This is a genomic window from Kosakonia sp. R1.Fl (assembly GCF_023516815.1).
Lineage (GTDB): Bacteria > Pseudomonadota > Gammaproteobacteria > Enterobacterales > Enterobacteriaceae > Kosakonia.
The window spans coordinates 1-115,343 of record NZ_JAMGSQ010000002.1 but is presented as its reverse complement, the minus strand read 5'-3'; the positions used below and the strand labels follow the sequence as shown (position 1 = coordinate 115,343).

The window sequence follows — 115,343 nt, the reverse complement described above, 5'->3', positions numbered from 1 at the left end:
CGGTCTTGCTGCCCGGTTATGACAAAAACGATGCAGGTTCACAATGCCCACATTAACTGATACCGAAAGCAATCAGCCTGCCCGGCATCCGGTGAATGTGCCCGGCGAAGCCAAATCGCCTGCTCTTTATAGTGACACTGTCACGAAAGTTAATCCCGCGCAGGCGTACCTGCTATCGCTGAATTCCGTCCGCAGCCGGCAAACCATGACCTCCTTCCTCAATATCGTGGCGCGCATTCTCGGTGCCAGCGATCTGACTGACTGCAACTGGGCAGAACTGCGCCGTCATCATGTACTTGCACTGATAGAGTTACTGCGAGATACGGGACTGGCAGTAGCCACGGTCAACACCTACCTTTCGGCACTGCGCGGCGTGGCGATGGAAGCCTGGATGCTGAAACTGATGTATGTTGATGATTATCAGCACATCCGTGCTGTACGTTCCGTCCGAGGTAGCACGCTGCCGCGCGGTCGGGCATTGTCACGTGAGGAGATACGAAGATTGTTCGCTATGTGTGAAGCCGACCGCAGCAGCAAAGGCGTCAGGGATGCGGCACTTCTGGCGGTGATCCTTGGCTGCGGCCTGCGCCGATCAGAGGCGGTGGCGCTGAGCTATGAAGATATTCTCCCCGGTGAGCGCGCATTAAAAGTGCTTGGCAAAGGTAACAAGGAAAGGCTGGCCTATGTCCCGGCCGGAGCCTGGCAACGACTGATGTTGTGGACCGATCAGATTCGTGGCGAGCATCCCGGGCCTCTGTTCACCCGTATCCGCCGGCATGACTTTCTGACAGAAGAACGCCTGACCGACCAGGCGGTGTACCATATCCTGCAGGTGCGTCAGCAAGAGGCCGATCTCGACAAGTGCGCGCCCCATGATCTCAGAAGAACCTTCGCAACGGCGCTGCTCGATAATGGTGAGGACTTAATTACGGTCAAGGATGCAATGGGACATGCCAGCGTCACCACCACGCAGAAGTATGACCGGCGCGGTGAAGATAAACTGCGCAAGGCCAGGGATAAAATTGATTTTGATTGAAAAATTCAACCCTAAGGGCTTGTGGGTATCAAAAATTTTGCGCTGAAATCTGCCATTTGCTTTCCTTGCTGTCACGCCAGGCATGCCATCCAGGCGGCAATCCAGCAAGATCTACAATAGAGGGATCAAGGTCAACGATATTCTTCAAGCTGACCAATATAGCATCATCCTGCGTAACTGGTTCAGGCTGATCCGTATGAAATTGCCAGCCTCCATCATCAAGATCATGTGAAACGTAGGCAATCCAATCACCTTTAAGGATAATTGCCTTGTTCACAATTACGGCTAAATTTGGCGGATCATTAAATTGCCATTTCGCTGCGGTCATTCCCGATACCTCATTTGTTTGATTTTTCTCTATTCTGTTCGCGAGACAGAACCTGCGCGTTACTATAACTGTTCGTACCTGGTGAGACATCCGGATCTCTTATCTGACTTGGCATCCACATTCGGAAGGGATCAAAAGCCCGGAAATCTCAAAAGTGCATGGAACTAAAACAGGTCTATGTACATTACCACCACGCAGAAGTGTGACGGCGCGGGGAAGATAAGCTCCGCAGGGCAAGAGATAAATTTAACTTCCCGGAATAATCCTCGCTTTGGAGTGTGAGAGCCTTTTACAAGGAAGGTATTGTTTTTTAACTAGCTTCTATCCCGTCCGGTGGCGGCCTGTCATTAGCATTTTCCCCACGTCCGAGGAGTACAAGAGCGCCTGCTTCGCCAAGCTTTCTTAGCAGTCTGTGTATTTCTTTCTCTGTTTTATCTGCTTTTTACTGTTGAGCTGCTTTTCACACACTTTCATTATATTGGATGGGGTTGATTTGAGATCTGCAAGGTCCGTTTTGTTGATATGAAACGCTAAATTCTATTTCTGAATGGCGCAGGATTTCGGGGCCGAGTGTTCAAAGTAAACAGTTATCTTAAGGTAAAACTAAGAAACAGTCAGGTCTGGAAATATATAAGCTTGATTCCATGGATAGTTACGCCCCATATTTTGAGACGTATCACATAATTGGTATATATTTTTTACTGGATGATATATCGATAGTCTGCTATGCGTCATTATATATTGATTATTTTGACTATTTTAATAATTGTCGCGCCTATCTGCCGATAAAAATAATTAAACATTTAGCCCGCCAAGGCGATAAGAAATAAGTAATCAAAGCAATTTTCTAAATTGTATCTGACGCTTCGTTTGAAGTATGTCATGAAAGCAGAATATATAGCCTCATAAATTCGTCCTAACTTTAGATTCTGTAAAAAATTTAGTTTTTCAAAAATGGTGAGGATATGTCATCTATGTCGATAAAAAGCTTGTTAGCCGCAGCATTGCGCCGGAGTCGTTCCCAGCCAGCGAATGGCATTTATGATTGCCGAAATATGCCCAGAACGTTATCGGCGGCAGGCTTAAGTAATAAATCCCGTGGGATCCTGATGACATTTGTTCCGCCTAATGCCGATTATCCAAACGTCAGCCGGGCATGGCAGCAATTATCCTCTCCCGACTTAACCGTAATCACCCTTTCTTCCAGTGGCGCGTTGAGTAGCAGCGGCCGCGAAACGACTTATTGTGACGGCGCGGGGCAACAGGGCAGCTGGCTGTTCCTGCCCGACTCACTGGTTGCACAGCACGAAGTACATATCGTTGATTTACATGTGAAAGATATGCATACCGCTCCGGATCGAATCAAAGCGATTCAGCTGGAGCTCGAAAGGTTGCAGGTGCGTATACCGCTCTCCTCAGAGAAAACGTTCGCTATGGTTTACTGTGACGGGCTTTCTGCATCAGAAGGCTTTTTGATGCAGGCCTGGTATAACTGCGGTCGTTTCCCCTGTCTTGCTATTGGCGGTTCGGCAGGAGGAAAACTCGCTTTCGATGGTACATGGATAAGCGTGGGCGGTGAGGTAATGCAGGGAAAAGCAGTGATTGTCTTTTGCACCATGTCGAGAGGGAAATCATTCGCTCCTTTCAAAAGCCAGAATTTTAAACCGTGCAATAAAAGCTGGCTGATTGCTCAGGCGGATCCGGTCGCCCGTACCGTCACATCCGTATTTAACGAACAGGGTCAGCAGGTTCATTTTACGAGCGCGCTGGCGGAACATTTACGCTGTAATGAGCAACAATTAACCGAAAAACTTAAAGGGCTCACCTTCGGCGTGAAAGTAGGAGATGAGTACTTCATTCGCTCTGTCGCGACCATTGACAGTAACGGTGTGCACTTTTTTTGCGACCTTGAATTTGGTGATCGCCTGCATTTGCTCGAAGAAACTGATTTTAAACAGGCTACACAACAGGACTGGAATCATTTCATTACGGGGCTTGGTAAACCTGTGGCCGTCCTGATGAACGACTGTATTCTGCGTCGTCTGGGCAGTGAGTCCCATCTGCATAACGCACACTTTTTTAAAGGCTTGCCTGCTGCAGGATTTTCCAGCTTTGGGGAAATTCTTGGGGTGCCAATTAACCAGACGTTATCCGCATTGGTTTTTTTCAACCATGATGTGAAAGCAATGACGAATTTCCCGGTGGAATATGCCAGCTATGCGGGGCACTATGCCCAGCGTGCGCTTCGTCGCTGGGAAGCACTGAATGATTTCCAGAGTGGGGTAATTTCTCGCGTGGTTGCTTATCAACAGAAACTGGGGCCGCTAATGACGGCATTACCGATGCTCGAAGCGGCGACCCAGACGCAGAATGAAACCCTGGGGATGGCGGAAAACAGTATTCGCTCTATCAGCGATATCGCTATCCAAAGCCAGCAGGCACAGAACCGTTTAGTTGAAGGGCTGGACGATCTGGAGAAAATATCTGCAGGTATTAATGAAATTACCAGTGGTATCAGTAACATTGCATTCCAGACTAACTTGCTGGCGCTCAATGCCGCTGTAGAAGCAGCGCGGGCTGGCGATGCCGGGCGTGGTTTTGCCGTTGTTGCAAGCGAGGTGCGGCGGTTGGCACGTTCCTCAAAAGAACAGGCGGATGCCACCGCCGCAAACATTAATCAGGCGGTCACCACGATTTCTCGCATCCGCAACGTGGCGAACAATACCGTGGAAACGGCCAGCAACATGGCACAGCACTCAATTTCCGCAGCTGATACGATTGCGACCATGAGCAGTAAAACCAATGATGAGCGGGAAAGTATCGCCACACATCTAAGCAGCCTGCATGCCCTGACCGCAGGTATGGATGCCATGCAAGAAGCAGTTGCGCAACTGACAGTGTTGCAGAAGCTCTCCACCCGACACGACCATCACTGAAGGTCAAGCTCTGCTGATAAATCAGCAGGGCTTATCTAATCGATTCATATAGTTAGCGAAAAATTAACACCGGGAAAGTGTCACGCGGTGCGCCCAGGCTGATTATAATTTTCTCGCTGGGCACGTACCTGGTGGTCTACGGCAGGGTAACCAGGGACTCGCGGAGCACCTGTCCGGTTTGCTGAATCTGCTGGCAGACAAAGGCCACGTCAGGAACTGACTTCCTATATGGCAAAGATAATCGACTCTTCTGCGAATCGTTATTTTTATACTGGCAACACCTTCGTTCAGGAGATATTCATTATGGTATATGAACCTCAGAATTTTATCATTCACTTAAAGGTTCAAGACTAAGAAGATGTTTTTTCGCTTTATCAAGCAAGAGCAAGAATTCATCATATTTAAACTCAAAAATGCTATTACCATTAGGATAAATGATTATATTTAAAGATTTTTTATCTTCAGTTAATGAAATTTCTCCCCACTGAACTCGATTGAATAACAATTCAGCATAAAGATCATCTCTGTCCAACGAACTACCTACGCTATATTCTAACATTTCTGACCCTCTCTATTTTGTCGGTGGTTCCCGGAATCCTATAAATCTAGAACCATCGGAACTAAACCGTAAAATCCTTCCATCCGGTGCTTTAGCATCAATGACTTCTATAGGCTGCTTGTTTTCAAAGACAATTTTGCTTTCAATTTTTGTTCCTGGATTATCCAGAATCTCGTTAACTATACTCTGCGCTTCCTGATTGAGAACGGATGCTTTCTGACTTGAATAGGAGTATGCAGACCCTTCTCTTCCCCCATGTTTTTGCAATGATCGTCCAGCATCAGTTAACCCATTTCTGTTTGGAGAAGAAGCAGCTTCAGATAAATTTTGTTTTGAAGGCCGATCTGAACCTGCTTTATTTCGACCATTTTCCTCGTCCTCCGGTCCCCAACCTCCCGGTGTTCCTGAGCCTGAGCCTCCAGCTTCAACTTTGTCGCCATTTGACAGATCTTTACCAACATTTGGTTTCGGACTGTCATCATCTTTTAGCGCATCAGATATTATTTCTCCTAAGGCGGCACCTGCACCTGCCCCCGCCATCCCACCACCAAACGTAGGGCGCGATAAATCTAAGGAATTATTATTCAGGCAGGTAGCCATTGAACAGCCTACCGCGTTGTTCTCTACCGCATTTTTACCGGCCTGCGCCCCTGTCGCAGCTGACAACGAGCTGTTACCAGCCAGTCCTCCGGCAAGTCCCGCCGAGATCGATGCCAGTGAGCTGATAGTCTGTTTTTGCTCTTCTGTCAGTTTTTCTCGTGGTGTATCCGGATACAACTGGTGCGCAATAATTTCACCCACCCCCGCACCAGCAGCACCTGCAGCGGCATTGTTTCCCTGAAGAGCGGCCACCGCACCGCCCAGAATCGCATGAGCAATGGCATTAACGGCCGGATCAGCTTCAGTGAATTTCAGCATATGCGCCAGTTCTGGCGCGGATGCTCCGGCGAGTGCCCCGGCAACATTACCGCCAGCCAGTCCCTGCAGCGCTGCAGTAGCCGCCTGAATACCCCGCTGGATATTCCCGCCAGTGCCCATTCCTGTCGCCGCAAATGCCTCGTTATAGTAATTCTGGTAAAGCTGGTTACTGATATCTTCAGGTTTCGGCGTTTTGCCGGGATTCTCTTTTGCCCATTGCTCACGGGCTGCAGCCTGCTCTTCAGGCTTGATGTTACCCATCCGCTTTTTCGCGGTTTCTATTGCGCTCAGTTCACCCTGCGTCCGTGCAATGTCTGCGGCCTGGCTGCCAATATCGCTAATCAGCCCCACGGCTTTGAGACGATTTTGCTCTTTCTCCTTGTCAAAGATGGGGGTGATGCTGTCGTTAGCATGTTCCGTATCGCGGCTGAGTCCGCTGATATCCTGTTTCTGATTCGCCTGATCACGTACAGTAATTGTTCCATTAGCCACTGCTGCCTGCGTGGTACCCTCCGCATGGCCGCTGTGGCTTGCCGCAGAAATCATGCCGCCAGGCATATTTCCTTTGAACTGATCGCCAAATGTGCCACCGCCACTCAGGCTTACGCCACTGTGGCTGACTTTATAATCAGCTTCGTTATGAAGATCGCTGAAGCCCAGCGTCCCTGTATCAAGGCTGTTTTTATCGGCCGCCGCGGCGGACGCAATGACCGCCCCGTCCAGTTGGGTGTGATGGCCGACCGTGACGTCATAGCCTCCTTTCCCTGCAAACAATCCGGTCTGTTCCTGCACCGAATCATAAGTGCTTTTCATTTTGTCCTGGCTGGCGCTGATGTAACCCGAACCGGTCATGCTACCGAAGGTAAAGCTGCCGCCAGCCGCCACACTGGTCTGCGTAGATTTGTAATCGTTGCTGTCCTGCTGGCTGCTCATCCACAGATCACGACCAATATCCGCGACAATTTTATCGCCGCTGACCTGCGCGCCATTCAGGATGGCGTCACGTCCACTGGTCATGGAAACGGTACCGCCGCTGTCGAGGGTTGTTTCCGTCCAGGCCGTACCATTGCCCTTATCATTGCCCTTTGAGGCATTCACATTCGCGAAGACGCTAATGCCGAAGCCGTTAGTCCCTCCGCCAATGCTGACGCCCACGCCACCGCCGCTGCTGCTGTTTTTTCCGGTGGTTTGCTGGGTATTAGCCGCACCGCTGAGCACAATATCGTTCGCTGCGGCAAGTGTGGTATTGCCCCCGGCCTTAAGCTGACTGCCGCCGATAACAATGTCGCCGCTGTTTTCACCCTTCCCTTTGCCTTTAGCAGTGATAGCCAGATTATTCCCGGCATTGAGCGTGCTGCCAGTCACTGTATCGCTTTCAGCATGCTGTTCAGATTTCGACTTCTGTGAGGTCAGCGAAATACTGACACCAAAGCCGTTATTCGGATCGCCGGTTGCCTGCGCCACCGCCACACCCTGTGCTGCCTGTACACCGGAAAGGGCGGCTTTAGTCGCCTGCAGAGCGACCAGGCGACCATCACTTTCACCTTTCGCCTCCTGCGCGGTCTGAACGGCGCCGTTAATCGCGGAGCCAACTGCACCTGACAGCGCCACCGTCAGCCCACTGCTTTTCTGCTCGAATTTCTGATCGGTGGTGCGTTTGTCATGACCGGGATCGATAACCACGCTGTCGCCGCTCAGGGCGAGATCGTTTTTGGCAATAAGGTCTGAGCCGCCGACATGCAGTTGATTACCAGCGCTGACCATCACATCGCCGCCGTTACTGCCCACGGTGCTCATGCTCTGGCTCTGGGTGGTGCCTTTCTCTTTCAGATCCTGTTTGGTTTTGCTGGAACCGATGGTGAAACCGATCCCACCGGAGCTCATCAGGCCGCTCTTTTTCTTCTCTTTAAACTGCCAGTTCGAGTCGGTGTTGGTGGCGGCGGTGATATCTACGTTATGCGCCGCACTGAGCGCCACATCGCCGTCACCCACCACGGATGAACCTTTCACCAGCAGGTCATTGCCGGATTTCACCGTCACGTTATCGCCGCTCAGCAGCGTGCCAGATTCACGGTTGGCGCTCTGTTCGGAGATGGTGTGCGTTTTGGTTTTACTGAGGAAACCGCTTTTGGTTTTGGTCTCTTCTTTGTAGTGGTAATCGCTTTCGGTGGCGGTCGTCAGATTGACGTCGCGTCCGGCCTGCACGCCGATATCGCCTTTTGCATTGACCTGTGCCGCTTCGGCGTTCATATCGCGTCCGGCGAGGATCACCGTGTTAGTGCCGCTGGCGATCTCGGTGCCCTGCTGGCGCACCTGCTCATTGATCACCGTTTTCTTGCTGGCTTTGTAGCTGTCGCCCTGGGTGGTGGCTTCCGCCAGCAGATTGACGTCGCGCCCCGCCTGCATGCCGACCTGCTGTTCAGCCGCCAGCCCGGCGGCCTGCGAGTTGATGTCCTGGCCTGCGGTGAGTATCAGGTTATTGCCTGCACTGACAGTGGTGCGATTGAGGCCAGTGCTGTGGTTTTCGCTTTTGCCGTTGCGGGTGTTATTGCTGGTCTGCTGCGCGTCGAGGTTCAGATCGTTGCCCGCTGACAGCTTCGCGTTTTTCCCGGCACTGACATCGCTGGCGCTGATCGTCAGGTCGTTGCCCGCCTGCATGCCAAGGTTGCCCCCGGCAGTGATACCGCTACCCTGATACGTCACTTTGCTACGACTGATATCGGTGCGACCTTCGAAGCCAGACTGGTTTAATGCATCAGTGTCACGAATGGCGTTAACAGCAACGTTACCACCGGCATCCATCAGCAGATCGCCGCCCGCCTTCAGCGTGGCGCCGGTCAGGGTGATATCTTTACCCGCTGCCAGCGACATGCCATCGGTGGCGGTGATGCTGGCAATACTGCCAAGCGTGGTGTTTTTAAGATTAACCGCACCGTTCTTATCTTTAGCCGTCAGGGCAAACTGATCGGCCAGCGTGACGTTATTAATGCTGCCGTCGAGACTCTCCAGCGCCACGGTTTTGCCGCTGATGGTGGAGCTGAGGTTACTGATATTGCCGATGGCGCTGAGACTGACGTTGCCACCCGCTTTCATCAGCGCATCGTTGCTGTTGGTGATGACCCCGTCGCTCTCCACGCTGAGGTTGTTTCGCGCCAGCAGCGTACCGCCGGTGTTGGTGACATTGCCCCCTTCGAGGCTGACATTGTTCCCGGCAATCACGCTGCCGTTATTGACCGTGACATCTTTCGGCGACAGGTAGACTTTCGGGATCATCACCGTTTCGCCATTGATGGTGGCGCTTTCCCACCACAGGATGCTGTGGTCGAGCGCGGCGATTTGATCGGCATTGAGCGCCACGCCAAACTGCAGCCCCAGCGACTGCTGTGCGCTAGCGGCGTTATCCATCAGGTAACGCATCTGATCCAGATCGGAACCGATACCGTTCAGGTAACGGTTACCGGTCTGGTTCAGCACAACGTTACTGACATAGCGCGTGTCAAACGCCGCATCGCCGAGGAAGCGATAGTCATGGTCCGGGTTAAGTTTGATGCGATCCAGCATGTAGGCAGAGCCGAGGAACTGCTTCTCATTGGTATAGGTGCTGCTGGTTTCACGCGGGGCGGCAGATGGCGTCACGCCGAGCAGTTTGTTCAGATCGCCAAACAGCGCCGGATCTAACTGGCCAAGCCCGTCGAGTTTCGGGTTAACGGTGATGAGGTACGGGCTTTTCGGATTAGCCGACACCACAAAGTAGCCGCTGTTGCCGGACGGCAGTGGGTAGGCGCTGGTATCGACGGATTTGCCCTGCTGTGGAGTGGTGTTGGTATTTTTCAGTACCGCATTTGTTACTCCTGCGCCTGCCAGGCTGTCCGCGATGCCTAGGCTGGCGCTGCTTTTCTGCTGGCTACCAATGTTTGCCAGCGCGGCACCATTTGCGCTGGCGTTATCCAGCGCGCTGCCACCGTTAATCTGCTGCAGGGCATTTTGCAGTTGATCCTGCCACTGCGGTGAGTTTATGGTGACCGGACCTACCAGATTTTGTTTCGCGATACCGCCGTTGATATTCTGATTACTCAGAGTATTCAGGGATGGCGCGGTGAGGGTTCCCGCGACACCACCGGCATTCGCGGTCGTATTTGTATTGCTGATATTGCTGCTGAAGTTTGCGCTGACGTTACCACTGGCCTGGATAACAGAGCGGTATATATTTCCGGGAGTAAAATTCGACTCTTTACCTTTTAATGTATATGTCGCTGAAAAGGCATTTACAACATAGCGTGGCGTGTAATCAAGATCAGAGCCATTATGTTTATCATCCAGGATGATTAAATTTTCAGGGGCATCTTTAATCGCTACATTAAGGTCGCTGCCAGCTTCGTTGACCCCGTAGTTTTCCATCCATGAATTCGAGCTAAATCGATAATATTGCGTCGTTGTTCCACTTTTGACCGGAACAATAAAGTCATCTGCTTCCTTATAATTATATGGATTGGATGTTGTTTTTGTAATGAGTTGTACATTACCAGCCAGATTATATTCATAAACAAGCTGATCGGTATAAACACCGCCGGTATAGCTCTGGTTATTCAGTTTGCTGCCGCTCAACTCAATATTTCTGTTAGCTAATACAGAGCTCGCCAGATTATCCAGCGTTGTCGCATTTACTGTTAAATCTCTGCCTGATGAGACGCGTGCCGCTCCACCTGTGCTATTAACCTGTATTTCACGCGACCCCGTCGTACGGTTAAGCGTTAAATATTCCTGATATGGCAAATAGACATAACGAATATTGTAAAAGCCGGGGGAATCGTTCGGATGATTCGCATCCTCCCATGTCTCTTTGTAAATCATAAAGTGAGGATTATCTCTCACCGTAACATTAACAGTGGTCGGTACACTCGCTGGATCGAAGGCTCCGGGAACGGTAATTTCACTAACACTCAACCCATCCCGCTGATTCAGCAGGTGCCCGGTATTAATGGTGATATCACCGTTGCGGGTCTCAATATTGCCGGAGGTGTTCACCACCTCGGTGTTGGCGTTGCCCGCCGCGTCGCGCTGCAGCCTCAGGTTGTTGCCCGCCAGCATATCGCCGCGCTGGTTGGTGATGCTGCCGGCGTACAGCGCCAGGTTATTCGCCGCGTACAGCAGCGCGGTGTTCACAATACTGCCCGGCGCACTGAGCGTCAGGCTGCCGAGTGTGCCGGCAAAGCCGTTCGCCGTGATGTTGCCCCGGCTCGCCAGCGTCACATCGCCGCCGCCCTGCAGCGAACTGTTGCCGTTGAGCACAATGGCGCTGCCGCTTAACGTACTCGCGCCGCTGCCGGTGGTGATTTGCCCGTTGTTGGTCAGTTGCCCGCCCGCACTCAGGTTCACCGCCTGGCCCTGCATCACGCTCTGGTTATCTATCGCCCCGTTACTGGTGATACTCAGGGTTTTCCCCGCCGCCAGCGCAGTTTTACCGGTAAACGCATCGACCAGCTGCAGCGTCAGGTTGCCGAGCGCCACGATTTGCCCCAGCGCGTTGAGCCCGGTCGCCCCCACAAACAGGTCTCCGCCGCTGAAGAGCCTGCCGGCGGCGGACTGGTTCACCTGCGCGGCGTTCACCGTCAGCTGGCGGCTGCCCAGCAGCGTGCCGTTGTTGGTAAGCTGGCGGTAATTCAGCGTCAGGTCATTCGCCTGGGTGGTGCCCTGGTTCGTGAAGGTGTCGCCGGTGAGTGTCATCCGGTCAGCCAGTAGCGTACCGGTGGCGGCATTGTTCGCCGCATTCAGAATCAGGTCCGTCGCCTGCAGCCAGCCTGCGCCGCTGTACTGCGGGGCAGTCAGCGTCAGCATCCCGCCGGAGAGCAGTTTCCCCTCGTTGCGCGCCTGCGTGGCGGCAGTAATCCGGGTGTCACCCGCGCCCTGAATCAGCCCGTAGTTGAGCAACTGCGGCGTGGTGAGCGTCAGCCCCTGCCCGCTGACCAGCTGCGCACCGGCATTGTTGGTGAGCGTGTCTGCGCTGACGGTCACGCCGCCGCCCTGGATGTTACCGGCGTTATCGACACGCTGTGCCGTCAGGTTCAGCGCCCCGTTGCCGGCAAGCTGCCCGCCCGCCTGCTGGGTGAACGTACCCGTGAGCGTCGCGGTCAGCCCGTCGCTGCCGCTGATAACACCGCCGTTGCTTAGCGAACCGGCACTGAGAGTCAGGTTTTTCGCCGCCCACTGGCCGCTGTTCGTCAGCGCCAGCGCCTGCAGTGCCGCCGTGCCCATGGCGGTGATTTTGCTGCCTGCCGCGGACGTCAGATTGCCCGCCAGTTGCAGGGTCAGCGCCCCGGCGCTCTGAATGGCACCGCGGTTATCCAGCGACTGCGCCGCCAGCAGAATGTTATTGCCCTGCCAGGTGCCGGTGTTGTTCACACTCCCGGCGGTGATATCCAGCGTGCCCTGCGTCAGCAGCGAACCGGCGTTAATCAGCTCCAGTTGCGGGGCAGCCATCGCCATCCGCGCCATCAGGGTCGCCGTGGCCTGGCTGTTATCCAGCGCCAGACTGTCGAGGCCGGTCAGCGTGCCGTTGTTAGTGATACGGCCTTCATGTGCCGACAGCGTTTTGCCCTGCACGCTGCCGTTGTTGGTAAGTTGTTGTCCGCGCAGGATGATGTCCCCGGCGCTGAGCAGCTGTCCGTCGTTGTTCAGCGTCTGCGCACGCAGCGTCATCGCTCCCTGGCTGGTAAGCGCGCCCGGCAGTGCCAGCGTGCCCGCCACATCCGCGTTCAGACTGCCCTGGCTCAGCAGCGAACCGCCGAGCGTCCAGTCATCCGCCGTCACACTGACCCGCCCGCCCTGCAGGGTGCCTCCGGTATTCAGTTGCCCGGCGTTCAGCGTAAAATCGCCGCCGCTCAGCGTGCGCGAGTTCGCCCCGGTGACCAGCGTGGCAGCATCCGCACGCAGGCCGTTCGTCCCCTGCAACAGCCCGTTGCTGGTGAGTGTGGTGGCTGTAAGTGTCAGCGTGTCGCCGGTAATGCGCCCGGCGCTGGTAATGGCGTCTGCCCGCAGGTCTGTTACACCGCCGCTGACCATCTGTCCGTCACTGGTGAGTGCGCCGCTGTAGACACCGCTCAAACCGTGCAGCCCGTTGATGATGTTGCTGTTGTCGAGCGTGGTGCCGGTGAGCGAAACCGTCTCGCCCTGCAGCGTGCCGGCGTTACGCAGGCTGCCGCCGTCAAACGTCAGCGCACCACCGGAAAGCCAGTTACCGGAGGCGGTGTTGATGATACTGCCTGCGTGCGCCTGCGCCTGCTGCGCGCCCTGAATCAGGCCACTGTTGGTCAGCGTGTTGCCGGTCAGGGAAACGGCGTTGCCGGCAATCTGTCCGCTGTTGCCGAGCGCATCCGCGCGAAGCAAAGCCGCATGGTGCGCCAGCAGCGTGCCGCTGTTGTCCAGTGTGCTGTCAGAGGTGATATCCAGCGCGTCCGCTTCCAGGCTGCCGCTGTTCACCAGTTTGCCGGCATGAAGCGTCAGGGCATCCTGCACATACAGCAGCCCCTGGTTCTCCAGCGTACCGAGGTTTAACGCAAGCAGTCCGCCGCTTGCCAGCTGGCCGTTGCGGCCATTAAACAGGCTCTGCGTGGCGAAGGTCAGGCTGTGATTGCCCTGCAGAATGCCGTTGCTGGTTATCACTGGTGCCGTCACGGCGAGGTCGTTTGCCGCCAGCGTGCCGTCGTTGTTCAGCTGTGCCGCACGGATATCCGCCTGCCCCTGGCTCAGCATCTGCCCCTGGTTAGCGAGTGTGCCGGTAACCTGCACGTTCAGCGCATCCTGCGCCTGCACCGTGCCGCTGTTATGCAGGCTGTCCGCCGTTGCGGTCAGGGTTTTCCCCTGCATCCGGCCCGCGTTGTCCAGGGTGTTGCCCTGCAGTGCCAGACTGCCGCCGCTGACCAGTTGACCGTCCGCGGTAGTGGTCAGCGTATTGCCATCCCACGTCAGCCCGTCCGTCCCCTGAATCAGACCGCTGCTGTGCAAATCGCCGTGCAGGGCGAGCACTTTCGCCATCAGCGCGCCGCTGTTCGTGCTGTTATCTGCCGTCAGCGTCATCCCCTGCCGGCTGACCACCTGGCCCTGGTTATCCAGCGTGCCGCTGACCGTGGCGGTCAGACCGTTCTGCCCGAGTGCCGTACCGGTGTTCATCCACTGCCCGGTCGCGAGGTTCAGCGTGTCGCCCTGTATCTGCCCGGCGTTGTTCAGCCGGTCATTTTTCAGCGACACTGCGCCGTTACTGAGCAGCAGGCCGCCCTGCTGGTTAGTCAGCGTGGTACCGGAAGCGGTCAGCAGCGCCGTGCCCTGCAGCGTGCCGCTGCTGGTGATGTCAGCGCTGTTCAGCGTCAGGTTTTTCGCGGCAATCAGGCCGCTGTTGATTAACGCCAGTCCGCTCAGATCGAGCGAGCTTCCGCCCGCCAGCGTCCCGCTGTTGGTGGTTTTCTGCGTCTGTAACGTCAGGGCATCACTGCCCTGTATTGTTCCCGTGTTATCGAGGGTATCTGCTCGCACACTGGTGACGTTTGCTGCTACCAGACCATTGTTACTGATGCTGTCTGCGGCCAGGCTTAACTGCCCGTCTGCAAGCAGGCGGCCGTTGCTGATCAGACTGTGATAATCGCTGAACAGATTAACGCCGTTGATTTCTCCTGTGTTCACCAGCGTACTGCCGACAAGACGCAGGTCACCATCGGTGGTGATTAACCCGCTGTTGTTCAGCTGCGGGATGGCAAGCGTCAGGTCTTTTGCGGAGTACAGCGTGCCGCCGGTAAGGTTTTCCAGCCAGTCCGTCTGCAGGTTCAGAGCCTGTGTGCCCTGCAGCAGCCCGCTGCTGGTGATATGTGTGCTGCCGAGGCTGAGCGTATCCGCGACCAGCGTACCGCTGTTGTTCAGCGCACCGGGGGCGGTCAGGGTGATGGCTGACGCATTCGATTTCCCGCCGTGACTGACGGATTTTGCCGTCACGCTGAGCGTGCCTTTCGCTGCCTGAGTGCCGTTCAGCGTGGCGCTGTCAGCGGCCGTCAGGGCCAGGTCACTGCCGCTCTGCAGCTGTGCCTGCTGGCGGGTCTGCAGGTCAGTTGCTTTCACGCTCAGGGCCTTACCGGCATTCACCTGCCCGCCGATATCAGCGGTGGTCTGCGCAGTCAGCGTCACATCGCCTTTCGCGGTAACAGTGGAGCCATTGCCGGTAGTCAGCGCGCCGGCCTTCACGTTCAGGGAATCGTCTGCGGCCAGGGTACCGTTGTTCTGTACCCCATCGCCGGAGACCGCAAGCGTCTGCCCCTGCAGTGTGCCGCCGTTATTCAGTGTGGAGGTGGTGGCCGTAAGCTGGCCTTTTGCCGCTACCGTCCCCTGGTTATCCAGTCGGGTGACCGTAAGCCGTGTATCGTCTTCGGATAGCAGCGAGCCGCTGTTGTGCAGCGCATCGCCGGTCACACCCAGCGACTGGCCCTGCAGTGTTCCGCTGTTGTTCAGCGTGGACGCCGAGGCGGTGAGCTGATTTTTCGCGGCGATGGTGCCCTGGTTATCCAGTTGTCCGGCGGTAATGCGGGTATCCCCCGCCGCCATCAGTGTGCCGCTGTTGTGCGCCGTCTGGCTGTTAATCTCCAGCACCTGCCCCTGCAGGGTGCCGCTGTTGTTCAGGTTGCCTGCGGTGGCCGTCAGCTGCCCTTTCGCCGTTATCGTGCCGGCATTATCCAGCTTATGCGCCGTTATCCGGCTGTTGCCGCCGGCGGTCAGTTCACCCTGCCAGCTGATACCCTGCGCATCCAGGGTGACGTTACCCGCCGCACTGAGCTGGCTGGCTGCATCACCGTTAATCTGTTTTGCGCTGAGCGCCGTCTGCCCGGCAGCGATTTTGCTGGCGGTAAGCGCGGTATTCCCCGTCGCAGCCAGCGTCAGTTTGCCGTCCGCCGCCAGCGTGGCGGTGTTCAGCGCCATATCCTGCGTGCTGTTAACCGCGATATCACCACCCGCTTTATGGCTGCCGGTGAGCGTCACGCCGTCGCCCTTCGCCGTCAGCGACCCGCTGGCAACGCTCTCCCGGACGGTCATTTTCCCGTTCGCATCAAGCGTGATATCACCCTGGCGCGCCGCCAGATTACCGAGGTTCACCCCCACGCCTTTTTCCGTGGAGACCAGGTGAATACGGTTGGCATACATGCCGCCGAGTGCGCCGGTATCCACCGCCACCACCGGTGCCGCGCCCTCGCCGTTGATAGCGGTCGCCTTACCGCTGGCATCCACCCGGTTCGCCCCGGTGGTGACCGTTAAATCCTTCGCATGTATAGCAGCGTTGACTTCGGTGGCACGGGAAATCAGTGACAGCGCGTCGCTGCCGCTGGCATTCAGCCCCTGGCCTTCGACGGTGATGGTGCCTTTTGTCACCTCGAGTGCCGAGAGGTTGCCCGCCGCGTCAAACTGCGGTTTGCCGGTGGTCAGTGTCGCATTCGGCGTGTTGATAAAACCGCAGCCGTTACAGGTGATGCCGTACGGGTTGGCGACCATCACATTGGCGGCTTTCCCCGCCACTTCGGTGTAGCCCTGCAGCTGTGAGCGGCTGCCGCCGGTCACTTCGTTGATAATGCCCTTCGCTTCCTGCCCGGCCTTCAGGTTCGGGTTGTTCTGGATAAGCCCGCCGAGTTGGGTCTGGTTCAGCTGTCCGGTGGCGTTGTTGAGGATGAGCCCCTGCTGGCCGACGTTGTATTCGTTAAACTGGTTGTGCGAGATGCCCGCGCCGTTCGGCGTGGCAATGTTCACCACCGGCACGCCGTTGCCGGCTTTGTCCATGCTGGCCGGGCCGGTCGGCGTGATGGCCGCCGCGAAGGAAGGTGCCACGGGCTGCCAGACCAGCAGGCCGATAATCAGCCAGCTGAGTGCGCGCTGCGAGAAACGAACCGGTTTATCGGTATTCATCCTTGTCTTCCTTTAAAAAGTGACAGCCACACGCCAGTTAAATGTCAGGTGGTCCGGGCCGAGCCAGTCCGGGTAACGCAGCGGTGTGCCGACAGAGACCTGGCTTGCGAACCAGCGCCCGGCGCTGCCCAGTCCTGCCGCGGCGCCCCAGAGCGTGCCGGCGGCATACCGGTCAAGCCGGTCTTTCTCCAGCCAGCCGCCATCCAGCGCCGCGGTGGCGCTTATCTGCCCGAGCACCGGCAGCGTGAACAGGGTGTAATTCACTTCGTTGCGCCAGTAACCGCCGTTGTCGCCGGAGATGTACTGCTCTTTGAAACCACGCACCGAGCTTTCACCGCCAAGCGTCAGGCGCTCGCTGCCGTAAAGCCGGTCCGGCGACCACTGCCCGTACAGGCTGGTCAGCCACAGCAGGTCGCTGGTGAGCGGGCGCTGAAAACTGGCGCTGAGGCTCCCCTTGCGGAACTGCGCGCGCGGCACATCGCCGGTTTTACCTTCATCAGTTTCGGCGTTAAACCACGGCATGCCGTGGCTGTAGGTCGGGTTGAAGGTCGCCACGCCGCCCAGCAGTTTCTGCGTGTGGCTGATGCCAAGCTGCAGGCTGGAAAGATTGCGCGTGCTGCTCACCAGCGGGGCGTCGTTAAGCCAGTTGCGCGATGCGCGCTGCGTGATGCCGGCGCTGAGTGCGGTTTTGATGTCGCCGTTGCGAAAAATAACGCGGGATAGGTTCAGGCGGTGGGTTTTCGTATCGCCGGTGGAAACCCACGGAAACCCCTGATTGAGGATAGTGGTACGGTAATTGCTCCAGGCGTAGCTGTAATCCAGCAGGCTGTAGCCGTAGGAAATACTGACCCCGGCCTGAAAACTCTGCGCGTCGTACCCGGTGGCGAAATCGCTGCTGCGTCCGCCGCTGACAAACCATTTATCCGCCAGCCCCAGTAAATTGTTGCCGGTCAGTGAACCGTTCAGCTGATTTTCACCGGTGCTTTTCTGCCCGCTGTTATCCAGCGACACGGAGGCACTTAACGGAAATTCCGGCGTGGCGGTTAAATTAACGGTGGAATAACCGGGTTCGCTGTCCGGCACGATTTCAATCTGCACCGGCTGACTGCGCAGGCGGTTAATCTGCTCCATGCCCTGCTCTATATCCCGCAGGTTGAGAACTTTCCCCTCCAGCCCCGGAAATACCATTTTCAGCATGCGCGGGGATTCACCTTCCAGGTGGATATGACGTAATTTCCCCTCCAGCACCACAATGCGTAATTCGCCGTGGGATAAATCCTGCTCGGTAAGAAACGCGCGGCTGGTAATATAGCCCCGGCTGATATACCAGTCGGAAATGGCGGCGGTGAGCCCGGTTATTTTCGCCATATTCAGGCACTGGTTCTGCCAGGGCGCGAGCAGCTTCTGCTGCGCTTTTTCACTGATGAGCGTCACGCCGGAAAGGGTGATGGTGTGAATATCAAAACAGGGGCCGCCGGCCTGCGTATCAGACGGGGCGCGGCCTGCGCGCGGCAGCGGTGTGGCACGTTCCAGCTCATCGCGCTGCTGCTGGTTCTGGCGCAGCAGCTGTTCCTGCTGCTGACGGACTGCATCACGATCCGCCGGTGATAATGGCGCAGCCTGTAGTGCTACCGCTGCAAATAATAAAGACCATGCCAGATAACGCACGCTGACCATCCATGAGAAAGAGAATATACGTCACCCCAAAAATTCAGTTTTGGTTAGGTATTATTAGAACAGGTATTTCCTGTATATTCCTATTAAAAAGCTGCAAAGACAATCACCGCGCAATAAAACGGACAGAATGAATAAATAATTTTATTTTAGTTGCGGATATATTCGGTGGGGTAACGATGCTTAAAGAGATTAATAATAAATATGACAGAAATGTTTCACGTTACGGCTGCCTTGCCACAGCCTGCAACGTTTTTTTTGCGTCGGGATGGGAACAGATTGCCGCAACCAAAGTGTTATAATGCCCCTCATTGTAATGGACCGATACAAACTGTCTTGTTACTTAAAGTCATAAAAGTAATTAACTGTCTGTATCTTCTTACCTAAAGGTATAAGGCAATAATTATATCATCAGGATTAACAAGGTGAACGATGGGCACACAACAAAAAGCGGCGAAGCATCTACGGCGCCGGTATTAGATGAAATTCAGGCGGTGTTCTTCAGAAGAGACGCTGGGAAAAATCTTTGAAAGGCTGCACGATACGCTAACCAGGAAATGATCTGGAGGCCATGATGAGTGCCTCTGATCACCGCCGCGCAGAACTGAAGCATAAATGTCCCTGGGATAAAATTGCCTCCAGTGCATGGAAAAATGTCTGAGCTGTCACCACTGCTTTTGAGATCAACGGGATGGCAAGCGCATAATTTTGAATCCGCCTTCTCACACAATCGAAACCGGTAACAGAGATAATACAGGAGGTAACAAACGTTATCCGGTTTGGACAACCCGGACGGAGCGGGTGCGGAAATGTTGTTTTTTATTAATGAGCGGAAGTTGCACCTATAATGTAGCCTATCCGACAATTAATCAAGACACCAAGAAATACCGAATATAGCATAGTAGTTATCACCTGAATTTATTTGCTATTCGTAGCCTTATTCATAAGGAATACATGTTATTTCTCTAAACCCTTTCAGCTGTTTTTTATTAAAAGAGCCATGTTATGGCTTCATTAATCTCATTATGATTTTTTGGTTGTGGAAATGTTAATGAACAGATTAAGATTAGGTAAAATTGTGCATAAACCTTAAAATTTACACATATTTACAATTCTTCAATTTTATTGTCGATTTCCTTGTGTGATAAACCAATAGCACTTTGTGCGAGACATACTAAACACATAGAGGGAATTTATGTTAAATATCAGAGAACTGAGTTTTGATGAAATTGCCATGGTAAGTGGCGGCAACGCTAATAGTAACTATGAGCGTGGAAGCTCCCGGGGAGGAAGTAGCAGTAGAGCAGGATCAAGCCATTCCTCCGGCAAAGATATTTATAGTGGAGTGGATTCTTGTGGTGCTGGAATATTCGGTGGTTTAGTTGCTGGAGCTCTTGGCGGGCCGACGGGAATGGCTTTAGGGATTGTCGGTGGGATGATTGCTGGACAATGTACCAAAGATAGTTTTAGCAGCAAAGGCGGCAATGATAATAACAATCATTCGAATAACTTCGCTGGCCAATGTCATTGGTGATGAATAATTAACATTGTACCATCCCACTAAGTTTATCTAATCTTTTTAACTTCCCATTATCAATGGCTTAGATAATGCTGTCCTGGTGGGATTTTTCTTAGAAGCTCATTTATAACTTAAAATGAAGATCATGAAGAAAATATGTTATTTTTTAACTTATTTCGGTTTATTCCTTATGGCTTTTACGTTATTAAAATACGCAAAAGTACTTGATATGGATGGGGTTTCACGGGGTGAGTTGATTGCTAAATTCACGATTATGATAATAGTATTGATAGCTGTAACCAGATGGGGTGTTCGCTTCTATATGCGACTCTCTGGATATAACCGAAATCTCCAATAACAATGGTAAATAATAATAAATTTTCTGGTGCATTTCGGAAATATAATTTCCAGAAAAGTCCAGAAAAACGATAACTAATATTAAGGATGCGAAATGTTCTCAAGGAGGAGTAACGGCGAGTGGGAGTATAGTCTCTTAAAAATTTTTTTTGAGCCCCATGTAGTCCTGTTGTTTGTTATTCTCAATGGTATGCATACGTTGTATTCAGGCCTGCAGGGTTTATCTGCGTTATACATCGTGCCCTTAATACTTTCATATACAAGGTTTAAGCCCGGAGGTTTAAAACCCTCTGTGCGACTGCATTCGCCAGTGAATGCTTTTGTCATTGTCCTTAACATCGTTATCTAAAAATAAAAATGACTTTATTCAGAAGGGAAGCGGTAGAGCACCAGAACGACACTGCTCTGGGGGAAATCATTATTCCTGCATCTTCCGGAACAACATTAAGTGCCCTGCTGACACTCTGTTTACTGGGGCTCATCATTATTTTCCTCAGTTGCAGTCTTTATACGCGTAAAGCCCACCTGTCTGGTATTGTCATGCCGTCCTTGGGACTTATAAAGGTTATACCCCAGTATTCGGGATATGTAACAAGCATGAAGATTTCTGAAGGTCAGCATGTGACCATCGGTAGTACGCTTTATCATATCAGCGGTGAACATTATGATGGGCAGGGAGCCGGCACGCTTGCTGCATTGCGTCTGTCTCTGAATACACAATATCAGATGCTTGAATCTCAGCAACTGCTAGAGACGCGCGATAATGCTCAGCAGCAGCAGGGTCTTCAGCAACGGCTCACCTCTCTCAAGCCACAGCTTCAGAGTGCGCAGCAGCGTCTGACTCAGGCAGAACATCAGGCACAACTTTCTGTCACGGTGATGAACCGTTATCGAGAGCTCATCCCCCGTCATTACGTTTCGGATATTGAGTACCAGCAGCGTCAAATGGCCGTTTCAGCCGCTAATGAAAATGTTGAAGAACAGCGCCTGGCACTGCTGCAGCTCCGTACGGCTAAAGAGGCGGCAGAAGATGAGCTTCAGCACCTTATCACGCTTGGGGAAAGCCGGAAGCAGGAACTCGACAGGCAGCTTCAGGGGATCAGACAGCAACAGCTGGAACTGGCGGGTCAGGAGAATTTTGTGCTAACGGCCCCGGTTTCCGGGACTGTTGCAGCCATTCTGGTAAAAGAAGGACAACCGGTCCGGGCATCTGAGCCGGTCATGACCATTGTTCCCGATAATGCCCGTCTGCAGGTCGAACTTTATGCAACCAGTCAGAATGCAGGATTCATTCAGCAGGGGCAACGCGTAGCGTTGCGCTTCAGCGCGTTCCCTTATCAGAAATTTGGCGTACAGTACGGCACCATCCGGGAAATCAGCCATACCACCCTGACTCCTTCAGACCTGCTTTCCGTCTCTCCGGTAACCTGGAAAGAAAATGAAGGGCATTACCGTGTGATTGTTGAGCCGGAGCAGACTTTCATTCAAGCCTATGGTAGGCAGGAGCCTCTTCGCCCAGGTATGACTCTTGAAGGAGATGTAAGCCTTGATACCCGTTATCTGTGGGAGTGGCTCACGGAACCACTCTGGAGTGTAAAAGGAAAACTGTGATGGAATCGCTGAACTGGAACGGCAGGAAACGTCTGCCTGTGATACGCCAGGCCGAGTCTGCAGAATGTGGTCTGGCCTGCCTGGCAATGATTGCCAGCTGGCATGGACATAACACAGATTTACCGACACTGAGGGAACGATTTACGGTCAGCACGCAGGGAATGACTCTGCAGAGACTGACGGAATGCGCTTCTGGTCTCCGTTTATCCTCCCGGGCAGTCAGGCTCGAGCTGTCAGATCTAAAATCACTTGCCCTGCCCTGCATTCTTCACTGGAATATGAACCATTTTGTGGTGCTTCATAAAATCCACAGAAATCAACTCACCCTTCACGATCCTGAAAGAGGAAAGGTCACCATATCGCTGCAGGATGCGGGGAAACACTTCACCGGTGTGGCACTGGAATTAACTCCCACCGTTGATTTTACGCCAAGGGATGAACGGCAAAAAATTCATCTGCGCCAGCTGACAGGTAAAACCCCCGGTTTGATACCTGCAATGTTGCGCATTTTTATTTTCGCGCTGGCACTGGAAATTCTGGCGTTAGGCTCACCTCTTCTTAATCAATTGGTGATCGATGAGGTACTGGTTACCTCCGACAGGAACCTCCTGACGCTTGTTGTCTCCGCATTATTATTGTTGACCATGACGCAGGTACTGCTCTCTCTGGCCAGACAGTGGGCTACTATCACTCTGTCGGTAAACTTCAATATGCAGTGGACTGCCAGGGTCTTTCACCATCTGGTACGGCTTCCTCTGGCCTGGTTTGACGCACGCAGCCGGGGTAGTATAAGTGCTCGTTTCAGTGCGGTGGACAGCATCCAACACGCCCTGACCACCCAGGTACTGGAGGGGGTCATGGATGTATTACTGGTGATCACTTCGCTTACGATGATGATGTTGTATAGTCCGGAGATGACACTGATTGCGGTTCTGGCAGCCATTACCTACGGACTACTGAGAGCCCTATGGTACCCGTCACTGAAGCAGTCGGCTGAGGATGCGTGGGATGCCGAAGCACGTGAATCCGGACATTTTCTCGAAACTCTGGGTGGTATTCTGAGCCTCAGGATCAACGGCGTCATGTCACATCGGGAGGCAGCCTGGCTAAACCTCAATGTTGTTCGCAGAAATACCCAGTTACGTCAGAGTCGCCTGATGATGTGGTATAACGTTGTGCACACCCTGACGGGGAGTGTAGTTACCTCGATTATTCTCTGGAAAGGCGCGGGGGCAGTACTGGACGGTACCTTTACCGTGGGGATGCTAGTCGCTTATCTGGCCTATCAGGGACGCTTCTCTGGTAGCATCAGCAACCTGACGGATACGTATTTTTCATGGCGTATGCTGGATATATATAACACTCGTCTGGCAGATATTGTGCTGAGTCGAACAGAAGAACAACTTTATCACCCCCTTCCGACCGATGAGATCCACCGGGACTATTCTCCCGTTACCCGGGAACTCTCTCCTGGAGAGATCGAATCACCTCTGACTCTCGAGAATATTTCTTTTTTATATAAAGGTTCATGTGAGAAAGTCCTTAGCGACATATCCCTTACAGTCAATCCCGGCGAAATAGTGGCCATCACAGGAAAATCCGGTTGTGGGAAATCGACACTGGTAAAACTAATTTTGGGGATCCACACCCCTGCAAATGGGGTGATCCGTACTTTTGGGGTACCTCATACCCACCCCAACTATTTTCAGATCCGTCAGCGAATCGGCACCGTTCTCCAGGAGGATCAACTCTTCAGGGGGTCAATTGCCGATAATATCATTTTCTTCAATGAAGTACGGGATCAGGAACAGATGGCCTGGTGCGCAAAAATGGCACTTATTTTTGATGACATAATGGCGATGCCGATGGGGTTCCAGACCTTAATTGGAGAAACAGGGGGTACCCTTTCTGGTGGTCAGAAACAAAGGATCTTACTGGCACGTGCGTTGTACAAAAAACCAGGTTTTTTACTCCTTGATGAAGCTACCAGCCACCTGGATGTAGAAAGTGAAATTATTATAGGCCAGACACTCCGGGCCTTAGGTATCACCGTTCTTCTGATCGCCCACCGTCAGGAAACGCTGGCCTCGGCCGATCGCATTCTGTTTATGAGTGAGGGGAAAATCAGCCAGCTTACGCGGGAAGTTGGCCGTAATGTGCTATCACCTTCACTGCTGAAAAATACCCCACCTTATTCGTGATAATATGATCAGAAATGTGGGGATATTTGTAGGGAGAAACGTCTGTCTGATGCACATAGCATTGGCATCTCAAGGGGGAGAACGCAAGGGCTTGTGATAACCCTGCCGAGAAACCAAGTTTCCTAGCTCTATTCTGGTAATAGCCATTATCACCTCGTTCAAAAGAAGAGGAAAAATGCTGCTTATTTCTCCATGAGGAAACTTGGATGTTACTGATATTTTATTACCACTTTTTGTAGCTAAAACATTTTCCTGAAATGAAAATTTGCTTAATTTATGGATCTGGCACCAACCATCATTTCGCTTGGTTTTTATTATGTCTTTCTCAAGCTAATTTGAGTTCTATTGAATCTTCCCCCGCCAACTGAACAGAACTTGAGAGTGAAATCTCCTGAATACAAACATTACCTATATAATTCCTGCGCATTTAAAAAAATGACAAACGCATTCATTCCAGAGTGCAGCAGCATAGGATACGAAAGGCTTTTTGTTTCAACCCGAAGATAAATAAGACTCAGTGACAAGCTAAACAGAACTAGTTGATCTGGAAGAGAGTAGTATTGAGTGTGCATCATGCAAAACAACACAGAAGTAATTAAAGCAGGAGGTAGAATTTTATATTTGCAAACAGAAGAGATAAATCCAAAAAAACAACCTCTATAAAAAATCTCTTCAAAAAATGGTACAAAAATCACAAGCGCAATAACATACATGAACTCAGGTTTAGATGCCTTGTAATGATAAATATCCTTTTTGTACATAAAAACAAATATATGCATTAAAAGCAACAAAAAGAACAAAAGTAGCGATTTTGTTACAAAGCCAGACTTTGTTTCTGTTTTTATTTTATATTGCGGATAATGCCGTAAAAGGAGAAAATAGAAACCAAGCGCCGTAATAAATTCTACTATTAGCATCATATATAAGGATGCTTCCAGGGTCGTAAATTTTATTGTCAAATACGGCAGGGCAGTTATAGCTATTGAAACCAAGAAGGCGAATAGTAAGGTTGTAGCCGTTTTTTTGTCGTGAGAAAAAAAGGAAATATGTTTTTCGTTCATATGCTTAACATCCCTGATTGATTAAAGAACATCTAGCGTCCAAAATTCGTCTATAATAAACTTATTGATCCGACCTGTTGTTTATCATTTTACTGTTAGTGAAAATATATCTGAAAGCTAATGAGACATTTTTAACCAAAACATAAGTTCCGACTGGAATAACTACCCAAAGAGTCATAAGCGATAAAACTTTTGGTATACTGTAAAACCAATATACCACCATTCCTAAATTTAAGTACAATGTAGGGACTATCAGAAAGGAAACTAATAAATAAAAGTAATGCCATTTTTTTTCTGCACTCATCATATCCTCCTTTATGTAACATATCAGAACCAGCAACCTGGTTCTGATATTATCCAAAGTGGTCAGGTTACCTGTTACAGGTTCCACCGAAGCCGCCATCGCTGCAATTGCTACCGCCTCGATTGCTGGAGTTGCCGTTATCTGAACCTTTGAAACACCCGCCGGCAATAGCCCCTCCAATCAGGTTTCCTGCAAAGCCCAGCGCGTTACCGCTAGAAAGACCTCCAATAAGACCACCTGCTACACCATTTGAACAATCACCTTGTCCCAGGCCCTGATTTTTAGCGGCCGTGTTACCCAGTCGCCCGTTAGCCTGCGCACCATAGCCAATTCCTCCAGAATAGCCATTATTCGAAGAGCGATCGAAATTGTGTTCATGGTCTCCTGAATTACCACCACCACTCACCTGAGCAATTTCATCTGAATTTAACGCCCTGATATTTGACATAAAATCCCTCTTAATTTGATTTTGCAGAATGTGCTGTTTGACTATTGCATGTGTAAAAAGGGGGTGAAAAGTGAATGATTGTAAACATGTGTAAATTTATGATAAGCATCAACTTACGTCTTTTGAAGAAACAAATATCCTAACAATAGATGTTTTCAGTTCTCATAATGATCATTCAGATTAGCTTCTCATTCAGTGGTGAACTACTTAAAGTGTGGTTGGCAAACAGGTGTGAATCCAGCCAGACCGGCATCATGCCGGTCTGGCTGGATGTGATTATAAGTGCGACAGTAAGTACCTATAATCAATCCGGACGGACAGGACGCGTCAGCGTTGTGCTTTATCGATGGCCGCGAGCTGCTGCACCGGCATCACAATGAGACCGGGTGTCCCGGTCAGTCACAGAGTCTTTGCCAGTGCATCATTTTTCCCCAGCACTGCCGTGTAATCTATGGGTTGGCGCTCCGTTGCGCCGACTGCTCTCGCTTCCGCTTCGATATCAGCCGTGGTTAGCGCCCCTTCGTTATGCCCTTTTTATGGAAATGCCTTCTTATTTGTAGGAAGAATAACAACCCAGTTCCAGCGCCAATCCAGACTCCGACGATGGCACCTATGCATCCATATTTTATATATATTGCTAATGGAATAGGGTTTTTCGTGAGCAACCAGATAGTTAAAGCTATTCCAGTTGAGCAAGTGACAGCAAAAATAAGCATCACCTTATTAAGTTCTAATAAAGGATACTTCATTTATTACCCCCATTGTTTTTTTGCTGACCTACGCTACTCCCACCTTCCGATATAAACGAACCAACGGCCCCGCCAGCACTTCCCGGAACGAGCTCATTTCTCCCCCTTTTATTAAATATCCAGGACCAAAAGATGTTTCTGAGTATTTTAAAGCATTTTTGCTGGCATCCAGTCCAGGCTGGTTTAAGATGTACTGCGATTCAAACCTATTTGTAATTGAAATACTAACATTATAACCAAGGCCGGTACCAGCAATGTCTCCTAATAATGATGAGGTGTTATCTTGTTTTTGAGCGCCTAACAACTGGTTCAAATAATATCATTTCCCTGCTGTACGTGCCCCGGTCAGGCCTGATAAACCAAAACTTAGGTAATCAAATTTTCCACGTGTATTTCCTCTGGCAATGATTGAGCGTCTGGAGAAAATCCTTAAAGGGGAGCTACAAATAACGGATACGGATAAACGGTTTTATACTCATGAAATCAGGGAGCTAGAAAGATACCGGAATCTGGGTATAAAAGATGATGAACGACCGAAGAATAGAGCTGAAGTCTGGAATAACACCCATACTGCAACGTTGGAAGATTATAAAATAAACGAAAAAACATATCCTTTGTATACACCAGAGGCTGAGGAAGCGTATCGTAAAGCGGAGGAGGGAAAATAATGTTAGATCTTGAAAATATTTATAAAAATGAGAGTGTGGAAGATATTCTCTTGCATTTCGCGCCGCGCACTCCTTATCCAGTCATTGATCGCATGTTTGTTCGTTACAAATTTGAAGTAATTTCAGAAGGTAAGTTGTTACAAACGTTTCAACGATTGATCTGGGAAGGTAAATTGGTAGAAAACGAAAATCCTCTTCCGGAAAAAGGCCCCAACTGGAAAGAACCTGATTTTGTGACACAAAAAAGATACGGCATTGAATGATCCACCTGACAAGCCCCTGAACAGGGGCTTGCCACAAGTTACATTAGCCATCACACGTGCAGTAAACTTCGGCAGTTAGCATGACAGCAATTTTAGCCCCACCAACGGCATGTCTGTATCCCGCTGCGGAGCCGCCTTGTTCCCGTTCTTTATTATGAGTGCCAGCAGATCGGAAGTGTCTGGATTATCAGTGTCCAGTACGATTGAGATGGTCATTTACTGCCCCAGTAAGCGTATGATGTAAAAGCCAAACACCGGCATACACCTGAGTACCTGGCCATGAAAATTTTACTCAAATCTCTGTTGATCGCTGCTGCCTTTTCCTCGGTCTCTGCTCATGCAGGCACCACAATCTACCATGATGGCGATACAACCTATGTGGATAGCGATGAGGGTAGAACCACTTATCAGAATTCAGGCGGCACTGTATTCGGTAGTGATGGCAGCATCACCTACCAGAGCGGAGATCGAACTTTTTCGCAGGATAAAGACGGGCATACCACATCATATTACGAAAGCAGTGGCATAGTTTTCGGTAGCGATGGCAGTAGAAAGCAAACCATTGGCAATTATACTTACATCACAGACGCAAGCGGCAAAAAACAGATTTGTTATGACGAGGGTTCCAGGACGATCTGTATGTGAACATTCCCGGTGGCTGAATTGATTTCATCTTCCCCTGATTCTGTGCAATGACGTCAATACTGACACAGACCGGTACGATGCCGGTCTGCTGCACACAATCGTTTGCTACATCATCTCGATATACAGGAACCCGGTAAAGACTGGTTTTTTGCTGCTTCAACTGGCTGGACAAGCCTGTGACGGATCGGGCACGTCGGTACTGTGCTTTGTATGGCCACAAGCAGCTGCTGTGACGAAGCCAGCCCAACCAATACTGTGATTATTATTTTCATTTCTGTAGTTTCATAAAAAACAGAGATCTACAATGTGACTTTTCGTATGTTCTTTTTCCGCACTTTTGGTGCTAACAAGGGTATCAAGTGAATACGATGAGCGTACTGGCTCCTCCGGGGGCGGGTGTACTGGCATGGGCAATTGCAGGATGTACCAATTTGACGAATGCAACAGAATAGGAATTGAAGCAAATAAATTTAATCATAATGTTCGCAGTATTGTTGTTACTGTTTGCTCAGGGAAAGGTGTTGATGCCGCAACCCGCTCCGTAAGTTTAGCTTCGGCTGCATTTGATGCAACGCAAAAATCGCCGGGGAATTTTAAGGTTTCAATGGATATCATCACCAAGCTAATGTCAGGTAAATATAAAAATGATGAGGTTAAAGTTGGAGATGCGGTTCTTTCTGTCGTTCATCAGAATGGCGGCAGTGTCATATTTATTGAATCGAAATAGATCATACCTCCGCATTCTGTGTCAATAAGAATGATGTAAGTATCAGTAAATGCTCTATTTTCTGAGAAAAGTAATGATGCACGCTAAGCTGGTATGCCGTGAGAGAAACGCTGCGACTGTTAACTGGTTAAGTCACAAGGCGTCCTGAATTGGGGCATGTCATAAAAGCTTTTCCGGGAGAAGATAAAGCAGTTATTTTTATCAACAATCTGGGTAAAGAGATCATGTCAATAAAAACAGGCATTATAAATTTCAAGTCCAATGTGGCTAGTGTCAACTTTGTAACTCAAGCCGAATCTGATTCGGTCCTGGTATTTGAAGCAACGCCTTCCAGTGAAGGGAAAGTATGTTTTTTGAAAGAGGGCGAAACCTATCCTGCGTTAACACCATGGATAATAAGGCTGTTGAAGGGGGAAGATAATCAGAAAAACACAGGTACGTTATATTTCCTTGATTCATATTCTGCCCAGGCGGATATTTATATTAGCAGTGATAAATTTTATTCACTTCTAGTGGCAATCAGCGCTGGTAATTTACCCGATTCCTTATCTTTGAGCGTCGGTGGGGTCTCCTACAGTAATTCTGGGCTAATCTGGGATGTAGAGGTAGATCAATTACAAGTGCTCGATGTCACGATAAGGATAAAAATCTTTAGCAAAATGAAACAAGCATAATCCCCAAAACAAAGAAGTATGCAGATGAGCCTCTCGTACACAGGGATGCTGTTGACAGCTGGGTTGGCAGACAGATGGGGGTTAATGGGTGCCGGTCTGGCTGGATATGTGAAAATCTGTCATCCGGGTATCAGTGCTGTAGCCGCGAGCAACTGAACCCGGCCACACCCGGCACATTTATTCTTCTTAACCATCCATTTTAACGAGGCTTCTACGCGCAAAATATCCATACGTTCTCCTTCGCTATTCGCCGGTTACATAGCGTGATTCGCGTATCTGGGAGCGAAATTATCAGCACCGAAGTGCTGCCCCCCCTGATTGCACAAATTAAAGCAGATTATCCTCAACTTACCATTGAGCTGGTGCTGTCTAACCGAATACAGGATTTATTGAACCGGGAAGCGGATATTGCGGTACGCATGAGCACACCGGTGCAGGAACAACTGATTGCGCGTCGGTTGGGCAGTATTGAAATTGGTCTGCATGCCTCGCCGTCCTATCTGGCACGCCACGCCGCACCGGAAAGTATTGACGAGCTGTTCACCCATACGCTTGTGGGCTTTGATAAAACGACGCCCTTTATTTTACAGGCACTGAAACACTTTCCTCAGTTAAATCGTGAACGCTTTACCGTCCGCACTGACAGTGATGTCGCGCAACTGAACCTTATCCGCGCAGGCGCGGGCATAGGGATGTGTCAGGTTCAACTGGCCGGTTTCCCTGTTCCGTTAGAGAGATTGATGCCTGATTTCTTTGCATTTCATCTCGACACCTGGCTGGTGATGCATGAGGACTTACGCCACAGTGAGGCCTGTAAAACGGTGTTCGATATTCTCGCAGCAGGCTTACAGACTTATATCAATAAGGCGCAGCCGTGACCGAACAATGATCCAATTAGGGGTCAGTTTGGATATCGAAAATTATTGTACGTTAAGGTGATTTTTTATACACCTTGTCTGCGGTAAGGGGACTTGACCACGTTGACTGGCAGCTATGAGCGAACAGCGGAAGTTCGCATTTGTCATAACAGCCGGGATCCATGACTAAAATTGGCATCTGATAATCAACCGGAAGCAGGTCAGAGCACGCCGCGCATACCTGAAAATGAAAGGCAAAATTGACCTAGTGTCATCAGCCGTACCTGGACTTCCGGGGAGCCGGCCCAACGTGACATCGTTTGGCCGTTAATCATTGTCAGCCCTGTCTACTGCTAAAACCGACAGGGCAATCCTGCAAAGCAATACGAGGGCAGCGATCAGGCATCCAGACTCTCCCGTAAGGACTGAATAAACAGCTCCATTGCTGGCGTAATGACCTTACCTGAGTGATGAGCACACACTGCAGAAAGGGTTTCAGGGCGTGGTGACAGAGGAAGTTCTTGCAACAGTCCGGCACGCAGCTCTTTCTCCACCGTGAATCGCGGTAAGTACGTCACGCCTGTATTAGCCATCACGCACTGCTTAATGCTTTCAATGCTGATGAGTTCAATGGTGGAGTCAATCGTTATTTTTCTTTGTCTGAGGACAGATTCAAACATCAGACGGAATACACATTGTTTTTCATTAATAATGAAACTAACGGGGATATGCTGATTTCCCCGAATGAAATCAACCAGTGCTAATTCGGGAGAGGCAACGAGCACGAGAGGATGTTCGCCATAGTTTTCCATAATGAGAGAAGCATCATTGCCCACACGATAGAAAATCCCCAAATCAATTTCATTGGCCAGCAAGCTGTCACGGATTGTATAACAGTTCTGGGATTGCAGAGACAGCAACACATTCGGCGCTCTTTTCTTAAAACTCTTCAGCACCTGCGGGATCTTGTAGGAGAGCAGCGTCTCGCCCACGGCAAGGCGCAATTCACCTTCCGGTTCATCGTTTCGCTGGACAGCCTGCTTAATGCTATTTATAACGACCATCATTTCATGAATATGGGGCATCATATTCCTGGCGGCATCCGTTGGCACCATGCGGCGACCAATTTTTTCAAACAGCTGAACGCCGTATTCGGCCTCAAGTTGTCTGATCTGAAATGTAACCGTTGACTGCGTACAGCAAAGTTTACTGGCTGCTTTGGCAAACGATCCTTCTTCCAGAATGGTCCTGAGGGTTAACAAACGACGTAAGTCCAAGATTGTCTCCTGTGAAGTATTCATAATGTTGAATCATGAATGCGAAAACATTCAATATTTTTTCTTATTGGCATCCTCTAAATTAAAAAAAAAGAGGAGTTATTATGTCACTTTCAATTGCTGGCGCTTTTCTGGCTTATACTTTCATCACTGCACTTACCCCAGGTCCTAATAACATTCTGGCTCTGAGCTGCGTGCATACTCACGGGTTTCATAAAAGCCTACGTCCACTGGCTGGCATGGGGGCTGGATTTCTCATTATTATGCTCCTGTGCGCCTTATTTACCGTGGCGATAACCCGGATACTGCCTTCCGTAACCCACTGGCTGACCTGGTTAGGCGTGATTTATATTCTCTGGCTGGCACTGAAAATAGCCCGAAGCCAGCCTGCAAATAACACCCGTTCTGACGTCCCACTGAGCTTCAGAACCAGTTTTTTACTGCAGTTTGCGAATGTAAAAATCATCCTTTATGGAGTAACGGCGCTCTCTACTTTCGTCATTCCCTATACCAGCAGTCAGGTCTGGATTATTCTGATCAGCGTTCTGCTGGCTTTGATCGGTGTTTTTGGCAACCTCTGCTGGGCGGCAGCAGGACACCTTTTTCAGGCGCTTCTTCGCCAGCACGGTCGCCTGGTCAATAGGATCCTTGCAGGGGCACTGGTACTGGTCGCAGTGGATATGTTGTTGTGAAACACATACAGTTCGCTTGATCCTATTCCCGTCATTTCAGTCGGATAAACTGACAACAGTTCTGATGTCAGTTTATCCCCCAGGGCTATAGCCCTAATGTTATGCCACGGGTTTACCCGGTATAACATGCCCCAGTAATGCCTGCACGGGGGCAGTTTTAATGTCATTGTCAAACTGGCTGACGCTGTTCAGCCTGTCGATTTGTGCCTCTGTGAGATTCGCCCCTGAAAACCCCACATTACTGACGTACTGCGCCTGGGTCCGGGGGCCAATAATAGGGATACATTCCTGTGCAGCAACCCAGGCAATAGCTACCTGGTCCGGGCTTGCCCCGTTTTCAGTGGCTATAGCCAGAACCTCGTCAAGAATGGCGCTCCGCTGTTCGTTGTTTTCCGCCTGGAATACCTTTCCGCCCATCCCTTCTGCCCTGCCTTTTTCACCGGCGCGGTATTTGCCTGTGAGCATTCCACCGCCCAGCGGGGACCAGGTTATGGGTGTTATCTGCAGCGCCTGACAGGCTTTCAGCATGTCACGTTCGGGCTGACGTGAAACCAGACTGTACTGGAACTGAGAGGCGACAATCGGCACCGCGCGAGACAGCTCGGCAAGCGTTGCTGCGCGTGCCAGCCGCCAGGCCGAAAAATTGGACAAACCGGCGTAAAGAATTTTTCCGGCTCTGGACAGATCTTCAAGCCCCCGTACCAGTTCTTCTGACGGCGTAATATCGTCAGGATGATGAACCCAGTATAAATCGATACGATCGGTTTTAAGCCGCTTCAGACTCGACTCCACCGAAGACACCATCGCCCGGCGACTGTTGCCTGTAACCAGCCCGCCAGCTGCTTTAGATGCGCCGCTCGAATATTTTGTCGCAAGAAAGAAATTCTCTCTGCGTCCCTGAAGGAGGGCCCCCAGAAACTCTTCTGATTCACCGAACTGATACACATCAGCCGTATCTATAAAGTTACCGCCATCCTCTGCAAAAGCATCTAAAATCGCCCGACTTTCGTCTAACGATGCGCCGTATCCCCATCGCATGCCAAAATTTGCCGTTCCCAGGGCTACTGAAGAGACTCGAACGCCTGTATTGCCAAGGATCTGATATTTCACATTGTCCCCTCTTGCTTATGTTTATGATTTACCATGTCTTTGAAGGAGACCCGGATTAGCGGGTATATACCCATATATCATCTTATTCTTTTACGCTGACAACCTGCAATTCAGATTTGGTGAAAAATGTTCTGCAGCGCCATGACGTTGTCCGCGCCAAGACGTTCTTCAATGATGTGCTGGCAGCGCTGCCAGGACGGAAACGCGTCTCTGATAAGCGCTTCACCTTCAGGGGTGATAGAGACCTGCTGCTGCCTTTTGTCCATACCATCACGGTCAACCTGCAACCACCCCTGACGCGCCAGAACGGTGACGTTTCGTCCTACCGTAGAACGATCCAGCCCGGCGATATCACCGAGCCGGGTAAGGCTTACGGGATTATTGTTTATCACCAGCCTCATCAACGAATACTGAGCAATATTGATGCCATAGGCATCCAGCTCGGCATCGTAAATCGCGGTCATCTTACGTGTGAAATCACGCAGATTTTTACAGTAGCAGGGAGAACTCATATCCAGTGCCCATATCAAGATCAGATAACAAAAGGGATTTAAGAGCGTATACCCGCATTAGATCTGAGTCCAGAATGCGACACCGGAAAATAAACATTTGATGCAGTGACTCCCTGGCTGAACCCGAAGGTTTATTGACCTGCTGGAAAGCGTTGACGCTGATCGCAATATGTGGGTATATACACGTATATTGTTATACCCGTAGTCAGCGGACAGCGCTTTGTTCAGAGAGGAAACATGGTCATTAATTCATCAACCATAGCATCGAGTTCACCGTCACGTATTCACCCGGCTGGCCTGCTTTCAATCGGGCTGGGCAGCATCCTGAGCTCACTGGACTTATTTGTCGTCAATCTTGCCTTCCCGTCGATCAGCCGAAGTTTTCCCGAACACCCCGAGGCCACACTGTCACTGATTCTGACGATCTTCTCAGTCTGTTTTGCCTCCACTCTGGTGCTGAGCGGCCGTTTTGCTGACCGGTACGGCCGACGGACTATTTTCTCGGTAGGTCTGGCCCTGTTTGGTCTGTCGAGCCTGCTCTGCGGGCTGGCGCCCACGCTCTGGATACTCATCGCCGCGCGGGCAATACAGGGGGTTGCTGCGGCCATGCTCATCCCGACAAGCCTTGGGCTACTACTGGGTGCGTATCCTCAGGAGAAGCATAAGCAGATGATCGGGTTCTGGGCAGCCACCGGCTCGGTTGCGGCCGCGGCGGGCCCTGTCCTGGGTGGCTTTCTGGTTCAGGCGGACTGGCATCTGATTTTCTTCATCAACGTGCCCATCGTGATTGGGGCTCTCATCTGTACCCGATACCTGAAAGAAAGTGCACCGCATACCGGGCCTGCCCCCGATATTGCTGGAAGCGTACTCCTGACGTCAGGAATAGCTCTCCTCACCGCCACCATAGCTCATACTTCGGAATGGGCCACCCACAAAGCCGCTATTTTCGCGGGAAGTATGGGAGCCATCGTCGTTCTGACGGTATTTGTGTACCACTGCCTGAAATCCTCCCGTCCTCTTCTCGACCTGAGTCTGTTCCATTCCCGGGCTTTCACAACGGCAACAATAGGCATGGGATGTTTTTATATGAGTTTTGCCGTTATGTTACTTGGCGGCACGATGTTTCTGACCCAGGCATGGCACCTGACCGCCGCACAGGCAGGTCTTGCTTTTGCTGCGGGACCCGGCACCGCCGTTGTCGCCTCGCTGCTTATCGGGAGGGTAAAGGCCACTCCACAGAACCTTGCTGTCGCAGGCTCCGTACTGTACTTCCTGAGTGGACTCTGGTGGTTTTTAACGCTCAGCGACCATACCGATAATGCCTGGTTACTGAACTATTTGCCCGGACTGATTATGACCGGACTCGGTGCGGGTATCGCGCAGACGGGCTTTATGGCAGGTGCGGTTTCCGGGCTTCCGGACCATATGTATTCGACAGGAACAGGGCTGATCAACACCTCACGCCAGATTGGTGCGGCGATCGGCGTTGCGCTTTTTGTTGCTCTAAGCGGTAAAGCTGCTGCACCCGAATCCTTCCATGCAGCCTGGCTGCTGATGAGCCTGTGTGGCCTTATTGCGGCGCTGTCGGCGAATTACCTGCGCCGCAAAATTTCCCCGAAAAAGTAAATGCCTCAGCAACACGGGAGCAAGTCAATGTCCGCTCCTGGCAAACAGCGGACTTCCAGACAGCTGGTCATTAAAAGTGTCTACAAGGCCTAATTATGACGCCTACGCAATGACTGCAATAAACATCGTTATTCCAGCTTTTCAGGCAAATTCATTATTTTTATACAGCGCTTGTATCCGGCATACCTGCGAAGCACTGTAACCTGTTGCATCTGCGGTTTCGCGAATACTCAATTTCTTAACCTGCCGGTAATACAGTACTTTCTGGTGACGCTCACGATCAGCTTGCTTACCTTGGTATTTACCTAGTGTATGCGCTCGTTCAATCCCCTGTTTTTGCCGCTGGCGGCGACTCAGCCAGTCCTTATGTGACATTGCGGCCATCAAGTCGATTAGCATGTTATTTATGGCGGTTATTACTGCGCGGGTAATCGGGTCTGCCTGCGAAGGATCTCTATCTGACAGAGCCTGCCATGAGGTGGGCACATCAAGACTGACAATCCGCAGCTCGTGTTGTTCTATCTGCTTTTTCAGCGTCATCCAGTCGCTGTTACTCAGACGGGTCAGACGGTCTATCTGCTCGACCAGCAAAATATCATTGCAGTGACTATCCATCAGTAAACGTCCCAGTTCCGGGCGATCAAGTTTTGTCCCGCTGATGTTCTCCCTGTAGTAACTGGCTATTTTATGTCCCCGCTCCTCAACAAACTGCTCCAGCAGCTCTTTTGCCCGATCGGCAAACTGATCTTCTGTCGATGCCCTCAAATAAGCTCTGATGAACATTTTTTTACCACGCTGTCGCATTTAGGTTATTGCATTTAATCTATCGCATATAGGTTATGTCATTCATCGTGTGCCGTCACGTTTTAGTTATGGTGTCAGCATGTACCCTTATGCGATAACCATTTTTGTTAAAAATACCGCATCGAATAATTTATGAGGGAAACTATATGGCAAGGAGGCAGATTATTTCTCTGTCGGAAAGAGAATCATTACTGGCATTACCGGACGATGAGTTAACGCTGACCCGAATGGCCTATTTCAGTGAGCATGATCTGGCGCTTATCAGTGCTCACCGTAAACCCGCCAGCCGTTTTGGTTTTGCCGTCCTTCTTTGCTATCTGAAAAATGTCGGCTTTGCCCCGGATAAAAAAATCCCACCCTCTGATGCGCTGCTGAAGCATATCGCCAGCAGGCTAAAGCTTACCGGGGATCTCTGGCCTGCTTACCTTTCCGGCAGGGATACGACCCGGCGTGAGCATTTAACCGAACTGTACCGCTATCTTGGCGTAAAGGCGTTCACCGGCAAAATACAGCAGGACGGTATTACACACCTGCTGTCGATGGCGACGCGCACCGATAAAGGTATTCTCCTGGCCGAAGAGTTACTGGTCTGGCTCCGGCAGAACAAAGTGATAATCCCCGCGATTGATGTCGTGGAGCGTACCTGTGCGGAGGCCATGGCAGGCGGCGATAAAATCGTATTTCAGACCCTGAATGCCCCGTTAACTCCGGCTCACAGGGATGCCCTGGATCGTTTACTTGAGTCATCAGATAATCAGCCTTCCAGGCTGACATGGCTTCTGCAACCGCCGGGTAAAATCAATGGTAAGAACGTGCTGCAACATCTTGATCGGCTCAGTAGTATTGAATCGCTGGCATTACCTGAAGGTATAGATCGTACAATTCACCAGAACAGGTTGCTGAAACTGGCGCGGGAAGGCCGAAAGATGAGTAGCCGGGATTTGACCCGATTTACAGCAGCCCGCCGTCATGCGATCCTGGTGTGCGTGCTGGAAGAAGCCAGAGCCACACTGACAGACGAAGTGATTGAGCTGCATGAGCGAATGCTAAACAGCCTTTTTAGCAAAGCCAAAAGAACACAGGCTGAGCGCCTTCAGCAGACCGGAAAGCTGATCCAGTCCAAACTGAGGCAATACATCGATGTTGGTCAGGCGCTGTCTGACGCCCGCGACTCCGGTGGCGATCCATGGCTCGCAATAGAAAATATACTCCCGTGGCCTGAATTTGTCGCCAGTCTGGAGGAAACACGCCATCTCGCCAGAAAAAATAATTTTGACCCGCTGCATATTATTACTGAGAAATACAGCACATTACGGAAATATGCCCCGCGCATGTTGTCCGCTTTACAGTTAGTCGCAACCCCGGCAGCACAACCTCTGGCTGATGCGCTGGTTGTGATCAAGGATATGTACCGGAAGCAGTCACGTAAAGTTCCGGCGACTGCGCCGCTTGAGTTTGTCCCTGAAAGCTGGCGCAAGGTGGTGATTACACCTGCGGGTATTGACCGGCAGTATTATGAATTTTGTGCGCTCAGCGAGCTTAAGGGAGCGTTGCGTTCCGGGGACATCTGGGTTAAAGGCTCACGCCGTTACAAAAATTTTGATGATTACCTCATTCCCGAAAAGGACTTTGACAAACTCACACCGGCGCTGCCACTGCCCGTATCTGCTGATTATCATGAGTACATTGCCAGTCGTATGACTCTGCTTCAGTCCAGACTCGAAGAGGTCAATGCCATGGCTGCCCTTGATGAACTGCCCGATGTGGAAATATCCGACAAGGGCGTAAAAGTCTCTCCGCTGGATAACTGCGTTCCGGCACAGGTTTCACCGCTGGCAAAACTGGTTTACAGCATGCTACCGCGACCTAAAATCACGGAAATTCTCGACGAGGTAAACAGCTGGACGACGTTTACCCGTCATTTTTCACATATAAAAAATGACATTACCCGTCCCGATACCCGACTGCTCCTCACCACCATTCTTGCGGATGGCATCAATCTTGGCCTGACCAAAATGGCAGAAGCCTGCCCCGGGAGCACCAAATCATCACTCGAAGATATTCAGGCATGGTACATCCGAGACGAAACCTATTCAGCCGCTCTTGCTGAGCTGGTAAATACGCAGGGAAAAAGACCACTGGCGGCATTCTGGGGAGACGGAACAACGTCATCATCAGATGGACAGAATTTCAGAACAGGCAGCTCAGGCCGCTACGCAGGGCAGGTTAACCCGAAATATGGGCAAGAACCTGGACGTCAGTTTTATACCCATATTTCGGATCAATACAGCCCGTTTTACACCTGCATAATAAGTCGGGTCAGGGATTCAACCCATGTTCTCGATGGCTTGCTGTATCACGAAAGCGACCTGGAAATCAGGGAGCATTACACCGATACAGCTGGTTTCACCGATCATGTCTTTGCCCTGATGCATCTGCTAGGCTTTGCGTTCTGTCCACGAATCAGGGATCTCCACGACAAGAAGCTGTTTATCAAAGGGAAAACAGACCAATACCCGGCGCTTCAGTCACTGATATCAACAACCAGCCTGAATCTGAAAGAGATCGAAATTCACTGGCGTGAAGTGCTGCGCCTGGCAACCTCGATAAGGCAGGGAACCGTGACGGCATCTCTGATGCTGAAAAAGCTTGCCAGCTACCCCAAGCAAAACGGACTTGCCAAAGCACTGAGGGAAATTGGCCGTATTGAACGAACGCTGTTTATGCTCGACTGGTTCCGCGATCCGGCACTTCGTCGGCGGGTCCAGGCGGGACTGAATAAAGGAGAAGCCCGTAACGCGCTGGCGCGCGCGGTATTCCTGCACCGTCTGGGTGAAATCAGGGATCGTAAACCGGAAAATCAGAGCTACCGCGCCAGCGGACTGACGCTGCTGACGGCAGCTATCTCGCTGTGGAATACCGTCTATATGGAAAGAGCGGTCGATGCCCTGAAGCGTAAAGGGATGAAGATCAACGAGCAACTGCTATCGCATTTGTCCCCGCTAGGCTGGGAACACATCAATCTTACAGGCGATTATATCTGGAAAAGCAACCGGATACCGGCTTCAGGTAAGTTTCGTCGGCTGCGGCCAGCTAAAGTAGGAAGGTCAAAAAACGACCTTAACGTACAATAATTTTCGATATCCAAACTGACCCCAATTAACCTCCAACCCAATGATTAACACACCACGAAGTTCATAATGTTTTGAGAATGCCCGCATATCGCTCAAAGCTGCCTACCATTCCTGCTTCAGGAACGAACTTTGTCCGTTTTTCTGACAGACATCATGAAGACCAGCGCCGGAGCTGCCTGCAAGCTATATAAAAAGATTCATTAGTATGTTGTAACTATTAATTTCACACTATTGCTTCGTTTCATGTGATTGCTTTCGTTTACCGGAAAACAGACAGCAGAGGAAAAGCAGGTAACGTTGCCCATAAACCAATACCCAGCAGATGAAGGATGTAGGCTGGCGCAAACCAGCGTCCAATCTGCAGACGCTGGCCTGAAGCCGGAACCAGTCCGTGTACGCAGAACAGCACCGTCAGTGTCAGCATTACACCTGAGAGCATCATCACGTCCCCATGATGTACATTGAGCAAAGCAACAAACAGCAGCCAGATGGAAAACACGCTTGGCCGGAGTTTATCGCTGAACAGCCATAAAAATCGCGCACCGGCAAGCACCAGCAGACCGGCCACCCCGTAACTGCCAGAACTGAACGGCAGATAGACGACCAGGGCCACGAAGGCAGCAAAGCTATTGAGGATGCTCGCATTCTGCAGGAACCGAAATACCTGCATGGCAACAGCAAAAGCGAACAGAATATTCAGTTGCCACCACTGTCCTCCCGCGTCACTGAATGCCAGCCAGTATCCCGGCTGAGCCAGCAACGCCATCAGCCAAAGACGGTTAATACCTTGCTGTCGTATGCTTTTCTTCGCCACGTTACAACCACTCACCAGTGCGAAGAGCGGGAACGCACACCGACCAGCCATATTGAGCCAGGGCATATCTAACTGAAATGCGGTGCCGATGTGATCCCCTGACATGGCGACAAATGCGACTATCCGGATAACATCGCGTTGCAGAGCCGAGAGGTTAAGTACTGAATTGAGGGAGACTGGGAAAACAGGCGTTCGGGTTAGCATCACCTGTCCCCCTATCTAAGGCAGGGTGATACACGGTGATAACCGACAGACACGAACCTGGACAAGACAATACCGTAAATATCGACTGGAATGAGCATCTGTTTTTTTACCTGCATCAGTCACCGCCCAACGTTTTTTCCAGTTCAATGTCTTTTTCCGGTACATTCGCCACCGACTCATGCCCGGCACGCCGCATCAGTTCACTGATCTGTTGGCGTGAACCGCGCATATCAGCCAATACTTCGCGGATAACCTCATCCCGGGTACCCTGCTCTTCACTGTCTCGCAAACGGCGATCCCGCTCTGATTGCCGGAGCGGATCACTTTTACCCCCCGCACGGAAAGGCTCATCCAACGGCATGGCACTAAGGGCTACCGCCGTCAGTTCCTGGGCGGTTGTTCCCTGAGCGTCTTCCCGCTTCTGTAGCCCATCCGGAGGTATTGCTGAAGAATAGCCCTCTCTTGCCATAGCTTCTCTTTCCGCTTCTGCCAGGCTGCGGGCTATCAGCTCGACCTCTTCCGGCTCCGTGATACGCCCGCCGGTGAGCCGTATGGCATTGAGCAGTCGATCCTCACCATGCAACCTTATCACCACCCCGCTCTGCGGGTTCTCCTGTGCCAGCCGCAGCGCAATTTCCGCACTGTCAGCCACCAGCGTCTGTCCATTTCGGCTCGCCTGCAGACCGGCGAACTGAGCATCCTCGCCACCACGAAGCCGGGACTCATCGCTGAGCATCACGCGCATCCCGTCATCCTCAATGCGTATTTCGGACAGCAGCGCCCCGGCCTCTTTCCCGTGACGGGTCCATGCCGGAAGAGCCACATACGGCGTCGGGTATTTCCTGCCGGCAGGAATGAAGCGGGCCATCGTTTCGCCTTCCAGACCGATTTCCGCCAGTAACCTGCGCCCCAGCGCCGTTTTATCCAGTCGTGATGCCATGGCTAACAGACGGTTACCCGTGGCTGTATGCCGATCACTCTCCTGGCGCAGCAGGTCATGGGCAGTTTTTCCACGGTCAGATTGCAGAACCCGTTGTTGCCAGCGCGCCATATCGTCCGTAAACACCTGAATATGCTCCTTTGCACGTGACAGCGTCACGTAAAGAGATTCCAGGGAAGCCATCCTCCCCCTGCCGCCCTCTGAACCGGTCAGTGCGATGGCAAAACGTTCACTGGCTCCCTGCACACCATGCACCGTCAGTGCGTAGGCGAGGTCAATGTGACGATCTTCTGTTATGGTCAGCGGGCCGACGATTTTCTCCTGCTCTCCCTGCATGAACCGGATGGCACCATCGTCAGTGAATCCAGCCACCTCCCACAGGCTGTTGGCTACATATCCTCTGTCAGTGTCAGAGCGGGTAAAACGCACCCGATCGCCCTGACTCAGCGTCAGCTGGCGATGAGTGAAAAGGGAAATATCCTGTGCCGTGTTCTGCTGTGGGGAAATCAGAACCGATTCTCCCTCGTCGTTATGCAACGTAACCACACCGCTCTGTGAATTCGCCTCCGCCACTGTCCAGTAACGTTCGTTCATCATCGCCACGACACCGATATACTCCGCAAAAGTTTCTACCGCACGCAGGGCGTTATCAGGAACCCGCAGCGGCTCCAGCACGGTAAACGTCCGTTCTTCTGCGCCGGTATCACCTTTCTCATGCCGGGCAGCATGTATGGCGTTATTGATGGCATGACGGTCAACGTTGAGGTCAGCCACAATCAGCGTCTGTTGCTGAGCCTCAGGGGTACGTCCCATCCAGTCATCCCGGATAGCGTCGATGATACTGGCTGGCACCAGTGACAATGGTTCCTGAGACATTACCTGCTGTCCGGCGGCCTGTTCGCTGGCATCGTGAATGTCCTGTTCCAGTTTTTTCTCCGGCGCTCGAATTTCCATCACTGATTTGTCGGGCACCCATGCCCCTGCCTGCCGCGGTACCTGCTGGGGAGTGACGTCATCCACCTGACGCAGTGACGTAGCCACATGCCCGGCGATAATGCTTTCAATCGCCGGGCGCAGTTCCGGTGTCTGGCGGACAATCTCGCGCATCACCACCGTATCGATGGCGCTGCGCTGCTGTACCAGGCGAAACGGCTGACCGGTTGAGATAGCCTGTAGCTGTGCGGTATCACCACTGGATACCATGCGCCCGCCACCGGCGGCGACCAACTGGTAAAGCTCTGCCATATCGCGGTTGCCCACCATTGAGCTCTCATCCGTCAGAAACAGTACGTTGCGAAAATCCGGCGTTTCGCCGCCCTGCATGGCCTGACGGGTTTCGCTCAGGAAACTGGCAAGCGTACGGGCATCCACCCCGGCTTGACGCATCTCGTGCACGGCGCGGTGCGTCGGCCCCAGGCCGATAACCTGTGGCCGGACGGACGCTGACAGGGTGTTCAGGGCATTCATTACTGCCCGGAACTGCGTGGTTTTCCCCACCCCGGCATACCCCTGAATGGCCATAAAGCGGTCAGTATTCTCCAGCACAGTCCGGGTAGCTTCCCGCTGGCCTCCTGTCAGTCCCGCCAGTACTGATGCGGGTGTCAGAGCCAGTAGCGGCGTCACGGCATCCTTGCCTTCCGCGATATGACGGATAATGGACTTTTCCATCTCCCAGGCCACTCGTGGGATCACCACGCGGTTTCCCGCCCCGACAACCGAATCCAGCGGGATCAGCTCTCCATTCTTTATCTGCCGGTCGATTTCAGTCCGCACAGCAGTTAACGGCTGGCCTGATTTTACGGCTTCTGAGAGCAGCGTAATTTCACTGAGATGAACCTGCCCCTGCTGCGCACGCGGGATGGCCAGACTCACCGCGTGCTCTGCATCTGACATCAGACGATCACGGCTGGCCTGTATAGCCTTATCGAGATGACTCTCGCCCGTCAACTGACGAACCCGATCACTGACAAGACGCCCAGTGGACACACGTTCCAATTTACGAGCAGCCCGTCCGCTCTCCAGCGATGTGTAAATCCGGATGTCACTGCCACTTTGCGCAAGGGCATTCAGGGTCTGTTTATTCAGCCCACGCGGCCCAACTGCGGCCAGTACGGTGCGGGAAGCACTGGTACCGCTCCCGGTACTTTCCACATAGTCGTGTGCGAGTTTTACGGCCCGCTCAATGGGCAAACGCAGCTCACGATCACCGCTGCGTAGCCGTATCGCGCCCGCTTCCAGACCGGTCACCGTCATTTGATCTTTTGCCCGGATGGCGCCCTTCAGTTCGCGCCCCAGCGCCCTGACGCGATCCCCCTCGGAAAGATTCAGCGTCCTGCTGCAGTACAGGCTCCAGTTGCCGTCAACCCGGGTGATCTTCAGGGTCAGACGGCTACCCTTTTCCCCCTGCAGTACCAGGCTATTCGTCGCCTCTGCCACCCGGTCGATGGTGTAGCGGGTCATACTTTTCTTTTCAGTGTCCCACTGTTCCATCACCATCCCGGCCCGGTAGGTATCACGCTGATGACGGGTTTTGCTGTCTATCCACACCGGCTCCAGTACCCGGAGCGTCATCTGCTCGCGACCCAGCTCACCGGCTTCACGCCGGGTATTGCGGATTACCTCCGTCAGTTGCTGCTGTTCTCGTGTGCCGGTTACCTGCGCCACCACATCCCGCCCTTCTGCCGACAGGCGAACATAGTCCTGCGCAAGCTGACTGTAGCGGCGCCGCTTGTCCGCTTCACTGACCAGGCGAACCTCCGGCAACGGGGTGGCATAAAACCGGTACTGCGGGAGAGCGGCATCTTTGAGAACTGACAGTGCATTACCTGTTCCCTGCCGGTTCTCCGTGTCCATAAAAATCAGTTGCGCACCGGCACTGAGTGCCTTTTCCTGCAGCAGTAGCGTCTCCTTCAGCGACAGACGCTCTGCCCGATCAACAATAACTGTGCTCTGTACCGGTAATACCGTCTCCGCGTTCATTTGCGAGCGCAGCATCACGTTGCCTGCCAGGTCCGGGCTTGCCGACAGGAACTGAGCACTACGACCGTCAGCAGCAATGACTGACACCTGCCGGCCCTGTGCTCGTGCCATCATCGCCACGTCTTCCATACGCGCACGCAAAACCTGTGCGCCTGCGCGGCCGCTGAGTATGGCCAGCGGACTTTTATCCTGCGTCAGTACAGATACTGCATCACCTGCTGGCACAGGGCGCTGTTCCGCCCGTTCCGGGAACACCAGCACGGTCTGCTCCCGAAGCGCTGTGCGCGCTAACTGATGAACACTGAGCTCATTAAGCAGATGAATATCGGAAGTAAAAATGCCCTTTTCCCGATCAAGCGGGATAAGGCGTTGCTCATTGATCGCGGCATCGATCCCAGCCCGTGCCAGTTCAAACAGCCCCGCCCCTGAAGGCAGGCGATTGACCGTGCCAGCCAGCATCTCCGACCAGGTGAACTGAACCTTTTTATCGGACAAGGCTGATATCGTGTCGCCGACAGCTTTTCGCACCTCTGATGCAGATATCGCTGCGAAAGATGCGCCACCAGGCTGGTCTGGCGCATGATGACCTTCGATTCCACCAACAACGGGACCAGGAGACACGGCACGCGCCTGCGCCTGAATGATGTAGTTATCGATATCGAACTTTTCATCAGTTAGCCGCCGACGCCAGTTCGCTTTCAAGAATTCCGGATCAACCCAGGCTTTCGCCTGACGAGTATCAAGCGCCGCGACATCGCGGGATTTTTTTGATGCATCCGGCCCTGCCGCGTCGCTGATAGTCTGGCTGCGGGTCGAAAACGGCGCGACGGGAACATCCTTCAGCTCCCAGAGACCATTCTTACCGGCAGCCACCGTTTCGTAACCGAGCTTTTCCGCCTCCTGTCTGAACGGCTGTAACACAAGGTTTCCGATCGCCACCTGCAGCGCATACAGATTCTCGCCAAACCCTGTTTTCATGCGCGTATCGCTGGCCAGCGCCCGCCATTTATCTTGCGCAAAGGTGGCATTAAACACTAAGGCATGCGTGTGGATCTGCGGATCTAATGCGCGGGATGTGTCATGGTTGTACAGTGCGGCCACCATATTTCCGGTCAGCACGGTGTTCGTATTTCCATCTTTCGTAATCCGCGCGCTGATAAGCTTCTCAACCTCCTGCATACCCTGTTCCACACAGTGATTCCACGCCTCAAGCAAACGGGTATCCCCGCCAATAAGGATCATCATCGACACACTTTTGGGAGCAGAAAACGTCAGGTCGTAGCCGCTGCGGTGTTTATTCACGCCGTTGACCATTCTGGCGAGATCGGTGCCGTCAGGGAGTCTACCCTGACGGACCGCATCCATATCGACGTTAGCCACTTCGCCTTTCAGACCTAGTTTCGCCGCACCTTCACCCAGCCAGCGGGACGCCAGCGACCCGCTGGCATAATAGTTGTCTTCGTGGCTGTAATAGGCAGAATCGCCTTTAATGGAGGATATCGACAGCATCACCACACCTCCCTGTCGTCAGCATGTTCTCTGCCTGTTACATGATTGATATTGACCTCTTCCCGACGGATTTTGTCGCGGGTCTGATGCGAGTCCTGCATCCAGGCTTCATAAGCAACAACATCCACTATTTCACCATCAGGGTTGAGTCCGGGTGGCAGATCCTGCCCGATATCCCGTTCCGTCCCACCACTTGCTCCGCTTGTCGCTGTAGTGTCTGCTCCCTCTGATCGGGAGTCAGAATCGGCAGTCGCAGGATGCGACACAGTCTCCTTTCTGGCCGGTACTGGTGGTAGTTTGGCAGGGTTTCCTTTCGGGTTAAGCACGCTCCCGGGAAGGGCATGCGTTAACTGAGGTTCCTCTTCGAATAATCCAGCGTACCTGCGACGTTCTTCTTCGCTGCGACGGGTGATCTCCTGTTCAATATTCTGGTCAAGCGTGGTCTGTACTTCACGCAGCAACAGAGCCTCAGCCACTTTGGGCATCGCCTCATATTTCATGGAGAGTTCAACGACCGGATAGTCCCCGGGAAAGGTGACATAACACTGAAGATCGTTGAGGCACTGGATGTCGGAATAGGTGACGACCGTGACACGCTCTTCCTCCTTACCAAAGGAGATCCCGTCACGTACCTGTTCATGGCCAAAGCTGGTCTGTTCGCTGAACTTCAGACGGCGGGTTTCGCCGATATCCTGCGCAACAAATTTCGCTATTTCAGCGCTCGGGGAACGAAAGAAAAACTTCGTGTTCAGCAGGTCAAAAAGGCCAGCCGCTGATTTAGAACCATAAATTTCTTCCAGCTGGGCGATGTTCTGGAATCCCAGCACAAAGCACCCGCCAAATTTACGGGCTTCTGAGATAATCCGGGGCAGTGAGGACAATTTATGCAGAGAGGCCAGTTCATCATAAAAAAACCAGACCCGTCGGTGGCGATGAGGCCCCATCGCCAGCAAGCTGGTAGCAGCAATACTGAGCCACAGGGAAATCAGGGGCTTGAGAGACTCATGGTTTTGCTCATCCGAGGTAATAAAAAGCCAGCCATTCTTCGATTTATCGGCCTGCCCTTTCATCCATTCCCGGATGGTAAATTTCTCTCGCCCCGGACGGTCGATGCCCTGCAGATAACGCATCGCTTTAACATAGTTTGTCAGTACGCTTCGGATAGAGATAGCCGTCTTCTCTATCTTGCCATCAACCAGCGTCGATGCGGGCGTACCGGCAAGGAAAGCACGGAGCTGATCCAGTTCAATGGCCAGAAGTGTGCGCAGGAATTTGTTGTAACTGCGATCATCATCCTTACGCATTCGCTCGGCACCCTCCGCAAAAATGGTGCGCGCGCTGCCCTGCCAGAAGGGATCTTCCCCACTACTGGCCGGGATCAACGTCGTACTGGCATTCTCCAGTTCGGCGATAGAACGACACTCTTCCCATAAATCCCAGTTGGGACACCGGGCATCCAGCGCGTTGAGGATTTGATCGCGGGATCCATCGTAGAAATCCTCGACGAAGGTACACCCCTTATCGTAGATAATGACCAGATCACCCCTGTCACGTAGCTGCTTCATCATTTTACGCATCAGGGTGGATTTACCGGTTGATACAGTCCCGTGCATGGCGAAGTTCTGGATCTCAGCGTCACGCTTTAGCGGCAGGTCATCGATTCGGATATCGGATCCCTCACCGCGCTTTCTCATCAGGCGTGCCACATCTTTTGGCGCATCACTGAGGACGCGGCCCCCGATGATTTCATCTTCACTTTGCTTACGACCAGTACACCCCAGATACCAGTACACGGCGAGCGTGGCCAGAAAAGCCACCAGCAGCGCGGCGCAACCGGCAATAACCAGTTCCTGCCTGAGCAACTGACCACAATACGTGGTGTACTTGTCATGCAGTACCTGGCGGGCGCTGTAGTGCAGGGTATGATCATAATAACGAATGGTGTAGACCGGCTGGCTGACCATCTTTTCTGTAAAGGGAGACATCACCCGGACAAACCAGTAGATAATGCCGTTGGTCAGATTCTGAATACTCATCCGTATCAGCAGGACGGCAATACCCACTAACACCGTTCCCGTGAGGACATAATAAGCAATCAGGTTATTTATCTGCAGGAACATTTTCAGGCGCATAAACGCGACCTGTCCGCCCTGCGTTAAGTCGCGAGGAGTCAGGCTCATGGTGGTATTCCAAAGGATAAGAAATCAGTTTTGAAGGCGGATGTATTTAAATTACTGTTAAAGGAATAACTAATTGAATAACAGAAATTTATTTAGCAATTTAATACACGCAGAATATAATTGTGGATATAAAAGCTACACAGAGTTGTTTATAAAAACAGAATCAAGCGAAGCCCCAATTTACATACGGGCAAAAACATCCCAGCGTGACCTGATAGATTTGCAGGCACACCTTGTATCAACATCACGTACCGACGTTGTCCCTGAAGCTGCATGTCGTGAGGCTCGGGACATCCTGCTTGATCAGCGTTTATTCATACTGGACGATAAGCAATATGATGCGTTCCTTGCTGAACTGGATGCGCCCATCCCCCCCGAACGACAGGCCCGGCTCAACGATTTGATGAGTCGTAAATCACCATGGGAATAAGCGCCCCGGAACCCTTAAATCCCGGGCACAATATGGCTTATTTTGGTGATGCAGAGAGCAGTTCCTGTACTTTTGACAGACTGTGAACCACCGCAGGTGTCATGTATCTGGATAAGGAGCCCTGTAAACAAAGAACGCTTATCAGGTACGTCCCAAACCATGAGAACCCCAGACCCGCAACAAAACGCTCACCAGCCCACAGTAAAATTAAACCAACGATGGCGTTTGTACACAGGAGGAAAACACTATAGAAGTGGATCTTTTTCTCAACCAGGCCGATTAAAATCGACTGCTTACCTATTTCATCGCCTAATGCAATCCTTATGCAGACAGGATTATAGGATGACATGAGAAAGGCAAGGGTGAAAAAGAGATTTGATCCCAGAGCCAGTGCCAGGGTATAAAAAAATGGATACTCACCTTGTTCATGATTAAATACGCCATCAGCAACAATAAACATTATCTGAATGGCATAGACAATCATTAACCTGCTGAAAATAATCTTCAGAATTTGGTGATTCGATGGAATTTCATAATCTCTGTTTTCAAACTCAGCAAGAATATAATCCGCATCCTTTTCCAGTTCTGACCGTTTCACGTTTTTCCCTCTCACTTTTTATTTAATCCCTTCTGAACCTCATCCTTGATCCGGTTCAAATTTTCCCTTCCTCGATGATTATCTCCCGTTTTATCAATTTGACTTTTTTCTCCCTCGCTTCTGGCATCATAAAATTGTTTATTACCCTGCTCGTGTTCTTTTTGCAAACGATGGTAATCCGTCTTCAAGGAATGACCCGATAAACTCACCGATTCTTTATCGTTATCAACCTGAGATCCAGCCCGGCTGCGGCGATGTTGTACATCTGCGCCAACCTCGCCACCGTGTTTCACACCATTCTCACTGGCCAGTGATCCCATGCGGCTCTGCTGTTGGCGGTATTCACTTTGCAGATCGGGATGCCCTGATGATGCGCCCACATGCCCCATTCCCTCACCGGTATGACCTTTGTTATGTTCAAACTCCCGCAGCACTTGAGGTTTCATGCGATCTTCCACAAATTCCTGTAGCAGTTTGTCACGTTCTGCACGCACTTCAGGGCTGGCGGCGTTGGATAATATTTCATCAGCTTCAGCCGGGCGCTTATCGGCGACATAGCCAACAAACTCCTGAGCGTAGTTCTGATTAATGTTCGCACTGTTATTCTCTGCATAGCTGGCCAGCTGTGAATATTCATGGCTGCGGGTCACTGCATCATTCAACTGCGATGCCTGACTTTTCAGATGCGAGAACGTGGTAGAGAGTTGGTCGGTAAGGGACGATGAGGCATTGTCAGTGTGACTGCCGCTGTCTGTCACCCGGGTGGAGGTCACCACGTCCATAGCGTCGCGAAAATCCTTCAGCTCCTGCGCACTGAATCCTCTGCTGGTTGCGCCCTGGTGGATCCTGTCGGTACTGGTACCCTGCGACGAGCCACTTCTGCTTGCGTATTCAGCCTTCAGGTGTCCCTCCAGCGAGCCCTTCACGCCTGTTGCAAGTCCGGCAACTTTACCCAGAAGCAGTCTGTCAGTATCAAACGATATCTGCGCACTTCCGCCCGCGCCTGCACTCAGCTCCTGACTGGTGGTTGCCGCTGCGCGTATCCCTTCGGCCAGAGAAGTATTTTCATCCCGGGCGTATCGGGAGCCAACAGACTTAATGGTGTTCAGGGCGCGGGTGAGATTGCTGTTAACAGACAAGTCGGTACCCGAAACCGTGGTATCACTGTTTCCACGCTGCTGACTCCACTGGTTTAGCTGTGATGTCGCCAGACTGGAGGTCTGAGAAAGGCTGTCGCTCAGACTTTGTGCCTCGTTAAAAGCATCGCGCTGCTGTTTCTGCCAGCTACTCGTCGCCGTCTTACCCAGCATGACCTCCACCGGCAATTTTGAGGTGGACTCAGCATTATTGAACACCTGCTGCCCTGACGACGTCAGTGTTTTTGTCGCCCCGCTCGCCAGCTGGCTGGTCATATGCCCTTCACGATGGCTGTAGTTGGTGTCCCACTTGTTTCCCTGCACGTTGCCGGTGGTCATATTATTAAACTGCCAGTTACCGTCCGCCGCCTGCGATGATGACTGCGTGGAAACGGATTGCAGCGTCTGGCCGAGATAGTTCCCGGCCTGCGACACCACTTGCCCCAGGCCTTTCACCATACCCCACGCGACAAAGGGTATGGAGAGCGCCAGCCAGCCTGCAGTGGTACCGATATCCGAGTAGGTGTTCTGCACCTGGTCAAACGTAGCCAGCGTCACCGCAGTACCGTTGAGTTTCCCCTGCAGGTAAAAATTCATCGCATGATTCAGAATGGAGAAGAGCACTGGCCACATTTGCAGATAGGCGATGGTGTAGATATAGCCTTTGATAATGGCCCAGGACAGGGAACTGACCACAGCCAGAACAATCAGTACCGGGAACAGCGCCATTGTCATGCCCAGCAGTACGCTGTGCATCACCGGCAGCGTATTAGCGGCGATGGATGCGCTGGTTGCCTGGGACAGACGCATTTTTGCCATTGAGGTCTGCGTGGCAGTATTGACCAGCCCGGCGGTATCGCCATTCTGGGCAGAAAAACTCTCCAGACCACTTCGCAGGCCATTCATCACCACGTTCTTACGAATGATGTCGGTGGATGTCATGGAATTGCCGTGGAAATAGTTATAGCTGTCACCAAGCATTTCCGTGAACAGTGCCGTACTGGCACCGTTCGATGGGCCAAAAACCTGATTCGTGAAACCGTGCATCCGGTTAAGCACCTGCTGAAGAAACGGGAACACGTTCCGTCCACTGATATCACCCGAGTCAGTGTTAATTTTTGTTGCGGCCTGTTCGCAGGTCAGAAAGACGCGGTTTTTATCATACAGACCACGCAGCGGGCTGGGGTTACTGAAAATCAGGGCATACGGATCGGTGGTATTCATCAGGTCACCAATGCTGTATTTATTATTCAGCATAATGTCACCCACCACGCAGTTATGAACGTAATCAGCAAACAATCGCTGGATCTCAGGCTCTGAGAACCGAAAATCACTGCTCCCCGCCGCCAGTTGCGCCCCGAACAGCATCCCGGTTTTGCTGTAGGTAAGTGCATCAGGGCGGGCAAAAATCGTGTCGTACACCTGTGCCAAACCGGCACCAATGCGGGTGATCAGGCTGGCCGGGGCAGCGAGGCCGCCAGGGACATTGTCCACCTGATAGATAGCCGCAGGTTCAGACAGGTCAATAATTTGCACATTCCGCTTATCACCAACCAGAACGGCAACGACCAGAACGTAAAATCCTGCCCATTTAATCAAATCCATCAGGTTCCGGGTGCGGATATACGTCGCAGCGCCGACACACACCGACACGGCGGTGGCCATGGCAATCAGCATATCCCCGGATCGACTGCTAAAAAATACCGCCACGCCATTCAGCGTATCCTGAAACCACGCCCCGCCTGCAACCGTATAAATCGTATCAACGGCCATTTCAGTTCACCCGACTGAACTGGTAATTACCCAGTACGCGATCGCTCATCCTTGAGGAAACCTGCTGACGGATAAAGCGGATTTGCTGTTGCGCAGAGATCAGCGCTTCTTCCTTAATCTGCACCTCCATGCGCAGCGAATTAAGCGCCTGACGCGCATCGGCCAGACCGTTTTTCAGTTGCTTCATGCTGGCTCCCGGATAATCTTTGGTTGCCAGCGAACCATTAACCACCTTCATTACGGCTTCCAGATACTGCAGGTAGATATCGACCGCGATGTAATCCGTCATCTGGGCAAACAGGGACCGGGAGACACTCAGTGACGACTGATCAACAATCCAGGCGAAAATGGGGATAGAAGTACTGTTGATGAACTGCTTCTCTTTTTCCGTCAGCGGCGTGTCGGTGATGGCTTTGTTCTCGATACTGGTCAGCATGTCCTGCACCATCTTAATGAGGGATTTATCTGCTGAAACAGTGACATTATTCAGGGTTGGCGCCAGGCATTTATTCTGGTTATCGCAGACGTACACCTTCGCACTGCCGCCACTCATCATCGCCGTCAATAAACTGCGATCCGACGCCATTGAGGACAATATCCTCACTTCTCCTGAACTACCGAAAATCACCGAACCACTGAGGCTCATGGCAAACTGACGCAGTTCTGCATTGCTACTGAGCACGCTATTACCAAGCGCATCCCACATCAGGTTGATATTTGTCAGAACCTGATCCTTTTCCGCCCCCGTGGCTTTATCCGTGACAGCGCCGTATTTCCCGCCGGAGGTACAGCCCTGACGGGACGCGACCCAGTCAGCAAAAACACTTTTCTGCACCCCAACAGACTGGCATACATTCTGTTGACTCTCTCCCCACCGCGACGCCACGCTGTCGACCATCGCCTTTGCCGCCTGACAACTGGACATACTGAAACGGTTAATATCTGCCGCCATCTTCTGCAGAAAATCCTTCGCAGCTTTCAGTTCCGGCACGGTAGTTTCCAGCGCGAGATCGAAAAAGTAGCCCGTCGAATTAGCCATCGTCTGTTTCACAAAAGCGATGATCTGGTCAGAGTTAATAAAGGAGAACCCGCCCAGATAGACATCGATGCCACCACACCCGGCGTTGATAGAGGGAAGACTGATAGAAACCAGCTGAATATTCTTGTTACCGGTGCGGGCGTAGAACGATCCCCCGGACACATAGCGAGCGGCTTGCCCCTGCCAGACTTTTGCCGTTGTGGTGTTGCTGGCATAGCTCATATCATTAAAAAAATTGTTCATATCGTCCTGCAGTCCGGCATACGCAGTCCCTGCACTGTACAGGCTCAGCACGAACGCCAGGCAAAGCGGTTCCAGTCGCATCAGCGTTGTCCCTGAAAATGAGCCAGACGTTTTTTTCCTGGCTGCCGATCCTGCGCCATGCGCAGGACATCATCGAGCCGGTTGCGAAACTCACCGGATCCTGCCGCCCCCTGCAGCAGCGGCCAGGTTTCCATCGTGTTGACGTTGGTCAGAAAGGTGGTCGGGGTGGCCACAGGCAACCCACTCTGGAAGTACTCCACCATCACATCAGGGGTGGCCGGGAGCACATCGGGGAACTCAGCATCGCCCTTCCCGTCCAGGCTGACGGGAAAGACATCAAGACCGGTCTGCTGAGAAAAGGTTTTCAGTACCGGAGCGAACTGGCGGCAATACTGACAGGTCGACTGCATAAACAGCACCACCTTCCAGTCCCGCAGATTGACTTTTCTGCCATCACTCAGTGTGTACCACACAGGCGTCGCCCCCTGAGCAGTTCGGTCGGTGGTTGCTCCTGGCAGAGTGGTAGGATCCATTGCAGGGGCAATATGCCCCGTTTTTCTGGCTTCGAGAGCACGAATATCATCCAGAGTTCCGGCCTGCAGACAGGCGGACAACATCGCCACCCTCAGCATGGCGATCTGCAATACAGTCATACGCATGGAATACCTCAAAAGGCAGGTGATATCAGTAAGTCGGCGCAAAATGGGTCAGGACGCTGACCATCTGGCGATCCAGGTCGTCATGACTCATAAACCCCCAGGCAAGGGGCTGCCACTGGTGAGTTTTCGGATCAACCAGAAACGTGGCCGGGAAGTGGGTGACGCGCATCTGTTCTGCCTGGCCACTGTCGACGCGGCTGCGCGGTAACTGGTCGCTGATTTTTCCATCCACGCTGACGGCCATCAGGCTGATCCCACGCTCTTCACAAAACGCGCGGATCACCCCGGCCATCAGGGTGTCGACAGCATTATTTCCCCGGTAGAAAAAGAAGAGTCCATAACGCTGCGCCACCTGGCTGATAACCGCGCGCTGAATCTTCTGCTCTTCCTGCTGGCGGGCTTCTACCGTGCCGTTGTAATGGCTGCGTTTTACGTTGTAATCCAGTTCCGGATACTTCAGCCGGGCCAGTTTTGCCGTCCGGGTAAAATCGGTCGCCCGGTCTGTCCAGAAGTTCTGCAGCGTCATAAACCGGCGGAAATGTTCCACAGACGGATACAGGATGGCGGTATCCAGCGCTTCGCGGGTTGCCTGCTGGAGCCTCTTTTTCTGCTCTGATGGTGTCATGCCGGCCAGAGGTTCCTGCACTGTCGGTGCCGGAGCAGGTTCGGACTCTGCGTCTTCAGCATCCGGGTTATACCACTGCCATCCCTCTTCCCGCGCGTACCCGGCCACCAGCACATCTTCGGGTGCCGCATGTAGTGATACGGTAATCAGAAGGGAAAACGCACCGACGAGACAGCTGACACTTCTCATGGCGCGGTCTCCTTCATCTTCTCCGCGATGATGGCCTGCGCTTTATTCAGCAACGCCTGGTCTTCCGGGATATCGCTCCCGGCAGTGAGGTCAGTGTAAAAATCGCTAAAATTCATCACGCCGAAATCGAGACGCTGCAGTTCATCCACCGTAATGCCACGGCAGTCCGGCGATTTACCATCACCGAAGCCAATGCCCAGTTGATCACGACGCCCCTGCTCCTGGACAATGCGCGCCAGTTTGGAGTTAAACTGGCAGTAGCCGCGTTTTTTCTCCAGACACACGCCAAGAACTTTTTTACTGCAGTATTCCCCGACATAGACCGTCAGTTTCTTCTCTTTGGCCTTTCCCAGCGCCTTTTCATTGCTGCTGCAGTCCGACAGACCTGTATCCTGTCCCCATCCGGAATCCTTACAGCAGTTGTTGAAACCTGCCGCCATTTTTTTGCAGGATCTGGCTTCACCCGTGAATGCACGGACATTTTCACCATTCAGTTCTGCAACATCTTTCCCCACTGCGGCGACAGCGGCCAGCGCGGATACAGCCCTGGCAAACATGTTGCTGGTGCCTGCCTGCCCCTGAGCGCAACTGCCGTCCGTACAGAAGAACTCACCCCCACAAATCTTGCCGTTTCCTGTCCTGTTCCGTTCACACGAATACGTCACCTGCTGACTCACACAAAAACCATCCACGGTATCGGCACACTGGCTACGCGCCACTGTGCAGGCGGCATCCCTCATGTACTCCCCGCAGGTTCCCTCTGTCTCAGTCTGGGTCAGCCAGGTGTCCTGCCATCTCCAGCAGTCCTGGTAAATGCTGTAGTTTTTCCCCTCCACGACAACGGTTCGGGTACCCCCAGGTTCCACACACTGCGAGCCGGTCATTGCCCCTTCCGTCTTGCTGAATGGGCAATATTCAGACCACTCTACCCGCGGCACCCACTCCCGACTTTTTACCTGCATCACCAGCGTCAGCGCGAAGCGTGTTTTTCCTCCCGTGAGATCGTTAAAGATGATGTTATCCAGCGTTCCGGTACAGCTGCCGTTCGCGCTGCAGCTTGTTCCACTGAGCACCTGCCCTTTAGCCAGCACCATCCCTGCCGCAGGACTAAGCGCTATGGTGTCATTCCAGGTCAGACGGAATGTCGTGCTCATAAAACTGGCCAGAGAATTCCAGAGATAGTTCTGCGTGGTTACGCTCAGGCTTGCACTACGGATGATGCCTGCATCCGGGGCAGTCACACTGAAGACGATCTGCTTTCCGGCGCGACTGAAACTAAACGCCGTAAGGGTGTAGGTTTTAATCTCGCTCGTATCTTTCCAGTCACCGGTTATTGTCGCGGTGCGTGTGCAGTACTGCTCAATTTTCGTATCCCGCAGACACTGATGGGTGGTGATTTCAGTAAAACCCGCAGGCTGTTCCACACACCCGTCAACGCCACCGCCAGTGAGGGTGTCCGCTTTTACCTGCATATCCAGTCCTTCGGCGATAAACGGTGCATCCAGCGAGGGTTGGTTGTCTGCCGGTGTATTAAGAATGGATTCCGTGATGGTTTTTCCGGCTTCGGAATGGTTTAGCGCAGCAGAACCCGGTGATGTCATATCCACACCTGAAGATGTCACCCCGCCGTAGTACCCGCTTTCCGCAGGCGTCGTCGTGTAACCGGGAAAAATTTCAGCAGGGTTGAATCCGCCAATGGCATCAGCGCCCTGGTTTTTGCTCACTTTTCCCTGTTGTATTCCCTGATTAAACGGGTCGTTAGCAATCAATGGCTTCACGATAAAAATCTGTGCCACAACCACCAGCAAAAGGCGTATTCGTTTCATTCGGACTCTTCGCCCAGCAGGCTTTTTGCGGTTTGCGCACAGTCCCCCTCTTCTGCCACGCGCTTCAGTGCCTGACGCAGGGTGAGATCCCCCTGAAGACGATCAATTTTATCGCCCCGCTTACCGCAGGCGACAATCAGCACCGGTACGGCAGTGATGGCGTATTGACGGAAGGTGGTCGGATCTATCTGCACACCTCCGCTATTGCTCTCTTTCACCAGGTCTGCGACAGCATTCGCCGTGGCCCGCATGTCGCCATTGACCATACCCCGGATCACCACCGGGATATGGAGTCCTGCGGCATCCTGAACCCGTTGTTTCAGCTCATCAGGTGGCATCGAGAAGGAGACAAAGACCAGCGCCGCATCAACAGGGCGTTCTCCGGGCTGCACAGACTGCCGGAACTGCTGAGCCTGAGCGTCAAGGAACGACTGATCCCGTGGTGCCAGTGAAGGGATCGCCTTCAGAAACGCCGGGTGTTGCAATGACTGAATTCGCTGACGATCCAGCTTAAGCTGTTCCCTGAGGAACTGGCGGTTTTCCGTGTGTTCAGTTGTCTGAGCCAGCTCAGTGAAAAACAGGCCGAACAGCAGAAGCAGTGTTTTATTCATAGGGTATCCTTCCCCGGTATGGGGTGAGTCGGGCTGCATGCCATTTCGCCAGGAACGCTGGCCGGCATGGCGTGCACTATCTTTGTTCCGCTTTCCGGCATCCGAGTCCCGCCCCCAGGCCAATCGCTGACTCTTCGGTCGCTAAAGGCAAGATATTCCCGGGGTATGTGTGTGCCTGTCTGACCGCCACAGACGCCTCACGGCATTCCTGAATGCACTGGAAAGGCCGCCATATGTCAGCGCCATAGCGTAACGTTGCGCGGGCTTCTGCTCTGCCTGTTCGCTATGGCATGTGACTGGCGCACACAAGCCGATGCTTGTTTTGCCCACCAACAGACTGTGCACCTTAAAGGAAAACGCAGTTGCGCTTACGCCAGAAGAGATACCCGAAGTTTCGACGGTCATCAGGCATGTTTTTGCCGGTTTCCCAGCGCGTCACGCTGCGGCCCAGCGGATGACACTGTCCTGCATCGGAATATTTATTGACCAGATGATAACGCCAGCGACTTTTGGGCATGACCGGAGAGGGATATTCAAAGCAGACCGCCGTATCAGCGCCCACACTGTTCATGATCATGCCCTGTCGGTGAAGCTTGAATGCCATCCGTTCGCTAAGCAGCAGGGAAGTCTGCATCGGGCTGAATTCATTTGAGACCCATCCATTAAACGGATACATACTTCCCTGGCTACCGGCACACCAGAACAGCGTGTCCAGTGGCATATGCACCAGACTTGCGGCAGCATCTGCGGCACAGGCTGCCTGAGCAATGACATTACCGAACAGAAGCGCTTCAGGCTGGATAATCATGCTGAGCGAGCTGTTATCCCACATTGGATCAAGTTCAGACAGGTATCCAATATCCAGGTCTCCGCCCTGCAGACAGCCCATCGAGGTGATGATGTTCAGCCAGTAAGTCAGCGGGTATTTGTACCAGTGGACATGGTAGAACGCGCCGGGATTTGCTCTGCCCTCCTGCCCGCCGGTGCCTGTACCAACATTCCCCACGTTGATAGTGAACCCACCCAGATTCACCATACAGTAAGGCGATCGGGTCACATCCGTCAGCGCCACCGGCTCCCAGTAGCCAATGGCCAGTCCCACACGATAGAAAATCCCCACCGGACAAAACTGGACAGGCATAGCCGGATTCGGCGTGTCCGGCTGACGTCCCTTTGCCACCGGCACATTGCCAATGGTGATCGGAAAAAGGCATTCCCAGCACACATCGGTGATCGGGTTTACAAAATGCCCCTCACACTCCACAGCGGCATTGGTTGTGTCAGCCTTACTCATCAACGGCCAGACGCAGACAAAAACCAGCAGTAACCGAACCAGTAACCTATTCATGGCTCTCTCCGGAGCCAGGGACAACAAAGGTATCGATCCGCAGGCGGCGGCGATCTTCTGAGAGTGTCACCCGGGCAGGAATAGCCGTCAGGGCAAACTTTCTGCTCAGTGTGCCGTCCTGATCGAAATAAATACGTGTATCGAGGGCGTTGGTCGCCTCCCGGATATCACCATTAACCAGAATGACGCGGGCGGTCAGCGTTTCAGGTTTCTGCGCTTTTATCCACGCTAACTGCTGCGGATTATCGGCATCAATAAAGTAGAGCGTATCGGTGAACGCAACGGTATCCAGCGGGTTAATCACCTGCCCTTTGCGGGCAAAGACCCGCCCCTGCTGGTCTTTCAGATCCTCGCTGATCGTCAGCGACGGATCGATATAGTGCGTCGTGTTCTTCTGCGCCAGGGTCAGTCCTTCAACCGGTTTCGGTCGCAGGGTATTTTCCATAACGCGTTGCCTGAATGCGTCCTGTTCCCGGGCCATCTCGCCGCTGGCCTCCATGGCCTTCAGACGGGTCTGGATAGTGGTGAGCATGTCCTGCTCAGCAATGGGGTACATCTCCCCCCATGTCCCCAGATTTTTTGCCTGTACCACGCCGGATAGCAGTAACAGTAACAGCAGATCTTTGCTCACCGGCTGCCACCTCCCGCAGCCATCCGCTGAGCCACCCCGGTCTGGATCTCCACAGTGATGTCTGCCGCCCCGCTGACCACAGCAGGCGTCACCAGGATCAGTGCATCATGCCGGTACTGCCAGCTCTGTAGTTCCGCATTGAGGCTGGTCATGAACCGCGCTGTCATTGCTTTAGTCTGAGGTTCGTCCAGCGACTGCGCACCGGCCTGTTCGGTGAACTGATCCAGCGTTTTTTTCATATCAAATGACACAACCGTTGGCGTGCGCCAGCTAATCATCAGAGAGGTAATGGCAGCGTTAACACACAGGATGGTCACGGCAACCAGCAGAAGGCTGCACAGACAGCGCCGCTTCCGGCGTTCGCGTTGGGGCAGGCTCTTTCTGCCAATGGTGGGTTTTGCCGGTGCATCGTCAGCCTGTTGTTCCGTTTCAGTGAGTTCCGACATCATGCGACCTCCGCAATCGCTTCCAGCTCGCGCATTTCATCAGGGAAGTTACGTTGTGCCAGCTGGTACACCGCGTCATGAATATCCATGTTCTGTTCCCGGCACTGGCGGATAAATTCGAAGTCATCACCCTTTGAGCTGAACATGGCCCGGCTGAGCGGATCGACAAAGAGACGATGGAAACTGCAGGTATCATTAATGCGCAGCATGAAGGAGGAAAACCACTGGTCTTTGGCATCCCCGAATTTTGCAATAACACTGCGCTCCAGCTCGCTGAACTGGTTGGGGCGGTTCTGGTTGTACTGTTTGAATTCCGATGCATCCTGCTTGAGGATCACCTTAAAGGCGGAGTTACCCCATGCAGCTTTTGCCGCGCCGGAAGCATCATCGGCATCAAAGTCTTTAATGTTCTGGCTGATGGTGATGAAAGCACCACGGTGGCGACGTACTGTCCGGTAGCCGGTTTCAATGAACTGGCCGACCTTCTCATTTTTGAAGTTGAGCAACTTCCAGCCTTCATCGATAGCGCAGCATTTCTTCAGGCTGCGCGGCGTACGGTACATCTTGTCTTCAATGTAGATAATGAGAGAGAACATCACCGCAACCAGCAGATCAGGCTTGTCCTGCAGGCCCCCCAGTTCCAGTACGATAAAGCGGGCATCATCGGTCAGAGACGGCTCGTCGCTGTTAAAATATTCGCCGTAAATCCCCCAGGAGCAGTACTTCCCGAGCAGCTCGATAATTTCATCCAGTCGGTTGGTGATACCCGGCGAGTTCCGGTATCTCTCATCCTCACGGAGGTCGGTCAGCTTCCGGACAACATGATCGATACGCGCTTTTTCCTTATGTACCTGCCAGGCGTCCTGAACACCACGCAGCAGCAGGCTGTGGTGTACTTCATCCAGTGTGCCGTTGGGACTGGCCAGTACCGCCAGCTGGTCGCGAATGCGTTCACCAGATTCATTAATGTCAGAGATATTGGCAAATGGATTGAACTTAAGAGATTTTCCGTTAAGGTACGTACCGCCCACGTTCTCGCAGAACGACTTGTAGCCGTCCCCCATATCAAACACCCAGGCGATACCACCGGAGTCCAGCACGCTGCGCAGAATAGGCTGTACCAGACCCGTTTTACCGGCTCCCGACGTGCCGGTTACCGCCATGTTGTAGTTAGTGTTACCTATCCCGTCACCGTAGATATCGAGGAACGCGAGCTGGTTACGATAGGACGGCGTCAGCAATCCCCCCTGACACAATCGGTTATCAGCCACCACCGGCAACAGGTTTACAGCCTGGATACTCTCAGCCCGGCAGGTAGCTCCTCCCCTTTTGATGTCTTCCCACAACCCTTCCGCATGGATAAAGGGGATCATCGCTATCCAGTTACGGAACTGCATATAGGTCGGGGAAAACAGATCGATGCCGTTCTTCTTGAAGGTGTTGATGACCTGCTGTTCGCAGACCAGAGCATCCTCATCCGTATCCGGGCAGAATGTGGTGACGTTATAGTAGTAGCGGACAATACAGGTCTGGTTGCTGTTTAGACGCTCGCGAATGTCTTTCCACTCTTTCGCCTGTTTGGCGACGCCGGGGAACAGGGTGGCATAGGGAGAGTGCGCTTTTTTCTCCCGGTCGAGATACTTGCGCGTGGCTTCTCCCTGCGTCGCTACCTGATCTTCCGCCTCCATCACCATGGTGATAACAAACGGGCTGGCGATCGTCAGATCCGGACTGAGCAGATTAGACAGGTTATCGCCCCCCATCCACAGCATGAACAGATCCGGGTTGTTCTCCAGCATAAAATTCATGGCCCGCGTGGCGGTGGCTCTGCCCTGGCAATCAGCCAGGCTGATGCGTACCTCGTCAGGACGTACCTCAATGCCGATACGCTGGTCAACGCAGCGCTGATGCAGCTCATCGAATTTCCCGACACGGACTTCATCCGGGTACAGCTGGTCATGGCGGGCATTCACCAAACCGTGAACCAGTGTGGCAAGTTCATGGTCATCTGCTGCCTGCGTGAAAATTTTTGCCGCATCCAGCGAGGAACGAAGGACTTTCAGGGTATGCGTGACTTCCGTCATCACAGCCGCCGTCCGCTTCTTCGTTTTCACGCTGTAAGCGATATACAGCCGGTAATCACGCAGGGTCAGCGGCAGACCGGTCGGGCTGTTGAACTGCTGCTGTGCCGCGCGCTGGTAATACGCCCGGGTGATGCGGTTAAATTTATCAGCATGCTTCCCCTGCCAGCGAAACGCAGACAGCCCCCGATCAAGCTGATCGCCAATCAGTTTGCTGGAGACCAGATGAAATGAAATCGGTGTCTTGCGCGGCAGCTTACTTTTGATGAGATCTTCCAGCACATAGACAATCTGTTCATTGGCACCGATGAGGGGTTCCGCGCGCAGCAGAAAGCCTACGGAACTGCGGTTTACAAACAGCCCACTGTCACGATCGTAATCGCGGTAGGGCAGGACGCTGGTGAGTTGCGGAAAATCCAGACTGGCCAGATTGCGTGTCATCTCCGCCGCACCATCCGGCATCCGGAAGGCGTTCTGCAGATTTTCCAGCACGTGCAGAAATTTTTTCACCCGAAACTCCTTAATTCACCTGCGACGGAAGCACCCAGTCCGCCGCATTGACCACAAACGACACATGTCCGGGCTGATGGAAGACGTTATCGCTGTCCACCCAGGGGGCTATCCAGACCGTAGCTATCTGATCCTGACGACGTTGTGGATGAACGGTACCGGGATTATCACAACGCACGCTCTGGCATGACGGTGCCGAGGTGACCACGGATACGCGCGGATCAGACACTCCGGGGCGGGGGGCATTTGTTACTGACGATCCGGTTACCGGATGGGGGAGTCGCGATGACGTTACAGAATTCATGTTTCTCTTTCCGGGCATGATGCTGACGGGACTCACACTATCAGAGGAACTTACCCTGCCAGGGGATGCTGACGGAACAGCTGCCACAGAGGTGACCGGGATATCAACCAGGGAAGGCAGTCCGCCCGCAACCAGCTTTCCCGCCTGGTTTGCCGCCTTGTCCCGGGCAAGCTGGTTGGCCCTCGTCATGGTCATACAGGTATCCGACGTCGTGGCATTGCAGTCGAAACGGCTTTTAACGCCGGCACATCCGGAGAGCAGCAGAGCGCAACCTGCCAGTAAAAATGTGTTTATTTTCATCCCTGTTTTCCTTAATAAATAACGCCCTGAAGAGTCTGGCTGGCACCGCAGGCGCATTGTGAACAGGCTGAATTTCTGTCGCCGGACAACAAAAGGTGTCACGCCAGATCAGGAGCGATCTCGGGTTAATCAGTCATCTGACGAAATGATCGCGCCGAAGATACCCGAACCGTGAAAACACCTTTTAGCTGCTCTGACGCCTGCCGTGGCGTTGCCGCCATCGCCTTCCCCGACGATTCACCTACGATACTTTTTCCCGCGAATATCACGTACCCGCGGGCACGCCATGCAGGTACGCATTCCGGGCACCGCTTTCTCACGCCGTTCCTGAATGCTGCTCCCGCAGCATGCACACCGGGTGATGCTTTCCCCTTGAGTACTTAACTGTCCTCTTACCGCCTGTATGTGCAGCCTGTTCAACAGTGCTTCCTTCCTGTCATTGATCCGGTTCGTCTGCCTTCACCGTTTTCCTGTTAATGCGACCTGAACACGCTACCGCCCCTCCCTTTCATGTCACCCAGGGCACTGACCATTTTGGATTATGGTGTTGTGGCGCCGGGTTCCCGGCTCCCGTTTAACGCGCTACGACCTGACCAGTACCCGGATCAACAATGTCTCCTACCCTGAAATCCTGCAGTTGCTTCAGCATGTCTGGCGTGTTGCCCGGCATAGCGGCAGGTGCAGATGAGGCAGAAGGTTGATGTTGTGTCTTTCGTGCAGTTGCTTTCGCACGGGCTTCTTCCAGCGTTTCAAGCTGAAAGCCATCCTGGAATACCAGCGTGACTTCATTACCCGCACCAATCGGAATGACCGGGTGGTACTGTTCAGCACGTTTGATGTAGTAATCCGAGAGTGTTCTGGACGCGGAACTGACGCCGCCACCGAGCCCTGCCTGGCCGATATCGCCAGCGCTCATGCTGGCTGTAGCCCCGACGCCCACGGTTGTGGAGGAGGCTTTCTCAATACCCTTGCCGATCCCATCCAGGAAGCCTGCGCCACCCGCATACAGCAGGATTTGGCCGTTACGCATGACCACTTCGCCTTTGATGCCGTTCTTGCCCATAAAGGACACATGACCAGCAATCTTCTGATCAATATTGTCGTCACCGAGTTTGCAGCTGATGGAGCGGGATCGAACAATGGCACGCTCACTGGAGACATCTCCCCATGCCTCAAGCGTCACAAAGCAGCCGGTCAGATCGAACTCACGATCGTTTGGCATCTGAACCTTGCCAGTGAGGCGTACCTGCATCGGGACAGTATTTTTATCGCCGGTGACGGACGCATTGGTATCCGCACCTTCCACCACAATCGCTTCGGCAAAACTGCCGGAAGAGATCCACGGGAAAGGCGTTTTTTTCAGGCCGCTATCCGACCGGCTGAATTCCTGGCTGTCCATCATTCCCGGGCGCTGAACAGGGGTCATCACCGGTGCGGCAGGTACCTGCCCGCCGCCTGCTGGCCAGAAGCTGGTCGGAGGGGGAACATCACCAGGTGGGGCAGATTGCCCCGGAGAGGTGAGCGCTCCCGGCAGCGGTTCGGCACTGACGGAATCAAAGTTCTTACCGGCCTCAAGTTGTGTCTGCAGCAACTGGTTCTGGTCTTCCAGTTCACGAATACGCTCCTGTGAACCTTTAAGATCGCGACTGACAAGCCCCATTTCCGAACGCAGCTTTTTGATCTCTGTCTGCGTCTCCTTATTAAGCCGCTGCGCTTCAGCAATGGCAGAACGTTGCACTTTATTGTCAAAGGACTGATTCACCACCCCGGTCATATCCGGCGCGGGTTCTCCTTTTGGCACTTTAATGGGCGAGGCTTTCCTGAGGTTCATCTCCGAGATCATCCAGGTTCCGGCTCCGCCAGCCCCAATCCCCAGAACAAGAGCCACCAGCAAAGCAACCTGACGACGACGGACGACTTTGTTAACGTTGGCCATCATCACTCTCCCCGTTTTCACGGATGACAGTGACCGTCACTCTTCCTCCGCCCGCCAGGGTCTGTGCGTTGCTATCAAACATCACGGCGCGAACGCCAGGCTTCCAGAAATCCTGCTCGCGAAGTGCAACGTTCCGGGTACTGGCATTACGCAGTTCATACCGATCAGCCCGCAATCGATCGCCGTCCCAGGCTTTCTGTGGCGTAACCGAAAAACCAACGGGTACACGTATACCGTCAGCACGAGTATTCACCTCGCCATAGCCCTCTGGCATCGCACCGGTTAATACGCCACGGTTGAGACTGATAAGCAGCTTTTCGTAGGCCTGAGAGGTTTCCCATTTACGGATCTGCGGACGAGCTGGTGGCTCTGCGCTTATCAGCCGATAAACGCGCCCTTCGCCTTTAATGGGAGTGGCCACGACAGAGAAGGCCTGCCCCAGCGCAGTTTCCACATACAGCGTGAACGTCCGGGCAGACACAGAAGTGAACAGTACGCCCCCGGCAGACGTCAGACGCTTGTCTGCCAGCATGCCACTCCGGGCAGTGATGGCGGTGACGGTGTCACCCGGAATAAAAATCATATTAGGATCGGTACTGCTGATACTGAGCCGGAACTGTCCGCCCTGCGGAAAGCTCAGCGTAACAGGAGGCTGCGCCTGAGCGTTCCAGGACACAGCAGCCATCATGGCTGCGCCAGACAATAACGCCGGAAAGTTATTTTTCATCGGTCACCTCATAAAACCGGCCGATACGGGTGAAGCCTCCGGTGTACGTCAGACGAAGCCGGAAACTTTTTATTTCCGTGGTAGGTTTTGCATTGCCGATCCACATTTTCAGCACACCACGTACATCGATACGCCCGTCAACGGGATAGACATTCAGTTCAGTGGTGTAGAACGTGGAATTTACATCGTTAGCTTTGATCTGCGCGGCCTCTTCCTGCAGAACCTGTTTAAATTCCTCCCGGGATTCAGGCTCGACAAAAGACAGCAGAAAAGCGTGGCTGGAATCCACCGTTTCGGGAGAGACATTAAGACGCAGAGCCAGAAACGATAGCGTCATCATCCGGAAAAACTCGGTATCGGCTTTCGTTTCCGAAACCACAAACGGGGCGTTATAGGTCATCGGCGTGACAACCGTACGCTGCTCGCGGATGAGTGCCCGGTTCGTCACAGCCAGCCATACCACCACAAAACCGAGAATAAAGACCAGCGTCGTGAGCGACAGAATAAGAATGGCAATAATTTTGGTGGATGAATTGCGCGCACTGATTTCCATACTAACGCCCTGCGGTTATTTACTTGATCCATTTCCTGAAACTGGAATCGGGAATAACACGATATACCACCCGGAATAATTCAGTAGGCAGGTGCCAGTAACACCAGTTATATAACCAGCGAGAGCTCTTACCGCGTTTCGCCGCCCTGATCAGTTGCCAGATAACGGCCGCGAGAATCAGACTGAATAAATATTTCCTGGTGAAAAATCCCCATAGCAATACAGCCGCTGCGGGAAGGGCTTCATCAAGCGGTAATCCGATAAGGCGGTTCTGCTCCGACAGGGTTTTCGGGAAACGGTATTTGTCTAAGCCGTTTTGCGCCATGTCAGTTAACGAACGTCAGACCAACAGTGGTAAAGACGATAACAACCACCAGACCCAGCAGAATCAGCAGATTCTTGGTGCGGATATACATCGCCGCACCAACGACCAGTTCAGCAATGATGATACACATCATGACGAATGAGTCGGCCCCGAAGGTGGCTTTCACATCGTCCTTGCCTCCAGCCAGCAGATCCGTTGCCTGCGCCATCGGACCCATTACCAGTAACAATAATGGAGACAGCACAGCCATACGGAGTAGCGCTTTTTTACTGGCTACCACATGCCATGCTCGATTTTTTATAAACGCGGGGAGTCCGCCTTTGGATAAGGATAAATTCATAAAACCTCCATGTATGCAATTCCCTGCAACCACTCAACGCGGTATTAGCAGCTTAAGTAATTCCGGCACCTTAATAGCAGTGGCGCTGTAACAAATTTCTTATCGCAATAGCTGCGTGCCAGCCGCTGTTAACATGACGCATTATTAGCTCATTCATTATCAAGTGCATAAATACAATCATGCTGGCATGCAGACCAGAAAGCTTCCGTTTCATCAATCACTGTTCCGTTGCAGTGAATCAAAAGCTGGCAGAAGAATGACAAAAAAAATCTCGCGCATCCAGTTGTAAGAAACAACCCGAGTAAGGAGCAGATATCGAAATGAAATTAAAAGAAAATAGAGCGATTCTACAGAAAAATCCGACAACCCCGGGTTGATTTGGAAAGGTAAAACGCGACGCGCCTGACGTCATGTTTTAGACACGTGAAATTTAAACTGTGGATTCCACGCGGCAGTCAAGATGGTTATAAAGATCGAGCCGGATAGCATAAACCGTTTTCAACACATCATGTTTCGATACACCATAAACGTCGCATAACTCACGTAATGCCTTTGAAACCGCCTGGACACTTACTCCTTTCAAATTAGCAATATCTTTGCGAGTCATTCCATAAACAAAAAGAGTGAAGACTTCGATTTTAGCATCGCTTATCTCAGGAAATATCTTGCGTAACTGCGTTATATAGATACGATCAATGATAACCATCGCAACCTCATGTGAATAAATATCAGGTTATTGGTGGCCAGAGATAACAGAGGTTGCAACCTCTGTTATCTCACCAATAGCTTATAGAAATAAATGAGCCTCATTTACTCCATATAAAAACAGCGTCACCCTACATAAATAAATATCTTGTAATATTAACAGCTATAAATAAACAGTTCAGGTTAAATATAAATGACAGATAACATTAACCCCTGCATTACTAATAGCAGAACATAGACAAAAAATGGAAGCCAGCGCCTCACGGCGTTGTACTTGCAACAACACAAGGTTTATTTGTGCCGAGTATAAATATAATCACAAGTTGATTTAAAACGTAAGCAGCGGTGACTGATAATGAGAAAATAACCACCCTCATCACACATAAGACATAATCAGGTCACAGTGAAATCTATTCATCCTCATCATCATTTGGAAAGAAAACATTTACCTGTTCATTTGCAAATTTCATTACGGATTTTTTAATAACATCCAGATCAAAATTACCATTATTTACAACCTCGTGACTTAACGCACTCATTTTCATTATTTCCGTGCACATCACTCTCACTCTTGAGATATTATCAAGAATGACTTTATTATACTCCACTTGACTGAATCCCTTTTCACTATTCTCTCTCTGGATCCGGTACACTCTGAGCCCAAGCTCTATAAGCATTGACGTTACCGAAGATATCGTCGCATCCGCTTCTGTTGCACCTTCCTGCCTGCGCTCTGCAACCATGGACTCTATTTCTTTTCGAACCTGATTACTGACAAAAGTTTGTATACGTGGCATCTATTATCCTTCTATCACCAATAATAACTGTCGTAATAAAAGTACTACACTGCATTATATATTCATAGCGGAAGGTGACTGTTTTATAAAAAACAGCAGCTTTAGGCAGGTGTAATACGTATGTAAGAGAGAGTACACTCACGAGTATACTCTAAGCAATTCATTGAATTTAATAACGCACTCTGGAAAGGGTATCTTTAACACTCTTTTCAGAGTGTAGGCAGAGTAGAGTGATACTCTGGCTTCTTTAGCATGGTGCGTATCGCAGCAGGGCAACTCTCATAACAGATTGATTCAAGGTTGCATTCGTGCAAAGCAATTGCTTGCGTGGTGTGTGGTGCTTTTGGAAATGAGGAGCGCATATTTTTGAATATCAATCCGGGATTGGTTATGGTATTTCGTGCATAGTGTCAGGAGGAAAGAAATGAAACGGATTACGTTAACATTTTTATCGCTATTTTTTTCTGGAATGTTGAATGCTACGGATTGCTTTGATTTGGCCGGTAGAGATTACCATATAGATCCTGATCTGTTGCGCGCAATATCCTGGAATGAATCGAACTTAAGGGTCAGCATTATGGGGTATAATCCCATTTCTGGTTTTGGATCTGGATTAATGCAGGTTGATTCGCAACATTTTGATGAACTGGCAAGCTACGGAATTAAACCGGAGCACCTTCTTTCTGATCCATGTCTGAATATTTATACAGGAACGTATTACCTGGCTATTGCGTTCAAGAAATGGGGAGTCAACTGGCAGGCAGTGGGTGCTTATAATGCAGGATTTAGCATATCGGAAAGACAAGCACATAAACGATATGTCTATGCACGAAAAATTGAGGCCACATACAGAGCGATAAAAAATTATAAAAATTCAAAAACACACTGAAAAGAAAATGGAACAACCTCAGAGATGAGACCTTTTCAAGTCTTTCGGCATTTCACCAATCAAACAATCCTCTGCGGAATTAACACATTACGACCATAAATAATCACCATAATTTCAATACTGACGATTACTGATATTAGCTGTTTCAGCTAAACCTGTTTATTAGATCGTTCAGCTTCATCACTGAGCGAAAAACCGTTACGGCTATCCCCTTCCGGGAGGGCGTATGACGGTATCAAGACCAGCCCTCCGTATGAGAACGACAGGGGGATGGCCTCAGGCGAACATAAAGGGTGCACACCCGCAACGGCGGAACGGCGTTGCGGCCTTATCCTGTCAGCAGGAGATGTGCAGGAAAAACCCGTTTACCACGCTATTTTTATGGTTAATTAATGTCCAGTTAAGGTTCGTCTGCCAGAATAGGTGGCATAAAGAGCACAAGGTTCAGGTGCCACTGAGTTTATGTAGCCAGCAGGAGATGATGTCCCCTGCCCCTTTTTTCTCTTTCCTCCCTTCTTCAGCGCGCAGCCTGCCGTTCCTCAGCCCTTAACGCATTCAATAGCTGCCTGAAGTGTAGTGGTTTACTGAATTTGGCCACCTGAACAGAGGTGATATGCTCACCTCAGAACATTACAGGTGCCTCAATGAAAAAAAGAAATTTCAGTGCAGAATTTAAACGCGAATCCGCTCAACTGGTACTTGATCAGAACTATACCGTTGCAGCTGCGGCCAGCGCTATGGATGTGGGTCTTTCTACAATGACGCGATGGGTAAAGCAGCTACGGGATGAACGACAGGGCAAAATACCTGAAGCCTCACCTATAACCCCGGAACAGATTGAAATACGTGAGCTGAAGAAAAAGCTACAACGCATGGAAATGGAAAACGACATATTAAAAAAGGCTACCGCGCTCTTGATGTCAGACTCCCTGAACAGTTCTCGTTAATCGGGAAACTCAGAGCGCAGTATCCTGTGGTCACACTTTGCCACGTGTTCGGGGTTCATCGCAGCAGCTACAAATACTGGGTGAAAACCCCCGAAAAGCCAGACGGCAGGCGAGCTGTGTTACGCAGTCAGGTTCTGGAACTGCATAACATCAGCCATGGCTCTGCTGGCGCAAGAAGTATCGCGATTATGGCAACCCTGAGAGGCTTCAAAATGGGACGCTGGCTTGCCGGCAGGCTCATGAAAGAACTGGGGCTGGTGAGTTGTCAGCAGCCTACCCACCGGTATAAACGTGGTGGTCATGAACACATCGTTATCCCGAATCACCTTGAGCGACAGTTCGCAGTGACAGAACCTAACCAAGTGTGGTGCGGCGATGTGACGTATATCTGGACAGGTAAACGTTGGGCTTACCTCGCTGTTGTTCTCGATCTGTTCGCAAGGAAACCGGTGGGCTGGGCAATGTCATTCTCGCCGGACAGCAAGCTGACCATCAAAGCGCTGGAAATGGCGTGGGAAGCTCGCGGTAAACCAGCCGGAGTGATGTTCCACAGTGACCAGGGTAGCCACTATACAAGCAGGCAGTTCCGGCAGTTACTGTGGCGTTGCCGGATCAGGCAGAGTATGAGCCGACGTGGAAACTGTTGGGACAACAGCCCGATGGAACGCTTCTTCCGGAGTCTGAAAAACGAGTGGGTGCCAGTGACAGGTTATATAAACTTTAGCGAAGCTGCTCATGCGATCACAGACTATATCGTCGGGTATTACAGCTCGCTAAGGCCGCATGACTATAACGGTGGATTACCACCAAACGAATCGGAAAGTCGATACTGGAAAAACTCTAAAGCGGTGGCCAGTTTTTGTTGACCACTACAAAGCGTATCCCAGTTAAACCCGACTGCTGCATCATGGTTTCTCTGTGCCACTTTCATGGCCAGTCGTATCTGCTCATCTGTCAGGCTGGCATCGAGCGCGAGGAAATCCTCCCGCAGCCAGAACGTGCCGCAGCAGAGTGCGTCTGCCGGGTAACGGGACAGCCGGTCAGTCAGTGCGGCCACCGTACACTCCCCCGCGTCAGGCTGGCACGCGGCAAACACTCCGTCCGCCACATCATTCCAGCACCAGTCCTCATGCGCCGGGCACGGCGCGTCAATGTCCTGTTGCCTCATACCCGGTATACTGAGCAGGCCGGTGACAATGTCATCGAGGCCGTCAGCCCGGTCGCCCGGCTCCGTGCTGGTCAGGTACCAGCCATCCAGGTAAATGACCATTTCACCGCTACTGAGTGTTATGCGGGTCAGTTTCTGCATATTTGTGTCTCCGGTTGATGCGGCACCGTTTGCGCCGTGCCGGCACAACAGCCCGGAGAAAAGCGAAGGACGGAAGGGCGTCAGTGAAGCCGCACGCGCCGTCGACAGCGGGCTGAATGCACCGCTTCGACGGGGAACGGGTGAGCATAACGACAGGGTGAACCCTTCTGGCCGCAGCGGCCGGGCTAACGTGAAGGCACGGCGCGTTGATGGTTGCGGATGGTGTCATTATTTCATGATTTCTTTGCTGTTAATTAATCATGAAAACTAAGACGGACGCGTGACTGCAGCAAAGGTAGCCGAAACCCGGCACCTGAAGGTGTCGGGTTTCCACATATTTAAATTTCAGATTCAGGGCTGACTGTCCGTCAGCATGACGGAATAGCGAATTCCCTGCGGCAGACTGACTGAAACGGGTTTATTAAGTGTCAGCGGAACGGTCTGAAGCGGGACAGGTATTGTCCTGATACTGTCTCCCACCAGGTGCCCATTTTCATACCTCTGCTGATCATAGTAATTTATCTCGCCGCTGATCTCGGCAGTGCTGTTTCCTTTGCCCGGAGACAAATCTATGTACATGGTCGCAGCGGCAAATTTCCTGTCCAGCTCTGAGTTAAATGGTTTTCCCGGTAATGGAGGCAGCGGATAGAGTATCAGGTTTCGGTTTTTTGCCTTTTTTAGAAGGCTGTCTGCGGGTACGGTCCAGGTGGAAGGCGCTGACACCGGCGACTGCATTTCTGTTTTAAGATTCAGCACTCTGTTGTCTGTGGGTACAGAACTGCATCCCATCAGAGCCAGACATAAAACAGCGATTCCTGTAAGTCTGTTCAATTCACATCTCCTTTTTTCTTTTCAGGTTAACGGCTTGCGTCTCAGCCATTATCGGCATAAGCAGAAAAGACTTCACGCTGGTATTCCCGGATATCAAAGACGTGACACAGTTTTATCTACGTCCTGACATAAGGCAGGTCATAACCGGCATCAGCGTTTATGTCCTCTGCCGGTGACCTCTTCAAATATTTCAGGAAAGAAAAACCCTCATGGCCTGAATACGCTCATGCAGCCGGAGACGGCCCTCCCATTGATGGAAATAGTACACCGACGTATAGCGGGTACTATTCACCGTCAGAGCCAGGGAATTGCCCGTGTTCAAGATGGCCGGTATCCCCAGCGGGCTCAGCTGGATGAACGTCATATCGGCCGCGAGGGGATTGATATCGCCTGCTGTGATCAACAGCTGCTCAGCCGGATTTAATCCCCGCGCCAGCAACACTTCGGCGAAGGCAATAATCATGCCTCCTACCCCGCTGGGAGGTTCGCTCTCAGCATCACCCCGGGGCAGGTCTTCGCTGATCCTCCGCCGTCAGGCCAGCAATCAGTCTGGAACGCCACAGATTCGGTAGTCATCTTTCAGTTTTATAGGTAATGGTCAGGGTCATCGACCAACATTACTAACTGAAGGTTGTATCTAATCCCGGGGGCAGGTCACGGCGGTTCCACATGCATTAGTTGCGCTGGATAGTGCAATTGGCTCAGGTTTTTTCCGCTTTAACTTGGACTCATCACTAACGATATTACGGCGTTTTGTGGTGAAGCGCGCAAAGGTGCTGCTCAGGTCATATTTATTGAAACCGTTCTCACTCATGGCAACGCCCCCTCTTTTGTTTAATTAACAATCTACTAAAAATACACAAATCAGGTAAATTGTTGAGCTCTATTTAAGCAAAATAGTCCAGCTTTCTTCGACGATTTGTTGGAACGTAATCCTCACCCGTATCATCTGCACATAACCCTCTTCGGACTCACCGGCGTACCTTAAAGAGCTTACCAATCTGACTGTTTTTCCCGAGAAACTCTTCTTGTTCACGAGTCATGTCCCACCATGCTTTGTCCAGTTCCGAAAGATTCTCCATAGTCAGAGTTTCCAAGTCCTCCCCATTATTCAAACGTTCAATCATTGAGAATCGATCAGAATTTATAAACTCTTGAGATAGCTCGGTTATTGAGCCTTTTAGACTCAACACCATCAGCAGCACTTGTGCAGTATTCGCCCGATCAATGCATTTACCAAGTGCAGTTAACATCTTTTCAAGTGCAGCGGCTCGGTCAGTTGCGGGTTCAAGACCATACGTTTCCATTTTTTTTCTCAGATCCCGCATCTTTTTCCGTCGTTTTTCGGCGGATGTTATGATACTTCGGAGTTTTGTAATTTCAGGTTCTGTGTTAAGGATAGTCCTTCTATTTCCAAGATTTTTTACGGCCTGCACAGCCTTATTGACATCGTCTTTCAATGGATTGCTGCGATCAAGAGTTCGAATCTCGTCATTCACAAGGCTGATGGCAAGCTTGTACCCCTCCTGGGTGGTGAGTTGGGGAAGCCAACTCCGTGCTACAACAAATGCCGCAATTGCGGTCAATACAGTAGCCAAGTTCAGGATTGCCGATAGCCAGTCTACGGCGCTGCCGGTTTCTGTCATCCTGAAAACAAGAACGGCCACCAGTATAAATAGGCAAGTTACTATTGCACTGACGACTGCTGTCAGTGCAATTTCCCAGGTACAGCGGAACCAGTACGCTAGTGTCGACCCATGTTTTTCTGTAGTCATTATTATTTACCTTTAGGGATCAGCCACGATTCCGAATGAGTACCTTGGTATAGGGTGCCATTCTGGTTCAACCAGATTCTGACACTTCATTCCTCCTTAGGGATGAAAAGGGCTGACAGTCTTGGGGAGATGGTAGCAATGGTGTTCTGATTTAAAGGTTCGCTTCAGGCTGTCATAAAAAAGATATGGCCTGTAAATTTGCGGCCATATCTTCTTTAATTTCACCTTGTCGACTTGATAATTCTTTAGCCTATCAGGAGCATACCATATTTTTGCTCGCGTGCTTCAAAGGCAGTACGCCCACCTTCAAGTACATCGCATATTGCTTTTCGCATACTGTTTTCTTCACCGTGATCGCCATATTCTAGGGCCCCGCAACGATAACTGATCATTTCATCCGTATTGTTGGCGATAAGCACCTGCTCAGCATCGCAGTTGACAACCAAATTGGCATTATGGGTAACGATGATTACTTGGCGGTATTGTTTGATCTTGCGGAATAAAGGTACCAGATTGTGCATAATGAAGTCGTTATCAAGATCGTCTTCTGGTTGATCGAACACGAAGGGGGAACCAAAGGCATCAGTGGCTAGCTTGAGGCATACGTAAAACGTTCCCCGTTGCCCGGCGGAAAGTTTTTCAACTGTTTTCCCTTTATATTCAAATTCTGCCCTTACTGTCAGATAACGTGAAATACTTTCTGGGCTGAAAAGAAAGGCAAGCAGTGCAAAAGGCCCTTGGGAGTTAAAATATTCACTTTTCCATACAAATGTTTCAATGGAGATTTTTTCGCCCGGCATCTCAGGAAGGGAGATCATTTTCTGACCAGCTATAAGAGCCAAAAAATCCTCGATACTGTGCACACCAAATACCGTCCGTAGTCTTTCCTCGGTAGATAATTCGCCTGAAACGCGAAACTTTCCCCTGTTAACACGCTCAAGTATTCCACTGTAAAACGCGGGGATATCAAAATGAGGTTGCCCGAAGATACGGATATCCATGAGTATTTCACGGATCAGCTCTCGCTGGTCAGTGGTCAGATGCGGCTTTTCCGTCAGAGATGCAAAGGTGTTGTCGATTTTCTCTTTTTTACCCAGCAGATGGTGTACAAAATCAGTCGCCAGCGTGGCCCGTTGTGCTGTTCCGATTTTTGCCTGCACGACGCGCTGCTGAATCTCTTCCTGACGGAGGGTGGCATGCTGGATCTGTTCTTGGTAACCGCGAATTTTCTCTAGCACACCGGAAATATCCTGTTCAATACCCTGCTCCCGGAAGGCAATAACGATTCTTTTATTTTCTTCTTCGAGCTGTACCTGTTGCTTCTCCAGCGCGCAGATATGGGCTGACACAAAGGCTTTGTGGGAAGTTAGATCAAGCGGCGGAATGGGAACAGCCCCCGTACCAGCATCATTAACTTCTTGGATGCGCATATTCAGACTGGCCTCTGCTTCAACTGTCTCACGAAGCAGAAGGCTTGTGCTGGTCAGCGACTTTGCCAGGACCGTACTGCGAGAGCTGTTAATCTGAAATTGTTCGATCAGGCGCTTATTTTTTTCGCTGGTCAGTGTGTTGATTTTATCCTGAGCGGCTTTTATTACGCCAACATGATAACTCTCCGTGTTGATGGCTTGCCGTTGTTCATCACGAAAGCTGTGGTATTCACGAAATGCACGATAGTCGCTCAAGTTATCCGCCAGTGCCTCCCTGAGTGATTCCGGGATATCCTCTATTGAAAGACGTAACATTTTTTTGATTTCATCGCTGATCAAGCCTGGTTGCTGACAGAGCAGCTTGATCTCACCCTGAGATACATGGAGATATTCGTACCCTTCGCTCCGACTTTCAAAAAGTACTTTTTCTCCGTTGGCCTTATCAAGTTCCACAATGAGGTGCTGTACATTAACGTCACGTATTTCACTGCCGCGGCTGGCAGCTCCGGCAAACTGTGAGCGAATCGCATCCAGAAGGAGACTTTTCCCTGTTCCCCGGCCACCAATAATGGCTACCATGTCCGGGTTAAGGGGGATGGATAATTTCCTGAAGCAAATACTCTGGCCGTGGAAAATTTGGCCACCCACTTCAAGGCGGCTGAAATGCACTTTTGGTAGCCGCTGGGCGGGCGAGGTTTGGTCTAACGCAAGACGGCATTCGGGCTCGAGCATGGCTTGCCTTAATCCCTCAAAGGTGGGAAGCGCCTTGACCCATGTATATCGCCCGCCAATCTGTTCTGGGCTGTGCGCATCTGAGCAAAGAAAAACTGGTTTGATCGTCGCTCCGGGATAGCGTTCTGTGCTTAGGAAAAACGTGCGGTCATCAACACCCCCGAAGATTATCTGGCCCTGACGGTCTATCTCGGTTGCCGCTGCAGCAGAACGTCCAGTAGCTCCTGGACGATACCCTCCGTAACCATTGGGGCAAACGGCGATAAGGTAATCTTGAAAAGGTCGTAGTTCAGAATTTAGGTGGTTAGTGAGTCCGGATAATGCGACAGTAATGGTATCTACTCCATGATCGCTTTCTCTGACGCTTTTCTCACAACAGTACACATTTTTTCCGTCGCCATCAGTGAGGCGTATTGGGAGGCGGGAAAGGGCTTCGTTGATACGTTCGGTGCTCAGCTTTTCTGAAAAGAGAATATGTATGTTGATGAATTCGCCGTTTTTGTTCTGCTGATCAAGCCGAAATTCAACGTTCCCGAGAACCGTGATCGCAAGTCCCTGTCTGGCGATTTCATTTCTGATAGTTTCTAGTTCGTTCTGTCTGAAGTAAAAATAGTTGGTTACGGCGACAAGGGATAACTGCTGCTCTCCGAGTTTACGGACGAAGCCTTCAATATCTTGAGCGTTATAATTATTTGCCAGCCACGTCATCGGACTGTGGATGTGTAAATCCCATTTATTCCAATGTGAACCTTTCACCCGGATGATCCTTTTTTAAGAGTACTCATCTTTCATAATATTGTGGATATATGCCCCCGCCAGGTACTTTCCACGTCAGTTTGAAGCAGGTTTAACTCGCAGGGATTATTACTGTTAAAACCGCAATAATTAGATGCTTAAACGACAATAAACTCAATAATGCCTTTATGACATAAATAGGTATGTATTGTTTATATCTTCTTTTGCAAAATATGCAAAAGAAACGTGTATTGATAGATGTTTAAATTTCCATTGTTCTAAAATTATAGAAATGTTCATTGAGGAATATGATGGATATCGTATCGGCTGCATCTGCACTAAAAGAATTGGGGCATCAGACTCGGCTGGTAATCTATAAAGATCTAGTCAAAGCGGGGCCAACAGGGATGTCTGTAGGTGACCTTCAAAAGAGAATTGAGATTCCCGCATCTACGCTAAGTCATCATCTGTCAGCGCTGATGTCCGTCGGCCTGATTAAGCAAGAAAGGCAAGGTAGAACCCTTTTCTGCCATTCCCACTATGAAAAACTTGAAGAACTCATCTCGTTCTTAATTGAAGAGTGCTGTGGACTGACCCCGCCCCGGTAGACGATCCTGCCCTATAGTTGGACTGACCCCGTCTAGGTAGACGATCCTGCCCTATAGTTTGAGCATAGGGGGAGCATAGGGGCACACCACGATTTACACCTGAATTTAAGGAAGAAGCCGTCCGTCAGATAACGGAACGCGGTTATTCCGTCGCCGAAGTATCTGACCGTCTGGGCGTCTCTGCACACAGCCTCTACGAGTGGCTACGGGCCATCAAACCTGATAACAGCGAGCAGCATGCCCGGGATTTACTGGAAGCTAAAAGCGAGATCCTGAAACTCCGGGCGCAGCTAAAACGCACCGAAGAAGAACGGGATATCCTGAAAAAGGCCGCGCGGTACTTTGCAAGGGAGCCCGACTGAATTACCGCTTTATCAATGAACACCGCACTGTATGGGATGTGATGACGATGTGTCGGGTACTGAATGTCGCCCGGGCCGGGTTCTATGCGTGGCTGCATAACCCTGTCCCGGCGCGTGATAAAGATAACCAGCGCCTGCTGATACTTATCCGCGCCTCATATTCCCTGAGCGGAGGCGTATACGGTTACCGGCAGGTTCATGGCGATCTGAACGAAATCGGGGAAACCTGCGGTAAAAACCGGGTGGGTCGGATTATGCAACTGAACCGGATTAAAGCTGTGCGCGGCTATAAAGCGCCACGTCGTATCGCTGGCAAGCCTTCAGTCGTTGCTCCTAATCGCGTGCAGCGGCAGTCCACCGTTGTCCGGGCCAACCAGGTCTGGGTCACCGATATTACTTATATCCGCACCTGGCAGGGATGGTTATATCTGGCGGTGGTTATCGATCTCTTCGCCCGTAATGTGGTCGGCTGGTCCATGAAGCCCACTCTCTCACGCGAACTGGCGCTCTACGCGCTGGTGATGGCGGTCTGGCGCCGAAAACTGGACGACGAGGTCATCGTACATAGCGATCAAGGTAGTCAGTACGGCAGTGACGACTGGCAGCGCTTCTGACGGGCCAATAACCTGGCACCGAGCATGATCTGGCGTGCCAACTGTTTGGATAATGCGGTGGCCGAATCGTTCTTCAGTTCACTGAAAAAAGAACGCATCAGGAAGAGAATATACAAAACCCGGGATCTGGCCCGGGCCGATATCTTCGATTACATTGAAGTGTTCTACAACCGGGCCCGGCGCCACAGTCACCCCGGTGGCGTCAGTCTGGAGGCCTTCGAACAGGCCCAATCGTGAGGACAGAATTTGTCTACGGGCGTGGGGTCAGTCCAAAACGCCTCAAGCGACACCGCCTTTATACCTCAATGTACATTGACCACAGGCAATATCTTATTCGGGATTAACGCCCATCGAAAACACAAGGAGCGCGTTTCTGGCGTATCCCGGTGAAACAACTTTGACAAACCACACGAACATGCACGCCAGAAACGCGCATAAGAATCTACGCTATGACCGGGTATGCACTCAACCAAATACAGTCGGGTTCCAATCCATTTGACCCATATCGGCTCTGTTTCGATAAGCTTCCGAAGGGTGATTTATGGTAAAGAAAACCACCGCTTAATGAAAAACACCTTTAAAAGCACTTTTAATTGATCTATCAGTGAAGCTCTTAACGGGAGGATATGTTATGGCATTTCAGATTTTAACCACCACTGCGGCCAGCATTACAGAGCTTAAACGTGATCCTATGGGTACGTTCAATGCAGGAGACGGTGCCCCGGTAGCCATCCTGAATCGCAACGAACCCGCTTTTTACTGTGTACCACCTGCCCTGTATGCACAACTGATGGAAATTCTGGAAGATCAGGAGCTGGGTCGTATTGCTGACGAGCGAATCGGTGAGTCAGTAATCGAGGTCAATATTGATGACCTATAAGCTGGCCTTTAATGAATCAGCGTTGAAAGAATGGAAAAAATTGGGCCATACCATTCGGGAACAATTCAAAAAGAAACTCACTGAGCCCCTCCAGACCCCACGGGTGCCCGCATCACAACTTCATGGACGGAAAGATCAGTACAAAATAAAGCTCCGTGGCGCGGGTTACCGACTGGTTTACAGCGTAAACGATGAAATGGTGACGGTCATCGTAATTGGAGTGGGTAAACGAGAAAATGATGATATCTACAATGCAACCCAACACAGAAATTAATCGCTCCGGATATCCGGTAAGGGCTGTATGGCAGCTATCCATTCGCCTTATCCGGAGTCGCTTTTTCCCTGGGGAGTTTTTTGGGCTTTACCTGCTTGACCCTCTTAATTACCAGCATTCCCCAGCACCACAATTTGTGACGGGTCATCATTTTTATAGCGGATTGTTACTCGCTGCCCGGGTTTAAACTCATCGGCATCGAATATTTTGACCACCACATCTTTCCTGGTCACAACCTTTTCCGTTCCGGCGGTGAACTCGACTGTAAGATTCAGGGATAGCCGGCCTTCGGCGTTCTGATTTTGGTGCTGAGCCGCGTCAACGATCAGTGCGGAGGCTTCAGTTCCCTCCTTCTTTATCGCCTCATTGATGCGCGCTGAGACGATAGAATTGCGAATACCGATAATGACCACCACCGTAATAACAGCGATGGCAACAATCAGGCCCCACATCGCGAAATTTGCCATTTTCATCTTCTTAAATAAATGTGGTTAACGTGCCAAAAAAAGTCCGGAGCCCGGATAAAGTTGTCTCCGCCCCGCTTACAAACTGAATTTTATTGTCGTGACGTTTAAGCTCGAATGGTTTGTTTTTGATCGAAAACGCCCCTGCTGAGATACTCATCACTGAGGTGCTGATGGCTGTTGTTGTAAAGCCAAAAGAAGCACCGGTGAAACTTTCTGACAGACCAGTCATGCTGAAAGAGTTGCCGGTAAAGCTTTCATTATGTGCCTTTGCCTTACTTTTAATGTTGGGCGCGTCGAGGTTGATTTTCGTGGTGCTGCGCAGAGTAATATCCTGCGGACTGAATATCGTAATCGTGCCGTCGTTGACATTATGCGTCCAGTTGCCGCTGTTAACGTTAATCACCACCCTGTCCTGTATCGTTTCGGTTCGGCCACCCGCACCGATGGTCGTTTCCTTTCCATGATCATAGGGTTAACCCTATGCAACATATGCTGAAGAGTATGGTTTAAAGGATGAGAAAAGTAACCTCGGGGCTGAATATTCGAAATTCAGTAACGTTTCGATCTTATCCAATGGTTTCGGGAAAAATGTAGTGATGGAGGTAAAAAACCAGAGGGCGCAGTTTCATTCGTGATTCCGGCAGATCAGATGTACATCGTAAAAAGCAAATAAGTTGCTTTACTACATTACAAATCATGGATTGATATAAGGACAGCATAACGCGTGCTCCCTGAAAAAACCCGTTGCCATTCATGCTCATAAATCGGGTGGTGGACAAAGAGGCCATCTTGTCCACAGTCTGGCTGCACAGTATCGACATAAAGCTGTGGATAAACGCCGTCCAGCCGCAGGGGCAGCTGGCAAAACGAACATGCTCAAAAAGCGACCACTTACGCCTTCGTTATTCCGGGTAATTTTGTATCTCAGTGGCGGTGCGGTACAAATCAAACACGCGAGCTGCCTCCTTGGATGCTACCCGTTGATTAACACACCGCCATTTAGAGAATGCCTTCATCGCTGGTGAGAGCAACTATGAACTGCTGTTCCTCGCTCATAGCAGATCTATTCGCCTCTATGGTTCCATGCCTGGATATTACGGACGGCGGAATATACTTAATCAGGATGGGAAAGGTTACTGGTTTTTTTGTGTTATTAAATAACAGCTCGTTACGCTTGATTATTCCTATGTATCTGTGGAACCGGAAAGTATGTTAACTATCCAGCGAGGCTCATCAATCATAAGAGATTTGTCTATCTCGATAACATTGATGCGGTCGTTATATGTCCGAATCAGCCTTGCGAGACCTTCCCGGATTTTATCGCCATCATAGACAGCAATCTCTTCAATGTTGTTGCCGATGAAAGTTTCTGCTGCCTGGACGGCAATCTGCTCAGACATACCGACGTTATCGGCCATCTGGCGTGCAGCAATGACTTTGCTTTCAAGGGTTAGTATGACAGGTCTGTAACCTGCGCGCTTGTTTTCAGCACAGCGTGAAATTAACTTTTCCATAGGCGCAGTAGTTACATGGAATGCCGTTGTACCAACCTGAAAATCACCTTCGCGGTCAGTGTGTAAATCAGCAGCATTGGCTCTGTCGCTGCCGATTTTAACACCGGGAAAGCGTAATTGAAGTTTGGCACCAATAAGATGCTGCAGTACCGCACCGGTGGGTTTGTCAGAGCGTTCCGCCGCTGCCTTAAGGATATCACTTACTACAGAGGCAACTGGCTTATTATAGTCCAGATCGACCGTAATCCTTTGTTTATCAAAATAGTCCAGACGCACACATTGAGTGAAGAACGCTTCGAGCTGACTTGAAACCACTGCCACGTCGATAGGTTCATTTCCATTAACCTGAGTATTGTTCAGCACATCCCTAAACGCTGCAGCAAGGGAGATGGTTCCCCTGGATGTGCGTCCCCCTTCTCGAGTGAAAACGCGGAGTTCGCCATGTTGTTCAAGAATCTTCGATATGGTGGGGCCGCTAAGCCCCCGCACCTGGCTTTTCTTTTCACTATACAATCGATCGTCAGTAATAGGCATGCCATCTGCCATCATGCGTGAGACAATTAGCCCAGCATTCATAACGTTGGTATTTATCGAACCATTCTTGGCTCGTTCCCCTTCATACCAGGATTTTGCAGCTGCAAGGTATATTTCACTGTAACTCAGCTTATCCATTCACTTTTATTCCGTGTGATTTTTTTGCCGCCGTCAGATGCGGAAGAATCATATGTCTGGCCACCCAGCCCACAACAGGAACCGCGACAGCGTCCCCGAAACCATACTGAATCTGAGAGTCACGCATGTTCTCCAGCGTGTACCAGCCAGCCCCCATCAGACGAGCGTATTCAAGCCCGGTCATCCAGCGGATTTTTAGCGCCCCCTGCCCCATGATTACCACAGCCTGTTTGGACGACCCGCCTCGCGCTGTACGCAAACACCCGGAAATATCTTCTGCTCTCATTTCCCATACGGGAATGCCATTACGCGTGCGGCGATAGGCTGTACGGGCTGTAGTACTGTCAAGAGCGACAAAATGTTCCAATCTCTCACGTTGAACAGTTGCCATCGACTCTTTGAAAAGCGCGACTTTATCAGAACTCCACCACCGCGGATCGCTGTCAGACATAGCCTCAATCTCCAATGTGAAGCCCTGGCTCAGCAGATCAGGCGCTTTGGGTAAGGGCATCATGAAAGTGCGCACTTCAGGGTCTTTATGTAACCAGGAGAGCCAGTCCGGTCTTAAGCATGTATCTTGTTCGCCGCCATCAATCGGATTCTTGACTCCCACAAGGAATAGCCGGGGCCGGGACTGAGGCACAAAACGTCGTGCGTCTAAGGTAATTGCATCAACTGCATAACCTAACGCATTAAACTCTTTGACCGCAGCTCTCAAATCCTCTCTGTTATGAGAAGAGGCAAGGCCTGTGACATTTTCAAGAACGATCACTTCAGGCCTGCGTTCATTCATGCCCGCAAGTAGATCAGTAAAACCGAAAAAGGCAGAAGATTCACGGCCGCCCCGTAAACCTACACGCCTACCTGCCAGACTGAGATCCGTACAAGGTGATGAAGCCCAAGCAACATCTGCTGTTGGCAGGTCTTCGCTTTTCAGGGTATGAATGTCTGCCAGCAAAAGTTCATGGGATTTCCAGTGGCCTTCATACATCTTTTTTTTGTTCAGGTCATAGTCGTTAGACCAAACAGTCTGGATTCCCGCCTGTTCCATTCCGGCCCTAGCCAGGCCGATCCCTGCAAAGAATTCCAAAGCGGTCCATTCGTAATCGCCCCGAATCGGTATTATGTTCACTCAATGTCCCCCCGTTTCCATGCGAGTATCATCCCATAAAGTACTCCGCCTGGCACTTACTCTCGTTGGATCGCCACCCATTATCCCGTTATAGGGTACTGAAAGGGCGCAGCCAAATGCTTTGACCCTGACCCCGAATATGCTTAAGTACATCGATAAGTTGGTATTCAGTGACACTGGCGCTTAATCATGATAAGACCGTCCGGCACATGATCGACGGGAAGCAGAACATAATCGAGATGAGTATATCTGGTCACGTTTACAGGGAGTGACGTCAAACCCTGTCTGGCTTTATTTGCAAAGCTATAACTTTGACAGGTTAATTCATTGTCAACGATCCATATCCGGATATGTTTTTGCGAATCGGGTCAAAATATGCAGGGCTTCTATTTAGTCAGAGACTGACTTTATAGCGAGCTACTACGCCAGAAATGGGGTTATTACTAAAGAATGGAAGCTAATCGGGAGGTCAGTAGAGGCAGACCGAATAGAGCCGCTCTGCCTTAGAGGTTAATATGTTATGTATTATCTTTTATTGTCTTACTGCTACCATTGCTTTTTACTGAAGCAATACCTGTCTCGCGGGATTGCAAAGTGGCATACATCTGACTTGTACCAATTACCTGATGGTTAGCGGCTTTGAGATTGAAATAGTATTTACCATTCGACGCTGTTTTCTTTTCATAACGATCATCCAGAGGACAGTTGGTCTGTACGGATGTTATGCCGTTTTCTGCGGAACTTTTCGTCCTATAAAGTTCGCTTGTCAAAATGATCTCACCATTGCCTGCTTTAAGAACAAACCGGTACTGATTATCACTGCTCCTGCTTAACTCAAACCAACCACTCATGTTAACTCCTTGATATAAAATCTATAACGTAAAAAATTTGATTCAATTTTAAGGCGTTGCAAATATGCATAAAAATAATATCACTTCAAATGTAGCGTCCTAAAATTCATTCATATATGAACAACAATATAAATTAAAACCAGGAAAACATCACCCACTTACAAACTATTAGTAAGTAGATGCAAAGGGCTTAGCCATTTTACATAAATAACATGTTTATTTTTCTATTCACATCACAAATTAATGCCAAGCCATTCATAAAATGCAGAGCATGGATGACAGTGAAGTGTTATAAAATTGGCGCAACACATATAACCAATGAATGATGCGCCATGATTTATTTATATAAATGCAACAATTTAATCCGTTAAATTCTTTAATTATCGATAGCAAAAACTGATAAACAGAATCCGCTTTTCTGTTTATTGAGGAGTAATCAGCATGGTTGTATTCGGATGATTTTTATTCTAGTGACGGTACTGCAAAGTTACGAAGTTAACGAGGCAAGTGCATCACCCAATGCGTTGTAATAAGCCTCCGGCACAACCGCAATCCGACAAACCAAGTCAATATCTGGCGCACAAACTTCTCTTTTGCACAAAAATCAATCAAGAATAAATTTAAAATTTATCAGGCAAAGAAATAATTTAGGCCAGTCCTGATGCGAACAGGGATAATCGCTGTATGTGATCAGAGCCGTAGATATCGCGCTGATTGGTAAGCGATTAAGACTGCCCCGGATGAATAAGGGATCACAACCGGCCACGCCCGGCTGTCTTAAAATTTCATAAAAGAAGGATGTTTGGATTTTGACAAAGGAGGTTGTATGAATACCGACCAGGAAAAAAAGGGTTGGCACCCTGCTGATATCATTGCCGCGCTGCATAAACGCAACACCTCGCTGGCCGCCGTATCACGCGCCGCAGGCCTAAGTTCTTCAACCCTCGCTAACGCACTGACCCGACCATGGCCCAAAGGAGAACAACTCATTGCAGAAGCGATTGGCGTCGCGGCCAGTGAGATTTGGCCTGGCCGCTATTTCGATTCGGAAGGGCAGTCAATCCCACGCAAACAACGGCGCAAAAAAATGCAATCTGAGCAGACTCACCGCTGAATTTATCCCGATCACAAAAGGCAGCAATAACAGAACTATTCATTCCGCTGCGCCGGTTAACTTTTTCACTAGACGGGTGAGAAACTAGCTTGCGCAGCCTGTTAATGCCCAGCGCTAAAACTCATGAAGAGATGCCATATTTCCTTGAGCAGGAAGTAAAAACCCAATACCTTTCAACAAGGTAGTTCCGCAATTTATTAGCTCACCATATTCTCACGCCGCCCACCAGCACGAAAACATCATGTAATCAAATCAATCCATTAACCGGATTAAGCCTGCTGAACTACAACAAGTCAGTCAGCAGGCAACTAAACTCACTTACTAATCTCACTCACTCTTCATCAGCATGAAGCATTTTTATCTCTTCAGTATGCCGCTTATTAAGGTTGATTTGACACTGATAAATATCGGGCCAGTAATCATAGGTATCCTCACCGATTTGCGACCCAACGCCTAAACAGAAGCTGTTGCGATACACTTTCCATGAATTTTGCGACTCCAGGAAAAGCTGACTGAAGACATCACCAATGGTCAGTTGAGGATCCTTGCTTTTGTATACGGGGCCAGTATTGTTCTCCTTGAGTTGCCCGACTGTTCTGGCAACTAGCTCATCCATGCTTTTATTACTTTTATCACTCAGAGCGTGTAAGCATTCAGAAGCTTTTCCACGGTCAGTATTATTACGCCAACAAGTATCAGTTTCTGGCCCGGCGATAATATCTGCTTTTTCGGCACTGAAGGCTGACGGAGCTAAAGCCAACAAAATAATCGCTAACATTATTTTCTTCATTGTAAATACCTGATTCTGTGTCTTGTAGACTCATAACGCAGAGTGATGAATCTTCCCGGATGAAGTTTATGAGCGCTGTTCTGCCAGCAATTGCAGCCCCGATTAAGCTTGCTGTATGCCTGCATCTCACGCTTAGCAAGTGCGGCTATATTGCCACCTGGCAATAAGTTTCAAAAGCAGATGGCGCTCATGGCAAAAGGGGAAATTCTCAGGTGCCACGTCAGCGTCGTGATCGCCCCCGCGCTCACAGCTAAAAATATACTGTCGCCCCTCCCCCCTGAGTCGATCGAACAGGGCGCGTAGTTTGGGTGCCATATTGCGACATTGAGGAAAGAACAGAGAGAAGCCAGCGAAATAAGAAAGAAAATCCCCCGGCAAGATAAGCAGCCCGGTTTCAACAAATGGTCTGAACGCATCCTCCATGGTAACCATGTTCCTCCAGTAAGGGCGAACCGTAACAATTACGCATCCGGACACCAGGGTGGCACTGGATGTGTACCGTTCAGTTGCACTATAACTTCGGAAATTGCCGTGCCGTGCGGCAGGGCATCAAGGCTCCTGAGAGTATTGATACTGACCAGCCCCCACGGACCTGTCCGTTGGTAAGCCTGACATCACCGGTCAGGAGAAACTCAATCCATAACTCCCTAATCTGCTGCTGAGAAATCAAAAACCTCAAACATCCGGTATTTCAACGGTGAGACAATAACAAGCCTGCGTTGTTAAGCGCGGGCCCGGCAGGAGATTATATATGCCTGGTTTTGAATACGATGGTCAGGGTTCAACAGGGATGGGACTCAACAGAGACCCGTATGTTCGTGACGGTAATGGACAGCCTGTTGGTATCAAGCCCGGATACCACGCCGAAACGGTAGGGATTGCCAGTCCGGCACTGGGGTCTGACGGTGCAATTCAGATCACACAAGGAATAAACGCAGTTAAAGGGGATATAAATTCTGATAATAGTGGTGAAAATGGCGGAGCTGGATCGTCAGTATCAAATCTTCCACTCGTTCTCCACAACGGCCAGATGGGGTACTGGGTGTACCGCGAAATAGTGGGTTCAGAACACGATCGTACAGTTAAGACTTTTATCGCTGTTGGCCCCTCAGAAGCGCAAAAACAGGCTGCTGCTATCAAACTGGCACAGGAAAAGCAACAGTCAGAAATAGCAGCAAAAGAGTTCGCCGGAAAAATTGCGCAAGCCGCAGCCGTTGCAGAGCAGCAGCGACAGGCCGCCATCAATGCCGCAGTCGCTGCGGGGCAATACCAGTCTGTAACTGAGTCGCAAAACAATCTTGATGTGGCGACACGGGAGGCTTCAAACCTGAAATCCTTTGCAGACAATGCGCTGAGTCAGGCCCTGAATAAGCGACAGGCTGCGGCCAGCACAGCAGTTGCTGCTTCACAGGCAGAACAGGTCTGGCAAAACATCACCCAGACCATCGAGAGTAAACGCCCTCGCGGTAAAAGTATTATCGCTAAAAACGGTATGCTCGGTTATGAAGAACTTCAGACCCGGGATACAGCGGAGCACACGATAACCTTCCGCGCATTTGTCTCTGTCGGTATTTCTGTAGCACAGCGTGACGCTGCCCAGGCAGACGCAGTAAACAAACGAAATCAGGCAAATCAGCTTGAAGCTGAAGCCCGTTCCGCTGAACAGGCCAGCCTCCTTGCCAGCATGAATTACAACAATGCCGAAACGCGACGGCAGGCAGCATCAGCCGCCCTGAATGCTGCTCAGCAGGCTGCCGTCCGCGCAGCAGAAGCAGAGCGTCAGCAACAAGCAGCAGAAGCCGCGGCGGCCGCAGCAGCGGAGCAGCAACGTCTTGCCGATGCAGCGGCAAAAGCGGCCGAGGACGCCCGTATAGCAGCGGAACAGGAAAAAGCCCGTCAGGCGCGCCAGGCAGCAGCAGATAAACTTAAATCCACGGACATACAATCCGTGCGGGGTATCCCGGCCAGTGCTGTACCCGCCACATTTCCGCTTATCTGGTCAGTCGCCTCTGCTGGCGGGATTTCGCTGGACAGTGGTGTGGCTGCAGGTGTCTGGTCGCGAATTACAATGGCACTGGCAGAGCTGCGGGGTATAGCCGTAGCGGGAATGTCAGGTCCGGTGGCCGTGGTCATTGCGGGGCTTTTATATTCAGAAGATGCCGGAGCCGGTAGCGATATTGTCCCCGGCCGGGATATCAGTTCCATAATGCCGTCTGATGCGCTTTTCCTGCCTGACCAGGCTACGCTTGAGGACGCGGCTGACAGCGGTAAATCTGTTTCAATGCCAGTTCGCGGCCGTATGGTGATGCGTGTGGATGGCACGCTTGAGACGCAACTGGTTCGCACGCCGGTTGCCGGCGATGTCCCGGTAGTACGTGCCATTCTGGACAAAGAAACAGGGTACTGGGGATACACATTACCAGCTATGCCCGATGTGCCGTCACAGACCATTCTGGTCAGCCCTGTAGACGCCCCGGGGGTGAATGGTCCTCTTGGACTGACAGGGCCTGTTCCGTTGCCGGAAACCATTGTGCATACGGGTGACCATGCTGAAGTGCCTCCGGGTGATACGGTAACAGTCGCTCCTGTGCCGGGGAACCCCGATTTCCGCGACTTTGTACTGATTTTCCCTGCAGAGTCCGGCCTGAAGCCCCTGTATGTAATGCAGAACAGTCCGTACGGTGAGGTGACGGAAAAAGGCAAATACAGCGGTCGTCCCTATAACCCCGATAAGGCTGGTGGTCCGGTGCGGGATCTGGACTGGCAGGGTGCAGTCATCAATCAGGCCGGAATTGATAAGGTGAAACTGCATACAGCCCGGTTTGGTGAGTCGATTGACAATACGATGATGATTGATCGTCTGGAAAAAATTCTCAGCGGTGAATTAGACGTGACGGATACGGACAGGCGCTTTTATACTCATGAAATCAGAGAACTGGAGCGTTATCGTGCCCTTGGGATCGCAGATGGAACAGTACCGGATAATGGAATGAAAGCGGCTGAAGTCTGGAATAATGCTCATACAGCAACATTAGAAGATTTCAAACTTAAATCAGAATATACGCTTTTTTATACTCCTGAAGCGATAAAAGCTGCCGAAGAACAAGAAATGAGAGGTGCTAAATGATTGACTTAAAGGATTTATTTGCTAAAGAAAATGTAAAAGATATCATCATTTTCTTCGCTGGATTATCAAAAAGTATTGGTTACCCGCATCTGGATCGTTATTTTGTACAATATCGTTTCAGTGCAATTGAAACGGGTGAGTTCATGAATACGTTCCATGCGCTGAGCGATCAGGGCATCGTTTCTATGGGCGACAAAATGAGCGTAATTAAAGGACCTAACTGGAAAGAACCGGAATTTGTGACGGAAAAAAAATACGGCATTGAATGACTCACCCAGAAGCCCCGAACACGGGGCTTCTCTTCCTCCGCATTGTTTACCACCTCGTCGGCTTCTTTAAGAAATACAGCGGTATGTTTACCGCGATAATCGTCAGGTTTAGAAATCTACCAGGTCTGTTTCCGTTCATGACATCCGTTCAGGAATGGTATGGGATTGATCCGCTCCCCGCTCATCACCATGACGGCTCCCCGGAACGATACTGTCCAGCAACAGTCGCCGAAACAGTAAGCCTGGCTCGTGAGGGTTCAAGGTAAATGGAAATGTGGCAATGGCGCAGGAGGCCTGTGGATGGTCGAAATAAAAGCGGGTGTTCTTGTTCTGGCTGGCAACCACTAAAGCACGCTCCAAACCAGCCTGAGCCTGGCATAACTGCGCCAGTTCGTCTTTTTCGAATGCCTAGCATTGAACCTCCGGCAAAAGTGCCAGTATCAGAATGCTGAACTTTTTAATATGCCGCACCTGCAACTCTCCCTCTGTAACGATCATCGGAAGAATGGAGGAAAGCACTGGCTACTGCAGCAGTAAATTCTTTAGGCGACGGCAAATAAAAGTCAGAGAATTCCTGGGTAAAGCCGTCCGGGTTGACGAGATAGTATTGCAACGTATGGTGAAGGGATCAGTAAAATGGATACGACTGAAGATCTTAACGGAACCTATTTCTATGGCGGATACCAGAATGTCTCGCATGTTCAGTTGTTCTGGCTGATTGGCGTACAGGCCGTAAGTGAGCACCTGAAGATTTCTGTCACGGCAGCGGCACTCGTTCTCTCCGGACAACCCCTCCTCCCAACCAGAACAAAGCCCGGGGGAACAACCCCGGGAACATCCGTAGCTGCATGGACCTCCAGAAAACTGCTTAACTATCGCTTCCCTCGGGGCTTTTTACTCCCAACCCTGACGGGTAAAACGATAGGCGATCTTCACATCAGTTGGGTTAATAACCTTGGCGCGTTTGTCGGGCGAAACATTCCCTGGGTTGGCTGGATACTGTCTTTCGGAGCTATCTACAGTATCCTCAGGGATATACGACAGACCTACAACAAGGTTGCCCGTCCGGAGCACCGTATTCAGTGGACATATTTCTGATGAACAATATTGCTGCAGAGATTATCGAATTCGTTCAAAGCAACTACACTCCCCGCAAATATGTACTATGGGGAGACAGAAAGGAAATAACTGAGCAGACCAGCTTGCGTGACGATCTGAAACTGGCCTTCGAAACAGCTGAAAGCCTGATGAATGATTTTTTTGAAAAATGGGAAGTAAAACGCAATGAGTTTGACTTAAGCAAATATTTTCATCCGGAATATCTGGGCACCAGCCATATCCCGGATCCTCATAAACCTTTAACGGTTGGAATGCTGATTAACGCGGCAATTGCTGGAGAGTGGCTATATAAATGACTATCCGCATATTACCTGCTATTCAGCAGTTTTTGAGACATCGCTCGTCAAATCCTGTGTATCTTTCTCATGATTAAAGATTATCAGCCTCATCTCCAGCTCATTTGTGCTGGATGGCTTCGGAACAGAGGATAACATTAACCATGGAAACCACCAGACCACAATATTAAACAACAAGAATGGTGCAATATATTTCTGGTCAAACGAGTGACCAAATTGATAAACCAGGAAAATAAGAAACATAGTACTAAATGGCAAATTGACCCAAACAAATAACTTCCTGGCAAGTCGATACCATTTCTTGTCAAATCTAATCCCGCCATCTTTTTCTGTAAGCCAGTAACGCCATGGTGCGAGATAGCGAGCCCGAAGGTTAAAACGGGACAGGAAAATAATAGCTGCATCCTGAAGGCGATGATCTACTAAGCCAGTTAATTTGTATAAATTTTTCTGATTTAGTTCCTGAGTCACAATCCCATGTACCTTGGGGTTAGTAAATGTTTCCTTAAGCATACTTTCAAGCCTGTGCTTTCTGAAATTCAACACTCCACGAACAATACTCGCCGGTTCGGTTTTCACAAACCAGCTATGCAAAATGCCAATCACCATCAAACCCAGTAATATCGACCACCCCGCCCAGCCATGTATCCACAACCATTCGACTAAACCATTATTAATTTCTGGCATATTTATTCCTCAAAAAAAGCTCTGTCAAACTATCTCAAAGGAAAATAACCATTAAAAACAAGGTAATCAATGGAGCAAGTAAATATTTTCATAAGTATTTTTAAATGTGGCTGTGGCTATATAGCCAGTACACTGCCAATTAACAGCCCCGAAGGCAGTATCAGAGATTCGGGCACCTCGTCGTTGGCCAGGCATACATCAGTCATACAATGCGCGTTTAGTTTTAGGGGTACACAAAGCTGGACCACAGCGCTGTAAATCCCTTCTAACCAAACCCTCAACAACTCCGGTAACAACTACCATTACGAACTGCGGCCTGCAAGGAACTGAATGAGCACCGATACCGGAAGCGCTCGCTATTGGCGGGACTGAGATCCTGACGATAAACCTCACCTGAATAACAGCGAGGGCAATGTACAGTGACTGTAGCAAGCAGGAGGTAAATGACATTATTTTCCCTCCCCTTGTTTCGCTATATGCTTCCGCAACCTCGGGTGTATAAAAGGATGTGTTTTTTCGTTTATTTTATAATCTGCCAACGTTGCAGTAGCGGTGTTATTCCATACTTCCGCTCAATTCTTCGGTTGTTCGCATTCTTTAATTCCCAGCTTCTGGCACCTATGCAGCTACCTGATTTCATGTGTATAAAAACGTTTATCCGTATCCGTTATCTGTAATTCCTTTTTAAGGATTTTCTCCCGACACCCAACCATAACGGCATTGTCCACTGATTCGCCGACACGCCACTGCTTACGGTGTTTTAAGCAACACAGAGCAGGTCGAGGTCCCTGTTTGTGGCTCTTTTCGTTCTACTTTGCAAAAATGTATCGCACTGAGTTTCAGATTTGCCAGGCAAGCATGACAGGATTTATCCTCCACGCCCTGTGTCCCTGCTGTAAAGCACAACGTGGCCTTTTTGAAGTCAAACCCGTTCTGATTTGAGGATCCCGCTATGACCCCTTTTTATCAACTTACAGCCACCAGTCTTGGCGGTAAGCCTATCTCCATGGCTGACTATGGGGGAAAGGTAGTCCTGGTCGTTAATACCGCCAGCCATTGTGGTTTTACGCCACAATACGGTGGCCTTGAATCGCTCTACAAGAAATACGCGGCTAGGGGCTTAGTGGTGCTTGGTTTCCCCTGCAACCAGTTCGGTAAACAGGAACCCGGCGATGCCGACGAAATAGCGCAGACATGTCACATTAACTACGGTGTGAGCTTCCCGATGTTCGAAAAAGTCGATGTCAACGGAACCGCAGCCCACCCGGTGTTTCGCTATCTGAAAAAAGAATTGCCAGGCGTGCTGGGTGGGCGAATAAAATGGAACTTCACTAAGTTCCTGATCGGACGCGACGGTAAACCTCTCAAGCGTTTTGCACCGTTCACCACTCCGGAGAAAATGGAAACCGCAATCCTTGCCGCGCTTGAAATTTAAGTGTTTCGGTAATACGGACCATGCACTTTTAGAGGGCTTACGAATAATTAATTATCCGTGGGGGGATAATTGCGGCTGTTCGCTCGTAGTAGCCCTCACGGCTCTTCAGTTGGTCTGTTTCGTGTCAGAGGCGGACATTGCTTGCATCATGGTATGTTAGTTTACGGGGGGGCAGGTCAGAACGGCAATGCCCCCCTTTCCGCCTGCCTGAATGCTGTGGCGGGAGTGAGATGTGAAAGTGATTAGCAGGCCACCTTCACGGTACAGATTTAAACAAATTTCAGAACCATATGAGAACCCTGGGTTTTTTTGACTGCTTCATCGATATAGTGCTGACGAACGGCATCAGTTACGGGTTCACTTTCATAGGGGGGTTCAAACTGTTTCATGGTGTTTTTTTCAGCCACGAAACCACCCACGACCATCTCACCCTCTGCCCTGATTTTTTTGCCGTCGATATCGAGCATCACATACGAACTGGTGCCTGTAATTTTCATATCAGTTATCTATCCCTTACAAAAATGACTTTTTCCGTCTGTGATACCGGATCGATTGTTGTGATTTTCGTGACATTATCATTGCCCATCAGGCGCGGTAACTCAACGTTTTCCCATATATTGCCTTCACGCAACGACTGTCCAACTACGGCCCTGACTTCTCCTGATACCTGTTTTGCATAAGACGCGGAGACGTCCTCCCAGGCCTTGATGCTCTGCGGGTTATCGAAATCCCATTCAGGCATTTTAATGTTTTTATCTTTGATTGTGGATTCGAGCGTGACACCGCCCCGGGACTTCGCGATGGCTTCTGCGACGTCAGGGCCGCCGACACCTTCAGTGCGTCCTGACCAGAAAAAGGCACTGTCCGGATCGGTGGCCAGTTGGGGTTCTATTTCTTTAAGGTTGATGAGGCTCTTGGGTGTGTTACGCCACGCATTGAAGGCTGCGCCTCCTTTTGCGCCGGCAAGGCCGCCTGCAAACGCACCGCCCAGCGAAAGCCACTTCTGACCGTCAGAGCCTTCTCCCCATAATTTCCCGCCAATGTAAGCACCGCCATAGCCTCCACCCAGGCCTCCCGCAAAACCCAGCAGGGCTATCGCCGGCCCCGCCAGAACGGCCGTGGCCGCGAGGCCCACGCCCAGCAGTACTCTGTCCACCCAGTCCGGGATTTCCGGACTGATTTCGTCAGTCTGTACTTTACTACCACCAACAATGACGTTGGGAGATCCGTCACTGATGACACCACTGCATGTCAAGCGATCCCCCGTCCTGGCAGCGGGCAGTCCGTTGATATAGACGCGTGAAGACCCTTCGGCTACCCGCTGCAGGGCAGGACCGTGCTCGTCACAGTCACCCACAGACATATGTGCCATCACCGCTGGCCGTCCGTTGATGAACACGTTTGATGAGCCAATGACCAGATAGCCGCTTTCGTGGTGGGGGGCCCAAGACATGCTACCCAGAACTTCTCCCAGCCCGCCGCCGCCAGCTGCACCGGCGACCGTCGCGGCCAGGACTACCGTTCCGACGCCTCCCGTGGCCAGCGTGAACGCCGCACCGGCAATGGCCCCGCCTATCAGTCCGAGCACCAGCCAGCCTTTAGAGGCGGAGTGTTCTATGCCGTCCCCCACGCGTGCAGCGGAAAAGGCTTCAGCAGCACCGCTCATTTTTCATTCATCCGCTGACTGAGGTAAGCCTCAACAGCTTCAGTAGTATCCAGGCCGTCAATACCCCGGACACTTCTGGCCAGAAGCAGGCTTGATATCAGTCCTGGTATCCTGGCACCTGTCATCTCCCACAGCGCAAAGCGACCGGCATGCTCGCCGTCAGGTATCGGAGACAGCATCAGGGATTCGCCGGCAGCGTCAAAGAACAGATAGCTGCCGTTCCTGGCCCGGCTGAGATCAATCGATGAGTAGAGGGCAGAAATTGAAGGGAATACGCTCAGCTCGCGGCTGTCACGGTCAAAACTGAAGAAGATTTCCTGACTGTAGGCAGGGATCTGTTTGCCCAGTACGGGTGAATCTTTTGCATCGTCCGGAAACGTAATGCTATCCGTGATACTGTCGTAGATCCGGCCATGGTAATCGTCAAACGCATCCGGGCAGGTGCCAATGAAGCAGAGCAGCTTTTTCCCCGTACTGTTTTCAGATGTCAGTACCACCCGCTGCTTCTGAAAGATAATTCTTTCGCCGGATTTGAAACTGTAGAACAGTTCCAGTGCCTGCCTGCCATTGAGTTCAGTGAGCCGGGCATGGCTGAGTGAGAGATCCTGGAGAGTCGCCTGCAGTTCTGATGACAGCCTCTGAGATACTGACTGAAGCGTGTCTTCTACAGCAGCCGTTGCACGTGAAATCACGAAAGTGAATTCATTGGCATTCGTATGGCTGAGTGTAAAAAGGTTCATGGTGCGATCGCGAAATACGTCAGGCACCGTAATGTTGCAGTCCTGCAGGTTATATTGAGACATGTAAAGCTTCTCCGGTCCGTGAGACCGGAAAAGAATATCAACGTTTATAAAAATAATCTCTAAGTGATTCTGATTTAAATTTGATCTAATTCAAAGGGTTTCTTTGCACCTTCTGACCTGCTCCCTATGACTCAAGACACCTTGATGTAAGTATGCATTCCGAATGACCCTGACCCCACGAACCTGTCCGTTGATATGCCTGACATCACGGGACAGGAGAAACTCAATCCATAACTCCCTGATCTACTGCTGAGAAATCAAAAACCTCAAATGACGGTACCAAATACCTGACAACTACTGGCTTTAAAAGCCAGCGCTGCCGCCCTGCCAATACCTAATGAAACGCAGGTAACCTGAACGACTTTACGTTCAGACATTTTTTAATCCTTCAGAACTGGAATGGCTTTCGGTTGACGAGATTGAAGCCGGGCTCTTTATCCGAAACCAGATGGCATACATGGCAGGCAGGAACACCAGCGTAATAATGGTTCCGCCAAATGTCCCGCCAATCAGGGTATAGGCCAGAGCACCCCAGAACACCGAATGTGTTAACGGGATAAATGCCAGTATGGCCGCCATTGCCGTGAGCAGTACTGGCCTTGCTCGCTGTACCGTAGCCTCAATGACCGCATGGAATGGCTCAAGTCCTGCTTGCTCATTATGATGAATCTGCCCTATAAGAATCAGCGTGTTGCGCATCAGGATCCCAGATAACGCAATTAAACCAACCAGCGCGTTGATGCCAAAGGGTTGATTGAAGAGCAGCAAGGTTGGTACCACGCCCACCAGCCCCAGCGGCGCGGTAATAAAAACCATCACCATCGCCGACATGGAACGCACCTGAAGAATAATGATCAGCAACGTCATGGCGATCATGATCGGGAATAATGGTGCCATCGCTGTGGTGGCTTTTCCGGACTCCTCAACAGAACCAGACTCCTCAATACGATAACCATCCGGTAATGTTGTAATGATGGGCTGAAGTTGCTTCATTATCGCCGTGGAGACATCCGGTGGCTGTAAAGATTCGGCGATATCGCCCCGCACGGTAATGGTTGGCGTACGATCGCGACGGCGCAGAACCGGATCCTCCATTCGAACATCAACCTCACCCACCTGCGACAGCGGAATACGCTGTCCTGCAGAACCGACCAGAGTGAAGCCCGCTATTTTCTCAGGATCAAGCCTGATATCGCCGGCAGCACGCCCGATAACCTGTACCGAACGGATATCTTCGCGCACAGCGGTGATCGGAACGCCAGAAAGCAGGAACTGAAGCTGTTGGGCGACCGCATTTGATGACAGCCCCACCGCCTGGAGGCGATCCTGATTCAGGGTGAAATGCAGTGTCGGCACCCGTGATCCCCAGTCAGTATTCACCGTTCGCATCAGCGGACTGTCCTGCATCAGCGTTTTCACTTTGTCCGCAATACCACGCAGTACGATCGGATCGGGCCCTATAACACGGAACGCAACCGGATAAGGTGAGTAAGGGCCAAACACCAGTTGGGTCACGCGAACGCGCGCCTCTGGTGCCAGACCATCAGCCACAGCCTGCCGAAGGCGAAACTTGAGCGCCTCGCGCGCTTCCTGGCTGTCCGTCAGGACAACAATTTTTGCAAATGAGGGATCGGGAAGCTCTGGTGCCATGGCGAGATAAAAGCGTGGTGAACCCTGCCCGATATAAGACGTCACGATTTTTGCTTCTTTCTGGTGCTTGAGCCAGTCCTCGATCTTCGTCGCCGCAGCGCTGGTTTGTTCAATGGAGGTACCATAAGGCATCTGAACTTCCACCAGCACTTCCGGCCGATCTGACATCGGGAAAAATTGTTTTTTCACCAGCGCCATGCCGAGAATGGCAACGGTGAGTATCCCAACGACGGAGCCCGCGACCAGCCATTTTCGCGCGATGACCCGTGTCAATAGCTGACGAAAACGGTTGTAGCGTCGGGTGTTGTAAATAGCCGCATGTCCCCCTTCAACCGGTTTGATCGCCGGCAACATTTTCACGCCAAGATAGGGCGTAAACACCACTGCCACCACCCATGAAGCAATCAATGCAATACCCACAATCCAGAACATGTTGCTGGTGTACTCACCCGCCGTGGATTGCGCAAAACCATTAGGCATAAAGCCAACGGCTGTCACCAGCGTACCGGCCAGCATCGGCGCGGCGGTATGGCTCCAGGCATAGGCTGAGGCTTTGATCCGGTCGTAGCCCTCCTCCATTTTCACTACCATCATTTCGATGGCAATAATGGCATCATCCACCAGCAAACCGAGCGCGAGGATAAGCGACCCCAGCGTAATGCGGTCGAAGTTCTTGCCTGAAGCCTCCATCACCACAAAGACGACAGCCAGCGTCAGCGGCACCGCAGCAGCAACCACGACGCCTACACGCCAGCCCATGCTGAGAAAGCAGACCACCATTACCACCAGCAGCGCGACAAAAAACTTAATCATGAACTCGTCTACGGCGGAGCTGATGTTAACTGACTGGTCGGTGACTTTCGTGAATGTCATGCCGAGCGGCATGTCCGCATTGATTCTGACAGCTTCCTCATCCAGCGCTTTACCCAACTCCAGGCCGTTCCAGCCCTCACGCATCACAATATCCAGCAGAAGTGCAGGTTCGCCCTGATGACGAACGAGGAAGGTCGCCGGATCCTCATAACCACGCTCTACCGTCGCCACATCAGAGAGCTTCAGCGTTTTTCCCTGCGCCACCACCGGTGTTTCACGAATTTTCTCGAGTTTATCAAACGCGCCATCCAGACGGATAAACACCTGCGACCCGCTGGTCTCTACTGAGCCTGCAGATGTCAGCACATTCTGGCTGTTCAGCGCAGAGAAAATATCCTGCGCAGAAATACCCAGTGTGGCCAGACGGTCATGAGAAAACGAGACAAATATCCGTTCAGCCTGCTCACCGATAATGTTGACCTTCTTCACTCCCGCCACATGGAGAAGGCGCTGACGTAGCGACTCCGCATCCCGGACCAGCAGGCGCTGTGGCTCTCCTTTTGCCTTGAGCGCAAAGAGCGCAAAGGTCACGTCGGAGAACTCATCATTGATCATTGGCCCCATCACCCCTTCAGGCAGATTTTTGGCCTCGTCGCTGAGTTTTTTACGTGCCTGATAAAACTCTTCCTGCACCTGCGAGACTGGCGTACTGTCCCGCAAAGAGAGCATGGTGACAGCGAGGCCGGGGCGGGTGTAAGTCTCAGTGCGGTCATACCACTTGAGTTCCTGGAGACGCTTTTCCAGCGGTTCGGCCACCTGGTTTTGCATTTCCTGCGCAGTTGCTCCAGGCCAGGCAGAAATGATGGTCATCTCTTTGACGGTAAACGGCGGATCTTCAGCGCGTCCCAGTTCGAAGAACGAGACAATACCGGCGACAGTTATCAACAGGATAAGAAACAGCGTAATTGAACGCTCGCGAACGGCGAGCGCCGAAAGATTGAACCGCTCGCTCTTCATGGACGGCTCCCGGCAGCACTATCATCGCTTTGCTTCGCCAGCCGGACAGTCTCGCCGTCATGCAGCAGATGGGCGCCCAGCGCCACCACTTGCTCGCCGGGATTCAGGCTACCGGTCACGCTTGCCGTCTCATCTCCAAGGCTCACGACCTGCACCGGCCGCCATGTCACTTTGGCAGGCATGCCTGAAATGCTCCAGACACCCGGGCCTTTACCCGCGTCATAAACAGCCGCTAAAGGCACCTGCAGCATCGTTCGGGATAGATTGTTTTCAGCGATATGGATAGTGACGGTGGATCCCAGCGGTGCGCCTGATAGTTTGCCTTCAAGGACATATCTCGCCTCAAAGGTGCGCGTTAAAGGGTCGGCGGCATCAGAGAGCAAACGCAGTTTCGCTGGCACTGGCTGCCTGTCGCTGCCATACAGCGAGGCCTGAGCAACGCTTCCTACCGCAGGCCGAAGCGTCTCTGGCAACTGTACGACGGCTTCGCGCTGTCCTGCTCTTGCAAGCCTGATAACAGGCTGACCGGCACTAATAACCTGGCCGGGTTCAGCCAGCGTCTCCATCACCACCCCGTCGGCATCGGCCACCAGAACCGCATAGCTCGTCGCATTTTGTGCGACACCCGCCTGAGCCTGAGCGGCACTGAGTTCTGCCCTGGCCGTCTCCGCAGCCGCTTTTATCTGATCGTAGGCAGACGCTGACACGGCACCCGCCGTGACCAACCCGCGATAGCGCACCTCATCATCCGCTGCCTGGCGGGCACGTGCTTTTGCGGCGGCGACAGCCTGTTGCTGAGCCTGAGCCTGCAGGTTTAGATCCACCGGATCCAGACGCATTAGCGGCTGACCCGGTTTGACTGTCTGGCCGGTATCAACGAGACGCTCAAGGATTTTGCCTTGTACCCGGAAACCAAGGCCGCTTTGAATTCGCGCCACGACGACCCCCGTAAAGGAGCGTGAAGGATCTGGCGCACTGATTGCTGGCGCAGACCTGACCAGAGGGGGCTGGCTACGTGGATCATCACTATCGGAAGCGTCGCCGCAGGCCACAAGTGCAAGCGGCAACAGGCAAACAGCAAAGGTGACAGGTTTGAGCCTGAGCATGGGTACCCTTATTCATTTAACAGGACAGGATCCGCATTCTCAAACCAGTGACCAATTTTGTCAATAGTCACAACTCAGGGTGAAAGGCTTCTCAGTATCAGCGATGATAACAACACCGCATCTGCTGCGGCAGATTCCAGATTATCCTGCAACTGCACCGGGCTGACATAAGGTCGCATGACCAGATAAGCGGCTTGTGCGGCCTCATCAAGAGGCGTTTTTCTTTCGAATTCTCCTGCCTGACGCCCTTCCTGAAGGATTTGCACAATGAGCTGCTGCAAGCGGTGCTCATAAATTTCTGTTGAAGGCCATTTCTCACGGGAAGCCACTGCGGCGATGTCGTACAGCTTTCGGTCTTCAAAGAATAAATCGCTGCCGGATTCAACCAGTGCCCTGAATAAGCGCCTTATTTTTTCAGAAGCAGTTGGTGCATCCGTAATTGCCGCGCAGACAATATCCATGATCATCTCCAGCCGGTTAGCACAGATCACTTCACCGATTGCCTGCTTGGAATTGAAAAATTTATATATATAAGCCTTTGAAAAACCGATTGCTTTGGCGAGGTCGGAGACGGTGGTTTTTTCATAACCATAGTGGCCGAAGTGCTCAGTGGCGGCCTCAACAATCTGATCGCGGACACTGTGATCCTGGGGGCCTCGTAACGGGTTTGCGTTTATCTCTTTAGTCATTTTTTCAGCTTAGCTTAATGAAGCCCGATTGACAACGAGTGACCATTTGGTAATGTGGTCACAAATTGAATTTCACTCAAGGGTTACCCATGTTTCCCCTACGTCCTCTGGCACTGATGGTGAGTGCCTGTATTATAACGGGCTGTACCGTTGGACCAGACTATTATCGCCCTGCGCCCCCGGTTGCGGATCACTATCAGATGCTAGCGCAGCACAAAGTTTCTGAACCTGCCCGGCTTGCAACCTGGTGGGAGGGTTTCCACGATTGCCTGTTAAGTCAGTTAATTTCAGAGGCACTTGAGCAAAATCTTGAACTCGCTCAGGCATCCGCCAGAGTAACCCAGGCCCGCGCCGGGCTCGGCGCCGCAACGGCGGCACTGTTGCCCTCGGGTAATATCAGCGGACAAGCCACGCGTGCCTGGCAGTCAGTCGAAACACCGCTGGGCCAGGTGCTTAACTCAACGCCGGATTATAATCGCTACGGCAATTCATATGAAACCGATCTCAATGCAAGCTGGGAATTAGATCTCTTTGGCGGACTGCGTCGCGCGCGTCAGGCTGCACAGGCCAATTATCAGGCTTCTGAGGCGGGTGTCGCCGCAACACGTCTTGCGGTCGCGGCACAGACTGCAGACATCTATATCACCCTGCGTGGATTACAGGCGCGTCTGGACATTGCGAATAAACAGGTCATCACCCAGCAGCAACTGCTGGACAAAATTCAGCTTTTACATCGCAAAGGACTGGCTCCGGAATATCAGGTTCGCCAGACAGAAGGTGCACTGGCGCAGGTACAGGCAACTGTGCCAACCCTGAAGAACGGGCTCGATACCGCCATGAATGCTCTGGACGTTATGCTCGGTACGCCGCCCGGAACCCACAGGGCGCAACTCGCTTCGCCAAAAGCTATCCCGCAGCCGCCAGAAATTACCGCGATGGGGACACCGGCCGACCTGCTCCGTCGCAGACCCGACATCATCGTGGCTGAGCGTCACCTTGCCGCATCAAGCGCCCGCATCGGCGTGGCTGTCAGTGAGTATTATCCAAAGATTTCGCTCAGCGCACTGCTCGGCAGCGCAACGGCTGTATCAGGCGCGAATCTCTTCACTGCAGGAGCCAGCCAGTCTGCGGGTGTGCTGGGGTTACGCTGGCGGCTCTTTGACTTTGGTCGGATCAACGCCCAGATCGCGCAGGCGAAAGGCCAGCAAGCAGAAGCACTCGCGGCTTACCGCCTGTCGGTATTACGTGCAACAGAAGATGTTGAAAACGCCTTCTCCGCTCTGGTTAGTCGCCAGACGCAGGCAGCCACCCTGACCGGTGGGGAAACCGCCCTCACCAGCGCACGACAATCGTCTTTCATCGCTTTTCAGCAAGGAACGGCCAGCCTGATTGACGTACTGCATAACGATGAAACACTTTTCCAGGCTTCCGATGCCAGGGCGCAGGCGCAGACAGAGTCTGCCCGTGCAGCAGTAGCAGTATTCAGGGCACTTGGGGGCGGCTGGCAATCTTCGTTATCTGGGGAAATGGCAAATAAATCAGGTTAAAGGGGCTCACTGACTTTATTAAGCAGAGCAAGAGGATATTAACTCAAATGAGCATAACAGAAGAAGGTGAAGTGATGACACGAATCGGCATTCTTGGAATCAATGATCTGACTGAAATCTTTCTGTCTGAGCTGTTCCGCCTTGACCCTCATGCTTATGTTTTTCTTACATCCGGAGACTCCGATCACACAGACTTGCTGGCAAGAAAGTATCCATGCTGGATTCAGGATGACGATCAGGCAGTGATTAACGAAGCAGATACCATTATTGTCATGACAGGAACAACGTCTGCTGAAAACTCGCAAGAAAGACGCAAGTACCGAAAATCTCAATTAGTCTTTTGTTTGGGAGCCAGGCCATCAATAAACAGTCGGGGAATTTTACCCCAAACGGATAAAAAAACAGACCTTACAACCAGACATGTTGCACTGACTAACGTTTCGCCATTCCTTCATCTAACCGAAGTGCAGATTAAGGACTATCTTTTTATTCTTAAAGTCTTCTTGGTTGCGATGAAACCCGTGTATACGCTTGACGTCAATTTCAGATTGTCATCTGAATAAGCCCTACCGAAACAATCAGAATGAAAAACGATGCCCCGCTCCCGGTTGACTATCATACGCCACCGATAGTCCCGCATCCCGGCGATTATGATAAATTCGAATTTATTCTGTACACTGAGAGCGGCCTGTTATGTCTGCTTAAGGAACGGGCTTAGCGTACAATATTCTCTTTTTTCCAGGCGATCCCCTCTTGAGGCGGCCAGACATTGTTCTTCCGGTTGAGTAATATTTGTTACAACTACCCGGAGCTAGGGCATTAGCAAGGTTGAACGAGGCACCTCCAGCCCCAGTGCAACGATACTTAGTCGTTTAGCTAACGCGATGAATATTACGCTATCAAAGCTTTTCGCAGAGCTTGAACTACATCAGAACTCGCTTGTTCTCTTTGCTCATCAGCAACAGCATTGGACTGATAAGCAATCAGGCATCACCCGCTGGTCGCTTTCCCCGGCGGGGGCATGCCCGGAACTTATAAGAGTTGAAATTCCTGCTATGGGTGAGCTGGCGATACCCGCTTCTGCGAATGAGCATCTTTCCGGGCAAACACTTTGGATGCTGAGTGGCAGCCTTGATTTTCGAGTTAATCATCAGACCCATCATTTACGAGCCGGTGACTGTCTTGCCCTTACCTTTGCAAGCGAGTACCAAATGAGACATCCTGATAGTGAGCAGAGCTGTTCTTACATCGTCGCTTTTAGCCAAAAAAATCAATGATATTTTCTCTGCCACAATGGTTACATCGTATTCGCTATTCTTAGATGCAACAGGGGGTATGGCCTTCCCTGGTTATCCCGCCCGGAACGCCCTGATACCTGAAAACCCATATGCTGATAAAACCCTACAGCTTGCTGGTTTTGTTCATTTACATCGACGCTTAGATCTGGATGTAGCCACAGTGCATGTGAAATCAACCGCTTGCCGACGCCAAGTCCGCGAGCAGAAGCATCTACAAAAAGTGCCTCCAGATGACCATCATGCAAAAACATAAATCCTAGTGGTTGGTCATCCTGATTTGTTGCAACCCATACAGGGGTTTCTGAAAAAAAGCCGATAACTTCTTTTTCGATTTCTTGCAGGTCATGAGCTGTCAGAAAATCGTGCGTAGCATCAACTGAACTCTTCCAAATTTGTATAATTTCTGACGCTTCAGATGGTCGTGACATTCTGATTTCTAACATTTTCAACCTTAACGTGATCTTTACTTGGCGTATTACGTACAAAATGAGTTCATTTAAATTTACTATTGTGAAATTAAATTCACCATAGTGATTTGGTCGTCATCTCTTTTCTTCCTCATGAGTAGTGCTAACACACTGTTTGGTCTGAACCTGTTCATCATCTGCGACAAAGATCCTGGCCTTTTTAAAACAAACTCCCGTCCCTCGTTCATGACTGTCGTTAAAATATCTCTATTTTACAAAAACATACGAACAGATAGCTTGATATCACTCGTCTACCAGATAACGGCATCCTTCCCCGGTCATCTGACTTTTCCGGTTGTGCCCCCCGGCAAGTTTGCTGTCACAAAACCTCACACAACCAGGCATCCACCTCCTGCACAAGGCGCAGAGGATTGTTGCCCTGACAATGGGCGTCAGCGCCCGTTTCTGCATCCAGCATCGTTAATCGCTTATTCGCCGACGGAATGGCGTTGTGCCATTCGATGCTCTGCTGCTTCCATACGGCACCCTCCTGGCCGCCAACAACGGTGAGAAAGGGCACATTAACCTTCGCGGGAGCGGCGGCGGCGCTTTGCCACTTATCGGCCAGGGCTGTCAGGTTATCGACGCCAGCCTTCCAGAGCAGAACTTGCATATTGCGGTGGGCTGCATCCGATGGTGTGTGCGTTTCTTTCTTCGTTGCTACGGCAGCGGCAAGGAATAATTCTTCGGGACGTGAGAGCGCTGGTGTCGCGATAATGGCCGCAAGACGTGGCTCTTCCGCTGCCGCACGGCAGGCGAAATAGCCCCCAAGGCTCATGCCGAGCATAGCCAGCTTCTGTGTATTCACGCCGAAACGGGCAACCAGAGTGTCGATCACTGCCCCGATCGGTCGTTCGATTTCAGCTTCCCAGTGCAAGCTCTGTTCTGCCACCAACCCCTGCCCCGGCAGATCGACCAGAGCCACCGCATAGCCGCGTTCCAGATAATAGCGCCCCTGTGACAGGAAACGGTCCTCGTGGCAGGTATCCGCGCCACCGATAATCAATATTGTCGGCGCAGCCTGGTCGTTTGCAGGGAAAAAATGGCCCGGCAATTTACCGCCGGAATAAGCGACCTCAAAGCGCGTTGTCGCTAAGCCCAATTCTTGCATAGCCTGATCGAACAGCTCCTGCCCTTTGCGGAACAAAGCCGAAAAATATGGGCCCGGCAGGACGAACTGCCACGCTGAACGGTAGCAGGCAAACGCTTTAAGGCGGGTTTCACCGGCAGTGCGCATTACGCCCTGTCCGGCCCAGCGCTCTGCCTGTGCTGCGAGCACCTCACCTTGCCGCTCGAAGGCCTGTGACCAGGTGTCAGGGTTACCGTCCTCAATGTGCGACGCAATATGAAAGGCTTCGCCCACCGAAAGGCCGCCCGCCGGCCCCCAGCCCAACGCGCCGAGGAAGAACAAATCCATATTCGGATCGGCAAAGCGGTAACGCCGGGTAAGACGCGCTGTCGAGTAGTCGCCGCGTAACGTGCTGTTTTGTTCGGCCATGATGGTTGTTCCTTTTTGGTTCGGAGCAGATCGTGTGGCGAAGGCGCTGTTTTGGATAATCTGGAAAAGTGAGGCCACTGACGAACCGTTTCACGTGCGTCGATTTGTTTAGTGAGTCCATCATTCTGATCACCAGTTGGTCAGCATTTGCTTACGGGATTTCCTCCGGAGAGAAAATGCGTCTGCCACAAAAGGGACTATAAGGAACTGGCAACCGGTCGTCATTGCGAAGAAATGACAAATTATTATTCAATCTTGCCACATGGCGACACGTCTGAGCATAATGGTGAGATGCCAATACTTAATCAGTCGCTGGCCGGTGCCGACTGGATCGACCCGGACACGCTCCCTCGCCCAATTGTAACAATGGGCTTTCTCCTCACAGACCTGAATGGGTTTGAGCTGGAAGCGCATGCCCACCAGAAAGGGCAGGTCATGTTTGTGCAAAAGGGCGCGCTGAAATGTGAGGTTGCCGGAGGACTATGGATTGTGCCGCCGGGCAGCGCGATGTGGATACCCGGAGAGATCGCTCACAGTCTCAAGGCTGCGGGTGGCCTGGAGGGGTATAACACGTTCATTGCGTCAGACTTAGCGGCGGGTCTGCCTGCGACGTGCTGTGCCATATCGGTGACGCCTCTGCTGCGCGAATTATTGATCCGCTCTGCGCACCTTCCCGCTTTTTACCAACAGGGTGGAGCAGAAACCCGTCTTTTTGATGTGATGATCGATGAACTCACCACTGCCCCGCCCGAGAACCTTCACTTACCAATGCCTGTCGATGCACGTCTGCGCCGGATGGCAGACCTGATGCTTCAATCGCCAGCAGAAAGAGGAACTTTGCGCGACTGGGCAAAGCGGCTTGGCTTCAGCGAGCGAACGCTTGCGCGTCTGATAAGCCGACAGACCGGTATGAGTTTTGGCCGCTGGCGACAGCAACTCACGATCATGCTCGCTGTCGAATGGCTTGCAAAGGGAGTATCGATCCAGCAGGTTGCCGGTTCGCTCGGCTACGAGAGCGTACCGAGCTTTACAACCCTTTTTCGCAAATTACTGGGAACATCTCCGGGGCGTTACATGGCAGAACGCCACCGGGATGCACAACCAATGAAGCGCTGAGCAGATCTGTGGCGCTGGTTTCATCCATTACAGGCTGGTTTCGCTGGCATCCCGACTTCAGGATAACACTCTTCTTTGCACAAGACTCCGAACCTCATGGGCAAGATTGCTGTTACATAGACTGTCAACGCTCATCAGGAATGTCTAATCGGCAACTCATCAAGAATGTCCAATAGTTGAGATGACTGCTTTGTGTCAGGAGAGGAAGTTGTTAACAACGATCTTTCCTAATTGAAATGGAGAAGGTGATCAGCGCTACTCAACTATGACATAATGGCTAGGAAATCCACTTCGTTAGTTTCTTTTCCTAAGAGCATCAACAAATATAACTCAGTAAGCATTGGGATAATTAAAAGTCTTATGATGAATTTCAGGCATAGAAATCATGCTTAAAATTCACATTTAATAATAAGATAGAACTAAATTTCAGAGTTTCCCGGTTTAACTCTTATCATCGATGTTGAAATTTTCAACCGCCTGGCGTTGAACCGTGACACGTATTAGCGGAAATTTTCTTGGTTTGTGTATTCCATTCAGCCTTAGCGTTACGGGATAGAAAGGTTGCAGAATATCTAATACATCATCAAACAAAAGTCTGAGAAGTCTTGGTGGTATACTCTTCTTAAGTGATCTACTTACTACATAATGCAATGGATAATGAGAATTTGATAACAGGTAATTTAATAATTTACATGTAATTATTCGACCATTTAGACCAAATGAAGAAAATAACTGGATTAGCTGAGGGGCTATAAATCTTTTATGTGATGATACAATCCGATTTTGGGTAGTGGCATTAGTAGGGAAATAAGACGGTTTTCCAAGCTGCTTGCTACGGACAAGGACATGATGAACTACCTTTTCCCACGCAGGATTAGAATTGCTGGCACCTTCAAAATATTCTCCAACCTGACTGCCGTCGATAATATGATTTTGATAAAAGCCGCTAAGCAACTCGCCAAGGGTTTTGTTGCACGGAGTATTCATCACCGCCTTTCCAATCATCCATCGGCAAGGCCAACTTGATGACAAGTTTGGAATTCTAGTCGAAGCGGCAACTCCATACCATGCAAATCGACAGGGATCTGTACTTGAACCATTGATTAAGTTAACATTATACTCTTGAATTTTCTTCGTATTCGATGCGTAATAAATATCAAAACTTGACCATTTTCTGTAAAGTTCGAATTCCTTAAAGGTGCTATCTTTATTATTACGTTTATCATAATTTGCAATGGGAACATTGCAAATTTGCGCCTCTTTGTCTGTGATTTTTGCCTGTAAGATAAAAGCTTTCTTCCTTTCATTTAAAACAATCAGTGAACCCGCTACAATGAGCTTTTCTTCGAAGATAAACATTGCATCGCCTAATTCTACTTTATTATCAAATGGTATACCACTACATAGTTTTGCGTAAGGTGCCTTGTCAATCCAGCATAACTCAGCGTCTACACTAATAAGTAAGCTAGGGTGTTTTGCGCACTCACCACTATAAATTATTTGTGATAGTCCGTCAAGAAAACATGAATTAAACAATGCTCCGAGTTGTGTTAATTCTCCACCAACCACATTCCGGCATATTTTATTTATGAGTTTATCGATTTCAATTTTCATGGTCTGAATATTCATCCAAGAAATCCCTTAATTAAAAATTAATGAGCTAATGAAAAATGTGGTTTATTTATTGCGTAGATACTACCATCAACAGTCAATAGTTCCCAGCCATCCTTTTATAATCTTTGGTACTAGAAATTAATGGCTATGGAATGTGCTATGGCTAGTAAGATTACAATAGAGGGCTCTAACCAAAACCGGAATGCCCTGAGGCCACCTTTCCATATTTTACTTCTCCTACTGAATGGCAACCGCATCATACTGCTTTGATAGCCGTTATTTCAGTTATATATAATGTATTTTGCTCAATTGATGAATACCGATAATTTCTGCTCCTCGCTCATAGCGGACCATATAGAAGTTAGTTTTTTAGACTGACGAGCAGTGCACATGCACAGCCAGTCAGTCATGCCCGAAGGGCATAAAAGGCGATATTCTGGACTGAAATAGAGGGAAATAATTGAATCGCCGATGCCCGGCGTAGCCGGTACGTATTGATAGGTTCCACCAATCCCATCCCCCGCCCTGCCGGACCTAAATGAACTTTCAGAAAAAATTGTTCTAACCAAGCCTCCCCGGTGGGGCGCAGTTAGCGCCGGTCGCTTGCGACCGGGAACGGCGGGCCATTTGTGGCCAGGCGCGCGGTACTGCGAGTGCGCAGCCGTAGGCAAGCTACGGGGCGTTTCTGCAATATTACAGGCGAAATTGCTTGATTTAACACGGTAGCTCCTGACCGCGTTTCATGAAAGTGAAAAATGACTACCGCGTCCAGACCTGCTTAATGTCTTTGGTTTGCGGCGTGGTTTGCCCCATGATCCCCGTCAGAACATGAGGCTGGTAGGTTTCTTCCAGAAACTGGATTTCCTCCGGGCTCAGTTGAAGATTTACTGCGTTTACCGCACCATCGATGTGATCTTTTTTTGTGGCCCCTACGACAGGCGACGTGACTTTTGTCAGCAGCCAGGCAAGAGAGATTTCCGTCATGGACACCTGATGCCGTTCGGCAAGCTCGGCTACGCGCTCAATAATGATCCGATCCTGTTCTGCTGTACTGTCATATTTTCCGCGGGCATAGTCATCCTCCGTGGCTCGCCGCGTGTGGCCTTCTTTACGGGAGAGACGGCCGCTGGCCAGCGCACTATAGGGGGTCATTGCGATATTATCTTCAGCGCACAGACCGAAGAGCTCTCGTTCATCTTCACGCATAATCAGGTTGTAGTGGCTCTGTACGGAAACAAAGAGCGTCAACCCTTCGCGTTCGGCAAGGGCGTTCGCCTTCGCCAGTTGCCAGGCATAGCAATTTGAAATACCAATAGCGCGCACTTTGCCCACAGTAACAGCGGTATGCAGCGCTTCAAGCACGTCGATAACAGGCGTGTTGTAATCCCAGATGTGGTAGATGTAGAGGTCTATGTAGTCCATCCCCAGATTCTGCAGGCTCTGGTCGAGCGATCGGGCTATTGCCTCTTTTCCACTGACGCCCCCGGCAATTTGCGCGGCGGTTCGTGGCAGAAACTTGGTGGCCAGCACCACATCCTCGCGTTTTGCCATCTCCCGCAGCACCCGGCCAACGTACCGCTCGCTGGAGCCGTTCTGATAGGCGATGGCGGTATCGTAAAAATTGATGCCTTTTTCCAGACCGTAGCGAATGATGTCCCGGCTTGCTGTTTCGCCCAGCGTCCAGCGATGCTGGCCCGTCAACGGATCGCCAAAACCCATACATCCCATGCAGATGCGAGAGACCAGTAAGTCACTTTTACCGAGCCGGGTATACTGCATCGTTATTCTCCCTCTGGATTATTCACGAAAGGTGTTGAGCAGGTCGACAAGCCTTAAAGCGTGTTCCCGGGCAAGCGTTTTTTGCTGAGCGATTTTGTCAGCATCCCGGTCGGCATAGCTGATACCGCAGGTATAAACCGGCGCCAGCAACTCAAGATTGCACAGCCTTGCCGTGGTCTCGAATGGAATAAGATACTCTTCAATGGCATGGCCAAAGAAACCGTCAGCAGTATAGAGCTCCTGTGGCGCCCCCGTTGTGAAGGAGAGGATCAGCTTTTTACCGCCCAGTTTCGCCGTTGAGCCATGCGCGAAACCGTGAACAAAGACCTCGTCCAGCCATTGTTTCATTAATCCTGGCAGCCCATACCAGGAAAAAGGGAACTGCCAGACAATCACATCGGCCCTGAGCAGGCTTTCCTGCTCCGCAGCGATATTGAATTTGCCGTCCGGATAGAGCCAGTCCAGACGACGAATTTCCGCATCGGGAAAGGCGGTCGCCACTTCATCAAGAATAGTGGCGTTGGCGACGGAATGGGTAAGCTCAGGATGACCTGACACAACAAGGATATTTTTCATTTCAAGTAGTTAAACATCTTTGGTGAATATTTAACCCAGTATAGAGTGACAGCATTATTTTTTTTAGGACAGTAAAGGCTCATTCACTTTTAGACAAAAACTAATAATGTTTGCTTGAATCTCATTGTGCTCAGCCAGCATGAATCAGCGAACTAAGCCGTGATGCCGAGTAAACGCTCTGCATTGCGAAACGCGATGGCCTCTTTTTCAGCCATGTTGACGGGCAGGCTGTCGATAAATGTTTTTACACCGTCCAGGGTCTGATAGGGATAATCGACGGAGAACAGGATCCTTTCTGCCCCCATTAACGCGTAGATAAACTGGAAGTGCGGCAGTGTCAGCATGCCTGACGGAGTAACGTAAACGTGCTCCTGGAAGGTTCTCGTTAGCGTGCGTGACAGACCCGTTGCAGCCAGTGGAAGGCTGTCATCAAGACGCTGTAGCCAGAAGGGTAGCATCTCCCCCCAGTGACCACTGATCACCTGCAGGTGGGGATATTTATCAAATGCGCCCGATAACATCAGCCGCAACAAATGTATCCCCGCTTCGTGATGCCAGCCCCAGCCAAACATAGATAGCCTGGCGTTGACCTCTGCGCTGAAGCCAGTGAAGTAGGCCTGTTGTACGCTTTTAAACGGTAATCCGGGGTGGAGATAGAGTGGTACATTCAGTTTATTAAAGCGTGAAAGCAGGGAGTCGTAGTCAGGATGATCGAGAAAGCATGAAGAGGGTCTGCCATTCAGAAGTGCCCCTTTAAACCCCAGTTCTTCAACTGTGCGGACAAGCTCTTTTTCAGCCTCTTTCGGCTGTGCCCAGGGAAGTGTGGCAAATGCCGAGAAGCGTTCCGGGTGTTTTCTTACCGCCCCGGCAAGGCGGTTGTTTGCCGCCGCGTTTAATATTACCGCTTCATCCTCGGGTGCCAGCTGGGGGAATCCGCCCACAGAGAGGAGCTGCATGGTAATTCCAGCCTCATCCATATCTCTGAGGCGACGGCTTTCCAAATCGACGCCTTTCTGGTTTATCAGCGCATTCTTTTCTATCTGCGGGCGGCTTCGGTCCGGATTATGACCATCAGCGACGGTTTTCCCCCAGTCGCCAAGAAAAGGCGACTGCTCAAGCGCAACAGGCATACACGCTCGCCCTAACTCGCTGTCGAGATAATGTTCTTCGAGGCAAATGATTTTCATATTCTCACCATTCATACAAAGCAGTAAAAGTGATGCAGATTAAGATCAGCCGGAACAGCCCGTTCGTGAGTGTCATTCATGACAGTCTGTCCCGGACGGGGTTTACACCATCGGTTTTTCCCAGGCGCCACGTGTATCCACTCTGGTCTCTGCGGCGAGTTGTTCCAGCAGGATGATTTCCTCATCACGTAACCGGATATCTGAAGCACTGGCGGCGTCCAGAACGTGATTGACTTTAGTCGCCCCGATGAGTGGAAGGGTACCTTTCGCGATAGCCCATGCGATGGCTATCTGTGCAACGCTGGCATTCCTCTCGGCCCCTATTTTTTTCATGGCGGTGGTTAACCTCTCTATCTGCGGCAGTACGGCGTTATAACTTTCGGCCCGGCCACTCCCGGCAGGCATGGGATGATGTGAATCATAACGACCACTGAGCGCGCCTTGCTCCAGAACCATGTAAGCAAAGAACGTGATGTTATTTTGTCGGCAATAATCAAGGATCCCGGCCTCTTCAGAAGCGCGATAGAGCAGGCTGTAGTGATTCTGTACTGCACTGAGGGAATAACCGGAAGCGTTAAGGATCTCGTTGGCGCGTCTGATTTGTGTCAGATTGTGGTTGGAAACACCTACGCGTTTTACCTTACCGCTTTGTAAAAGTGGGATCAGGCCTGGCGTCCATTTCTCAACATCGAGGGGATTATGGATCCAGTAGATATCAATCGCGTCCACACCCAGGCGTCCGAGGCTGGCCTCAAGCATATCGCTGACGGGCTGTGCTGAATGTTCGTCAGCAATCTGCGGGGTGAATTTGGTGGATAAAATCATATCCTCGCGGGGGAACTGACGGACTAATGCTCCCAGCGCTGCCTCGGAACTCCCCATGCCATATACTGCTGCGGTATCCCAGAGATTGAGCCCCTTACTCATGGCAGTGGTGAACACGTCTGCCATCTGAGTATCAGAAAGATGATTGCCGAAGACGGTGTCGCCACCGGCAAAGCCTGTGCCCCAGGACCATGTGCCCAGCGCGACCGGAGGTAGTGTTTTCATATTCAGCTCCTGAAAAAAGGCCGGATCGTTGCTTACTTATACCGGCCAAAGAGGGTGAGTAACGGTGAAAGATAGATGAATGGATTAGGCTGTCTGGCGGAGCGCATTCAACAGCGCCACACCTACACCGTGCGCTGAAGCGGGATTTTGCCCGGTGATAAGGCGTCCGTCGGTAACCACGTTTTCAGACCAGTTCGGGGCTTCATGATGAAGCGCGCCATGCTCGCGGAGTGCAGTCTCAAGCAGGAAGGGAACCACATCTGTGGTATGAACTTCTTCCTCTTCCTTGTTGGTAAAGGCCGCCACGTTTTTTCCTTTCACTAGGTATTCGCCGCTGCTGAGCTTTGCGTCAACCAGTGCCGCAGGCCCGTGGCAAACGGCTGAGACAATCCCATCACTTTCATACACTTCGCGGATAATACGCTGGGCATCCTGGCTATCACGGAAATCCCACATGGTTCCATGCCCGCCCGCAAAGAAAACGGCGCTGTAATCGGTACCGTTCAGCTCAGATAACGCAGGCGTTGTGGCTAGGCGCTGCTGAAAATCGGTTTCGTTCCAGAACCAGGCGTTGACAGGGTCACTGAGGTCAAATCCATCCACCGGCGGCTGTCCCCCGCGAATGCTGGCTATTGTCGTTTTTAGTCCGGCATCTTCCAGTACTTTAAGCGGATGCGTCAGCTCGGCCAGGAAAAAACCGGTCGGTACACCAGATGCGCCTTTAATCGGATGGCTGGAAACGACACACAGCACGGATTTATCTGCAGATTTCATATCGGGTCTCACTATTTATTTTTAAATTCAGCGGCGAAGAGGTTTTCCCAGTTAATAAAGGAGCCAAGCGGAATGCACTCGAAGCTTAATAAGCCTGCTTTTGCCAGCGGGAATTCGGCCATTACGTTCATCGCTTCATCGACAGAGTCACATTCAAGAAAAATGGCGACACCAGGTCTGTCCTGACGGAAGTAGATGTCGCGGATGAAGCCGGATTTATACAATCCCCAGGCGTGCAGCGCTTCAGCGTTAAGATGCGGAGCATATTTTTCCAGCGATGCTCCAGGTGCGGGGATGTCCAGACATAAAATTCGCATCATAGTCTCCTGAACTCAGGTCGTTGTAGAAAGAGACGAAAGTATAAGAGGCGCATTTCAGGAAGATTAGAGGGTCATTGACTTAAGCATCTTTAGACTGTACTTAATAATCAGGCGGTGAATGCTTAAGGAAGACATTATGAATAATGCCCTTTATAACCAGATACGCATCTTTCAGAGCATTGCACGTGAGGGCAATATTTCGGCAGCCGCAAGGAAACTGGAAATTACGCCTCCCTCCGTCAGCAATGCGCTTAAGCTACTGGAAGAGCATATCGGCCATCCGCTTTTCGTGCGTACGACGCGCCGTATTGAGCTGACGGAAACCGGGCAGCTGTTGCTGGAAAAGACCGCAGCGGCGGTGGAGTCGCTGGAAAATTCGCTTGAAAACATTCGCGACCAGAATCAGGAGCCCTCTGGTATGGTGCGAATTACTCCCTCGCGTTTTGCCTATCTGTTAATTCTTAAGCCTGCAATGGCGAAATTCTGTCAGCAATATCCGGGTATACAGCTGGAAATTTCGGTCTACGACGGTACGGTGAATATCATCGAAGAGCGTTTTGACCTGGGGATCCGTTTTGGCGATATTCTTGAGGGAGGGGTGGTGGCCCGGCCGTTAATGAAACCCTTTCGTGAAGGGTTATATGCATCCTCAGCCTATCTCAGCGAGCATGGAACGCCTGAGGTGCCGTCAGACCTCAGTCAACACAAGCTGATTGGCTACCGTTTTATTACTAACAACCGCATCCTTCCGTTGATCCTGAATGATCGAGGAGAACAGTTGACGGTTGAGATGCCCGGGCAGTTAATCAGCAACGATATTGACGTTATGGCAGACGGGATCCGTAATGGGCTGGGAATTGGACGCTTGTTTGAACCCATTTGGCAGTTACAGCCCGACAGGGAGCACTTTATACCAGTGATGGAGCGCTACTGGAAAACCTATCCGCCAGTATATCTCTATTACCCAAAAAACGCGGGTAAAACCAAAAGAGTGAAGGCCCTGATTGATTTTCTGATCATTCAGTCAAGGGGGTGAGAGATACACGCGACGCACTGACTTAACCTGACGGCAGCTTGTTGAATAAATTGAACTGTAAGAAGTGAATGAATGGCGAG

General features: G+C 51.1%; 89 protein-coding genes and 6 pseudogenes. 34 read left to right on the top strand and 61 right to left on the bottom strand.

Annotation, left to right across the window (positions count from 1 at the left end):
- Positions 1–43: 43 nt before the first annotated feature.
- Positions 44–1,036, top strand: a complete 993-nt coding sequence (locus tag M8Q36_RS24950; protein ID WP_249882934.1) for a tyrosine-type recombinase/integrase — start codon at positions 44–46, stop codon at positions 1,034–1,036.
- A gap of 28 nt (positions 1,037–1,064) precedes the next feature.
- Here M8Q36_RS24950 and M8Q36_RS24945 read toward each other — a convergent pair whose 3' ends face one another.
- Positions 1,065–1,364, bottom strand: a complete 300-nt coding sequence (locus M8Q36_RS24945) for a deoxyguanosinetriphosphate triphosphohydrolase family protein (protein WP_249882933.1) — start codon at positions 1,362–1,364, stop codon at positions 1,065–1,067.
- Between the two features lie 974 nt (positions 1,365–2,338).
- On the opposite strand from M8Q36_RS24945, the gene M8Q36_RS24940 reads away from it, so the two are divergent.
- Positions 2,339–4,300, top strand: a complete 1,962-nt coding sequence (locus M8Q36_RS24940) for a methyl-accepting chemotaxis protein (protein ID WP_502825499.1) — start codon at positions 2,339–2,341, stop codon at positions 4,298–4,300.
- Positions 4,301–4,362: 62 nt separating this feature from the next.
- Positions 4,363–4,505: pseudogene (locus tag M8Q36_RS24935) on the top strand (ArsB/NhaD family transporter); the annotation flags it as partial.
- 123 nt (positions 4,506–4,628) lie between these two features.
- Here M8Q36_RS24935 and M8Q36_RS24930 read toward each other — a convergent pair.
- The 3 genes from M8Q36_RS24930 to M8Q36_RS24920 are packed head-to-tail and all read right to left on the bottom strand — an operon-like array spanning position 4,629 to position 18,383.
- Entirely contained in the window at positions 4,629–4,859 is a 231-nt protein-coding gene (locus M8Q36_RS24930) for a hypothetical protein (RefSeq protein ID WP_249882931.1), read from the bottom strand.
- Positions 4,860–4,871: 12 nt separating this feature from the next.
- Positions 4,872–16,706 (bottom strand): hemagglutinin repeat-containing protein, encoded by an 11,835-nt coding sequence (locus M8Q36_RS24925; RefSeq protein WP_249882930.1) that lies wholly within the window; start codon positions 16,704–16,706, stop codon positions 4,872–4,874.
- A gap of 12 nt (positions 16,707–16,718) precedes the next feature.
- Entirely contained in the window at positions 16,719–18,383 is a 1,665-nt protein-coding gene (locus M8Q36_RS24920; protein WP_249882929.1) for a ShlB/FhaC/HecB family hemolysin secretion/activation protein, read from the bottom strand.
- A 559-nt stretch (positions 18,384–18,942) separates the two neighbouring features.
- On the opposite strand from M8Q36_RS24920, the gene M8Q36_RS25530 reads away from it, so the two are divergent.
- The 4 genes from M8Q36_RS25530 (at position 18,943) to M8Q36_RS24905 (ending at position 24,068) form a co-directional block, all read left to right on the top strand.
- Positions 18,943–19,041, top strand: a complete 99-nt coding sequence (locus M8Q36_RS25530; protein ID WP_502825503.1) for an HHA domain-containing protein — start codon at positions 18,943–18,945, stop codon at positions 19,039–19,041.
- A gap of 534 nt (positions 19,042–19,575) precedes the next feature.
- The gene (locus M8Q36_RS24915; protein WP_249882928.1) at positions 19,576–19,914 is read left to right on the top strand and encodes a hypothetical protein; all 339 of its coding nucleotides are present in this window, start codon (positions 19,576–19,578) and stop codon (positions 19,912–19,914) included.
- 699 nt (positions 19,915–20,613) lie between these two features.
- Positions 20,614–21,867, top strand: coding sequence for an HlyD family secretion protein (locus tag M8Q36_RS24910; RefSeq protein ID WP_249882927.1), 1,254 nt, complete (start codon positions 20,614–20,616; stop codon positions 21,865–21,867).
- Positions 21,867–24,068, top strand: a complete 2,202-nt coding sequence (locus M8Q36_RS24905; RefSeq protein WP_249882926.1) for a peptidase domain-containing ABC transporter — start codon at positions 21,867–21,869, stop codon at positions 24,066–24,068. Before M8Q36_RS24910 ends, M8Q36_RS24905 begins: the two co-directional genes overlap by 1 nt.
- A 404-nt stretch (positions 24,069–24,472) precedes the next feature.
- Here M8Q36_RS24905 and M8Q36_RS24900 read toward each other — a convergent pair whose 3' ends face one another.
- The 3 genes from M8Q36_RS24900 to M8Q36_RS24890 form a co-directional block, all read right to left on the bottom strand.
- Positions 24,473–25,129: a CPBP family intramembrane glutamic endopeptidase gene (locus M8Q36_RS24900; RefSeq protein WP_249882925.1), complete on the bottom strand. Its 657-nt coding sequence runs from the start codon at positions 25,127–25,129 to the stop codon at positions 24,473–24,475.
- Between the two features lie 371 nt (positions 25,130–25,500).
- The gene (locus M8Q36_RS24895; protein ID WP_249882924.1) at positions 25,501–25,881 is read right to left on the bottom strand and encodes a hypothetical protein; all 381 of its coding nucleotides are present in this window, start codon (positions 25,879–25,881) and stop codon (positions 25,501–25,503) included.
- 777 nt (positions 25,882–26,658) lie between these two features.
- Entirely contained in the window at positions 26,659–26,943 is a 285-nt protein-coding gene (locus M8Q36_RS24890) for a hypothetical protein (protein ID WP_249882923.1), read from the bottom strand.
- Between the two features lie 91 nt (positions 26,944–27,034).
- Here M8Q36_RS24890 and M8Q36_RS24885 point away from each other — a divergent pair.
- From M8Q36_RS24885 to M8Q36_RS24860, 6 genes and pseudogenes are all read left to right on the top strand, one after another.
- Positions 27,035–27,298: pseudogene (locus tag M8Q36_RS24885) on the top strand (S-type pyocin domain-containing protein); the annotation flags it as partial.
- Positions 27,298–27,561 (top strand): immunity protein, encoded by a 264-nt coding sequence (locus tag M8Q36_RS24880; protein WP_249882922.1) that lies wholly within the window; start codon positions 27,298–27,300, stop codon positions 27,559–27,561. The pseudogene M8Q36_RS24885 and the gene M8Q36_RS24880, both read left to right, overlap by 1 nt.
- Before the next feature lie 279 nt (positions 27,562–27,840).
- Positions 27,841–28,206, top strand: coding sequence for a hypothetical protein (locus M8Q36_RS24875; RefSeq protein ID WP_249882921.1), 366 nt, complete (start codon positions 27,841–27,843; stop codon positions 28,204–28,206).
- Positions 28,207–28,627: 421 nt separating this feature from the next.
- Complete coding sequence (locus M8Q36_RS24870) at positions 28,628–28,933, top strand: hypothetical protein (RefSeq protein ID WP_249882920.1); 306 nt, start codon at positions 28,628–28,630, stop codon at positions 28,931–28,933.
- Between the two features lie 149 nt (positions 28,934–29,082).
- On the top strand, positions 29,083–29,607 hold the full coding sequence (locus M8Q36_RS24865; RefSeq protein ID WP_249882919.1) for a hypothetical protein: 525 nt from the start codon (positions 29,083–29,085) through the stop codon (positions 29,605–29,607).
- A 254-nt stretch (positions 29,608–29,861) separates the two neighbouring features.
- Positions 29,862–30,485 (top strand): annotated as a pseudogene (locus M8Q36_RS24860) (LysR substrate-binding domain-containing protein); the annotation flags it as partial.
- A 377-nt stretch (positions 30,486–30,862) separates the two neighbouring features.
- Here M8Q36_RS24860 and M8Q36_RS24855 read toward each other — a convergent pair.
- Positions 30,863–31,741, bottom strand: a complete 879-nt coding sequence (locus tag M8Q36_RS24855) for a LysR family transcriptional regulator (protein WP_249882918.1) — start codon at positions 31,739–31,741, stop codon at positions 30,863–30,865.
- Between the two features lie 104 nt (positions 31,742–31,845).
- On the opposite strand from M8Q36_RS24855, the gene eamB reads away from it, so the two are divergent.
- Positions 31,846–32,433 (top strand): cysteine/O-acetylserine transporter, encoded by a 588-nt coding sequence (gene eamB / locus M8Q36_RS24850; protein WP_249882917.1) that lies wholly within the window; start codon positions 31,846–31,848, stop codon positions 32,431–32,433.
- Positions 32,434–32,532: 99 nt separating this feature from the next.
- Here eamB and M8Q36_RS24845 read toward each other — a convergent pair whose 3' ends face one another.
- Both M8Q36_RS24845 and M8Q36_RS24840 read right to left on the bottom strand, forming a co-directional pair.
- A complete protein-coding gene (locus M8Q36_RS24845; RefSeq protein ID WP_024906928.1) occupies positions 32,533–33,543 on the bottom strand; it encodes an aldo/keto reductase in 1,011 nt (336 codons plus the stop codon).
- A gap of 110 nt (positions 33,544–33,653) precedes the next feature.
- Positions 33,654–34,055 (bottom strand): MarR family winged helix-turn-helix transcriptional regulator, encoded by a 402-nt coding sequence (locus M8Q36_RS24840; protein WP_024906927.1) that lies wholly within the window; start codon positions 34,053–34,055, stop codon positions 33,654–33,656.
- 237 nt (positions 34,056–34,292) lie between these two features.
- Between M8Q36_RS24840 and M8Q36_RS24835 the strand changes: the two genes are divergently transcribed.
- On the top strand, positions 34,293–35,681 hold the full coding sequence (locus tag M8Q36_RS24835; RefSeq protein ID WP_249882916.1) for an MFS transporter: 1,389 nt from the start codon (positions 34,293–34,295) through the stop codon (positions 35,679–35,681).
- Positions 35,682–35,822: 141 nt separating this feature from the next.
- Here M8Q36_RS24835 and M8Q36_RS24830 read toward each other — a convergent pair whose 3' ends face one another.
- A complete protein-coding gene (locus M8Q36_RS24830) occupies positions 35,823–36,464 on the bottom strand; it encodes a recombinase family protein (protein WP_249882915.1) in 642 nt (213 codons plus the stop codon).
- 167 nt (positions 36,465–36,631) lie between these two features.
- On the opposite strand from M8Q36_RS24830, the pseudogene M8Q36_RS24825 reads away from it, so the two are divergent.
- Positions 36,632–39,609 (top strand): annotated as a pseudogene (locus M8Q36_RS24825) (Tn3 family transposase).
- A gap of 269 nt (positions 39,610–39,878) precedes the next feature.
- Here M8Q36_RS24825 and traX read toward each other — a convergent pair.
- The 3 genes from traX to traD form a co-directional block, all read right to left on the bottom strand.
- Positions 39,879–40,637: a type-F conjugative transfer system pilin acetylase TraX gene (gene traX / locus M8Q36_RS24820; protein WP_249882913.1), complete on the bottom strand. Its 759-nt coding sequence runs from the start codon at positions 40,635–40,637 to the stop codon at positions 39,879–39,881.
- Between the two features lie 115 nt (positions 40,638–40,752).
- Positions 40,753–46,065 (bottom strand): conjugative transfer relaxase/helicase TraI, encoded by a 5,313-nt coding sequence (gene traI, locus M8Q36_RS24815; RefSeq protein ID WP_249882912.1) that lies wholly within the window; start codon positions 46,063–46,065, stop codon positions 40,753–40,755.
- Entirely contained in the window at positions 46,065–48,245 is a 2,181-nt protein-coding gene (gene traD, locus M8Q36_RS24810) for a type IV conjugative transfer system coupling protein TraD (RefSeq protein ID WP_249882911.1), read from the bottom strand. Before traD ends, traI begins: the two co-directional genes overlap by 1 nt.
- Before the next feature lie 151 nt (positions 48,246–48,396).
- Here traD and M8Q36_RS24805 point away from each other — a divergent pair, with 151 nt between their 5' ends.
- Positions 48,397–48,675 carry a type II toxin-antitoxin system TacA family antitoxin gene (locus M8Q36_RS24805; protein WP_249883009.1) on the top strand — a complete coding sequence of 93 codons (279 nt, stop codon included), beginning with the start codon at positions 48,397–48,399 and terminating at the stop codon, positions 48,673–48,675.
- A gap of 37 nt (positions 48,676–48,712) precedes the next feature.
- Here the strand turns inward: M8Q36_RS24805 and M8Q36_RS24800 are convergent, their stop codons facing one another.
- The 19 genes from M8Q36_RS24800 to traM form a co-directional block, all read right to left on the bottom strand.
- Complete coding sequence (locus tag M8Q36_RS24800) at positions 48,713–49,273, bottom strand: protein traS (protein ID WP_249882910.1); 561 nt, start codon at positions 49,271–49,273, stop codon at positions 48,713–48,715.
- A gap of 11 nt (positions 49,274–49,284) precedes the next feature.
- Complete coding sequence (gene traG / locus M8Q36_RS24795) at positions 49,285–52,182, bottom strand: conjugal transfer mating-pair stabilization protein TraG (RefSeq protein ID WP_249882909.1); 2,898 nt, start codon at positions 52,180–52,182, stop codon at positions 49,285–49,287.
- A 1-nt stretch (position 52,183) separates the two neighbouring features.
- The gene (traH, locus tag M8Q36_RS24790; protein ID WP_249882908.1) at positions 52,184–53,545 is read right to left on the bottom strand and encodes a conjugal transfer pilus assembly protein TraH; all 1,362 of its coding nucleotides are present in this window, start codon (positions 53,543–53,545) and stop codon (positions 52,184–52,186) included.
- A complete protein-coding gene (gene trbB, locus M8Q36_RS24785) occupies positions 53,545–54,144 on the bottom strand; it encodes a type-F conjugative transfer system pilin assembly thiol-disulfide isomerase TrbB (protein ID WP_249882907.1) in 600 nt (199 codons plus the stop codon). Before trbB ends, traH begins: the two co-directional genes overlap by 1 nt.
- 25 nt (positions 54,145–54,169) lie before the next feature.
- Complete coding sequence (gene traF / locus M8Q36_RS24780) at positions 54,170–54,958, bottom strand: type-F conjugative transfer system pilin assembly protein TraF (RefSeq protein ID WP_249882906.1); 789 nt, start codon at positions 54,956–54,958, stop codon at positions 54,170–54,172.
- Positions 54,955–56,784 (bottom strand): type-F conjugative transfer system mating-pair stabilization protein TraN, encoded by a 1,830-nt coding sequence (gene traN, locus M8Q36_RS24775; RefSeq protein ID WP_249882905.1) that lies wholly within the window; start codon positions 56,782–56,784, stop codon positions 54,955–54,957. The genes traF and traN overlap by 4 nt, the downstream gene beginning before the upstream one ends.
- On the bottom strand, positions 56,781–57,395 hold the full coding sequence (gene trbC, locus M8Q36_RS24770; RefSeq protein ID WP_249882904.1) for a type-F conjugative transfer system pilin assembly protein TrbC: 615 nt from the start codon (positions 57,393–57,395) through the stop codon (positions 56,781–56,783). Before trbC ends, traN begins: the two co-directional genes overlap by 4 nt.
- Before the next feature lie 346 nt (positions 57,396–57,741).
- Positions 57,742–58,743 (bottom strand): conjugal transfer pilus assembly protein TraU, encoded by a 1,002-nt coding sequence (gene traU, locus M8Q36_RS24765; RefSeq protein WP_249882903.1) that lies wholly within the window; start codon positions 58,741–58,743, stop codon positions 57,742–57,744.
- Positions 58,736–59,374, bottom strand: a complete 639-nt coding sequence (traW, locus tag M8Q36_RS24760; protein ID WP_249882902.1) for a type-F conjugative transfer system protein TraW — start codon at positions 59,372–59,374, stop codon at positions 58,736–58,738. The genes traU and traW overlap by 8 nt, the downstream gene beginning before the upstream one ends.
- Complete coding sequence (trbI, locus tag M8Q36_RS24755) at positions 59,371–59,823, bottom strand: type-F conjugative transfer system protein TrbI (RefSeq protein ID WP_249882901.1); 453 nt, start codon at positions 59,821–59,823, stop codon at positions 59,371–59,373. Before trbI ends, traW begins: the two co-directional genes overlap by 4 nt.
- Positions 59,820–62,411: a type IV secretion system protein TraC gene (gene traC, locus M8Q36_RS24750; RefSeq protein ID WP_249882900.1), complete on the bottom strand. Its 2,592-nt coding sequence runs from the start codon at positions 62,409–62,411 to the stop codon at positions 59,820–59,822. Before traC ends, trbI begins: the two co-directional genes overlap by 4 nt.
- 10 nt (positions 62,412–62,421) lie before the next feature.
- Complete coding sequence (gene traV / locus M8Q36_RS24745) at positions 62,422–63,015, bottom strand: type IV conjugative transfer system lipoprotein TraV (protein ID WP_249882899.1); 594 nt, start codon at positions 63,013–63,015, stop codon at positions 62,422–62,424.
- Positions 63,016–63,589: 574 nt separating this feature from the next.
- A complete protein-coding gene (gene traB / locus M8Q36_RS24740) occupies positions 63,590–64,951 on the bottom strand; it encodes an F-type conjugal transfer pilus assembly protein TraB (protein ID WP_349654614.1) in 1,362 nt (453 codons plus the stop codon).
- The gene (gene traK / locus M8Q36_RS24735; RefSeq protein WP_249882897.1) at positions 64,938–65,678 is read right to left on the bottom strand and encodes a type-F conjugative transfer system secretin TraK; all 741 of its coding nucleotides are present in this window, start codon (positions 65,676–65,678) and stop codon (positions 64,938–64,940) included. The genes traB and traK overlap by 14 nt, the downstream gene beginning before the upstream one ends.
- Complete coding sequence (gene traE / locus M8Q36_RS24730; RefSeq protein WP_249882896.1) at positions 65,668–66,231, bottom strand: type IV conjugative transfer system protein TraE; 564 nt, start codon at positions 66,229–66,231, stop codon at positions 65,668–65,670. The genes traK and traE overlap by 11 nt, the downstream gene beginning before the upstream one ends.
- Positions 66,232–66,250: 19 nt before the next feature.
- The gene (traL, locus tag M8Q36_RS24725; protein WP_249882895.1) at positions 66,251–66,556 is read right to left on the bottom strand and encodes a type IV conjugative transfer system protein TraL; all 306 of its coding nucleotides are present in this window, start codon (positions 66,554–66,556) and stop codon (positions 66,251–66,253) included.
- 1 nt (position 66,557) lies between these two features.
- Positions 66,558–66,896: a type IV conjugative transfer system pilin TraA gene (gene traA, locus M8Q36_RS24720; protein WP_249882894.1), complete on the bottom strand. Its 339-nt coding sequence runs from the start codon at positions 66,894–66,896 to the stop codon at positions 66,558–66,560.
- 430 nt (positions 66,897–67,326) lie between these two features.
- On the bottom strand, positions 67,327–67,602 hold the full coding sequence (locus M8Q36_RS24715; RefSeq protein ID WP_249882893.1) for a helix-turn-helix domain-containing protein: 276 nt from the start codon (positions 67,600–67,602) through the stop codon (positions 67,327–67,329).
- A gap of 409 nt (positions 67,603–68,011) precedes the next feature.
- Positions 68,012–68,398 (bottom strand): conjugal transfer relaxosome DNA-binding protein TraM, encoded by a 387-nt coding sequence (gene traM, locus M8Q36_RS24710; protein WP_249882892.1) that lies wholly within the window; start codon positions 68,396–68,398, stop codon positions 68,012–68,014.
- 424 nt (positions 68,399–68,822) lie between these two features.
- Between traM and M8Q36_RS24705 the strand changes: the two genes are divergently transcribed.
- Positions 68,823–69,287, top strand: coding sequence for a transglycosylase SLT domain-containing protein (locus M8Q36_RS24705; protein ID WP_249882891.1), 465 nt, complete (start codon positions 68,823–68,825; stop codon positions 69,285–69,287).
- 644 nt (positions 69,288–69,931) lie between these two features.
- Positions 69,932–71,100 (top strand): IS3 family transposase gene (locus M8Q36_RS24700; protein ID WP_249882890.1). Its coding sequence is split into 2 segments (ribosomal slippage): positions 69,932–70,181 and positions 70,181–71,100, totalling 1,170 coding nucleotides; the frame shifts between segments, so codons are not numbered across the junction.
- Here the strand turns inward: M8Q36_RS24700 and M8Q36_RS24695 are convergent.
- The 5 genes from M8Q36_RS24695 to M8Q36_RS24675 all read right to left on the bottom strand — a co-directional run bounded on the left by M8Q36_RS24695 (position 71,022) and on the right by M8Q36_RS24675 (position 77,067).
- Positions 71,022–71,543: a hypothetical protein gene (locus tag M8Q36_RS24695; RefSeq protein ID WP_249882889.1), complete on the bottom strand. Its 522-nt coding sequence runs from the start codon at positions 71,541–71,543 to the stop codon at positions 71,022–71,024. The genes M8Q36_RS24700 and M8Q36_RS24695 overlap by 79 nt on opposite strands.
- A gap of 351 nt (positions 71,544–71,894) precedes the next feature.
- Complete coding sequence (locus M8Q36_RS24690) at positions 71,895–72,374, bottom strand: hypothetical protein (RefSeq protein ID WP_249882888.1); 480 nt, start codon at positions 72,372–72,374, stop codon at positions 71,895–71,897.
- Positions 72,375–72,564: 190 nt separating this feature from the next.
- On the bottom strand, positions 72,565–72,837 hold the full coding sequence (locus tag M8Q36_RS24685; RefSeq protein WP_249882887.1) for a hypothetical protein: 273 nt from the start codon (positions 72,835–72,837) through the stop codon (positions 72,565–72,567).
- Between the two features lie 508 nt (positions 72,838–73,345).
- A complete protein-coding gene (locus tag M8Q36_RS24680; protein WP_249882886.1) occupies positions 73,346–74,149 on the bottom strand; it encodes a hypothetical protein in 804 nt (267 codons plus the stop codon).
- Between the two features lie 245 nt (positions 74,150–74,394).
- Entirely contained in the window at positions 74,395–77,067 is a 2,673-nt protein-coding gene (locus tag M8Q36_RS24675) for a TrlF family AAA-like ATPase (protein ID WP_249882885.1), read from the bottom strand.
- Between the two features lie 290 nt (positions 77,068–77,357).
- On the opposite strand from M8Q36_RS24675, the gene M8Q36_RS24670 reads away from it, so the two are divergent.
- The 4 genes and pseudogenes from M8Q36_RS24670 (at position 77,358) to M8Q36_RS24655 (ending at position 79,784) form a co-directional block, all read left to right on the top strand.
- On the top strand, positions 77,358–77,654 hold the full coding sequence (locus M8Q36_RS24670) for an ArsR/SmtB family transcription factor (protein ID WP_249883008.1): 297 nt from the start codon (positions 77,358–77,360) through the stop codon (positions 77,652–77,654).
- Between the two features lie 128 nt (positions 77,655–77,782).
- Positions 77,783–78,867: pseudogene (locus M8Q36_RS24665) on the top strand (IS3 family transposase).
- A gap of 394 nt (positions 78,868–79,261) precedes the next feature.
- Positions 79,262–79,510, top strand: a complete 249-nt coding sequence (locus tag M8Q36_RS24660; protein ID WP_249882884.1) for a type II toxin-antitoxin system Phd/YefM family antitoxin — start codon at positions 79,262–79,264, stop codon at positions 79,508–79,510.
- On the top strand, positions 79,500–79,784 hold the full coding sequence (locus M8Q36_RS24655) for a type II toxin-antitoxin system RelE family toxin (RefSeq protein ID WP_249882883.1): 285 nt from the start codon (positions 79,500–79,502) through the stop codon (positions 79,782–79,784). Before M8Q36_RS24660 ends, M8Q36_RS24655 begins: the two co-directional genes overlap by 11 nt.
- Before the next feature lie 104 nt (positions 79,785–79,888).
- Here the strand turns inward: M8Q36_RS24655 and M8Q36_RS24650 are convergent, their stop codons facing one another.
- The 5 genes from M8Q36_RS24650 to M8Q36_RS24630 all read right to left on the bottom strand — a co-directional run bounded on the left by M8Q36_RS24650 (position 79,889) and on the right by M8Q36_RS24630 (position 84,420).
- Positions 79,889–80,251, bottom strand: a complete 363-nt coding sequence (locus tag M8Q36_RS24650; protein WP_249882882.1) for a DUF3592 domain-containing protein — start codon at positions 80,249–80,251, stop codon at positions 79,889–79,891.
- Between the two features lie 10 nt (positions 80,252–80,261).
- Positions 80,262–80,654 carry a hypothetical protein gene (locus tag M8Q36_RS24645; RefSeq protein ID WP_249882881.1) on the bottom strand — a complete coding sequence of 131 codons (393 nt, stop codon included), beginning with the start codon at positions 80,652–80,654 and terminating at the stop codon, positions 80,262–80,264.
- A gap of 781 nt (positions 80,655–81,435) precedes the next feature.
- The gene (locus tag M8Q36_RS24640; protein WP_249882880.1) at positions 81,436–82,437 is read right to left on the bottom strand and encodes a DUF4928 family protein; all 1,002 of its coding nucleotides are present in this window, start codon (positions 82,435–82,437) and stop codon (positions 81,436–81,438) included.
- The gene (locus M8Q36_RS24635) at positions 82,430–83,569 is read right to left on the bottom strand and encodes a DNA cytosine methyltransferase (protein WP_249882879.1); all 1,140 of its coding nucleotides are present in this window, start codon (positions 83,567–83,569) and stop codon (positions 82,430–82,432) included. Before M8Q36_RS24635 ends, M8Q36_RS24640 begins: the two co-directional genes overlap by 8 nt.
- Positions 83,570–84,087: 518 nt before the next feature.
- Positions 84,088–84,420, bottom strand: coding sequence for a YegP family protein (locus M8Q36_RS24630; protein ID WP_249882878.1), 333 nt, complete (start codon positions 84,418–84,420; stop codon positions 84,088–84,090).
- Between the two features lie 826 nt (positions 84,421–85,246).
- Here M8Q36_RS24630 and M8Q36_RS24625 point away from each other — a divergent pair.
- Positions 85,247–85,534, top strand: a complete 288-nt coding sequence (locus M8Q36_RS24625) for a helix-turn-helix domain-containing protein (RefSeq protein ID WP_249882877.1) — start codon at positions 85,247–85,249, stop codon at positions 85,532–85,534.
- A 331-nt stretch (positions 85,535–85,865) separates the two neighbouring features.
- On the opposite strand, the gene M8Q36_RS24620 is transcribed toward M8Q36_RS24625, so the two are convergent.
- Positions 85,866–86,324, bottom strand: a complete 459-nt coding sequence (locus tag M8Q36_RS24620) for a DUF1311 domain-containing protein (RefSeq protein ID WP_249882876.1) — start codon at positions 86,322–86,324, stop codon at positions 85,866–85,868.
- 751 nt (positions 86,325–87,075) lie between these two features.
- Between M8Q36_RS24620 and M8Q36_RS24615 the strand changes: the two genes are divergently transcribed.
- The 4 genes from M8Q36_RS24615 to M8Q36_RS24595 all read left to right on the top strand — a co-directional run bounded on the left by M8Q36_RS24615 (position 87,076) and on the right by M8Q36_RS24595 (position 91,135).
- Positions 87,076–89,451: an S-type pyocin domain-containing protein gene (locus M8Q36_RS24615; protein WP_249882875.1), complete on the top strand. Its 2,376-nt coding sequence runs from the start codon at positions 87,076–87,078 to the stop codon at positions 89,449–89,451.
- Entirely contained in the window at positions 89,448–89,720 is a 273-nt protein-coding gene (locus M8Q36_RS24610) for a hypothetical protein (protein WP_249882874.1), read from the top strand. Before M8Q36_RS24615 ends, M8Q36_RS24610 begins: the two co-directional genes overlap by 4 nt.
- Before the next feature lie 636 nt (positions 89,721–90,356).
- Positions 90,357–90,818, top strand: coding sequence for an STM2901 family protein (locus tag M8Q36_RS24600; RefSeq protein WP_249882873.1), 462 nt, complete (start codon positions 90,357–90,359; stop codon positions 90,816–90,818).
- Complete coding sequence (locus M8Q36_RS24595; protein WP_249882872.1) at positions 90,818–91,135, top strand: DUF1493 family protein; 318 nt, start codon at positions 90,818–90,820, stop codon at positions 91,133–91,135. Before M8Q36_RS24600 ends, M8Q36_RS24595 begins: the two co-directional genes overlap by 1 nt.
- A gap of 18 nt (positions 91,136–91,153) precedes the next feature.
- Here the strand turns inward: M8Q36_RS24595 and M8Q36_RS24590 are convergent, their stop codons facing one another.
- Together M8Q36_RS24590 and M8Q36_RS25645 are read right to left on the bottom strand one after the other, a co-directional pair.
- The gene (locus tag M8Q36_RS24590; RefSeq protein ID WP_249882871.1) at positions 91,154–91,822 is read right to left on the bottom strand and encodes a hypothetical protein; all 669 of its coding nucleotides are present in this window, start codon (positions 91,820–91,822) and stop codon (positions 91,154–91,156) included.
- 277 nt (positions 91,823–92,099) lie between these two features.
- Positions 92,100–92,258 (bottom strand): IS1 family transposase, encoded by a 159-nt coding sequence (locus M8Q36_RS25645; protein ID WP_502825502.1) that lies wholly within the window; start codon positions 92,256–92,258, stop codon positions 92,100–92,102.
- 516 nt (positions 92,259–92,774) lie between these two features.
- On the opposite strand from M8Q36_RS25645, the gene M8Q36_RS24585 reads away from it, so the two are divergent.
- Entirely contained in the window at positions 92,775–93,257 is a 483-nt protein-coding gene (locus M8Q36_RS24585; protein ID WP_249882870.1) for a glutathione peroxidase, read from the top strand.
- Between the two features lie 269 nt (positions 93,258–93,526).
- On the opposite strand, the gene M8Q36_RS24580 is transcribed toward M8Q36_RS24585, so the two are convergent.
- The 6 genes from M8Q36_RS24580 to M8Q36_RS24555 all read right to left on the bottom strand — a co-directional run bounded on the left by M8Q36_RS24580 (position 93,527) and on the right by M8Q36_RS24555 (position 101,001).
- Positions 93,527–93,754, bottom strand: coding sequence for an Imm74 family immunity protein (locus M8Q36_RS24580; protein ID WP_249882869.1), 228 nt, complete (start codon positions 93,752–93,754; stop codon positions 93,527–93,529).
- Between the two features lie 5 nt (positions 93,755–93,759).
- On the bottom strand, positions 93,760–94,923 hold the full coding sequence (locus M8Q36_RS24575; protein ID WP_249882868.1) for a PAAR domain-containing protein: 1,164 nt from the start codon (positions 94,921–94,923) through the stop codon (positions 93,760–93,762).
- Entirely contained in the window at positions 94,920–95,726 is an 807-nt protein-coding gene (locus M8Q36_RS24570; RefSeq protein ID WP_249882867.1) for a DcrB-related protein, read from the bottom strand. Before M8Q36_RS24570 ends, M8Q36_RS24575 begins: the two co-directional genes overlap by 4 nt.
- A 369-nt stretch (positions 95,727–96,095) precedes the next feature.
- Positions 96,096–99,206: an efflux RND transporter permease subunit gene (locus M8Q36_RS24565; protein ID WP_249882866.1), complete on the bottom strand. Its 3,111-nt coding sequence runs from the start codon at positions 99,204–99,206 to the stop codon at positions 96,096–96,098.
- Positions 99,203–100,312 carry an efflux RND transporter periplasmic adaptor subunit gene (locus M8Q36_RS24560; RefSeq protein WP_249882865.1) on the bottom strand — a complete coding sequence of 370 codons (1,110 nt, stop codon included), beginning with the start codon at positions 100,310–100,312 and terminating at the stop codon, positions 99,203–99,205. Before M8Q36_RS24560 ends, M8Q36_RS24565 begins: the two co-directional genes overlap by 4 nt.
- Positions 100,313–100,386: 74 nt before the next feature.
- Positions 100,387–101,001, bottom strand: coding sequence for a TetR/AcrR family transcriptional regulator (locus M8Q36_RS24555; RefSeq protein ID WP_249882864.1), 615 nt, complete (start codon positions 100,999–101,001; stop codon positions 100,387–100,389).
- An 89-nt stretch (positions 101,002–101,090) separates the two neighbouring features.
- On the opposite strand from M8Q36_RS24555, the gene M8Q36_RS24550 reads away from it, so the two are divergent.
- The 3 genes and pseudogenes from M8Q36_RS24550 to M8Q36_RS24540 form a co-directional block, all read left to right on the top strand.
- Positions 101,091–102,548 (top strand): efflux transporter outer membrane subunit, encoded by a 1,458-nt coding sequence (locus tag M8Q36_RS24550; protein ID WP_249882863.1) that lies wholly within the window; start codon positions 101,091–101,093, stop codon positions 102,546–102,548.
- A gap of 47 nt (positions 102,549–102,595) precedes the next feature.
- On the top strand, positions 102,596–103,111 hold the full coding sequence (locus M8Q36_RS24545; RefSeq protein WP_249882862.1) for a hypothetical protein: 516 nt from the start codon (positions 102,596–102,598) through the stop codon (positions 103,109–103,111).
- A gap of 255 nt (positions 103,112–103,366) precedes the next feature.
- Positions 103,367–103,825: pseudogene (locus M8Q36_RS24540) on the top strand (helix-turn-helix domain-containing protein); the annotation flags it as partial.
- Positions 103,826–103,845: 20 nt separating this feature from the next.
- Here M8Q36_RS24540 and M8Q36_RS24535 read toward each other — a convergent pair.
- A complete protein-coding gene (locus M8Q36_RS24535; protein WP_249882861.1) occupies positions 103,846–104,289 on the bottom strand; it encodes an acetyltransferase in 444 nt (147 codons plus the stop codon).
- A gap of 343 nt (positions 104,290–104,632) precedes the next feature.
- On the bottom strand, positions 104,633–105,811 hold the full coding sequence (locus M8Q36_RS24530) for an alpha/beta hydrolase family protein (protein WP_249882860.1): 1,179 nt from the start codon (positions 105,809–105,811) through the stop codon (positions 104,633–104,635).
- A gap of 234 nt (positions 105,812–106,045) precedes the next feature.
- On the opposite strand from M8Q36_RS24530, the gene M8Q36_RS24525 reads away from it, so the two are divergent.
- On the top strand, positions 106,046–106,927 hold the full coding sequence (locus M8Q36_RS24525) for an AraC family transcriptional regulator (protein WP_249882859.1): 882 nt from the start codon (positions 106,046–106,048) through the stop codon (positions 106,925–106,927).
- Between the two features lie 441 nt (positions 106,928–107,368).
- Here the strand turns inward: M8Q36_RS24525 and M8Q36_RS24520 are convergent, their stop codons facing one another.
- The 7 genes from M8Q36_RS24520 to M8Q36_RS24490 form a co-directional block, all read right to left on the bottom strand.
- Complete coding sequence (locus tag M8Q36_RS24520) at positions 107,369–108,556, bottom strand: hypothetical protein (RefSeq protein ID WP_249882858.1); 1,188 nt, start codon at positions 108,554–108,556, stop codon at positions 107,369–107,371.
- 744 nt (positions 108,557–109,300) lie between these two features.
- On the bottom strand, positions 109,301–110,320 hold the full coding sequence (locus tag M8Q36_RS24515; RefSeq protein ID WP_249882857.1) for an aldo/keto reductase: 1,020 nt from the start codon (positions 110,318–110,320) through the stop codon (positions 109,301–109,303).
- An 18-nt stretch (positions 110,321–110,338) separates the two neighbouring features.
- On the bottom strand, positions 110,339–110,896 hold the full coding sequence (locus tag M8Q36_RS24510) for an NAD(P)H-dependent oxidoreductase (RefSeq protein ID WP_249882856.1): 558 nt from the start codon (positions 110,894–110,896) through the stop codon (positions 110,339–110,341).
- Positions 110,897–111,048: 152 nt separating this feature from the next.
- Positions 111,049–112,083, bottom strand: a complete 1,035-nt coding sequence (locus M8Q36_RS24505) for an amidohydrolase family protein (RefSeq protein WP_249882855.1) — start codon at positions 112,081–112,083, stop codon at positions 111,049–111,051.
- A gap of 102 nt (positions 112,084–112,185) precedes the next feature.
- A complete protein-coding gene (locus M8Q36_RS24500) occupies positions 112,186–113,133 on the bottom strand; it encodes an aldo/keto reductase (protein ID WP_249882854.1) in 948 nt (315 codons plus the stop codon).
- Between the two features lie 84 nt (positions 113,134–113,217).
- Positions 113,218–113,907 (bottom strand): type 1 glutamine amidotransferase domain-containing protein, encoded by a 690-nt coding sequence (locus tag M8Q36_RS24495; RefSeq protein ID WP_249882853.1) that lies wholly within the window; start codon positions 113,905–113,907, stop codon positions 113,218–113,220.
- A gap of 11 nt (positions 113,908–113,918) precedes the next feature.
- Positions 113,919–114,224, bottom strand: a complete 306-nt coding sequence (locus M8Q36_RS24490; protein ID WP_045910563.1) for a hypothetical protein — start codon at positions 114,222–114,224, stop codon at positions 113,919–113,921.
- Positions 114,225–114,363: 139 nt separating this feature from the next.
- On the opposite strand from M8Q36_RS24490, the gene M8Q36_RS24485 reads away from it, so the two are divergent.
- Positions 114,364–115,263, top strand: coding sequence for a LysR family transcriptional regulator (locus M8Q36_RS24485; RefSeq protein ID WP_249882852.1), 900 nt, complete (start codon positions 114,364–114,366; stop codon positions 115,261–115,263).
- Positions 115,264–115,343 lie beyond the last annotated feature (80 nt).

Bases quoted from the DNA above. Each gene is read 5' to 3' on its own strand.
- M8Q36_RS24950 (WP_249882934.1), top strand. From the start codon at position 44: ATGCCCACATTAACTGATACCGAAAGCAATCAGCCTGCCCGGCATCCG.
- M8Q36_RS24945 (WP_249882933.1), bottom strand. From the start codon at position 1,364: ATGACCGCAGCGAAATGGCAATTTAATGATCCGCCAAATTTAGCCGTA.
- M8Q36_RS24940 (WP_502825499.1), top strand. From the start codon at position 2,339: ATGTCGATAAAAAGCTTGTTAGCCGCAGCATTGCGCCGGAGTCGTTCC.
- M8Q36_RS24930 (WP_249882931.1), bottom strand. From the start codon at position 4,859: ATGTTAGAATATAGCGTAGGTAGTTCGTTGGACAGAGATGATCTTTAT.
- M8Q36_RS24925 (WP_249882930.1), bottom strand. From the start codon at position 16,706: ATGAATACCGATAAACCGGTTCGTTTCTCGCAGCGCGCACTCAGCTGG.
- M8Q36_RS24920 (WP_249882929.1), bottom strand. From the start codon at position 18,383: ATGGTCAGCGTGCGTTATCTGGCATGGTCTTTATTATTTGCAGCGGTA.
- M8Q36_RS24915 (WP_249882928.1), top strand. From the start codon at position 19,576: ATGTTAAATATCAGAGAACTGAGTTTTGATGAAATTGCCATGGTAAGT.
- M8Q36_RS24910 (WP_249882927.1), top strand. From the start codon at position 20,614: ATGACTTTATTCAGAAGGGAAGCGGTAGAGCACCAGAACGACACTGCT.
- M8Q36_RS24905 (WP_249882926.1), top strand. From the start codon at position 21,867: ATGGAATCGCTGAACTGGAACGGCAGGAAACGTCTGCCTGTGATACGC.
- M8Q36_RS24900 (WP_249882925.1), bottom strand. From the start codon at position 25,129: ATGAACGAAAAACATATTTCCTTTTTTTCTCACGACAAAAAAACGGCT.
- M8Q36_RS24895 (WP_249882924.1), bottom strand. From the start codon at position 25,881: ATGTCAAATATCAGGGCGTTAAATTCAGATGAAATTGCTCAGGTGAGT.
- M8Q36_RS24880 (WP_249882922.1), top strand. From the start codon at position 27,298: ATGTTAGATCTTGAAAATATTTATAAAAATGAGAGTGTGGAAGATATT.
- M8Q36_RS24875 (WP_249882921.1), top strand. From the start codon at position 27,841: ATGAAAATTTTACTCAAATCTCTGTTGATCGCTGCTGCCTTTTCCTCG.
- M8Q36_RS24870 (WP_249882920.1), top strand. From the start codon at position 28,628: ATGTACCAATTTGACGAATGCAACAGAATAGGAATTGAAGCAAATAAA.
- eamB (WP_249882917.1), top strand. From the start codon at position 31,846: ATGTCACTTTCAATTGCTGGCGCTTTTCTGGCTTATACTTTCATCACT.
- M8Q36_RS24840 (WP_024906927.1), bottom strand. From the start codon at position 34,055: ATGAGTTCTCCCTGCTACTGTAAAAATCTGCGTGATTTCACACGTAAG.
- M8Q36_RS24835 (WP_249882916.1), top strand. From the start codon at position 34,293: ATGGTCATTAATTCATCAACCATAGCATCGAGTTCACCGTCACGTATT.
- M8Q36_RS24830 (WP_249882915.1), bottom strand. From the start codon at position 36,464: ATGTTCATCAGAGCTTATTTGAGGGCATCGACAGAAGATCAGTTTGCC.
- traX (WP_249882913.1), bottom strand. From the start codon at position 40,637: ATGCTAACCCGAACGCCTGTTTTCCCAGTCTCCCTCAATTCAGTACTT.
- traI (WP_249882912.1), bottom strand. From the start codon at position 46,065: ATGCTGTCGATATCCTCCATTAAAGGCGATTCTGCCTATTACAGCCAC.
- traD (WP_249882911.1), bottom strand. From the start codon at position 48,245: ATGAGCCTGACTCCTCGCGACTTAACGCAGGGCGGACAGGTCGCGTTT.
- traG (WP_249882909.1), bottom strand. From the start codon at position 52,182: ATGGCCGTTGATACGATTTATACGGTTGCAGGCGGGGCGTGGTTTCAG.
- traH (WP_249882908.1), bottom strand. From the start codon at position 53,545: ATGCGACTGGAACCGCTTTGCCTGGCGTTCGTGCTGAGCCTGTACAGT.
- trbB (WP_249882907.1), bottom strand. From the start codon at position 54,144: ATGCGTATGACTGTATTGCAGATCGCCATGCTGAGGGTGGCGATGTTG.
- traF (WP_249882906.1), bottom strand. From the start codon at position 54,958: ATGAGAAGTGTCAGCTGTCTCGTCGGTGCGTTTTCCCTTCTGATTACC.
- traN (WP_249882905.1), bottom strand. From the start codon at position 56,784: ATGAAACGAATACGCCTTTTGCTGGTGGTTGTGGCACAGATTTTTATC.
- trbC (WP_249882904.1), bottom strand. From the start codon at position 57,395: ATGAATAAAACACTGCTTCTGCTGTTCGGCCTGTTTTTCACTGAGCTG.
- traU (WP_249882903.1), bottom strand. From the start codon at position 58,743: ATGAATAGGTTACTGGTTCGGTTACTGCTGGTTTTTGTCTGCGTCTGG.
- trbI (WP_249882901.1), bottom strand. From the start codon at position 59,823: ATGATGTCGGAACTCACTGAAACGGAACAACAGGCTGACGATGCACCG.
- traV (WP_249882899.1), bottom strand. From the start codon at position 63,015: ATGAAAATAAACACATTTTTACTGGCAGGTTGCGCTCTGCTGCTCTCC.
- traB (WP_349654614.1), bottom strand. From the start codon at position 64,951: ATGGCCAACGTTAACAAAGTCGTCCGTCGTCGTCAGGTTGCTTTGCTG.
- traK (WP_249882897.1), bottom strand. From the start codon at position 65,678: ATGAAAAATAACTTTCCGGCGTTATTGTCTGGCGCAGCCATGATGGCT.
- traE (WP_249882896.1), bottom strand. From the start codon at position 66,231: ATGGAAATCAGTGCGCGCAATTCATCCACCAAAATTATTGCCATTCTT.
- traL (WP_249882895.1), bottom strand. From the start codon at position 66,556: ATGGCGCAAAACGGCTTAGACAAATACCGTTTCCCGAAAACCCTGTCG.
- traA (WP_249882894.1), bottom strand. From the start codon at position 66,896: ATGAATTTATCCTTATCCAAAGGCGGACTCCCCGCGTTTATAAAAAAT.
- M8Q36_RS24715 (WP_249882893.1), bottom strand. From the start codon at position 67,602: ATGGTTATCATTGATCGTATCTATATAACGCAGTTACGCAAGATATTT.
- traM (WP_249882892.1), bottom strand. From the start codon at position 68,398: ATGCCACGTATACAAACTTTTGTCAGTAATCAGGTTCGAAAAGAAATA.
- M8Q36_RS24705 (WP_249882891.1), top strand. From the start codon at position 68,823: ATGAAACGGATTACGTTAACATTTTTATCGCTATTTTTTTCTGGAATG.
- M8Q36_RS24695 (WP_249882889.1), bottom strand. From the start codon at position 71,543: ATGCAGAAACTGACCCGCATAACACTCAGTAGCGGTGAAATGGTCATT.
- M8Q36_RS24685 (WP_249882887.1), bottom strand. From the start codon at position 72,837: ATGATTATTGCCTTCGCCGAAGTGTTGCTGGCGCGGGGATTAAATCCG.
- M8Q36_RS24680 (WP_249882886.1), bottom strand. From the start codon at position 74,149: ATGACTACAGAAAAACATGGGTCGACACTAGCGTACTGGTTCCGCTGT.
- M8Q36_RS24670 (WP_249883008.1), top strand. From the start codon at position 77,358: ATGGATATCGTATCGGCTGCATCTGCACTAAAAGAATTGGGGCATCAG.
- M8Q36_RS24660 (WP_249882884.1), top strand. From the start codon at position 79,262: ATGGCATTTCAGATTTTAACCACCACTGCGGCCAGCATTACAGAGCTT.
- M8Q36_RS24655 (WP_249882883.1), top strand. From the start codon at position 79,500: ATGACCTATAAGCTGGCCTTTAATGAATCAGCGTTGAAAGAATGGAAA.
- M8Q36_RS24650 (WP_249882882.1), bottom strand. From the start codon at position 80,251: ATGGCAAATTTCGCGATGTGGGGCCTGATTGTTGCCATCGCTGTTATT.
- M8Q36_RS24640 (WP_249882880.1), bottom strand. From the start codon at position 82,437: ATGGATAAGCTGAGTTACAGTGAAATATACCTTGCAGCTGCAAAATCC.
- M8Q36_RS24630 (WP_249882878.1), bottom strand. From the start codon at position 84,420: ATGAGTGGTTGGTTTGAGTTAAGCAGGAGCAGTGATAATCAGTACCGG.
- M8Q36_RS24625 (WP_249882877.1), top strand. From the start codon at position 85,247: ATGAATACCGACCAGGAAAAAAAGGGTTGGCACCCTGCTGATATCATT.
- M8Q36_RS24620 (WP_249882876.1), bottom strand. From the start codon at position 86,324: ATGAAGAAAATAATGTTAGCGATTATTTTGTTGGCTTTAGCTCCGTCA.
- M8Q36_RS24615 (WP_249882875.1), top strand. From the start codon at position 87,076: ATGCCTGGTTTTGAATACGATGGTCAGGGTTCAACAGGGATGGGACTC.
- M8Q36_RS24610 (WP_249882874.1), top strand. From the start codon at position 89,448: ATGATTGACTTAAAGGATTTATTTGCTAAAGAAAATGTAAAAGATATC.
- M8Q36_RS24600 (WP_249882873.1), top strand. From the start codon at position 90,357: ATGGATACGACTGAAGATCTTAACGGAACCTATTTCTATGGCGGATAC.
- M8Q36_RS24595 (WP_249882872.1), top strand. From the start codon at position 90,818: ATGAACAATATTGCTGCAGAGATTATCGAATTCGTTCAAAGCAACTAC.
- M8Q36_RS24590 (WP_249882871.1), bottom strand. From the start codon at position 91,822: ATGCCAGAAATTAATAATGGTTTAGTCGAATGGTTGTGGATACATGGC.
- M8Q36_RS24585 (WP_249882870.1), top strand. From the start codon at position 92,775: ATGACCCCTTTTTATCAACTTACAGCCACCAGTCTTGGCGGTAAGCCT.
- M8Q36_RS24580 (WP_249882869.1), bottom strand. From the start codon at position 93,754: ATGAAAATTACAGGCACCAGTTCGTATGTGATGCTCGATATCGACGGC.
- M8Q36_RS24575 (WP_249882868.1), bottom strand. From the start codon at position 94,923: ATGAGCGGTGCTGCTGAAGCCTTTTCCGCTGCACGCGTGGGGGACGGC.
- M8Q36_RS24570 (WP_249882867.1), bottom strand. From the start codon at position 95,726: ATGTCTCAATATAACCTGCAGGACTGCAACATTACGGTGCCTGACGTA.
- M8Q36_RS24565 (WP_249882866.1), bottom strand. From the start codon at position 99,206: ATGAAGAGCGAGCGGTTCAATCTTTCGGCGCTCGCCGTTCGCGAGCGT.
- M8Q36_RS24560 (WP_249882865.1), bottom strand. From the start codon at position 100,312: ATGCTCAGGCTCAAACCTGTCACCTTTGCTGTTTGCCTGTTGCCGCTT.
- M8Q36_RS24555 (WP_249882864.1), bottom strand. From the start codon at position 101,001: ATGACTAAAGAGATAAACGCAAACCCGTTACGAGGCCCCCAGGATCAC.
- M8Q36_RS24550 (WP_249882863.1), top strand. From the start codon at position 101,091: ATGTTTCCCCTACGTCCTCTGGCACTGATGGTGAGTGCCTGTATTATA.
- M8Q36_RS24545 (WP_249882862.1), top strand. From the start codon at position 102,596: ATGAGCATAACAGAAGAAGGTGAAGTGATGACACGAATCGGCATTCTT.
- M8Q36_RS24535 (WP_249882861.1), bottom strand. From the start codon at position 104,289: ATGTTAGAAATCAGAATGTCACGACCATCTGAAGCGTCAGAAATTATA.
- M8Q36_RS24530 (WP_249882860.1), bottom strand. From the start codon at position 105,811: ATGGCCGAACAAAACAGCACGTTACGCGGCGACTACTCGACAGCGCGT.
- M8Q36_RS24525 (WP_249882859.1), top strand. From the start codon at position 106,046: ATGACAAATTATTATTCAATCTTGCCACATGGCGACACGTCTGAGCAT.
- M8Q36_RS24520 (WP_249882858.1), bottom strand. From the start codon at position 108,556: ATGAATATTCAGACCATGAAAATTGAAATCGATAAACTCATAAATAAA.
- M8Q36_RS24515 (WP_249882857.1), bottom strand. From the start codon at position 110,320: ATGCAGTATACCCGGCTCGGTAAAAGTGACTTACTGGTCTCTCGCATC.
- M8Q36_RS24510 (WP_249882856.1), bottom strand. From the start codon at position 110,896: ATGAAAAATATCCTTGTTGTGTCAGGTCATCCTGAGCTTACCCATTCC.
- M8Q36_RS24505 (WP_249882855.1), bottom strand. From the start codon at position 112,083: ATGAAAATCATTTGCCTCGAAGAACATTATCTCGACAGCGAGTTAGGG.
- M8Q36_RS24500 (WP_249882854.1), bottom strand. From the start codon at position 113,133: ATGAAAACACTACCTCCGGTCGCGCTGGGCACATGGTCCTGGGGCACA.
- M8Q36_RS24495 (WP_249882853.1), bottom strand. From the start codon at position 113,907: ATGAAATCTGCAGATAAATCCGTGCTGTGTGTCGTTTCCAGCCATCCG.
- M8Q36_RS24490 (WP_045910563.1), bottom strand. From the start codon at position 114,224: ATGCGAATTTTATGTCTGGACATCCCCGCACCTGGAGCATCGCTGGAA.
- M8Q36_RS24485 (WP_249882852.1), top strand. From the start codon at position 114,364: ATGAATAATGCCCTTTATAACCAGATACGCATCTTTCAGAGCATTGCA.